The sequence below is a fragment of the Ruegeria sp. BE1 genome (assembly GCF_056538885.1).
Genome location: NZ_JBQFTY010000002.1, coordinates 668,033 through 767,003, shown reverse-complemented (window position 1 = coordinate 767,003; position 98,971 = coordinate 668,033). Strand labels below are relative to the sequence as shown.

The following is a 98,971-nucleotide window of genomic DNA, read 5'->3' as shown; positions in this document are numbered from 1 at the left end:
TCGAGTAAGGCGCGAGGGTGCGGAGATTATTCGTCGAATAATCTCGGACCCAACCGTTGACTCAAAGAAGGCCGTCCCAAACAGGGGCGGCCTTTTTCGTGCAGGTGTTCGTGGCATCAAAGCATTGCGGCGAGGAATGTAGCGACTAGTCGTACGCAGCATCCACGATAAACTCTACTTTCAGCTCGGGGCGGGCCAATTTGGCTTCACCACACGCGCGTGCCGGCGTGTGTCCAGCAGGAACCCACGCATTCCATACTTCGTTCAATCCGGCAAAATCGCTCATATCAGCCAGCCAGATCGTTACGCGCAGCATTTTTTCGCGTGAAGAACCGGCTTTTTCCAGCAGGGTATCGATTTTCTCCAGGCAAATCCGAACCTGTTCTTGGATCGTTTCGCCTTCGGCGACCTGTCCTGTAAGATAGGCAACGCCGTTGTGCTTGACGATCTTGGACGACCGCTCGCCTGTTTCGATGCGTTCAATCATTGGATATACTCTTCGTTGGTAGGTTAGGCGCTTGTTCATGGTCACAAGAGGCCGAACTTGGCAAATGTATTCTATTTGACTGGATTTCAGCAAAACTGAATTGACGATTCTCTATCATGACCGCAAACCACGTTGCATGCGGTTGGAGACATCAGCCAAACCGCACGACCTATTCGCAGTGTTGCCCTTTGGTATGACGCGTCTGGCCATGTTCTCTGCTGATCGAACAGAGACCGCCATGCCCAATTCGTATGCGTATGGCTCTAACAAAAATGGCGGGGAGTCCCCGCCATCCAAGTTTACTCAAGTCCATTGTTTCAGGACAACGCGCCCTCTGCCGCTGCACGAACAGCCCGGATGTTGTTGCCGTAGACGTCCGGGTTCTCGACGGACCCACCTTTGAACACAGCCGACCCTGCGACCAGAACGTCGGCACCTGCCGCTGCAACCAAGGGCGCTGTTTGCGGATCAACGCCGCCGTCAATCTCGATATGCACCGGGCGATCGCCGATCATCTGGCGCAGCTTGCGGACCTTGTCGGTCAGGTCGATGAATTTCTGCCCTCCAAAGCCGGGGTTCACGGTCATCACGCAGACCAGATCGGCCAGGTCCAGCAGATGTTCAACCGCCTCGGCCGGGGTGCCGGGGTTCAGGGCAACACCCGCCTTCATCCCGGCGGCGCGAATGGCTTGCAGGGTGCGGTGGGTGTGGGGTCCGGCCTCGATATGGGCGGTCAGGATGTCGGCCCCTGCATCAGCGTAGGCCTGAATGTAGGGATCGACCGGAGTGATCATCAGGTGCACATCCATCACCGTATTGACATGCGGGCGGAACGCTTTGACGGCGGGGGGGCCAAAGGTCAGGTTCGGGACGAAATGGCCGTCCATTACGTCCACATGGACCCAATCGGCGCCCTGGGCTTCGATGGCCTGAATCTCGGCTCCGAAATTGGCGAAATCGGCGGACAGGATCGACGGGGCGATCTTGATGGTGCGGTCAAAGCTCATGGCGGCCTCATGTCAGCAGAAGAGTCGCCGTCGCGTATACCGCCGCCGCCCCGCAAAGGGTAGCCCCCCGGCGTCGGGCGCCGTTACAAAACTTTCACGGCACTTACACAAAGCTGTTGAACGCTGTCTGTAGCTGACCGCCAACATGAATTGGGGGTGGCACGTGCTGCGTATCGAAAAACTGACCAAGCGCTTTGGCGACAATATTGCCGTGGACCGGGCCACGCTGGATGTGGACAAGCCCTGCATGATCGGGATCATTGGCCGCTCGGGCGCGGGCAAGTCGACCCTGCTGCGGATGATCAACCGTCTGACCGATGCCAGCGAAGGCGAGATTCTGTTCCACGGCAAGGATGTCACCAGGCTGAAAGGCCGGGACAAACGCGCCTGGCAGGCCGATTGCGCCATGATCTTTCAGCAGTTCAATCTGGTACCGCGCATGGATGTGGTATCGAACGTGCTGCACGGCACGCTGAACCGCCATTCGACACTGGCCACCATGTTCAACCTGTTCCCGATGGACGAAATTCACCGTGCCATCGACATTCTGGACCGTCTGGGCATTGCCGAACATGCCCCCAAACGGGCCGAGGCCCTGTCGGGCGGACAGCAGCAGCGGGTCGCCATCGCGCGGGCGCTGATGCAGGATCCCAGCATCATTCTGGCGGATGAACCCATCGCCTCGCTTGACCCGATGAACGCTCAGGTCGTGATGCAGGCCCTGCGCCGTATCCACGAAGAGGATGGCCGAACGGTCATTGCAAACCTGCACACGCTGGACACCGCGCGTCGCTATTGCGACCGCGTGGTCGGTATGCGCGATGGCCGCATCATGTTCGACGGCCTGCCCGAGCAACTGACCACCGGTGTCGCGCGTGAGATCTATGGCGCCGATGACAGCTTCTCGGAAGAGGCGACCTCGACCGAGATCGAGACGCTGGATGCCACCCAGAAAGCCCTGATGGAAGCCGAAGCGACCATCTAGGCCCACCCCCCCTTTCATCGACCGGCCGATGAAAGGCCGGTGCATCAAACTGGAGAGAGACAGATGAAAAAACTTATGGCTGCCCTTGTTGCGACCACTGCCATGGCCGCACCTGCAATGGCTCAGGACATCACCGAGCTGCGCATCGGCATTCTGGGCGGTGAGAACGCTCAGGACCGTCTGAACAACAATGAATGCCTGCGCGTTTACACCGAAGAGGCACTGGGCGTTCCGGCCAAGCTGTTTGCCCCCGCCGACTATAACGGTGTGATCCAGGGCCTGCTGGGCGGCACCATCGACGTGGCCTGGCTGGGCGCGTCGGGCTACGCGAAAACCTACCTGTCCGACCCCGAAGCGGTTGAGCCGGTTCTGGTCAAGGTCAACACCGATGGCGGCTACGGCTATCACTCGATCGGATTTGCCCGTAAGGACAGCGGTATCACCTCGCTGGAAGACATGAAGGGCAAAGCCTTTGGCTTTGGCGATCCGAACTCGACCTCGGGCTACCTGATCCCGTCGATCGAAATCCCTGCGGCCACCGGCGCTACCATGGAATCGGGCGACTATTTCGGTGAAGTGAAATTCACCGGCGGTCACGAACAGACCATCGTTGCCGTGAACAATGGCGACGTTGACGGCGGTGTGACCTGGGCCGACGGTCTGGGCGAATGGGAAGACGGCTATCAGTCGGGTGCTCTGCGCCGCGCCGTTGACGCGGGTCTGGTGGACATGAACGATCTGGTCCAGATCTGGAAATCCGAGCCGATCCCGGAAGGCCCCGTTGTTGTCCGCAAGGCACTGCCTGCCGACGTCAAAGCCAAAGTGACCGAGCTGTGGGACACGCTGTCGGAAAAAGACCGCGATTGTTTCTACGGTGTGGCAGCGGGCGAAGCCAAGAGCTTTGATCCGATCACCCATGACGCCTACAAAATCATCATCGAAGCACGCAAGCTGAAGTCCAACTAAGCCTGCATATCCAATACGCGGGGTCCGGCGCACAGCTGGGCCCCGTTTTTCCACTCAGGAGCATTCCATGACAGACCTGACTGCTGGGTCCCCGACCGTCGATCAGATCCGCGACGACTATACCGCGATGGCGCGACGCAAGAGGGTCTATGGTGGTATCCTTCTGATCCTGTTCGTGGCCATGATGGCCGCAGGGTTCCGAACAGCCGACAGCCGCAACGCCGGCAGTTTCATCGACGGCTGGCACCGGATTCTGGACTACCCGGCCGAGGTTCTGTCCGAGGCTTGGGAAAAAATCGCCGAGATGCCCGCCAATCTGGTCGAGTTCTTTCCGGCGCTGGTGGAAACCCTGAACATCGCCGCCGCCTCGACCCTTTTGGGCACGATCCTGGGTACGTTTCTGGCGCTGATGTCGACCCGGGGCATGGCCTATTGGCCGTCGATGATCCCGCTGTTCCGGCGGATTTCGGACGTGTTCCGGGCAATTCCTGAGATCGTCATCGCGCTGGTTTTGATCTTTGTTCTGGGCGGTGGCCCGGTGCCTGCGATGATCGCCATCGCCATCCATACGGCTGGCGCGCTGGGCAAACTGTTTTCCGAGGTGAACGAAAACGCCTCGCTCAAACCGGTTGAGGGGTTGGCCTCGGTCGGGGCAAACTGGTCTCAGCGCATGTATCTGGGGGTGATCCCGCAGGTCGGGCCGAACTATGTCAGCTATGCCCTGCTGCGGTTCGAGATCAACATCCGCGCCTCGGCCATTCTGGGCTTCGTCGGCGCAGGCGGTCTGGGGTACGAATTGCGCAACGCCATGTCCTGGGGGCAGGGGCGTTATGATGAGGCCGCGGCCATTTTCATCCTTCTTTTCGTTACTATCGTCGTCGTGGACCAGATCTCTGGCTACCTGCGCGACCGTCTGGCCCACGGGTCGGAAAAAGGAGCCTCGGCATGAGCACCTTCGCAACCAATCTGACCGTCGATCAGCTCAAGTCCGAGGCAGATCACCTGTTCAGCCGCAAACGCCTTGTGAATTTCAGCCTGCCCGCGCTGGTGCTGGTCTATCTGGCCTATGTGTTCGTTGCCTTCGACGTGTCGGGTCTGGCCGCGCGAGCGAATTGGGAAAACGGCAAGACGCTTGTCTCGGACAGCTACAGCTACAAAACGCATGTCGAACGTGACAACCGGTCCGGCGAAATCACAGCGGCAATTGAGGGCGAGCGCAAGGGTGCTTATCCCGAAGGCACGGCCCCTGATTGGGTCACACTGGGCGAAACCACCGTGATCGATCTTGAGGACGGCCATGTCGTGCGCTTTGGTCCCGAGACGGTGGAATATGACATCCCCGGCTATGGCACTGTCCGCGCGACTCCGAGCCGTTCAGCTGGTGTGCAGGCGGAACTGCCTGCGGGCGACGTGCCGGATTGGATCAACCTGTCGAAAAACCGTCTGGCGATCAAAACCGATGCGGGCCGTCTGACCGTGACCCGCAACCGTTCCGAAGTGTTCCGGTATTTCACCGGGTGGGAGCTGTTCTTCTTCACCCTCGACAGCCCGTATTACGGCAAATCCTTCCCGCAGCTTGTCGGTCTGGCCGCAAATGGTGAGACAGGCGCGATCCTGAACGATTTTTGGACCAACAAGATGTGGCGGCATCAGGATGTGGCCTGGGCCATTTTCGAGACCATCCTGATGGCCTTCCTGGGCACTCTGGGTGCGGCGATGGTGGCCTTGCCGATGGCCTTTCTGGCGACGCGCAATTTCAACCCGCTGCGTTCGGTGCGCTTTGCCACCCGCCGTGTATTTGACTTTGTGCGCGGTGTGGATGCGCTGATCTGGACCGTGGTTCTGGCTCGCGCCTTTGGCCCCGGCCCGCTGACCGGTGCGCTGGCCATTCTGGTGACGGATACCGGCACGTTCGGCAAAATCTTCTCTGAAGCGCTGGAGAATGTGGACAACAAGCAGATCGAAGGCGTCCAGTCCACCGGGGCCAACGCGCCGCAACGCTATCGCTTTGGTGTGATCCCGCAGGTGACGCCGGTTCTATTGAGCCAACTTTTGTACTTCCTCGAATCCAACACCCGTAGCGCCACGGTGATTGGCGCGATCACGGGCGGCGGGATCGGTCTGTTGCTGACGCAGGCGATCATCACGCAGAAAGACTGGGAAGAGGTGGCTTACTACATCGTCCTGATCATCCTGATGGTGATGCTGATGGATTGGTTCTCGGGCTGGCTGCGCAAGCGCCTGATTCAGGGCGAGGCCGGGGCCAAGCGCAAACCGCGCCGGGCCAAAGCCAAGCTGCAGTCGCAGGGTTGAGTTGGGATCACAGACGATGGCACGCCTGCGCCCGGATCACCCGTTCATTCACCCTGATTGCAAGGTCACGAACAGCAGTTTCGGGGAATATGTCGAGATCGGCGCAGGCAGCCGCATCGCCAATTCCGAGTGGGGGGATTACTCCTATTGCGACCGGACCTGCGATATTGCCAATGCCCGGATCGGAAAATTCGCCAATATCGCCAGCTTCACGCGGATAGGTGCGACGGATCATCCGATGGAGAAAGCGTCGCAGCACCATTTCCTGTACCGGTCGGCGGATTACTGGGATGACGCTGAGGACGATCCAGAATGGTTCGCCCACCGCGCCAGCCGCGTTGCTGTAATTGGCCATGATACCTGGATCGGACATGCGGCGATCATCAAGCCCGAGGTCACGATTGGCCACGGTGCGGTGGTGGCATCGGGCGCGGTTGTGACCAAGGATGTCGATCCCTACACGATTGTTGGTGGGGTAACTGCCAAACCGATCCGTCGCCGGTTTCCCTTGCACACTTCGGATCGAATGCTGGCCATGGCGTGGTGGGATTGGGATAATGCACGCCTGCGCGCGGCACTGCCAGATTTCCGCACCCTCAGCGCCGAAGCTTTTCTGGAAAAATACGAATAGCCCCTCTGTGCCCTGTCCCGAGGGGCTCCCGCACCCGCAGGACCATCGGCTTCGCCGATCCCCCTTGGCGGCTTTGGGCCCGGCGCCGCGCAAAGCGCAGCGCTCCGCCCAACGGGATGAGCCCTCCGCAAGGAGGGTGAAGACGGGCGGGAGGGCAACGGGCTTAGTCGTCGTGCAACGTCAGGGTGACGCGTTCCCCGGCAAAAGCCGTTCGCCCGTATTCAACAGGGACGCCGGACAGATCGGCGTTTACACCGGCTGAGAACAGAATCGGTGCGCCCTCGGGAAGGCGCAGGTGCAGGGCCTGCGTCGCCGTTGCGGCGCGTGCGGTCAGGCGGGTCGATACCCGCGTATAGTCTCCGACGCCGCATCGCTGCAGCGCTTTGGTCACCGATTGGGTGTCTTGCACAGCTTCCAGGATATTGGGCAGCCGGTCTGCCGGGAAAATGCTCTGGAACAGGGCGATGGGCTGGCCGTCAGCCAAAGACAGCCCGTCATAGATGTGCACTTCGTCGCCGGGTGCGAGGTCCAAAGCCTCAGCCTCAGTCTCATCCGCGACGCGGGTCGTCAGGGACAGGATCTGTTTGCCCGGTATCTTGCCGCTGGCCGAGATGCTCTTGTGGTACCTGACCCGTTTGCCAATCGGGTAGTCGGTGGGCCGCGCGGCGACAAACACGCCCGCGCCGCGCCGGGCATGTACCAGCCCCTGTTCGGCCATATCCGCCAGCGCCCGCCGTACCGTATGCCGGTTCACCCCATGCTGCGCGGCCAGTTGCGCCTCGGTCGGCAGGCGGTCTCCGGTGTTATAGCGCCCTTCGGCAATGTCCGATGTCAGGTTCAGCGCGATGCTTTTCCAAATGGGTGTTTTGCTCATGTCATCAAAATTTCACACGATCCCGGATTGCGGGACTCAGTGGAGGGTCGTATTATTTGTCTAGTTGTATAGTTCACGTAGACAACCCGGCCAAGAGGTTTCGATGGCGGATCAGCAAAATAATACTCATGCCGCGCGCAAGGCATGGATGGGCCTGTTGGCCCGTGCCCCGGAAGAGGCGTTGATGGACCTGTGGGGCGATGTCAAAGCTCAGCCCGGCTTTGACTGGCTGCGCGCCCCGGAAACTGGTGGCGTGATGGTACGCGGCCGCGCAGGTGCCACCGGCGCGCCGTTCAATCTGGGTGAGATGACCGTCACGCGCTGTTCGGTGGTTCTGAAGGACGGGACGGTTGGGCACGGCTATGTGCAGGGCCGGTCCAAGCGCAAGGCTGAGGCGGCGGCGCTGATTGATGCGATGATGCAGACCGAGGCCGCCAATGAATTGCGCGCGCAGGTCATCACTCCGCTGCATCAACAGATGAACGCGGCACAGTCAGAACGTGCCGCAAAGGCCGCAGCCACCAAGGTTGAGTTCTTTACGCTGGTACGGGGAGAGGACTAGTGAACACGCAAACACAATTCTCGGGCGGGTTCAGCGACGCACCGATCGATGCCGCCCATGCGTTTCGTGCTGCGATGACCGTTATGGCACGTCCGGGCGACATCCGGCCGATCAGCGGCAGCCAGCCTCCGGCACCTTTGTCGGTGGCGGCTGGCACGTTGCTGCTGACGCTGTGTGACCCGGATACGAAACTGCATCTGGCGGGTGAGCTGGATACTGACGCGGTGCGTCAATGGCTGACCTTCCACACGGGTGCGCCCCTTACAGATGCGGCGCAGGCGGATTTTGCCGTCGGTACATGGCAGGCGCTTGGCCCGCTGGCGCAGTACCTGGTCGGGACGCCGGAATACCCCGACCGGTCCGCCACATTGATCGTCGAATGTGACACGTTGCAGCCCTCCGGTGCCGAACTGTCCGGGCCGGGTATCAAAGAGGTCGCGCATCTGTCGCTGCCGGACATACCGGCGCTACAGGCCAATGCGGCGCTGTACCCTCTGGGCTGTGATTTCTTTTTCACCTGCGGCGACAGGGTTGCGGCCCTGCCGCGCAGCACGCAGATCAAGGCAGAGGGCTAAGCGATGTATGTAGCTGTCAAAGGTGGTGAAAAGGCCATCGACAACGCCCATGCCTGGCTGGCCGAGGAACGCCGGGGCCCGACCGACATTGCCGAGCTGAGCATCGCGCAAATCCGGGAACAGCTGTCTCTGGCCGTGAACCGGGTCATGGCCGAAGGGTCGCTCTATGATCCCGATCTGGCCGCGCTGGCGATCAAACAGGCGCGCGGCGATCTGATCGAGGCGATTTTTCTGATCCGTGCCTATCGCACGACCTTGCCCCGGTTTGGTTATTCCAATCCGGTTGAAACCGGCGACATGACCTGCGACCGCCGCGTCTCGGCCACGTTCAAGGATGCGCCGGGTGGGCAGGTGTTGGGGCCGACCTTCGACTACACCCACCGTCTGCTGGACTTCAAACTGGCCGCCGAAGGCGAGGTTGCGTCCGCGCCCGAGGCCACTCCACGCCGCGAGCCGACCCCGCATATTGCGGAGTTCCTTAAGGGCGAGGGGATCATTCAGGACGAAGCCCCCAGCGATGACACGCCGGGCGACCTGACGCGCGAACCAATGGAGTTCCCCTCGAACCGGCCCCTGCGCCTGCAATCGCTGACCCGCGGGGATGAGGGGTTTGTGCTGGGCATGGCCTATTCCACCCAGCGCGGCTATGCCCGCAACCACGCTTTCGTGGGCGAGCTGCGGATCGGCAAGGTCGCGGTCGAAATGGACATCCCCGAACTGGGTTTTGCCATCGATATTGGCGAGGTCGAGCTGACCGAATGTGAGACAGTCAACCAATTCAAAGGGTCAAAGACCGAGCCGCCCCAATTCACGCGCGGCTATGGTCTGGTTTTTGGCCAGAACGAACGCAAAGCAATCTCGGTTGCCCTGGTAGACCGCGCGCTGCGCTGGGCGGAGCTGGGCGAAGACAATGTGGGTGCGCCGGCTCAGGACGAGGAATTCGTTCTCAGCCATGCCGACAACATTCAGGCGACCGGGTTTCTGGAACACATCAAACTGCCCCACTACGTGGATTTCCAGTCCGAACTGGAGCTGGTTCGAAAACTGCGCCGTGAGGCCGAAGAGCGGATCACTCCGCAGGAGGCTGCGGAATGATGTCAGTGGGTCGAATGTTCCATTCGGGTGGCCCGGCCAGCGCTGCACCGTTCCTGATGGCCGGGCGCTTTGTTGCGCTCAGAGCACATCTGCGCCTCTCCAACCGATTCCCACATGCCGTACCGATCCCTGCGCTGGGCGCGACGGCGATGCTCGGCGTGGCGGATATGTCTGAAGAGATAGACCAAAAAGGCCAAAAAGAACGCGGGTATAAACAATACGTCCATAAAAACACCAAAAAACGAAAAGATACATCAAATGAATGACTATAATTTCGCATATTTGGACGAACAAACCAAGAGGATGATCCGCCGGGCCATCCTGAAAGGGCTGGCGGTGCCCGGTTATCAGGTGCCCTTTGCCAGCCGTGAGATGCCGATGCCCTATGGCTGGGGCACGGGGGGCGTGCAGGTCTCGGCCGCGACGCTGACGCCGGATGACACGTTCAAAGTGATCGATCAGGGCGCGGATGATACGACCAATGCGGTCTCAATCCGCAAATTCTTTGAGAACACGGCCGGGGTCGCGACCACCGAGGAAACCGAAAAGGCCACGGTGATCCAGACCCGCCACCGCATCCCCGAGGCGAAGCTGACCGAGGATCAGATTCTGGTGTATCAAGTGCCGATCCCTGAACCTCTGCGCTTTCTTGAACCGCGCGAGACCGAGACCCGCAAGATGCACAGCCTTGAGGAATATGGGCTGATGCATGTGAAACTGTACGAAGACATCAGCCAGCACGGCGCGATTGCGACCTCGTATTCCTATCCGGTGAAAGTGTCGGACCGCTATGTGATGGACCCGTCCCCGATTCCGAAATTCGACAACCCCAAGCTTGAGATGGACGCGATCCAACTGTTCGGGGCCGGGCGGGAACAGCGCATCTATGCGGTGCCGCCGCATACCCGTGTGGTCAGCCTCGATTTCGAGGATTACCCGTTTGAAGCGATGAAAGCGGATCACCCCTGTGACCTGTGTGGTGCCGAAGACAGCTATCTGGATGAGGTGATTATGGATGATGCAGGCAACCGGATGTTTGTCTGCTCGGACACCGATTACTGCCGGTCGCGCCGTGCTGCAGGGCATGAGGGGCGTTTGGCCAAGGAGGACGCAGCATGACCCCGTTGTTGCAAGTAGAGGGCATCGAAAAACGCTATGGTGCGCGGATCGGGTGTTCGGAGGTCAGCTTTGATCTGTATCCCGGTGAGGTGATGGGTATCGTCGGCGAAAGCGGCTCGGGCAAGTCGACGCTGCTGAACTGTCTGGCGGGGCATCTGGAACCCGATCAGGGCCGCGTGGTTTTTGACACCCGCATGGATGGGCCGGTGGATACCGTGACCATGTCCGAGCCTGAGCGCCGCATGCTCGGGCGCACCGACTGGGCCTTTGTCCATCAGCATGCGCGTGACGGGTTGCGCATGTCGGTCAGTGCAGGCGGCAATATCGGCGAGCGTCTGATGGCCGTGGGCGACCGCCACTATGGTGACATCCGCGACAAGGCCATCGACTGGTTGGGCCGCGTCGAGATCGAAGCGAACCGCGTCGATGACCGTCCAACCGCCTTTTCGGGCGGGATGCAGCAACGCCTTCAGATCGCGCGCAATCTGGTGACGGGTCCCCGTCTGGTGTTCATGGATGAGCCGACCGGCGGGCTGGATGTCTCGGTTCAGGCGCGTCTGCTGGACCTTCTGCGTGGATTGGTGCGCGAAATGGGGCTGAGCGCCATCATCGTCACCCATGATCTGGCCGTGGTGCGGCTGTTGGCGGATCGGCTGATGGTGATGAAGGACGGCCATGTGGTTGAGACGGGCCTGACCGATCAGGTGCTGGACGATCCGCAACACGCCTATACGCAGCTGCTGGTGTCCAGTGTTCTGCAGGTTTGATTCCGTATTTGGGACGAGAAGAAGCGATGATTGAACTCAAGGATGTCAGCAAGAGCTTTACCCTGCACAATCAGGGCGGGGCGGTGATTCCGGTGATGCAGGGGGCCTCGTTACAGGTGGCGCCTGGCGAATGTGTGGCTCTGACCGGCGCGTCGGGGGCGGGCAAGTCGACCCTGATGCGGGTGATCTACGGCAACTACCTTGCGGCCTCGGGGCAGGTGTTGGTGGGCGGTCTGGATGTGGCAAAGGCCGAACCGCGCGAGATTCTGGCCCTGCGCCGCGAGGTGCTGGGCTATGTCAGCCAGTTCCTGCGGGTGGTGCCCCGTGTGCCGACGCTGGAGGTGGTGGCCGAGCCCTTGCTGGCCATAGGCCACGACCGGCAGGCGGCGCTGGACAAGGCGGCGGGGCTGTTGGCGCGGCTGAACATTCCCGAACGGCTCTGGTCGCTCAGCCCGACGACGTTTTCAGGGGGCGAGCAGCAGCGGGTCAACATCGCGCGCGGGTTTGCCCATGATTACCCGGCGATGCTGCTGGATGAACCCACGGCCTCGCTGGACTTGCAGAACCGCGAAACGGTCCTGTCGCTGATCGAAGAGGCCAAGGCGCGCGGAGCGGCGATTGTGGGTATTTTCCACGATGTCGGCGCGCGCGACCGGGTATGCGACCGCGAGATCAACGTCTCTGACTTTACCCCCGGACTGGCCGCATGACCCTTGCGCCGGTCATAGCGGTGGTTGGTCCCTCGGGTGTTGGCAAGGACAGCGTGATGGAGGCGCTGGAGGCACGCGCGCCGGGTATCAAACGGATGCGCCGGGTGATCACGCGGCCTGAGGGCGAAGAGGGTGAGGATTTCGATCGTGTCTCCGTCGCGGCGTTTCAGCAGATGGTGGACGAAGACGCCTTTGCCCTGCATTGGCCCGCGCATGGGTTGTTCTATGGCATACCCAAGGACATCAACGACCTGCGGCATCAGTCGGATGGGGTTCTGGTGAACTTGTCCCGTTCTGTCCTGTTGCGCGCGCAAGAGGTGTTTGGTGATCTGATCGTGATCTCGCTGACCGCCGATGCCGAGGTTTTGGCACAGCGCCTGTCATCGCGCGCCCGCGAATGCGCGCAGGAACAGGCGCGGCGGCTGGCACGGGCCAGCGCGCCTTTGCCCGACGGTTTGACGCGCGTGGTCGAGATCGACAATTCCGGCCCGCTGGAGGCGACCATCGCCGCCATCCTGCCCCAGCTTCAGCCAGAGAGGGCGTAGCGATGGATCAGGTGAAACCGACCATCCTCGGCCTCGCCCATCAGGGCCAGATCGGTGATGTGAAATGGCGCGGGCAGCAAGGGGGCAAGCTGCGATTGCAGGGCGTCCTGAACCGTGGCCAGCGTCGATTTGTCAAGCTTACCGCTGAGCGTGATGTGAAAGCGGAAGGCGTCCATCACGTAGGGATAGCCCCATCGCACCAGATTGGCCTCATGCGCGGGCGACAGACCAGCGGCGCGGCGGCGGTCCAATTCAGCCTGCGGGGCAGGGGCGCGAAAGCTGTCCAGATCGCGCACGCAGGCGGCGGCAAGCGCATTCAGCGCGGCCTCATCGCCAATGGGACGCAAAGCCAGAAACCGACCAAGGCGGGCAATCTCCAAACCGTCCAGCGTGACCGGGGGCTGGGATTGCGCAAGCCGCGCGCAGGCCTCGGTCAGTGCCTCAAACGACTGCCCGGCCTTCAGGCGAAAGGGCGGTTTCATCGTCGCATGCAGCCCGTATTTGCGCGGCACCTGCGTGACGGCGGCCACATCCACGCCGGGGGTCACAGGATGCGCAACCGTTTCGCCGGTTTCCATGTCCCAACCCAGCCAGCTGGTTGCGAATTTGGTCCATTCGGCCTTGGCCTGTGGCGCAAAATAGATCGCGTATCGCGTGAATGTCACATTGGCCTCCTATGCGTGGCCTACCCAATAGCTCAGAGTGTGTGAAGTTCAGATGACAGAAGAAATGATCCTTGCCAATGCCACACTTGTTCTGCCGGATCAGACCGTTACCGGCAGCCTGCGGATCACCGGCGAAACCATTGCCGAGGTTGCCACGGGGACAGCGGTTCCGGCGGGGGCCATTGATTGCGGCGGAGATTATGTGTGCCCCGGTCTGGTTGAATTGCATACAGACAATCTGGAACGTCACATCCAGCCTCGCCCCAAGGTCGACTGGCCGCATGCGGCGGCGATCCTGGCCCATGATGCGGAACTGGCCAGCACCGGGATTACCACGGTTTTCGACGCGATGCGTATCGGCTCGATCCCGTCTGGCAACCGCTACAAGAAATACGCCCGCGAACTGTCGCGCGAGCTATGGGAGCTGCGCGAACAGGATGCGCTGAAGATCAGCCATTTCCTGCATTTGCGGGCCGAGGTGTGCTCGGAAACGCTGGTGGATGAGTTGGACGAGTTCGGGCCTGAGGATCGCGTCGGGCTGGTCTCGCTGATGGACCACACGCCGGGGCAACGGCAATTTCGCGATATGACCCAGCTTGAGGCCTATATGAAGGGCAAGCACGGCATGAATGACGATGACTTCCTGCAGCATGTCGCCCAGCTTAAGGCGTTGCGGGATAGGTTTGGCGACCACCACGAGGTTGAGACGGTCAAGGCCGCCAAACGTTTTGGCGCAATGCTGGCCAGCCATGATGACACGACGCAGGATCAGGTGGCGGTCTCGGCCGGTCACGGCATCACGCTGGCGGAATTTCCCACCACGGTTGAGGCTGCCCGTGCCTGCCACGATCATGGCATCAAGGTGATGATGGGCGCGCCGAACGTGATCCGGGGTGGGTCGCATTCCGGCAACGTGGCCGCGCAAGAGCTGGCCGATCTGGGCCATCTCGACATTCTGTCTTCGGACTATGTGCCCGCCGCGCTGCTGTTGTCTGCTACGCGGTTGGGCGAGACATGGGGTGACATGGCGCGTGGGTTGCGCACCGTGACGCAGACCCCGGCGCGGGTTGTCGGGCTGGAAGACCGCGGAGAGCTGCGCGAGGGTGCGCGCGCCGACGTCATCCGTTTTCGCATGCGCGAAGGCGCACCTGCACTCAACGGTGTCTGGTCGCGCGGTCGTCGCGTCGCCTGACAGGGCGCGTTAGGTTAGTCTGATCAGGCGCGGTAAAACAGGTATCGGTCCGGCGCGATGGTGTCCGGGCCGCTGATCTGTTCAAACCCCACCAGAGGCTGACCTGAGATCAGCAACCCACCGGGCTGCATCACCTGCGCGATCAGGGGGCTGAGGCGTGCGGCCTCGGCCACATCGTCTTCCTTTATACCACGCCCGAAATCGTAATGCGCAAGGGCGATCTTTGACCCGCCTGAGGCAAGTTTTTCCAGCATCGGTTCCGCCTCACCCTGCAGAAAATCCTCGGCCGGGGGGGTGCTGGACGGGTGGCATTGCAGGACCCGGTCCATCACCCAGATGCGCCGGTCAGGCAAGATCTCTCGCAGGTGGTCATAGGTACGGCCATTGCCCAGGCCCATGTCCAGAACGTCTCCGGCTGCGCCCGAGATCTGACCGGCGGCCCAATTCAGCCCGTCGCGTTGGGCGGTCAGGCGGCGAAGCATGGAATCCAGTCGGCTCATTCAGGGTCTCCGTTTCTTTGGGGCGCGGGCAGGGTCCAGACACTGCCCGGACCGTCAAGCAGTTTGCGTAGTAGTTCTTCGGTAAAGGTCCAGATTGCGGGATCATGGACCAGATGATGAGTCAGAACACCGAAGGGTTCATCATTGTCGGCCCGCCCTTCGCGGCGATCACGCAGCAGGTTTGCGGTCTGCGCAATCAACCTGTCCGCGCTGACCAGCCCACGTGTTCCACGCCAGTCAATCGGGTCCAGATGGGTGTTGATCTGCTCCAGCCCCGGCGCGGGCCTTCGTGTTTTGCGCGGCGTTGCGGTTGAGATCACGCGGTAACCCAACCCGGGTAGCTCCATTGCGACTTCGGGGGCGATCCGGTTCCAGGGCGGAACGAAGATCGGTTGCAAGCGGTCTCCGAACAACTCGCGCAACTGATCGACCCCCGCCTGTGCATCGGTGAGTACGTCCTGCATCGGCCGGTGCAGCCGAAACTCGGATTTCTTTTCGTCGGCCGGGGCGTGATTTTGGTGCGCCCAGCCATGTACAACGGGGATCAGGCCCGTGTGATCACCTAGATAGTCAACCAACCCTGCATCGGCATCGCGGGGAATGATCGCAAGATGAACTGGCAGGTCCAGCGCCTCGGACATTTGCGCCAATGCCTCCAGCTGAGGGGTTTGGGAAACCGCATCATCGTCCCGCCACCACAACGGTAGGGTCAGACCCGCAGCCTGCCAAGCGTCCAACTCCAACTGTAAGAGTGTCCAATCGGAGGTCATGCCCGCTCCCTCAACCCACATGCTATCTCAACCGATCTGGCGGCCCCGTCAAACCCCTTTTCAGCCATCGGGCGCGCGCCATTTTCGATGACGGCAGCAACCGCTTGCGCCAATGCCTCACCGTCCAACCGGGCGCTGGGCAGCACCCCGATACCGGGCAGTTCCGACAGGCTTTTGGCGCGCAGGGTCTGCTCAACCTCATTGCCATCGTCGAATGGCACAAAAACGGCAGGGGCTCCGGTTTGCAGAACGTCCAGCGCTGTGTTGTACCCGCACATACTGACCGAGGCTGCCGCATGGGGCAGCATCTGGCGGAAATCCGGGCGTACTGGTTCCAGCGTTACGGGCGCGGCGCCAATCTCTTGTTGCAACTGCTCAATGCGCGCGGTGGCATCCTGGCCGCCCACCAACAGGCGCCAGCGCCTGTTGGGCATCTTTCGGGCGGCCTCGATGGCTGCGCGAAAGATCGGCTGCCCCACCGAACCACCGCCTGCGCTGACCAGCACTTCGCCATTGCCTGTGCCCTCCGGGTGCGGAGTCGACGCCTCGGGGGCGACAAACCCCGTATAGAACAGCCGCTCTCGCAAGCGGTCGGACACGGGCCAGCTGACCTCCAGCGGAACCATCGACGGGTCGGAATGGACAAGAATGCCGTCATAGAATTGCGATACAATCTGGTCCGCGCGCTCGGCCTTGGATGGCTTGGACGGCGGGGCCAAAATATCTCTGACCGAGCCCAGAATAGCAGGGCGTTGCGCAAGCGTGCCCGCAGCTTCAAGCAGGGCAAGGAATTCCGAGGACAGCACGCGGCGACCAAAAGGGAACAGCTCTGTGACCAGAATATCCGGCGCAAAACCCTGCACGGCCTTGACCAGCGCGGTTTCGCGGGCGGCCAGATAGGCTTCGTCAGCCACGTCTCCGCTTTGCGTCAGCAGCCGGGTGAAATTGGTCCCGTCCGACCGCAGCGGGGGCAGGCCCAGCAGGGTCATCCCCGAACTGTCCAGTTGCGGTGCGGGCATCCCGCCCGAAACGGCAAAAACCTCATGCCCTGCCCGCAGAAAGGCCCGGCCCAAGGTCAATGCCCGGCTCAGATGCCCGGTTCCCAGCAAATGGGTCACAACGATCATCACCTTCATGAGGCGATCTCGGGTCTGATCAGACGGATGGGGTCCGGCAGCGGGGTCATGGTCGACATATCAACGATATAAAGACGGTTGCGCTTGATTTTAAAGGGGGCGGGGCCGTTGAAATCCCAACCCCAGGCCCGCGCCAGTATGACCCGCATGATGCCGATATGGCAGACGGCCACCGTGTCGCCTGACAGGGCGGTCAGCCAGGGTTCCAGTCGCGCCCAGACCTCGGCCGGAGATTCACCGTTGGGGGGGCGGAACTCCCATCCCCAATCCTCGATATGGCGATAGCCGCTTTTGGGATCTGCGATCAGGTCCACGCCGCGCAGACCCTCCCAATCGCCCCAGTTCATCTCGGTCAATGCCTCAGATGTGAGCGGCGCGCGCCCTGCCACCAGTTGCGCCGTTTCACTGGCCCGCAGCAGGGGGCTGGACCAAAGCACGGCCTCGTCCCAAGGCGCGGGCAGGGAGGACGCGGCGAGCTCGGCGCGGGCGTCGGCATCCAAAGGGATGTCGCTGCGCCCCTGAATGCGACCTGCGCGGTTCCAGTCTGTGTGCCCATGCCTCAGCAATGCCAATCGGGTCATCCTGCAACCTCCACCAAAGGGCGCACCGCTTGCCAGAACCGATCCGTCGCGGCGGGCATGAGGTGACGTTGTGCAACATGGGCACGGGCTTTGGCCCCCAGTGCGCGGCGCAGCGCTGGCGCGTCCAACAGTTCGCGCAGGCGCGCGGCCAATCCTTCGGGGCCCGTGGCAACCGAGGGGTAATCGGCGGGGGCCAGCACGTCCCGTACTCCGGGCCTGTCCTGCGCAACGACGGGCACACCGCTGGCCTGCGCCTCAAGGTAAATCATGCCATACGCTTCGTTTACGCCGGGCCAGACCAGGACGGATGCGGTTTCGTATTCCCTTTGCAGCCGGTCGCGGTCGCATTGTTCCAGAAAGCAGACTTTTGTGCCGAAGGGGGCCATCAGTGCTTCGACCTCGCGGCGCGCGGGACCGTCGCCTGCAATGCTCAGCGACCAGTCGCCGGGTAGCAGTGCGAGTGTCTGCGCCAGCAACGTATACGAGGCCAGTTTGTCGCCATGCCGCATCATGCCGACAGTCAGCATCGGCCCCTCGCAGGTCGATGTAGCGGGCAATTCCGACAGGGGCAGAAAGGGTGGCAGCTCAACGAGGGTTTGATCCCCGAACCGCTCCCGCTCCAACGTGATCAGATCGTTGGCGGTGTGGTAAAAGATCACCTGAGCCGCATCGCAGGCGTCATGCGCGGCTTGGGCGAACCCGGCCCACGGGCCGTTCAGGCGGCTGGTCGCGCGGGTGCTTTCCAGTTGAACATAAGGGATGTTCCGGGCGGCGCAGACACGTGGGCCAATCAGGTCCGGCGCTTTGTAATAGTTGTGGTAAGTCACCCAGAGGTCTGTGCCCGCAGGCAACGCGTCGATCACCCGTTGCACCTCGGCATCTGCCGCCAGACGCAATGCGCCCTGCGTTTGGGCATCCCCGTGCTTGTCATAGACCCGCAGGCGCGAGGCGAGGTCCACGGTATCCCCGTGCGCGCCAATCGCCGCGATCAGGTTGCGCGCCATCTCACGGTCGCCCGAGGGCACCGGGCTGTCAGGTGCTTTCATCGGCGTGTAAAAAGCGACCCGCGCCATCACTCGGTGTCTGCGCCAAGGGCGCGCAGTCTTTCAGACAAGCGGGCGATTCCGGGGTCCATGCGGAACTCGGCTATCAGGCGATCATAGGCGGCGCGGGCCATGGCGGCGGTTTGGTCCGGCCTTGCGGCCATGCGGGTAATGGCCATCGCCAATGCGGCCGGGTCATCGTCGGACAGCAGCCCATGCGTTCCGGTTTCAATGAATTCAGGAATGGCCGAAACCGGCGTGGACAGGATTGGCAGCAGCTGCGACGCGGCCTCCATCAAAACATTGGGCAGGCCGTCACGGTCGCCATCCTCGGCGATCCGGCTGGGCAGGACGAACAGATCCGCCCTGCGCATCTCGGCGATTACCTCGGGTTGGTCGCAGGCGCCTTTCCACGTGATCCGATGTGACAGGCCCGCGGCCTCGGCCCGGGCGCGAAGGGCATTCCCCAGTGAGCCGCCGCCGATATGCGTCCAGTGCCAGTTCAGCGTGTCGGGCAGCATGGCAAAGGCATCGATCAGGCGGTCAAAGCCCTTTTTCTCAACCAAACGTCCCACGGACAGCATGTGAAACGGCGCGTCCGGCGCGCACAAGACCCGGTCGGGTGGGGCGGGAAAACGACCAAGGTCCAGCCCGTGATAGATCAGATCGACCCGCGCGGGATCATCGGCCAGACTGCGCAGGTGTTCGGCCCCGATGGCGGTACAGGTCGCCCCAAAAGCAGCGCCATGGGTGTGCGCCTGCAGTTTTTCGGCCTTCTCCCACTCGGGCGAGGTCCAGATGTCCTTGGCATGGGCCGAAAAGCTCCACGGAAGACCGCGCATGATGGCGGCGTAACGGGCAACGGACGACGGTGTGTGCATGAAATGCGCATACATCACGCGTGTCTCGGCAGGCAGTTCAGCGGCCAAAACGCAGGCCTGACCAAAGCGGCGAATGCGGTTATGGGTTGGATCACGCCGCAGGTCAGCACGCCAGACCCGGTAGGCTTCGGCATAGCCGGGCAAGACCTGCGCGGCCCGGCGCGCGGCCCAAACGCGCCCGGGCTCCTGGTACAGGTATTCGGGCAGGTAGTGCACCTGCCCCCGGAACCGGTCATGCAAGGGATGGCGTTTGACATCGGTCGGATGGCGCAAGGACCAGATGTCAAAGCTGTGCCCGGCCTCCTGCAAGGCGACCAGTTCCTGTGCGATGAACGTCTCGGACAGGCGCGGCCACCCTTTGACCAGCACCGCCAGTTTCGGTTGGCGAGTCGTCATCCGGTCGCCCGTTCCTGTTCCCGGCTCAACAGGGTGTCGACGCGGCCGGTCACATAATCCAGCCCGTCCAGCAGACCGCTCTGGATCGCCTGAGACGGGGCCGGTTGCTGCGGCAGGTTCCGGATCGCCTGTATCATGGCCTGCGGTGTCAGCCCGTCGCGCTTTTCGTCCAGCATGCGCACCAGGCCCAGATCCTCGGCGCGCGAGGCGCGGATCCATTGCTCCAGACGCGGTGTGGTGCGCGGCACGATCACGGCGCGTTTGTCAAAGGACAGAACCTCGCAAAAGGTGTTGTAACCGCCCATGCAGACAACGCCGGCGGCCCCGGCAAACAGCGTTTCGATCTGCGATTCAAAGCCAACGGCAGTCACCCGACCGTTCAGAGCGGCCACGCGGGCCTCAAACTCATCACGCAGCTCGCCAGACAGGAAAGGACCATAGACCAGCACCGCACGCGGCGACAGGGTCGGGTCCTGCTCATAGGCTGACAGGACAAGGTTCACCATCGCTTTGCCATCCCCACCACCACCGGGGGTGATCAGGATATAGGGCTGTTCGGGGGGCTCTCCGACCGGACCAAGATCGCGGCGCAGGTAGCCTGTCCAGTGAATGCGGGATTGTGTGGCCGGTTTCAGAGGCAGGCCCAGCGTCGGGTCATAGATAGACCGCAGACCATAGACCCAGATTTCGTCATAAAAGGTCTCAGCCGCAGTCAGCGCGTCTTTACGGTCCCATTCCGCGGCCAGAACCTCGGGCTCGTCCAGCACGTCGCGCAGGCCAAGCACCAGTTTGGTGCGCTGTGAATGGCGAAGGATTTCCAGGGTGGGCAGCAACTCACCCCGGAACCCGGTGGGTTCTTTGTCCACGATCAGCATATCGGGGTCGAATTGCTGCACAGCGGTCTGGATCAGCCCCGAGCGCAGCTCGGTCACTTCGTCGATCCCCATGCCGATCGTCCGGGCCGCATATGAGCCGTCGGCGCGTTTGGTCACGCCCGGCAGTCGCACGTGATCCACCCGACGCGGAAAGGTGAACCGACCCGCAACCGGAGACCCGGTCAGGATCAGGGCCGATGCGTCCGCATTGGCTTGCGTGATGGCTGCGGCCAGCGCGCGCGAGCGGCGAAGATGACCCAATCCGAATGTGTCATGACTGTAGAACAGGATGCGCGGCGCCCGGCCGTTGGTCGTATTGTTTATTCCTAGGCTCATGCCTTCGCCTGCCGTCTTTCTCGGTGCAAATCCGCGCGTTTACATCCGTTACCGTATATTCTTTGCCGCCGCTTGCCAAAGGAGGTGACGGGAATGTGCAATTTCGGCAAGCATTGCGAAATGGCAACATCTCGGTCAGCGGGCGTGAAAACACCCCAAAACCCAAACCTAAGGTCGCCAATTCGCCCGGCGCACGGGCTTGGTCATATTCAGTTTTTCCCGGCTTGCAAACACCGTTGTCGCCCCCGGTGCAGCAGGAACACGAATTGATACCAATTTAAGGACGCGAAAGGCGGAATATTTGAATAAGCACAGGCGCTTTTGTAACCTGTGGCGCAACATGTGATTTGGATAGACCACCCGATGCAACTTAGACGACTGGCCGCAATTGCCCTGATGATCTGGGCATTCACTGCGGCGTTCATCCCTGCGGCGATAGCTCAGACGCCCCTGATCCCTGGTTATAACGCGGGCTCATCCACCGAAGCCGACACCAGCGATCCCAGCGATCTGGCGGCGGCGATCCGGGCGGCGACAGAAGCAGGCGCAAGCGTCATTGTCATCGACAGCGCCGGTCAGATCGTGTCCTCGGGGGATGAAACCACTGCCGCCGCTGCTGAGGCGGCCGATCCGATGGCCGAGGGGTCGCAACTGATGAAGGCGCAGGAAAGGTTTTCAACCTTTCGGGCCTCTTTGGAATCGCGCCTTCAGGCTCTGCCGTATTCCGTGTTCGAAGTGCAGTACATCCTGCGTCAGACCAGCCCCGATGGCCGTATTCAAACCTATGTCGAGGTGTTGTTCTGGAACGTTCTGTTCCTGCTGCTGGGGCGCTGGCTGTCGACCGAGATTTACGGCAAGCGCATAGCCAAACGATTTGTGGTCGCGCGGTCCAAGGAAGACCCGCAAGGCTACAGGGAAAAGATGCCGTTTCTGGTGTTCCGCTTCTTTATGGGGATCGGCGGCACCATCTTTGCGATGCTGATGGCGCTGATCGTCGGGTTTTTGTTCTTTGGCGAAGCCGGAAACCTGTCGGTCCAATTCACGGTGACGGCGATTTTTACCGCCTTTTTCCTGTCGCGCACCGTGTCTGATTTGTGGCGCATGGTCCTGTCGCCGTATCTGAGCCAGTACCGGTTGCCGCCCTTCTCGGACCGGGATGCAAAGCGGCTGTATATCTGGGCCTCAGCGCTGGCGACCTATGATATCTCGGTCGTGCTGTTCGCGACCTGGGTGGCGGATTTCGGGCTGAACTATAATGTCTATGCGCTGGTCTACGGCGGGCTGACCATGTTCGGTGCGCTGGGCAACGTGCTGATGATCCTGTTCAATGCGCGCGCGATTTCCAACGCTATTCGCGGCGGACGGGCGCCCGATCAGGTGTCGTGGATTTTGCGGTTTATCTCTTTTGCCTGGGCGCCGGTCCTGATCGTCTACATGGTCTTCAGCTGGTTCAAACTGGCAGTTGATCTGGTGCTTGAGAACGAAAACTCCCTGCCGATTGTGGCCAGCAGCTATGCGATCTTCATGTCGGTTGTCGTGGCCTATGGGGCGATGAATTATCTGCTGGAGCGGTATTTTGACCGCAACCGGCAGATCGAGGAGATGAATGCCGACGAGGACGCAGACGAGCCGAGTGACGAGACCCCCGAAACCGTTGAGGCCGAAAGGCGCAGGCATAGCATTGTCACCTATGAGGACCTTGCCCGACGTGTGGCCGGTATCCTGGCGTTTGTCGTTGGTATTTACGCTCTGGTGGTGATCTGGAACCCCGATGCCAGCTGGAGCGAGGATTTGCCGATCGAGCGGTTCCTCGATGTGATGGTCATCATGTTCATTGGCTATATCCTGTTTCATTTCTTTCGCATCTGGATCGACTCGAAAATCGCCGAAGAAGTCGATGACGGTACCGACGCAGAGCTGGGCGATGAGGGCGGTGAAGGCGGGCAAAGCCGTTTGGCCACCTTGTTGCCCTTGTTCCGTGGGGCAATTCTGGCGGTTGTTGTCGTGACCATTGTGCTGATCGCGCTGATGGAGCTGGGCATCAATGTCAGCCCGCTGTTTGCGGGCGCGGGTGTGGTGGGTCTGGCCGTTGGGTTCGGTTCGCAAACACTGGTGCGGGATATCTTTTCGGGCGCCTTCTTCCTGTTGGACGATGCGTTCCGCAAGGGGGAATATATCGACATTGGCGATGTGAAGGGGACGGTTGAGAAAATCTCGGTCCGGTCTTTCCAACTACGCCACCATCTGGGGGCGCTGAACACCATCCCGTTTGGAGAGATCAAGGTTCTGACCAATTATTCCCGCGATTGGGTGATCATGAAACTGCCCCTGCGCGTGACCTATGACACCGATGTCGAGAAGGTGCGCAAGCTGATCAAGAAGCTGGGTCAGCAATTGCTGAGCGATCCGGTGATTGGCGACAACTTTATCCAGCCGCTGAAGTCGCAGGGTGTGATCGAGATGCAGGATTCCGCGATGATCATCCGGGTCAAGTTCATGACCAAGCCGGGGGATCAGTGGCTGGTGCGCAAGAAAGTGTATCAGGAAATCCGTGAGTTGTTCGCGCGCGAGGGCATAAAGTTTGCTCACCGTGAGGTCACCGTGCGGCTGGCCGAGGGCAAAGACCCCGAAGACCTGACTCCGAAAGAGCGTGAGGCCGTGACCGGCGCGGTTCAGGCGGCGATTGACGAGGATTACCTTGATGACATTGGCCCCGGCGGCGGGGATGACCGGTAGGGGCGGCTCCCGCCCTTTTGGGCTGCGTTTCTGACGAAACGCCACCCAAAGCGTTGGGCCGGGCCGCGCGTTCCGCGCGGCGGGTGCATCACGCGGACAGGGAGGGCCAGATTGGTTGGGACGTGCCCAGTTTCGCAGCCGGTATGGGCCAGGACATCTGCGCATCCCCCACGGTCAGGGCCGGTTTCAGGCGATGGCCCGGACCCCAGCCGGAAGCCTCGGACTGTTGGTTGTAGTCAGCGGGTGCTGCACCGGTGATCTCATCGCTATCACCCGACTTGGCCAGTGCTGCCAACAGCTCGGCCGTGCGGGCCAGTGAAAGCTGCGCGAGCATGATGGCATTGCCCGAGGCGGCCTCGGCCATGGCAGACAGGACAGCAGCGGCCATCAGGTAACCCGTGGCGTGATCCAGCGCCTGAACGGGCAGAGGTGTCGGCCTTTCCGCCTTGGCCCAGTTTCGGCCCGCATCCGCGATCCCCGCGCTCATCTGGACAAGGCTGTCAAAGCCGCGGCGTGTTGACCAAGGGCCTTGCCAGCCATAGGCGTTCAGGGTGACCTCGACCCGGTTGGGGGCCAGCTCATCCCGTTTGGCTTTGGTCAGCCCAAGCGCATCCAGCGCGCCGGGGCGGTAGCCATGAACGAACACATCCGCCTGCGCCAGCAGCTCTTGCAGCTTTGTCAGGCCAGTGGGCGATTTCAGGTCCAGATAGGCGCAATGTTTGCCCAGAGAGATATCAGGGATTACACCGGGTTCGTCCCAGCCGGGGGGATCGATGCGCAGGACCTCGGCCCCGAACCCCGCCAGCGTGCGGGTTGAAACCGGCCCCGCCAGAACCCGCGTCAGGTCCAGAATGCGCAGCCCGGCCAAGGGGCGGCGGGCCGTGGCCCCAGGGCGGTCGCGCAAGGTGATCTGCCTTGGACTGTGCCACCCGATCAGCGGATCGCGTGAGACTGAGCGCCCTTGCGGATGGTCCAGCCATTCCGCCCGGCTGCGCATGGCGGCGGCAACGCCGCCTTCGGCCACAATCGCGGTTTCAAGCTGGGCAATTGACCAGTCCTTGAGCGCCTGAGAGACGGCGTCGCGATCACCCGTGGTACCCAGAACCTTGAGGGCGGCGGCTTTGTGGCGGGGCAGGTTCGTGTGCAGCCTGATCCACCCGTCCGAGGCCCGGTAATCGCCTGCAACGGCATCCCACAGGCTGGGCATATCCCACCCGTCAGGCTTGAACGAAAACCCGTACCAAAGCGACGCCAATCTGTGATCAACTGTTGGTTCGGGCGTGTTCGGTACAAGGTTCAGGACCACCATCAGCCGGGCCATTTCCTGACCGACCGCTGCGAAACTGACGGTTGCCAGCTCGGACACGGCAAAGGCGCTGGGCAGGGCGCCCTTTCCGGTCGACACATAACTGTCCGAGGCGGGAAGGGCAGAGATCAGGCTCATTGCTGATAGGGGTCCAGGCTGTCGCGCAGACCGTCACCGAGGAAGTTGAACGCCAGAACCACGACGATGATCGGCAGCATCGGGATGGCCGTCCAGGGGTAGATCTCGATCGAAGCCAGGTTCTGCGCGTCATTCAGCATCACGCCCCAGCTGACCGCCGGCGCCCGCAGGCCAAGGCCCAGGAAGGACAGTGCCGTTTCCCCAAGGATCATGGCCGGGATCGACAATGTGGCAGAGGCGATCAGGTGTGACATGAAGTTCGGCAACAGGTGCTTGCGGATCACCCGGCCCGAGCTTGCACCCATCATTTCCGCCGCGCGCACGTATTCCTCTTCGCGCAGCGACAGGAATTTGGCGCGCACGGATCGGGCAAGACCCGGCCAATCAAGTATCCCGAGGATGATTGATATGATGAAGAACACCGCCACCGGACTCCAATTCGACGGCACCGCGGCGGACAAGGCCAGCCATAGGGGCAGTTCGGGCAGGGATCGCAGAACCTCGATCACGCGGTTGATGACCCAGTCGATCTTGCCGCCGAAATAGCCCGCCATGGATCCGAACAGGATACCCAGAACGAAAGACACGGTGATGCCGATCAGACCAACGGTCAACGACAGCTGCGCGCCATAGAGGATACGGCTGAAGATATCGCGGCCCAGACGGTCCGAGCCCCACAGGAACAGTGTCGCGCCTTCGGGCGCACAGAACAGATGGGTGTCCGAGCGGATCAACCCCGCCAGCTTATATTCGGCCCCTTCACAGAAAAACTCGATCGGGCGCGGATCGCTTGTGTCGGTCACGGCTTTCCACTGGAATGTCTCAAGATCGGCTTCGATTGTCGTCGGGTAAACAAAAGGACCAAAGAACTGTCCTTCGTGGAACCAGTTGATGCCTTGGGGCGGGGCGTAGAGATGCGCGTCGTTGCGCTCATTCGCGCCATAGGGGGCGATGAACCCGGCAAAGGGCAGCATCAGGTAACACAGCAGCAGAAAGATGCCCGAGATCAGGCCCAGCTTGTGTGTCTTGAACTTGCGCCAGACCAGCACCCAATTGGGCGCGTCCAGATCAGCGCGCTCAAGCTGTTGCAAGGTGGCGTCGGCGTCAAAGGGGGCGTCGTCCACATAGCGACCGTCGGGATGCTTGCTCATGCCTCACGCCCCTCGTACCGGATACGCGGGTCCAGCATGACCAGCAGGATGTCGGAAATCATGGTGCCGATCAGGGTCAACAATGCCACGAACATCAGGATGAAGGCCGAGAGGAACTGATCCTGCGTCTTCAGCGCCGTCAGCAGGGTAGGACCAATAGTCTGGAGGCCCAGCACGACCGAGACCAGAACCGACCCGGAAACCATCGAGGGCAGCAGGTTGCCGATATCGGCCACGAACGGGTTGAAGGCCACGCGCAGCGGGTATTTCGTCAGCATCCGCGAAGGGGCCATGCCCTTGGCAACGGCGGTTTCCACATAGGGTTTGCCCAGCTCATCCAGCATATTGGCCCGCAAGCGCTGCATCATCGCCGACGCCCCTGATGTGCCGATCACAAAGGTTGGAACAATCAGGTGGACCAGTATGGATTTTACTTTTTCCCAGCTCATCGGCTGGCCCTCGAAAGAGGGGTCCATCAACCCGCCGATGGGCAGGTTGAAATATTGGTGGCCATAGTAGAACAGGATCAGCGCCAGCAAAAAGTTCGGTGTCGCCAGCCCCAGATAGCCCACAAAAGCCGAGGTATAGTCGATCCATGTCCGCGACCGTGCGGCGGCAATCACCCCAAGCGGCAGGGCGACCGCATAGACAAACAGGATGGCCGCCAGATTGACCACCACGGTCAACCAGAGCGTATCCCCCACTATGTCCGCGACGGGGCGGTCAAACTCAAAAGACCAGCCGTAATTGCCCTGAATCAACCCCTCGAACCCATGGGGACCGGGCCAAAATCCCATCCAGATCAGATATTGCTCCCACATGGGACGATCCAGGGCGTATTCGGTGCGCAGAAACTCGGCCTTGGCCACACCTGCGGATTGGCCCGAGGCCTGAAGCTCGGCGATTTGGTTGCTGAGATAGTCGCCCGGCGGCAGGTTGATGATCACGAAGATCAGAACCGACACCACCAGCAGCGTCAGCAGCATCGTGAAAAAGCGATAGACTGCATAGCGCAGCATGACCATTTAGCTGCTCCTGATCAGTCGGCGAAAAAGAATTCGTCCGGCCGGTGGATGCCGAAATGGGCGCCGGGCTCCCACGCCCACATGGCTTGTTCTGGCACGTTGCGCAGGCGGTTCGATACCACAACCGGCTGCGGCGCGCCGTTCAGTATCCCAATCGCATAAAGCTGATCTGCGTGGATGTTCAGCATTTCGGCCCAGACAGCCTCACGCTCTTCATCCGTGGTGGCGATCTCCCAATCGTGGGCCAGTTGCATCAGACGTTCGGCTTCGGGCATGTCGGGTGCTTCGCCTACATCTCCGCCGGTCTGGTAATACTGGCCCCATTTTGGCCAGGCCAGAAACACCTGATCGGTCGGTGCCAGATAGGCCGGAGAGGTGTGGGCCTGCGGAATGCCGTCATCCCAGCCAAACCAGACTGAAGCCATGGTGTTGCCCGCAAAAACCCGGTTGCGCAGAATATCGCGGTCCAGCGGACGCATAACCAGATCAACGCCAATCTCACGCCATGTGTCAGTGACGATTTGCAGCGCGTTTTCAACCTCTTGCCGCTCACCAGCCGTTTCAATGATCAGTTCCATCGGGCGCCCGTCAGGCAGCAGGCGGATGCCGTATTTGTCGCGGTTGGTCAGGCCGGCCTCGTCCAGCAAAGCATTCGCGGCATCGATATCGAACTGCGCCCAAGCCTTTGCGTTTTTCTCGTCGTAGAAGGGCGAGGCAGGCAGCACCGACATGGCTCCGGGTTGGGCCAGTTTGAAATACAGCGCCTGATTGATGGTGTTTCGGTCAATTGCCATCGACAGGGCACGACGCACGCGGACATCGCGCAGAACTTCGCGCCAGCCATCATCCGCAAAGTTCAGGTTCGGATAAATCGCAATCTGCGAAGCAACGCCGGTTTTCCACAGCAGGGTCTTGTAATTCCCGCCCGCTTCGCCCTTTTTCAGGATCGAGGCATCGCGGAACGCCAAGCCACGCCCTTGCAGATCGGTTTCGCCCGCATTTGTCTTGGCGGCAACCAGACCGGGGGCTACGATCTCCATCTCGACCACGTCGATATAGGGCAATTGCACGCCCTTGCTGTCGATGCGGTGGAAATAGGGATTGCGTACAAAATTGTGCCGGATTTTCTTGCCCGAGCTGGCGTTCAGCCATGGCTGCAGCGTGGGCAATTCGTGGTTGTCGAACTTGTACAGATTGTCCAGCTTGTTGTGCAGCGCCGCCCAGCTTTTGACGCGGGTGTCTTCGACCAGAAAGGCCAGTTCTTCCGCTTCGGCATAATCCTCGTGGTACTGTTTCAGAAACTCAGCCGGGCGATAGATGAAAGGGGGGCGCGCCTGTGCCAGCGATTGCAGAAAATCGGGGTTGGGGTCCGCCCATTCAAAAACAACGGTTGTTTCGTCCGGAAAGCTGACGGTGGGCGTCTTGCCCTCGACAATCAGAAAGTCCGGCGGGCCCGAGGGGCTGAGAAGTTCGTTATTGGCAACATCCTCCCACCAATAGCGGAAATCCTCGGATGTGAAGGGCGAACCGTCCGACCATTTATGACCTTCGCGCAGATTCAGGGTGAATTTGCGGTTATCCTCATTCTCAAAGGATTCCAGCAGATCAGGGACGATTTCGTAGTTTTCGTTGAACCCGACCAGGCGCGCATAGCCGTAGACCACCATCTGACGGATGTCCTTATTGCGCGTGATCATCGTGCGTAGCGTGCCGCCCTGTTTTCCGAACTCACGCCCTTTGGCAGCCATGTCAACCACCAGCGGTTCATCCGGCAGGCGGTCCTCAACGGCGGGCAGATTGCCTGCGGCCACTTCGCTGGCCCAGAACGCGCTTTCTTGCGGTGTCGGTGTATCGGCCGTGGCGGGCCCCATCCATGCGATGGCCATCGTGGCGGCCAGTAACAGGGGGCGAGTGGTCTTAAACATGGCATCTTACCTTGTGTCCGGGCTCCATCTCTACCAGTGAAGGTATCACGGAGTCGGTAAATCGGAAGGCGTCTTCCCAACTGTCTGGCGAACCAGCGCCCAACGCAACCAATTTCAGGTCGATGGGCCGGTTTATGTCCGGTTCAGGCTGAGCAGCAATAAGCGCCTTGGTGTAGGGGTGACTGGGATTGTAGAAAAGCGTCTCGGGCGGGGCCTGTTCAACGATCAGACCCCGACGCATCACGGCAACCTCATCGGCGATGCGTGCCACAACCGCCAGATCGTGCGAGATGAAAAAGTAGGACAGGTTCAGACTGTCCTGCAGGTTTTCCAGCAATGTCAGTATTTGTTCCTGCACTGACACATCCAGCGCCGAGGTTGGCTCGTCGCAGACGATCAGCTGCGGGTCCAGCATCATGGCGCGGGCAATGGACAGGCGCTGACGCTGGCCGCCGGAAAACGCGTGCGGATAGCGTTTCAGCATATCTGCGTTCAACCCGACCCGTTGCAGCATCTCGGCGGCTTTGTCCCGTTGTTCGGAGGTGGTGCCGATCCTGTGAATTTCCAGCGGTTCGGTCATCGCATCCTGAATGCGCATGCGCGGGCTGAGTGAGCTGTAGGGGTCCTGAAACACCATTTGCGCCTTGCGCTGAAACGCGGTGCGCTGGGCGCGGGTCATCTTGTGGACCGTGATCGGGTCTTGGGTGTCTGAGCTGCGGAACAGTACCTCTCCGCCGGGGTCGGGCGGCTCGGCGCCAAGTGCGATCCGGGCGGCGGTGGTTTTGCCCGATCCGCTTTCCCCCACAATCGCGAGTGTCTTGCCGCGCGCAAGGTTCAGATCGACACCGCGGCAGGCGTGGATCAGGCGTTCCCCCTGCCACCCCTTGCTGGAGCGCATGGTATAGGTCTTGGACACGCTCTTCATCTGCAGGATCAGGTCTTCGTCCGGCATGGGCAGCCCAACGGCGTCCTTGTCGGGGATCGCGGGGGCGGCGTCGAACAATTGCTGCGTATAGGGATGCGCGGGGGCGGTCAGGATGGGGGCGGCGGCCCCGGCCTCCATCACGCGGCCCTTGTGCATGACGACAACCTGTTCGGCCATATTGGCCACAACGCCCAGATCATGGGTCACAAGGATCAGTGCCATGCCGGTTTCGCGCTGCAATTCTTTGATCAGCCCCAGAACCTGCGCCTGCGTTGTCACATCCAGCGCTGTGGTCGGCTCATCCGCGATCAAAAGCTCGGGCTTGGCGACCATCGCCATCGCGATCATGGCCCGCTGGCGCATGCCGCCGGACAGTTCGAACGGATAGGAATCATAGGCGCGCTGAGGGTCGGGAAACCCAACGCGCTCAAACTGCGTCAGCACCTCTTTGCGGGCCTGCGCTTCGGACGCGCCGCGATGCAGCCACAGAACTTCGGACACCTGATTGCCGATCTTATGCAGGGGCGACAGGGACCGCATCGGTTCCTGAAAGATCATCGAAATGCGATTGCCCCGAATCCCGCGCATCTGCTTTTCGCTGATCTGCGTCAGGTCGTCCTTGCCCTTGGAATCATTCAGAATAATTGTACCGCTGCGAATCTGCGCTGTCCGAGGCAAAATCCGAAGAGCCGCCCGGCACGAGATCGTTTTGCCCGATCCGGACTCACCCACCAGCGCCAGCGTCTGACCAGCCTCGACGTCAAAGCTGACACCTTTGACAACGGGCTCACCCGTCCCGAATCCGATACTCAGATCGCGGACAGACAACAACGCAGTCATGCGGGTATTCCACCCGTTAGGCCGTAGCTCGGCATCGGCTTGATCAACTCCCCGTGTTTTTTTGCGCAGTTTCGCGCGGTTGGCCCCGACTAGTCAAACACGTTCTTGGGCAGAAATGTCGCGGTTTTGTGAAACCGACGCCAATTTGCCTACACAAAGTCTTGAGGATTTGCCATCAAAAGCCGTGTCGGCCCCATCTGAATACCGACAACTATCAAGGAGAGATTTCCCAGTGTCCGACGAACAAAGCCGACTGGATCTATTCATCGACCGTATGGTGTCGCAGCGTGCCTGTCTGGATTTTGCCATCGCTGAAACCCGCGGCATGACCGGGCCGGTGTTCGAATTGGGCCTGGGCAACGGGCGTACATATCACCACATGGTCCAATATGTTAAAAACCGCCCTGTTTACGTGTTTGAGCGCGCGGTTGCATCGCATCCGGATTCGACCCCGCCCGAGGATCGGGTCATTTTGGGCGATGTGCGCGAAACGCTGCCTGCGTCTCTGGATCGGTTCGGGGCAACCGCCAGTTTGATTCATGCCGATCTTGGCGGGCATAACCGGGAAAAGAACGATGCCTTTGCCCGTTTTGTGTCGCCCTTGATCGAACCGCTGCTGGCCGAAGGCGGGCTGATGGTGTCCAGCGACCGGATGTATTTCGACGGGCTGACTGAACTGCCTCTGCCGCCCGGCGCGGTCGACGGGCGGTGTTTCATCTATCGCAGGTAAGAGGACGCCATGCTGTTCTACGATTGCTCAACCGCCCCCAACCCGCGCCGCGCCCGCATGTTCATCGCGGAAAAAGGGCTGACGATCGAAACGCGCGAGATCTCAATCGCCAAGGGCGAACAAATGAGCGAGGCGTTCAGAGCCGTCAATCCAAATGCAACCCTGCCGGTTTTGGTCACCGAAGATGGTACAATTCTGACCGAGAACCTCGGGGTCGCCGCCTATCTTGAGGCGCAATTTCCCGAACCGCCGCTGATGGGGCGCAGCCCGGACGAGAAAGGTCTGGTTCTGATGTGGAACAGCATCATCGAACAACAGGGCGGCGTGCCAATTGCCGAGACGTTGCGCAACACCCATCCCGCCTTTGCCAACCGCGCGATTCCCGGGGCCGGGAATCACGCTCAGATCCCCGAACTGGCGCAAAGGGGGGCGGCGCGTGTGGGTCAATTCTTTGACCTGCTCGAAGCGCGGCTATCGGAAAGCGCCTTTATCGCGGGGCCCGAGTTTACTTTGGCCGACATCACGGGGTTTGTCTTTGTCGATTTTGCCCGCGTGATCAAACGGCGGATTCCGCAGGAAAATCCAACCACTTTGGCGTGGTTTGAAAAGATCGCCACCCGGCCCAGCGCTCAGCTTTAAAGACAGGCAAAAGCGGTGACCAAGCCGTGTGATCGGAACTGTACAGAAATGTCTAGACAGATGTGAACAGTGCATCTAGCGTTCTGTCCGAGTCATGTGGCGGAGGGCAGGATGAAATCTCAGTATCGCGTTGTGGTCATCGGGGGCGGCGTCGTGGGCGCCTCGGTCCTGTATCATCTGGCCAAGTTCGGCTGGTCGGATGTGGTCATGCTGGAGCGGCGGCGGCTGGCCTCGGGCTCTTCGTGGCATGCGGCGGGCGGGGTGCACGCGCTGAACGCCGATCCGAACATGGCGTCGTTGCAGTCCTACACCATCGACCTGCTGAGCGAGATCGAAAAAGAGTCCGGCCAGAATATCGGCCTGCACATGACCGGCGGTCTGACACTGGCCGGTACGCCGGAACGCTGGGAATGGCTGCAGGCCAATTATCGCATCTTCCAGTCCATCGGGATTGATGACTGTGAGCTGCTGTCCCCCGAAGAAGCGCAGAAGCGTTGCCCGATCATGTCCACCGATGGGGTGCTGGGCGCAATGTGGGCGGATCGCGAGGGCTATATCGACACGACCGGCACGGTGCAGGCTTATGCGACAGCGGCCAAGAAGCGTGGGGCTGAATACTATGAAGAAACCAAGGTCGAGGAACTGATCCAGACCGCCGATGGCTGGCAGGTCGTTACCGACCGGGGCACCATCACCTGCGAGCATGTGGTCAACGCGGCGGGCCTGTGGGCCAAGCAGGTGGGACGCATGGCAGGGGTTGAGCTGCCGGTATCCCCGTTGAAACACCACTATCTGATCACTGATACAGTGCCTGAAGTAGCCGAGGCTGAATTTGAGATGCCGATGACCGTGGACCTCGAAGGGTTCACCTATATGCGGCAGGATCAAAAGGGTGTTCTGGTTGGTATCTATGAGATCGATCACGAACACTGGGCCATGGACGGCGCGCCGTGGAACTATGGCGAAGAACTGTTTCAGGAACAGCTTGACCGGATCGAGAACGAGCTGACGCTGGGTTTCGAACGCTACCCCTCAATCCAGAATGTGGGTATCAAGACATGGGTGAACGGCGCATTCACCTTCTCGCCGGATGGCAACCCTCTGGTCGGGCCAGTGCCGGGCAAGCGGGGCTATTGGTCGGCCTGCGCGGTGATGGCCGGGTTCCTGCAGGGCGGTGGCGTCGGCAAAACGCTGGCCGAGTGGATGATCCATGGTGAGCCCGAGGCCGACGCATGGCCTATGGACGTGGCGCGCTATGGCGATTTTGCGCAGAACAAACGCTATATTCGTGAGACCACGGGTCAGTTCTATTCGCGCCGGTTCGTGATGACCTATCCCAATGAGCAACTGCCCGCGGGCCGTCCACTGAAAATGGCCCCCGCGCATGACGCGATGACCGAGGCCGGGTGCAAATGGGGCGTCAGCTGGGATCTTGAGGTGCCGCTCTATTTCGCGCCGAAAGGGTTTGAAGAAACACCGACCCTGAAACGCTCGAACGCGCATGATATTGTGGCTGAGGAGTGCAAAGCCCTGCGCGAAGGGGTTGGCCTGCTGGACATCTCGGGCTTTTCGCGATTCGAGGTGACCGGCCCGAACGCCGAGGCGTGGCTGGATCAGGTCATGGCCTCGAAACTGCCTGCGCCGGGTCGCGCCAAGCTGGCCCCGATGTTGGGTGAGAACGGTCGCCTCAAGGGCGATCTGACCGTGCTCAACTGGGGAGATGGCACCTGGTGGATCATGGGCAGCTATTACCTGCGCGCCTGGCATATGCGCTGGTTCGATGACCATATGATGGATGGCGTAGATATTCGCGATCTGGGCGAAGAATACTGTGGGTTCGCCGTGGTCGGTCCGAAATCGCAGGCGGTGGTCGAGAAGCTGGCAGAGCAGGACATCTCGGGCCTGAAATTCATGGGGTGCGGTAGCTTCGACATTGGCCTCGTCCGTGCCCGCGTCGCACGCATGTCGGTGACGGGTGAGAAAGGGTACGAGATCAACTGCCGCTATGGTGATCACATCAAACTGCGCCGGATGCTGCTTGAGGCGGGCGCAGATGAGGGCATCCGCGAGTGCGGTTTCAACGCAATGCTGTCCACGCGGTTGGAGAAGAGCTTTGGCATTTGGTCGGCGGAATTCACGCAACTCTATACGCCCGGGATGACGGGCATGGATCGCTGGATCGACTGGGATAAGGATTTTGTCGGCAAAGAGGCCGCTCTGGCCGAACGCGATGGCAACGGCCCGGCGCAGGTTCAGGTGACATTGGAGGTGGACGCGCTGGATGCCGACGCCAGTGGGTATGAACCGATCTGGTCGGGGGGTGATCGCGTGGGTTTTGTGACCTCGGGCGGCTATGGGCACTATACCGGCAAATCGCTGGCGATGGCTTTGGTTGACCGGGACAAGGCCGCACCGGGCACCGAGCTGACAGTGCATGTGGTTGGCGTTGAACGGCCCGCACGGGTCATCGCGCCGTCGCCCTATGACCCGCAAGGCAAGGCGATGAGGGGCTGATGGTGATCTCGCAAACGTCAGAACGCGGCCGCAGACGGCGGGGGCGCGGGGCCGAAGCCGCGCCGCCCCCCAGCCGCGATGTGAACTATCGCCAGTTGCAGAACCCCTTTCCGCAGATGGAGGTGTTCCCCGCAGACCAGATCGCGGATATGCACGAGACCGCGCTGCGCCTCCTGCAAGAGCTTGGGGTCAAGGTCCTGCTGCCCGAGGCGCGACGTATCTTTGCCACCGCAGGCGCGCGTGTGGATGAAGATAGCGAGATGGTCTTTATCGGGCGCGATATGGTTGAGGCCGCTGTTGCCTCGGCCCCTAAATCCATCAAGTGTCGCGCCGGTGCACGCCGTCGCGATTTCACGTTGGAGCTGGGGTCGCTGGTGTTTCAGCCGGGGGCAGGGGCACCCAATGCCACCGATCTGGAACGCGGGCGGCGACCCGCGACAGGGCAGGATTATCTGGAATTTCTGAAACTGACCCATCATTTCGATGTGTTCCAGATGATCTCACCCCAGGTCGAGCCGCAGGATGTGCCGACCCATCTGCGGCACTACTTCACCACGCAGGCGCAGATGGAGCTGACGGACAAGTTCCCCTTCTTCTTCTCGCGCGGGACGCCGCAGGTGATGGATTGCTTCGAAATGCTGTCCACCGCGCGCGGGCTCAGTGATGAGGAGTTCCGCGCAAACCCGCATTGTTATACGATCATCAACACCAACAGCCCGCGCACGCTGGACATTCCCATGGCGCAGGGGCTTATCGATTTCGCGCGGCATGGCCAGATGTCCATTATCACGCCCTTTACTTTGATGGGCGCGATGGCCCCGATTACGGTGGCGGGCGCGATCACGCTATCCCATGCCGAGGCTCTGGCGGCCCTGACCCTGACCCAACTGACCAACCCCGGCGCGCCCGTGTGTTATGGGACGTTCACCAGCAATGTGGACATGAAATCGGGCGCGCCAGCCTTTGGAACGCCCTCGCATTTTCAGGCGTCTCTGGCCGCCGGACAACTTGCGCGGCATCTGGGCCTTCCGTGGCGGTCGGCTGCTGGGTCGGCCTCGAACATCAACGACGTTCAGGCGGCGAATGAGAACCAGTTTGGCCTGTGGGGGTGCCTGATGGCCGGGGCGACCGTGATCATCCACTCGGCCGGATGGCTGGAGGGGGGATTGTCCGTCTCATTCGAAAAGCTGATCTGTGACGCCGAGGTCCTGAACATGGTGGCCGAGCTTTGCGCAGGGGCGCAGGCAGGCCCCGCCGAGATCGGTTTTGACACTGCGCTGGCCGAGGTCGACCCCAGCGGGCACTTCTTTGCCTCAACCCAGACGATGGAGCGGTACAATACGGAGTTTTATCAGCCCCATGTCCATGACTACGCCAATTTCGGCACCTGGACCGAGCGCGGCGCGATCGATGCCAATCACCGCGCGACGGGTGTATGGAAGGACATCCTGGCCAATTTCGAGCCGCCGCAACAAAGTGACGGGCTGGGCGCCCTACAGGATTTCATCGCGCGCCGGACCGCCGAGGGCGGCGCACCACCGGAGAGTTGAATGAACACCAAACCCATCCTGCACCGCGATGACCCTGATGCCGAGCCTCTGATCGGCAATATCAAGGTCACGCGGGACGACTGGCTGAATGTCGCGATGGACGTGCTGATCTCGGACGGGGTCGAGCAGGTCAAGGTGATGAACCTGGCCGAGCGTATGGCGGTATCGCGGTCATCTTTCTATTGGTACTTCAAATCCCGACAGGAGCTGTTGGACGCCTTGCTGACCAAATGGCAGGCGACCAATACGGCGGCCTTGATCGCCCAATCCGAACTGCCTGCGGCAACGATCACGGCTGCTGTCTGCAATGTGCAGCGCTGCGTGGTGAACCCCGAACTCTTTGATACGGCCCTGGATTTTGCCGTGCGCGACTGGGCGCGGCGGTCGGGCAAGGTACGGCGGATGCTGGACCAGTCGGATGCACGACGGCTGGCGGCCTTGCGGGCCATGTTCATCCGCTATGACTATGAGGAGACCGAGGCCGAGACGCGCGCGCGTGTTCTTTACTATATGCAGATCGGATACGATCTGGCGCAGTTGAATGAGCCGATGTCGCTGCGGCTGTCGCTGGTCTCTCACTACCTGTTTGTTTTCACCGGTGTTGAGCCGCTCGCCGAAGAGATCGAGGGGTTCAGCGCCTATTCGCGGTTTTACTGGGAGAAGAACACGCCATGAGCCAACCTGACGCAATCATCATCGGCACCGGTGTGATCGGCGCCGCCATCGCATTCGAGATGGCCAAGGCGGGGTGGAAAACCCTGTCACTGGACCGCAACGCTCAGGTCGGGCATGGATCCACCGCCGGGTCTTGCGCCATCATTCGGATGCATTATTCGACCTTCGATGGCACCGCGTTCGCGTGGGAGGGGTACCACTACTGGCGCGACTGGGCCGACTATCTGGGCCTGCCTGCGGACGCCAATCTGGCGCAGTTCCGCGAGACGGGGTGTCTGGTGATGAAGACCGACGCCAACGGGATGCTGGACAAGCACATGAAAAACAGCGCCGATCTGGAGTGCCCGTTCGAGGAGTGGTCGCCTGAAAAGATTACCGAGCGGCTGCCGGTTTATTCCTTGGACAGTTTCACACCACCGAAACGCATGGATGATCCTGAGTTCGGCCAACCCAACGGGCGCAAGATGCAGGGCGGGGTGTTCTGGCCGCAGGCGGGCTATGTCACCGATCCGGCCTTGTCGGCGCAGAACCTGATGGATGCCGCCAAACAGCACGGGGCCGAGGTGCGCACCGGGGCCGAGGTGGTCGAGATTCTGACCGAAGACGGGCGCGTGGCCGGGGTCAAGCTGGCCTCGGGCGAGGACATCCGGGCCAAGGTGGTGGTGAACGTGGCCGGGCCGGGCTCGGCCATCATCAATGGTATGGCGGGTGTGCTGGAGGATATGACCATCGAAACCCGTCCCTTGCGGCAAGAGGTGGTGCATGTCCCCGCACCTGAAGGATTCGATTTCGAAAACGACGGCACCATCGTGTCGGACAGCGATATTGCGCTTTATTGTCGGCCCGAACATGGCAACCATATCCTTGTCGGCTCGGAAGACCCGGAATGCGACCCGCATCAGTGGTGCGAGGATGACGTGCATTACAACCGCGACTTCACCGATCAATGGACGACGCAGGCGATGCGCTATGCGCAAAGGGTGCCCAGCCTTGGCATACCGTCGAAAACGCGGGGGGTGGTTGATTTGTATGATGCCTCGACCGACTGGATTCCGATCTATGACAAATCCAGCCTGCCGGGGTTCTACATGGCCTGCGGCACCAGCGGCAATCAGTACAAGAACGCACCGATTGCGGGCAAGATGATGGCCGCGCTGATCGACTATTGCGAGGGCGGCGCGGATCATGACGCGCAACCGCTGCAATTCGAACTGCCCTATATCAAGCGGACCATCGATGTGGGGTTCTATTCCCGCAAGCGCCCGATCAACGAAGAAAGCAGTTTTTCGGTTCTGGGCTAGCCGACCGCTCAAAAAGCTCTAACATTCATGGGGCCGAATAAGACGGAGCCCGGAATGACCGAGCCGACGAACCGAGTTCTGATACTGGGCAGCGCACCAAGCGCAGTGGCCGCCCGCGCGTGGCCACGCGCAGCCTTTACCCATATCGTCGCCATCAACAATGCCTGGCGCGTCCGACCCGATTGGGACGTTTTGATCCACCCCGAAGACTTTCCACCCGAAAACCGACCGGCGCAGATTGACCGCGATCAGCGGATTGTAACCGCGCGTGATTATGTTCCCGCGCAGAACCAGTATGGTGGGTTTGTCTATGCGGGCGGAACGATGGCGTTTACGGCAGGGTACTGGGCCTTGTCCGCCTTGCGCCCCAAAGTCCTGGCATTTTTCGGCTGCGACATGATCTATCCGGGGTCGGGCCAGACCCATTTCTATGGCACGGGAACAGCTGACCCCTTGCGGGCCGATGTCACCCTCAGGTCGCTAGAGGCGAAATCGGCGCGGTTGGCCCTGTTTGGCGCGGCACAGGGATGCCGGATCGTCAGGCTGTCCCGGCATGAGAGCCGATTGGTGTTTCCATCCGTCACGCTCGATACGCTCGACGACACCGATCTGACTGCGACCGACGCGATGGCGCCCATTCAGGCGGCAGAGGAGCAATTGGGCTACTACGTTCCGTCGGGCCGGTATTGGGAGGTTGCTGATCGGTTTGATCCTGCAAAGCTGGATGCATTGGACCGTCGCTGGTTGAACGCCTATCGTTCCACGCCGCTGGAGGATGTGGCCTAGCCCATTTAGGTCGTGAAAGTCACCCAGGCCCAGACCATGGCGACATAGGTGAGATTGTGCATTAACTGATCCAACCCTGCTGCACGCCAAAACGCGGCCTGAGTGGGCGAGAGGTTTTTCTTTTCCGAATAGCTGGCTTTGGCAAAGTCGATGTTGAAATGCACGATCCATTCCAACCCGACGATGATCACGATGAACGGCCACGGGGCCCCGAACAGCACAAAAACAATGACTGATCCAAGCACATGCACGCCGGCATGCTGCGCCCGGCCCCAGTGAAAATATGTTCCACGGCCGGACAGCATTTTGGGAGTCTGGAGGTAATAATCCGCAAACATATGTTTGATCTGCAACAAGCAGAGCATCAATAACACTGCGCCTATACTGGCAGTCAAATTGTTCCTCCCGATATCGTCCCGTGGCAAACTTTAGGGGGTGATCCCTTTTTGCGCAAATAAACTTGCTCACATCCGGCGAATATATGATCAAACCGGAAACCGTTTGCGTCAACGGTCGAGTTTGCTGTAAATTCAGAGTGTTGGATTTGCGGCACTTTCGTCACGATAGGATCGATGATCCATAGCAGGGGCAGGTTCCATAGAACGTTCGATTTTCCAGTTCATTTGGAAGTACTCAAAACGCGATCAGTTGATCCTGCTGGCCGTCACGTCAACGCTTTTTCCGCTGTTGTACCTGACGCTGGAACTGCCAAAGCGGATCATCAACGACGCCATCGGTGCCTCCAGCCCTGTTGTCAGTGTCATGGGCTATGACCTGCCGCAGACAACCTTTCTGATTCTGCTCTGCGGTGCGTTTCTGCTGGCCGTACTAGCGCACGGTTTGATGAAAATGCGCATCAACACCATGAAAGGTGTCCTGAGCGAGCGGATGCTGCGCCGGTTTCGCTATCAGTTGATCAACCGTGCTCTGCGTTTCCCGCAACCCTATTTCGAGCGGGTCAGCCAGGGTGAAATGGTCTCGATGGTCACCGCCGAAAGCGAGCCGATGGGCGGTTTGATGGGCGATGCAATCAGCCAGCCGGTGCTGCAGGCCGGGCAGATGATCACGATCCTGTCCTTTCTGTTTTTGCAAAGCGTGTGGTTCGGTCTTGCCGCCGTGGCGCTGATCCCGCTGCAGGCGTGGCTGATCCCCAAGCTGCAGCGCCAGATCAACCTGCTGAACAAGAAGCGTATTCAGGAAGTGCGGATTTTGGCCGCGCAGATTGGTGAAAACGCGGCCGGGGCCTCGACCCTGCGCGCCAATGGCGGTTGGCGGTATCGCCGGGCGATGATTTCGGAACAGTTGGGGCGTTTGTTCGGCATCCGGTTCGAGATCTACCAGAAAAAGTTCTTTATGAAGTTCATCAACAACTTCATCTCGCAGCTGACGCCTTTCATGTTCTATCTGGTGGGCGGTCTTCTGGTGTTGCAGGGCTCGGTCTCGCTGGGGGCGCTGGTGGCGGCCCTGGCGGCTTACAAAGACCTGAGCTCGCCTTGGAAAGAACTGCTGACCTATTACAACCAGACACAGGACATGTCGCTGCGCTGGGATGTGGTGATCGAACGGTTCGCGCCGCCGGGCATGCCGGATGAGACATTGTTCGAAGGTGAACCCAAGGCGCGCCCGCATCTGAACGGGGACATCGTACTGGATCAGGTCTCGGTTCGGGATATGGATGGCAATCAGGTGCTGGACGATCTGAACCTGACCTTCGCGGGTGGCCATACCATTGGTATCTCTGCCCCCAGCGAAGAGGATCGCCGCGCCGTGGCCGAGTTGTTGACACGCGAAATCCTGCCCAGTTCGGGCCGGGTTGAAGTCGGGGGCGAGAACCTTGCGACCCTGCATCAAAGCGTGGTGGCCGCGCGCATCGGATATGCCTCGTCACGACCGATCATGTTTCAGGGGACATTGGGCGATAACGTGATGATGCCGATGCGCCTGAAACCGCTGGCCTCCCAGGCCGAGGACCCCGACTTTGCCGAAACGCAGCGCGCAGGTAACAGCGCCGATCCATTTCGCACCGAATGGCTCGACCCGTCTCTGGCCGGTTTGAATACCCCGGATGAGTTGCGCGACTGGTGGCTGCATCTGATTGATGGGATGGGGTCCGGGGCGGCGTTGTTCCAGCGGGGGGCTGAACAGGTCTTTGACGCGGATGCGCATCTGCATCTGGCCCGCAAACTGGTTGAGCTGCGCCCTCTGGTTCAGAACGCGGTGCGCGAGGCCGGGCTGGATCAACAGGCGCTGGTCTTTGACTGGTGCACATACAACCCCGCTTTGCCGGTTGCGGAAAATCTGCTGTTCGCCACGCCGCGGGTTCCGGTCACGCAAGAACTGCTGGCCCAGCAGACCGTTTTCCTGGGTCAGCTGCGCGAGCTGGGCTTGGATGAAACTCTGATCAACCTTACGCGGGATGTGACCGAAATGCTGCGCCAGATCTTCGGACTGGACGGCACGGATCACCCGCTGTTCCGCAAGCTGGGGCTTGAGGCCAAGACCTATGAGACCGCGCTGGAACTGGTCGAGAAAACCCGGAACGAGGGCGTTTCTGGGCTGAATGACGAACAGCTGGCCAACCTGCTTGCGGTGCCCTTTGTGATCTCGGCGGAACAAATCGGGCCTGCCTTTACCGATGAGTTGAAGAACCGCATCCTGGAGCTGCGCCACAGCCATTCGGCAAAACTGCTGGACAGGTTGCTGGACGTGTTTGTGCCACTGGACAAAGACGCCTTTGCGCCGGGTCTTACGGTGTTGGAGAACGCCTTGTTCGGCAAGGTCAGCCAGATCGGCGGCGGTCGGTCGGATGAGGCACGCAAGGTGATCGTCGATGTGCTGGATCAAAACGGCGCGCGGCCCTTGGTGGTTGAACTGATCTATGACGTCCCGGTTGCAATTGGTGGCCAGAACCTGCCTGCGGTCTTTGCCGAACCGCTGGCCTTTACCCGCGCAACGATCAAAAAGCCGGATATCCTGATACTGGAAAACGCGCTGGCCAGCTATGACATGGCCACGCAGGTTGCTGTTTATAAAAACCTGCGTGAACTGTTGCCGGACACAACGGTCATCTACCTGAACGACCAGTTCGAAAACCCGGACGTGTTCGACATGTATGTCGAAATCCGCCAAGGTCGTGTGGTGACAGATGAACGGGATACCAAGGTCGCAGAAGACGGTGCCGCTTCGGCCGATCTGGCGCGCAAGCTGCGCGCGCTGGAGCAGACCCCGCTGTTTTCCGGCCTTGATCGTAGACAGCTGCGCCTGCTGGCCTTTGGTGCACGATGGTTCGATGCGAAACCGGGCGAGGTTGTGTTCCTGAAAGACGATCAGCCCACCGACGGTGCCTATGTGGTGCTGGAGGGCGAGGCAGGGCTTTACCTTCCGCAACCCGAAGATCCTGATCAGTTGATCGTCAAGGTCGGCCCCGGCGCCCTTGTGGGTGAGCTGGGCCTGATCCGCAAAGAGCCCCGCGCACTGAGCATGATCGCTGAAACACAATTGTCCTGCCTGCGCATTGGCGAAGAGGAATTCCTGGCCGTGGTTGAAAACGATGCCGCGACGGCGTTCAAACTGATGCAGGTGATCGCGGGCTACGTGTCGAACTAGAGCGTTTCGGGTTTTACCTGAATCACTCTGCGAAGCGAATGTCCCGAGAACGCCGCAGGCGTGGCAGGGTATTCATGTCTCAAGTTAAACCCGAAACGCTTTAGGCATCCGGCTTGCAGAACAGATCGTAAAGCAGCCCGATGACCTGCGCCGTGTTGCCATCCCGCAGCGAGTAGTAAATCGCCTTGCCCTCCCGGCGGGTTGAAACCAACCCATCATGGCGCAACCGGGCCAGCATCTGGCTGACGGCGGCCTGACGGATTTGCAGCAGCTCCTCAAGTTCGCCCACTGACTTTTCGCCTTCGCCCAGATGGCACAGGATCATCAGGCGCCCCTCATGCGCCAGCGTTTTCAGGAAGGCTGCGGCCTCGGCGGCGCTGGCTGTCATGTCCGCAGGCTTTTCGGGGCGGTCAGTCCGGATGTCTTGGGTCTGAGTGGTCACGCAGGGCCTATCTTGCAACTGAAAGTCGTTGAAATATGCCCCAGACCGTAGTTGTTTGTCACCCCTCGGTCGCCGGGGCACCGCCTTGGAACGCATTCCCGTTCGCATAGTCGCAGGGGTCTTCCTGCATTTGCAGATGTAAACCGTCGCCTGAATAAGGGTGCGCGCGGGCCAGATCTTCGTCCACTTCGATGCCCAGACCGGGCGCGGTCGGGGCGGTGACGAACCCGTTTTCGACGCGCAGCGTGCTTTTGATCAGGGCGTCGTGGAAGGGTGTCTCAATCGTCTCCAGCAGCAGCAGGTTCGGGATTGAGGCCGCCAGATGAATATTGGCCGCCCATTCCACCGGCCCGGCATAAAGATGCGGGGCCATCTGGGCGTTGAACACCTCGGCCATGGCGGCGACTTTCTTCATTTCCCAGATGCCTCCGGCGCGGCCCAGAGCGGGTTGCAGAATCTCAGCCGCATCTGCGCGCAGGACGGCACCGAATTCCGCCTTGGTGGTCAGCCGCTCGCCGGTTGCCACGGGGATGCGGACATTGCGGGCGACGCGGGCCATATCTTCGATCATATCCGGCGGTGTGGGCTCTTCGAACCAAAGCGGAGAGTAGGGCTCCAGCGCCTGACCCAGACGGATGGCCCCTGCGGTGTTGAACTGGCCATGGGTGCCGAACAGCAGATCGGCCTTGTCACCCACGGCTTCGCGGATCGCTTTGCAGAACGCCACGGACATTGAGATATCGGACATCGCAGGCATATGCCCGCCTCGGATCGTGTAAGGCCCGGCCGGATCGAATTTCACGGCGGTGAAGCCCCGCCGCACCATCTCGGCGGCGCATTCGCCCGCTTGTTCGGGCGAGGTCCAGAAATCGGTCAGGTTATGCTGGGGCAGGGGGTAAAGGTACGTATAGGCGCGGATGCGTTCATTCATCAGCCCGCCCAGCAGGGCATAAACCGGGCGGTCGCGATCCTTGCCCAGAATGTCCCAGCATGCGATCTCAAGCCCCGAGAACGCGCCCATGACGGTCAGGTCGGGGCGCTGTGTAAAGCCGCTGGAATAGGCGCGGCGGAACATCAGCTCGATATTCTCAGGGTTTTCGTCCTGCATATGCCGCTCGAACACATCGCGGATCACATGGCGCATCGCATCCGGCCCAACGGAGGAGGCATAGCATTCGCCCCAGCCTGTGATCCCCGTATCAGTGGTGAGCTTCACCAAAATCCAATAGCGCCCACCCCAGCCGGGCGCGGGCGGGGCGGTGACGATAATGTCGAGGTCCTGCAGTTTCATCCGCCATCACCCCCTGTCGAACAGGATCACGTTGCGCTTGGCCGATCCGGTCTTGGTGTCCTCGATCGCCTCGTTGATCTGGTCCAGCGACCACCGGCCAGAAATCAGCTCATCCAGTTTCAATCGTCCCTGAGCATAGAGATCGATCATCCACGGGATATCGCGCTGAATGACCACATCGCCCATTTTCGACCCGACCACGCCTTGACCCAGCGCCGCCAGCACCACCGGTTCATAGGTGGACATATCGCCCGAATGCGGCATGCCGATCATGATGGCCTTGCCACCCCGGCCCAGATAGCGGGGGGCCTGATCATAGGCTGGAATGGCCCCGACAGTGATCAGAACCGCATCTGCACCGCGTCCGCCCAGCGCTTTGAACGCCGCCTTCCACGGTTCCTTGAGGCTGGCCAGAACGCCATGGGTCGCGCCGAATTCCTTGGCGATTTCCAGCTTTTCTTCGGTCATGTCCACGGCCACGATGCGCCGGGCCCCGGCAAGGCGGGCCCCCTGAATGGCGTTCAGCCCAACACCACCCGCGCCGATGACCACCACGTCCTGCCCGGGCCGCAGTTGGGCCGCGTTCACTGCCGCACCAACCCCGGTGATCACTCCGCAGGACAGCAGGCTGGCCACGTCCTTGGGCATGGTTTCAGGTATCTTCACGATCTGACGGTGGCTGACCACGACCTTTTCAGCAAAGGCCCCGCAGGCCATCGCCTGATCCAGTGACCCGCCATCCGCTGTGCGCAGCGGGCCGTTGATCGAATCATAAGGCGTTTCGCAAATCGTCGGCTGACCACCCGCGCAAGAAGGGCAGGACCCGCAGGCGCGGATCAGGGTCACAACGACCGGGTCACCGGTCTTGAAATCACCAACCGCATCGCCGGTCGCGGTGATCACTCCCGCAGCCTCATGCCCGTAGACGGCCGGCAGATGGCCGCCCCAGGCCCCGCTGGCAAAGGTGATGTCCGAATGGCAGATCGCCACGGCATCCAGCGTCACCTCAACCTCACCCGTGGCCGGAGGGGCGATTTGTATGTCTTCGATGACCAGAGGTTCGTTAAACGCCCGGCACACGGCGGCTTTGATGGTTTGCATTCCTGTCCCTCTCTCCCTTTCGTCCACGGTGGCGCGGGAAGATGCGGGCCGCAAGGCGGAAACCGTCAGAAAAGCGTCGTTCTTACGCTACGACAGGGCGGGCCCGCAAAAACAGGGCGCACCCGACGCACATCAGCAGCAACGCCAGCAGGAACGGTGCCCCGGGCAGGTAGACCGGCGCGTCCGGCTTGACGAACTGGGCGAACACCGTGGTCATCACAAGTGGGGAAATCACCATCGACAGCGCATGCAGGGATGTGAGCACGCCCTGCAGCTCGCCTTGTTGCGAATCCGGCGTGGCGCGCGAGGTCAGGGCCTGCAGCGCAGGGGTCACCACGGCCCCGATTGCAGTGATTGGGATCAGCATCAGGGCGATAAAGCCATTGGTCAGAAAGCCCAGCAGCAGGAAGCTGACGATCTCGAACCCCATGCCGACGATGATCGTCATCCTTTCGCCAAGATAGCGGGTCGCGGGTCGGATCAGGCCGCCCTGAACAGCGGCCATGCCAATACCGTAGACGCCCAGCGACAGGCCGATCATCTGCGGGGACCAGCCGAAGCGTTCGGTCGTGAAATAGGCCCAGATGGCCGGGTAGACATAGATCGACACGGAATACAGGAAGTAAACCCACAGCAGCGGGCGGATACCCGGCAAAGCGGCGATGGCCTTGAGCGAGTTCACCGGGTTGGCCCGGCGCAGACTGAAGGCGCGGCGCGTTTTGTCGGTGACTGTCTCGGGCATCACCAGCAGGCCCGCCAGAAAGGTCAGGCCGGACAGGGCCGCCGCAGCCCAAAAGGGCGCGCGGGTGCCGTATTCGCTCAGCACCCCTCCGATCACCGGGCCCAGCACAAAGCCGATCCCGAAGGCCGCGCCCAGAAGGCCAAAGTTCGCGGCCTTTTCGTGCGGTTTGGACACATCCGCCATGAACGCCGCCGCCGTGGCATGGGTGGCGGCGGTGATGCCGCCCACAATCCGCCCGATCAACAGCAGCCAAAGGCTGCCCGCAACCGCCATCACCACATAATCCAGCGCCATCACGCAGAGAGATACCAGCAGCACTGCGCGCCGCCCATAAGCGTCGGACAGATTGCCCAGAATCGGGCCAAAGACAAACTGCATCGCGGCAAAGGCGGTGCTGAGCACGCCACCCCAGATCGCCGCATCCGCCAGGGTGCCGCCCTGAACCTCGACAATGAGGTCGGGCATGATGGGCAGGACAAGGCCAATGCCCATGGCATCGACCATAACCGTGGCCAGAACAAACAAGAAAGGCAGGCGCATCAGGACCGCTCGTTGGGTTGCACCCGGACCCTAGCACGTCTGCTTAGCCTGTGAAGCACCCGTGACGCAGGGTTACGCGGTGGGCAGTTTCCGTTCCAGATCATCCAGAATTTCAGCCAGGTGACGCGGGTGCGAGAAAAACGGGGAATGAGAGCTGTTGATCGTCGCGCGCAAAGCGTCCGGCGCGATGTGACTCATCTGTTCTTGGTACTCCGGCGGGATGGTGTGATCGTCCGTGGCGCGGATATAGGCCTTTGGAACGCGCGCGAAATTCGCAGACAGCGACAGCGGCGTGTCCTGTGGCGCGATGGCCTGCGGGCACAGACGAGCAAGCGCACAGGGCACCGTCTCGGGCGGGCAGTCGTGATAGAACAGCGCCTGCACCCGGTCCGGCTTGACCGTATAGGACAGCCCATCGGTGGATTTCTCAACCGCATCGGTGATCAGCTGGCGCGGCGCGCGTTTGCGCATCTCGATCATCGACAGGCCGTTTTCGGGGACATAGGCGCACAGATAAATCAGCGCGCGCATGGCTTTGGGTTTGGCCTCGGCCGCGGCGCTGATCGGATAACCGCCCCAGGAATGGCCAATTATGATCGTGCGCGGGGTCGAGGCCGCCAGGACCGCATCGCGGCACCCGTCCAGCGTGACATCGGCAACCGGGGTCGGGTCTGCGCCGTGGCTGGGCATGTCGATGGCACGTGCGGTGTGGCCCAAAGCCTCAAGCGCCGGGATCAGATCGCGCCAGCACCAGGCACCATGGCAAGACCCGTGAACCAACAGAAAATCTGCCAATACGTTCTCCCTCAAATATGTCCGATATCCGTCAGAAAGCGGCGCAGCAGGGCGGCGTATTCTTCAGGTTGTTCAACGCAGGGCAGGTGACCGGCCCGGCGCATCAGTTCAAATCTGGAACCGGGGATCAACTCGACCGTTTCGCTGACCAGATCGGGCGGGGTTGAGCCGTCCTCGCTGCCCGCAATCCCCAGCGTGGGCAGGCGCAGCCCGCTGGTGGGGGTGTAGAAATCCGTGCCCGAAATGGCCGCGCAGCACCCCAGATAGCCGTCCACGGGTTGCCGCACCATCATGTTGCGCCACAGCAAATGGTCCGGCGACGCGCGGAACGCTTTGGAAAACCAACGCTCCATCGTCGCATCGGCCAGCGCCTCGATCCCGCCTTGCCGCACCGCATCCATCCGGTCCTGCCAGATCGAGGGGATGCCGATCTTGGCCGCCGTGTTTGACAGAACCAGCGCGCGGATCTGATCCATGCGTTTGACGGCCAGCCCCTGCGCGATCAGCCCGCCGATGGACAGGCCGACAAAAACGCAATCGCGCACGTTCAGATGATCCAGCAGGGCCTCGGCATCGCGTACCAATGCGCCCATGGAATAGGGCGCGGGGGGCTGCGACGACAGACCGTGTCCGCGCTTGTCATAGCGGATGATGCGCAGGCCCTTGGGCAGATGCGGCAGCATCGTATCCCACAGGCGCAGATCCGTGCCCAGTGAGTTGGCAAAAACAACCGGCGCGCCGTCCGGGTCGCCGTCCAGACGATAGTGCAGTTGCACCTCGCCCATATCCAAGATGTGCATGACTCAATCCCCGGTGTCACACGTTCAAGTCTCAAAATGACCTAAAACGGGTCATTTGTCAGGTCAGGAATGCCAGAGCTTTGGCAAAGATGTCGGGATCGGCATTCCCGCCCGAGGCCACGACGATCACCGCGTCGCCCTCAATTTCGTCCCGGCGAAACAGGGCCGAGGCCAACGCGACCGCACCGCCCGGTTCAAGCACGATTTTCAGACGCAGGAAGGCATGTGCCATAGCCTGCAACGCCTCGTCCTCGGAAACTGACAATCCCGGCCCGCAGAGGCGGTTCAGGATCGGAAAGGTGATCTCTCCGGGCTGGGGCGTCAGGATGGCGTCGCAGATATTCCCGGCCGTGGCCGCGTTGCTTTGAACCTGCCCCGTGGCCAGCGAGCGTTTGACGTCATCGAACCCCTCAGGCTCGGCCGGTCGGGCGCGCAGGCCGGGGGCGTGCCCCTCAAGCGCCAGCGCGATGCCTGCGGACAGCCCACCGCCGCCGCAGCAGACCAGAACATCGGCCTGTTCCACACCCATCGCAGCAGCCTGACGCGCGATCTCAAGCCCGGTTGTGCCCTGTCCGGCGATCACCTGAGGTTCATCATAGGGACGGATCAGTGTCAGGCCGCGTTCTCGGGCCAGTGCCTCGCCAATCTCTTCCCGGCTTTCATTGGCGCGGTCATACAGGACGACCTCGCCGCCCAAGGCGCGGGTGTTGTCGATCTTTAGCTGCGGGGCATCCGCAGGCATGATGATCACCGAAGACGTCCCGTGCAAGGCCGCCGCATGGGCCACGCCCTGCGCATGGTTGCCCGAGGAAAAGGCGATCACGCCGCGCTGCCGATCCGCTTCGGGCAGGGCCGAGATCGCCGACCACGCGCCGCGAAACTTGAAACTGCCGGTATGTTGCAGGCATTCGGGTTTCACCAACACCCGGCGTCCGGCCAGTTCGTCCAGAAAGGGCGAAGTCAAAAGGGGCGTTTCGCGAACATGGCCTTGCAACCGTTGGGCTGCGGCCTCGATCATCTCCAGCGTGCTCATGCGGCGTCCAGTATTTTGTGAATCAGGTCCAGTGCGGGTGGTTCATCCAGAAACGGAACATGTCCGCGATCGGGAACCTCAGCCGAGATAAGGCCGGGGTGACGTTTGTGCATCTCGGTCAGCGTTTCTTTGCCCAAAACGTCCGAGTTCGCGCCCCGAATGACGCCGGTGGGAATGTCGCGCAGGGCCTCAAAAAACATCCAAAGGTCCGGTATCGCACCGGCGGCGGCCTGTTCCAGCAGCGCTTTGCGCAGGTTCGCGTCATAGCGCAGGGCCAGGCCGTCACCGGATTGTTCATATTGCACCTCAGCCTGCGCCCGCCATCGGCTGAGCGGTACGTCGGGGAATTGCGGGGCCATCACATGTTGTAGGGCCTGCGCGGCCTCATCATAGGTTTTGGCCACCGGCGCACGGCCAACGTAATCCATGATCTTGGCCATGCCCGAGGTTTCGATCACCGGCCCTACATCGTTCAGCACAACCGCCGACAACCGCTCGGGGTGGCTGGCGGCCAGCGCCATGGCAATAAGCCCGCCGCGCGACGTGCCCAGAACGGCCACGCGGTCCAGACCCAGATGATCCAACAGCTCAATCGCGTCATGCGATTCGCGCAGCACGTTGTAGTTCATGAAATCCGGATCATACTCCGACCGCCCACGCCCCCGGTAATCCATCCTGATCAGGCGGCGGTCGGACAGATGCGGTGCCACGAAGGAGAAATCCAGACTGTTGCGCGTCAGCCCCGCCAGACACAGCACCGGCGCTCCGGTCCCGGTGTCTTCGAAAAACAGGCGTTTGCCGTCAGAGGTGGTGAAAAAAGCCATTAAACTCCAGCCAGTTGAGGGATCGTCGTCAGGTCGGACAGTACATGTGCTGGCGTCCATGGCAAGCGGTCCATCGGCTCGCCCGCGCGATTGACCCATGCAGTCACGAACCCATAGCCGCTGGCCCCGGCGGCATCCCATCCGTTCGAACTGACGAACAGCACCTCATCGCGGGTGCCGCCAAAGCGTTTCTGCACCAGATCATAGACGCTGGAATGTGGTTTGAAGATGCCGACGCTTTCGACCGAAAGCACATCGTCCAGCACATCGCCGATACCAGCGGACTGCACAGCGCCATCCAGCATGGGCAGCGAGCCGTTGGACAGAATCGCGGTATTCAGCCCACCGGCCTTCAACGTGGTCAGCATCTGGGGCACCTCTGGATAAGCCTGCAACTCCCAATACAGGTCCAGCAGGCGCTGGCGCAGGGTGGCGTCTCCGTCCAGACTGGTGGCCTCAAGCGCCCAGTCCAGCCCGTCCTGCGTCACATCCCAGAAATCCGCGTGGGCGTCGGTGATTGCGCGCAGCCAGGTGTATTGCAGCTGTTTCAGCCGCCAGTGATTGGCCAGCTCGGGCCATTTCTGCTGCAACTTCTCGAACCCCGGCTCGGCAGCAGCCTGCCGTGCTGCGGCGGCGACGTCGAACAATGTGCCATAGGCATCGAAAACGCATGTGGTGATTGGCATCAATTCCCCTCCCTCGGTTGCGGGCAGGTTGGCACAAGAGTTCATGGGGCAAAAGAGGGAAGGGTTTACATTACCGTGTCACCCCCTAGGGTTGGCCGCTTAACCCTTTGACGGCCGGAGGCCATTTATGACCGAGATCAAGCAAGGCGACACCGTTCGCATCCACTACACAGGCACGCTGTTGGACGGCAACGTGTTCGACAGCTCTGAGGGGCGCGACCCGCTGGAGTTCGTGGTCGGGTCAGGCCAGATCATTCCGGGGCTGGATACGGCCATGCCCGGCCTGACAGTGGGTGAGAAAAAGCGGGTCGAGATTGCCTGTGTCGATGCCTATGGCCCGATCAACCCCGCCGCCCGTCAGCAAATCCCGCGCGAAGGCATTCCGGCCGACATTCCGCTGGACCCCGGCACCCAGTTGCAGATGCAGACACCCGACGGGCAGGCCGTGCCGGTGACCGTGGTCGAGGCGGATGAGGCAACCGTGACGCTGGACGCCAACCACCCACTGGCAGGGCAGGATCTGATTTTCGATATTGAGGTTGTGTCGATCAACTGACCGGAATTGTGTCAGTCTTTTGGATCAGCCTGTGATCAGGCTGGTCCAGGATGTGAGGGCGGTGCGCACATCTGCCTGTGTGAAAAACACGAACAGCATCAGCAGCATGGTCAAGCCAAGCAGGGCAAGCCGCCCGCGCTGTCCAAGGAAACCCTGTTTGCGCCGGGACGCCCGCGAGGCGTTTGCGAGGATATTGTCAGCTTTACTCATACCGCTATCCCTGCCCGCGAAAAGTGGTCAAAACTTGGCGCGGGCGGGGAAAGATCGGGTCACATGTGATCGGGTTGTGGCATGCCCAGAACGTGGAAGCCGCCATCAACCTTGATAATCTCGCCCGAGGTGCAGGCACCTGCGTCCGAGGTCAGGTAAACGGCGGTGCCGCCAACCGCCTCAAGCGTGGCGTTCGACCGCATCGGCGCGTTCTGGTCGCAGAACTTGTAGGTCTTGCGCGCGCCGCCAATGGCCGCCCCGGCCAGTGTCTTCATCGGACCCGGCGAAATGGCGTTGACGCGGATGCCTTCGGGGCCAAGATCATTGGCCAGATAGCGCGTCGCCGATTCCAGCGCTGCCTTGGCCACACCCATGACGTTGTAGTTCGGAACAACCCGATTCGAGCCCTGATAGGTCAGCGTCAACAGCGTGCCGCCATTGTCCTTCATCAGCGGATAGGCGCGGCGGGCCACTTCGATAAAGGAATAAGCCGATACATCCATCGAATGTTTGAAATTCGCGCGGGTCGTGTTCAGAAAGCGCCCGGTCAGTTCCGATTTGTCCGAGTAGGCAATCGCGTGCACCACGAAATCGATCGTCGGCCAGCGTTCGCCCAGCTCATCAAAGGCACGGTCCAGCGAGGCATCGTCGGTGACGTCTGCGTCCACCATGAAATCGCTGCCCAGGCTCTGCGCCAGCGGCTCTAGCCGTTTTCCGAATGCTTCACCCTGATAGGTGAAGGCCAGTTCGGCGCCCGCCTCGTGCATGGCCTTGGCGATACCCCACGCGATCGAGCGGTCATTCGCCACGCCCATGATCAGGCCGCGTTTGCCCTTAAGAAGATCCGACATCACATTCACCCGTTATACTTTGACAGAACCATGGACCCGTTCGTGCCACCAAAGCCAAAGCTGTTGGTCATCACGCTGTCCAAACCTGCGTTTTCAACTACTTGCGTAGCAATTTCACCGGGCTCGATGCCTTCGGCCAGTGTGTCGACATTGATCGACGGAGTAATAAAGTCATTGTCCAGCATCAGCAGGCAGAAGATCGCCTCCAATGCGCCAGCAGCACCCTGTGCGTGGCCGGTCATCGACTTGGTCGACGAAATCGGCGGCACGTTGCCCGCGCCAAAGATGCGGCGGACGGCCTCAACCTCACCCACATCGCCGACCGGGGTCGAGGTGCCGTGAGCGTTGATGTAGCCGACCTTGCGGCCTTCGGGGACTGTGGACAGCGCCAGGCGCATGGCACGCTCGCCACCTTCGCCGGACGGGGCCACCATGTCGTGGCCGTCCGAAGTGGCAGCATAGCCTGTGACCTCGGCGTAAATTTTGGCGCCGCGCGCAAGGGCGTGGTCCAGATCCTCAAGCACGACAATTCCTCCGCCGCCCGAGATCACGAACCCGTCGCGATCCTGGTCGAACGCGCGCGAGGCTTTTTCAGGCGTGTCGTTATATTTCGAAGACATCGCGCCCATCGCATCGAACAGGCAGGACAGGGTCCAGTCCAGTTCCTCACCGCCCCCGGCGAACATCACGTCCTGTTTGCCCAGCATGATCTGTTCCGCCGCATTGCCGATACAATGCAGCGAGGTCGAGCAGGCCGAGGTGATCGAATAGTTGATGCCCTTGATCTTGAACGCGGTCGCAAGGTTCGCGGAAATCGTCGAACACATGCATTTCGGCACCGCGAAAGGCCCGATCCGCTTGGTCGCACCAGTTTTCAGCACGGTCTGATGCGCGGTCAGCATGGCGCTGGTGGACGGGCCACCGGACCCGGCCACCAGACCCGTGCGCGGGTTTTGGACCTGATCTTCGCTCAGGCCGGCATCTGCAATGGCCTGAGACATGGCGATATGGGCATAGGCCGCACCGGGGCCCATAAAGCGCAGGGTGCGCTTGTCCACATGCTCGGCCACATCAATCTTGAGCGTTCCGGCGATCTGGCTGCGAAAGCCGTGCTCGACCATCTGTTCATTGGCTTCGATGCCGGACGTGCCAGCCTTCAGCGAGGCAAGAACCTCTTGGGCATTGTTCCCGATAGAGGAGACAACCCCCAAACCGGTGACAACTACTCGACGCATGTGCGTGCTCCTTATTTCAGGCCGGTCCGGCTCAGGCTTCGGACAGAACGACTTTCATGTCTTTGACGTCGTAAATCATTTCGCCGTCCGCTTCGACGATACCATCTGCCACGCCCATGGTCAGGCGGCGGGTCTGGATCGCCTTTTTGAAATCGATTTTGTAGGTCAGCATCTTGCGGTCCGGGCGAACCATGCCGGTCAGTTTGACCTCACCTACGCCCACGGCCATGCCGCGCCCCTGCCAGCCGCGCCAGCCCAGGTTGAAACCGGTCAGCTGCCACAAACCGTCCAGCCCAAGGCATCCGGGCATGATCGGGTTGCCGGGAAAATGGCAATCAAAGAACCACAGATCGGGCGTAATATCGAACTCGGCCAGAACATGACCTTTGCCATGTGCTCCACCATCGCCTGAGATATCCGTAATTCGGTCCATCATCAGCATCGGCGGGGCGGGCAATTGCGCATTGCCGGGGCCGAATAATTCGCCACGGGCGCATTTCAGCAGATCATCCTTGTCAAAGCTGCTCGGGAATTGGGCCATTCTGCCGCCTCTCCTGCCAGGGGTCCGTTTCTTACATTTGGCCTCACCTAGCACCCGCATGCAAGGTCCTGCAAGAGCGGTTGCCTACATCCTGTTGTGTTCAGGGCATTCCTTGCGAATGAATTTCATTTGAAATTACCTGCCCTCAGCACCTATATATAGGTCAGCAACGAACGGGTATCGGATACATGACACCTCAAAGCCAGAGCAGAGCCACAACTTGGTTAGTAGACGCCGGATTGCGTCCGACGCGTCAGCGAGTGGCCTTGGCCGAACTGTTGGTCGGCGACGGCCTGCATCGACATGTCACCGCAGAAAGCCTGTTTGAGTCGGCGAAAAATAACGGCGATGCGGTGTCGCTTGCGACGGTTTACAACACGCTGCGCGCCTTCTGCGATGCAGGGGTGTTGCAGGAAATCACCGTGGACGGGTCGAAAAGCTATTTTGACACCAATACCCACGATCACCCGCATTTCTTCTGGGAGGAAGAAGGCCGGCTCAGCGATGCCCCATCCGAGCAATTGGTGATTCAGCGCCTGCCGGAGGCCCCCGAAGGGGTTGAGATCGCGTCCGTGGATGTCGTGATCCGGTTGCGCAAGAAATAACATCACGTCACAAGCTGGACCAAAGCGCGCTCGGCCGTGGCAATCTGTGTACCCGCCGGGCCGGTGCCGTGCCTCGCCAGCACCACGGGCTCGGCAGCGAACGGGTCCGAAATCGGCAGGCTCCGCAGAGGCATCCCATCATAACTGAACCCGGCGGGCGGGTTGGCATAGCTGACCGCGACGCCTTCGTTATTTGCGGCCAAACTGCGCTGAATTTCCAGCGACGCGGCGCGGTGGGCTACTGTCGGGTTTTCCCCGATCTGCCGAAAAAGCCCCAACATATGTTGGGCCGACAGCCCTTCATCGGACAGGATCAGTGGGTATTCGGCCAGGTCCTTGAGGCTAAGCTGGTCGCGCGCCGCCAGAGGATGATCCGATGCAAGCAGCGCATGAGGTGCGCTTTTGAACAGGGTTTGCCGGGTGAACGTCGCGTCCATGCTGAGCCCGTAGGTGACGGCCAGATCGATTCGCCCGTCGATCAGGCCCGTGATCAGCCCTTCGAAATCATCGACCTTGTAGGATATGGCCACGTCCGGCATTCGGGCGCGCAGATGGCGCAGTGAGCGAGCCAGCAGAAAGGGGGCCAGATCAACGAAACAGCCAAGGCGCAGCCGTGCTTTGCGAGCGTTGGCCTCTTTTGCGTTCTCCAGCCTTGCTGCGTTTGCCAACAGGCTCTCGGCCTCTTCAATGAAGCTGCGCCCTTGCGGCGTCAGCGCCATCGCCGCTCCGCGCCTGCGGGCAAACAGGGGATAGCCCAGTTGATCCTCGACCCGGGTCAGCGCGTTCGACAACGCTGGCTGCGAGACATTCAGGTGCTGCGCCGCCGCAGACAGGCTGCCATGCCGTCCGATGGCACAGACATATTCGTATTGGCGTAGGGAGATATATAACATGAGCTTAAGTCTACCTTTGAAAGATATGACTTGAACAGAGGGCTTGCCCATGTGCACATCGCAAGCCTTACAGGTACGGAGACAGACATGACGCACCCTCTGGTCACGCAAGAGATGATCGACACCTACCAGCGGGACGGCGTTGTCCTGATCAAAGGGCTGTTTGCCGATCATGTCGAAGCGCTACGCGAAGGCGTCGCGGTCAACATGGCCGAGCCGGGGCCTTATGCGTCAAACAATGAAAAAAGGGGCGAAACCGGCCTGTTCTTTGATGATTACTGCAACTGGTCGCGGATTGATCAGTTCCGGGACGTGATCGAGACCTCTCCGGTGGCTGAGGTCGCAGCAGATTTGATGCAATCCAAGACCGTGCAGATGTTCCACGATCATGTTCTGATCAAGGAACCCGGTACCTCGATGGCGACCCCATGGCATCAGGACGGGCCGTATTATTTCGTCGAAGGGCAGCAAACGATCAGCTTCTGGTCGCCGCTCGACCCGGTGACACAGGCGACTTTGCGCTGCGTGGCCGGGTCGCACCGCTGGGAGAAAGAGGTGCTGCCCACCCGTTGGGTCAGCGAAGAGGGGTTCTTTCCCGACGAGGGTCAATACATCCCTGTGCCCGACCCAGATGCTGAGGGTATGAAGGTTGTCGAATTCGCGATGGAGCCGGGCGACGCCGTGGCCTTCAACTATCGCACGCTGCATGGTGCGCGCGGCAACCAATCGGACTGCCGCCGCCGGGCCTTTTCGCTGCGTTTGGTGGGGGATGATGCGCGTTATGTGGAACGTCCGGGCCGCACGTCCCCTCCGTTTCCGGGCCATGACATGACACCCGGCCAGCGCCTGCGCGAAGACTGGTTTCCGGTCCTGCTACGGCGTTAGGGCCTTAGAACCATTGGCCTGATTCGATCAGGCCAAGGTCCAGCAATTGGCCTGACGTCCACTGGAACGGCACCGAGTTGCGCCAGCAAAAAGTCGGTATGTCAAACGTGGAGCCGGCGTTGGTCTTCAACGCCTTGGCCGCCCTGAACGAACAGATCGCGGCGGTCATGTTGTGATGCCACGGGCAGGAATAGGTGTTGTATTCTGGTTCGTTGAACGTGTGGTCAGGGCGCCATTCCAGCCCTTTGCGCGATTTGAACAGGGCGATCCTGTCAATGCGGCGGCGTTCATAGGGGATGTGATCCTCGAACCGCCAGCGCAGGCCGCCGGACATGTCCAGCTGACGTTCAACCGGGTGGCCTTCGGCGTCGTGGCGGCTGTGGGCATAGTATCCGGTGCAGTCCAGCATCGCGCGGTCCGGGGAAACGCCGTTGGGAAAGGCGTTCAGATCGTCGGCATACAGATCGACGACATGGCTCAGCATCGCGTCGCGGCGTTCTTCGGTGTGGAAGGCCAGCAATTCTCCGACCGTGCGGGTCTCGCAAAACGGAAAGAACAGGTATTCAGCGTTGAAACAGTAATACATCCACAGGCCGGGCGCGGCCTGAATGATCCTGTTGATCGTCTCGAACACGACCTTGCCGGGCACGCAGGCCAAGGTAACGCGATGGATGCGCTCGGCCAGTTCGGGGTCCAGCGGGAATTCCTGAGGCATAAAGGCGATGACGGAGTTGAACCCCAGATGCAGGTGATGGCGCAGCGTGCTGTCGAGCTCGACCATATCCTCGGCAAAGATCAGCGCGACGGGGCCCTTGGCCAACGCCGATTTGCCTGAACTCAGGAAGGTATCGAGTGAGTCGTATTGCATCGCCTGTCCGGTTCCACTTTGCTGGAATCTGCGGCCAAAATCGGGTAATCCCCGCGGCATTGCAAGCGGCGTTCGTAAGGTATAGACGACGCCGATCCCGCGAACGCAAAGGCCATACCCATGTCAGAACCCAAAAAGCTGTACATCAAAACCTATGGTTGCCAGATGAACGTCTATGACAGCGAACGCATGTCCGAGACGCTGGGTGGGCAGGGCTATGTCGAAACCCAAAACCCCGATGATGCGGATATGATTCTGCTCAATACCTGCCATATCCGGGAAAAGGCCGCCGAAAAGGTCTATTCCGAACTGGGCCGGTTCAAGGGATTGAAAGCAGAAAAGCCCGATCTGAAGATCGGTGTCGCGGGATGTGTTGCTCAGGCCGAGGGCGAAGAAATCATGCGTCGTCAGCCTCTGGTCGATCTGGTCGTGGGGCCGCAGAGCTATCACCGTCTGCCCGAGATGGAAGCCAAGACCCGCACCGGAGCCAAGGCGCTGGACACGGATTTCCCTGAGGAAGACAAGTTCGAGAAACTGAAAAACCGCCCCAAGGCCAAGCGTGGCCCGACGGCGTTCCTGACTGTGCAGGAAGGCTGTGACAAGTTCTGTGCCTTCTGCGTGGTGCCCTATACCCGCGGGGCCGAGGTCAGCCGCCCGGCAGATCGCATCATCCGCGAGGCGCAGGATCTGGTCGAACGCGGCGTGCGCGAGATCACGCTGCTGGGTCAGAACGTCAATGCCTATCACGGTGCGGGTGCGAATAGCGACATGACGCTGGCCGGTCTGATCTGGGAACTGAACAAGGTCGACGGGCTGGAGCGCATCCGCTTTACCACGTCGCACCCCAATGACATGGCGGATGACCTGATCGAGGCGCACGGGACGTGCGACAAACTGATGCCCTATCTGCACCTGCCGGTTCAGTCGGGATCGGACCGCATCCTGAAACGGATGAACCGCAGCCATACCGCCGAAAGCTATCTGCGCCTGATCGAGCGCATCCGCGCGGCGCGCCCGGATATTGTGATGTCTGGCGACTTTATCGTCGGCTTTCCCGAAGAGACCGAAGAGGATTTTCAGGCCACCATGGATTTGGTGGAACAGGTCAAATACGGCTATGCCTATTCCTTCAAATACTCGACCCGCCCCGGAACACCGGCGGCTGAGCGGCCTCAGGTAGATCCGGTTGCCGCTGATGAACGGTTGCAGCGCCTGCAAGCCCTGATCACGCAGCACCAGCGTGAAATTCAGGACGCAATGGTGGGTCGCAAAGTGCGCGTTCTGTTCGAAAAAACAGGTCGTCTGCCCGGGCAAATGGTGGGCAAGTCCGAGTATTTGCACTCGGTCCACGTCTCAGGCGCCGATGTCGAAATCGGCGATTTGCGAGAGGTCATGATCACTGCCTCCGGGGCCAATTCACTGGCGGGTGAGCTGGTCTGATTTTCGCCTGAAAGTGCTGTCAGAAAGCCATAGTTGGCCCGTGTTTCGAATTTTAACTCTTGATTCACGACCAAAAACTATGTTCCGAGAAAGGCCAGATTTTTTCGGGTCGGGTGCGTCACGCCGGAAAGATCCAAAAACGTTCTGGCCCATTGGAAAGGTTGGAGCGATGGAGGTTACGAGTGAAAATTCTAACGCGTTTCTTTGCACCAAAGGGCTGGATTGTTTTTCCGGTTTCTTTGCTGATTTCGGTGATGTCCAGCGCCACAACCGCAGGCAATATTGAACCGGGGTTAAGCGATCCTCCGGTCATCAGCCCGATACGCTATGGCAGCGATGTGAAAGCGTTTTACCTGGGTCTGAGTGGCGGATATGCGACCGACGGAACCGACAGATTCGGTCTGAGAACACCGACCGATCTTTTCGAAGTCGGAGAGCTGGACCTGAGCGGCAACTATGGTGGTATCCGCGCGGGCTGGCGCGGGGTGCTTCCTTCCTTTGGTGGCCGCGACTATGTCTATGGCTTTGAACTGGGATATGATTTCGGAACGCTTGACGATGAAGTCATGACTCAGATCGGCAGCACCACTGTTTCCGGCGGGTCCGAGGTTTCAGACATTTTGTCCCTGCGGTTCCGCAACGGTCTGACCAACAAAAGTGGCCGGATTCTGTACTTTGTGACGGCCGGTTTTGTACAGGGCGATGTCACGACCTCAAGCAGCCTGACCTCTGGCGCGACGACACAATCATTTGGGGAAAGCGACAGCCGCAACGGGTTTTCCGTCAGTGTCGGAGCGGAGCACAAGCTGAGCAAGGATTGGTCCATCACCGGTGAATTCGAATATGTTCAATTCGAGTCGCAGGATGTTGTGTTTGGCAATGGGCTCTCGACGAAATCCACCCCACGTTACCGTGGGCTCAGATTCGGTCTGAATTACACGTTCTGACCGTTTGGCGTCTACGTGTCAGCGCCGCTCGGCGATTTTGTCATCCGTTTCGGAAAATTTGATTCTGTGGCTTGCGCCCACCAAGAGTTGTTGTCTACGCTCAGGGTGAAACGCCAAGACAGGAGAACGGATTGGCCATCGGTGCCCTGACCCCACCGCAAGATGACATGCCCCAGCGTGAGGCATTTGTTGAATTCCCTGACAACCGGTTGCTGATTGATTTGTGCGGCGAATATGACCGCAACCTCACCGAGATCGAACAAAAACTGTCTGTGCAGATCGTGCGCCGTGGCAACCAGCTGGTTGTCATGGGCGATGAAGATTCGCAGAAACAGGCGATTGAGGTGCTGCAGGCCCTCTATACCCGGCTGGAAGGCGGGCGCGACGTCGAGGCGGCCGATGTGGATCGCGAACTACGTATGGGTGGATCGGAAACCGGGACCGGCAGCCGTGATGGCGACCAGCTTGAGATGTTCAAGGGCGGCACCGTTGAGATCAAGACCCGCAAAAAACTGGTTGAGCCTCGCACAGATGCGCAAAAAGCCTATGTGCAATCGCTGTTCAACAACGAGCTGGCCTTTGGAATCGGTCCCGCAGGGACGGGCAAGACCTATCTGGCCGTTGCGGTTGGTGTGTCGATGTTCATCGGCGGCCATGTGGATCGCATCATCCTAAGCCGACCGGCGGTCGAAGCGGGCGAAAAGCTGGGCTATCTGCCCGGTGACATGAAGGACAAGGTCGATCCTTACATGCAGCCGCTCTATGACGCGCTGAATGACTTCCTGCCCGGCAAGCAGCTTGCCAAGCTGATCGAGGAGAAACGAATCGAAATCGCGCCTCTGGCCTTCATGCGCGGTCGGACGCTGGCCAATGCGTTTGTCGTGCTGGATGAGGCGCAGAATGCCACCACCATGCAGATGAAGATGTTCCTGACCCGTCTGGGCGAAGGCAGCCGCATGGTGATCACCGGCGACCGGTCGCAGGTTGACCTGCCGCGCGGGGTTCAGTCGGGGCTGCAAGACGCGGAGCGGCTGTTGAAAACGATCCCGAATATCAGCTTCAACTATTTCACATCGAAAGACGTGGTGCGCCACCCGCTTGTCGCCGCCATTATCGAAGCGTATGAGGCCGATTCAGGCCGTGAGACGGGGTAATCGTTCCGGGCTGCAGGCTTGGGACGGGATCGCATGAATCTTGAAGTAACAATCGAAGATGCGCGCTGGCAGGGGCTGGAACCCCTTGCCACGCGGGCGGTTGCGGCAGTGCTAGCCCATTGCGATCTGGATGCGGATCTGTGCGAGATCAGCCTGCTGGCCTGTGACGACGCCCGCATTGCGGAATTGAATGCCGAGTTTCGGGAAAAGCCGACGCCCACCAATGTGCTGAGCTGGCCCGCCGAAAATTTGGCCGCGGATCGGCCGGGCGAGGCCCCACTACTGCCCGAGCCGGATTTCACCGGAGAGATTCCGCTGGGCGATATCGCAATCGCCTATGACACCTGCGCGCGTGAATCGACCGAGGCAGGCAAGGCGATGGATGATCACGTCACGCATTTGATCGTTCACGGAACATTACATCTGTTGGGATACGATCACATTCGTGATGCTGATGCCAATTTGATGGAAGCGGTTGAGGTCGATATACTTGGCAAACTGGGTATTGATGACCCATATAATGTGTAGACAGGCCATTCAGGCCGATTATTTGGAACGGGAATATGGGCGATACAGACGGCAGTTCTATGGCGGCGCAGAGCGCGCAACCGGAGAACAGCGGTGAAGAGGTCAGAGAGAAAAGCGGATTTTTTTCTCGAATAGTGGATGCGTTTTCTCCTCAGGGTGAAGATGAGGAGCAAGTGGTCAATGGCCATGACGCCGATAAGGCGCAGCCGCGCGGCATGATCAACTTGCGCCGTATGCGGGTGGAAGATGTCGCCATCCCGACGGCCGAGATCATATCGGTCCCGTCAACCATCACCAAAGATGAACTGGCCCAGGTTTTTCGCGACAGCGGTCTGTCCCGCATTCCGGTCTATGATGGAACGCTGGATACGCCTTTGGGGTTTGTGCACCTCAAGGACTTTGCTCTGACTCACGGGTTTAATGGGGGCGGGGCCAAGTTTGATCTGGTGTCGATGCTGCGCACGTTGCTGTTCGTTCCGCCTTCGATGCCGATCGGCGTGCTGCTGACCAAGATGCAGACCGAGCGTCGCCATATGGCGCTGGTGATCGACGAATACGGTGGCGTTGATGGTCTGCTGACCATCGAGGACCTGATTGAGCAGGTTGTCGGTGAAATCGCGGATGAGCATGACGCCGATGAAGACCAGCTGTGGCTAGAGGAAAAGCCGGGCTGCTACATCGTTCAGGCCCGCGTGCCCCTTGAGGATTTTGAGGCCGAGATCGGACGCTCGCTGACCAGTCACGAGGATGTGGATGAAGAGGAGATCGACACGCTCGGCGGCCTCGTTTTCATGCTGTCGGGCCGTGTGCCTGCGCGGGGCGAGGTTGTTCTACATCCCGAAGGCCCTGAATTCGAAGTGATCGACGCCGATCCCCGCCGGATCAAGCGTTTGCGCGTCATGCTACCGGATCTGGCTGTATGAACCCTGTGAAGGGCTGGTCGTTTTGGGTAAGGCTCCTTCTGTCGGCCCTTTTGGGTGGGATAGCCGCATTTGGCCTTGCGCCCTTTGGCATTTGGGCGGCAACGCTGATCGGGCTGGTGCTGCTGGCGCCGTTGTTTCTGTCCACCGAGACACGTGGCCGCGCCGCATGGATCGGGTGGGCCTTTGCCACCGGGTATTTTACCCATGGCCTCAGCTGGATTGTTGAGCCGTTCTTTGTCGATGCGCAACGGCACGCATGGATGGCACCGTTTGCCCTGATTTTCATGGCAGGCGGGCTGGCCTTGTTCTGGGCGCTGGCCTTTTGGCTTGCGCGCCGGCCGGGACGGTCTGCCGTCGCGCAAGCTGTTTTCCTGTCCGTCAGCATATCCCTGTTGGAATGTGCCCGCGGTTACGTGCTGACGGGCTTTCCGTGGGCGGGTCTGGCACAGGTTTGGGTCGACACTTCGGCAATGCAGCTTTTGTCGCTGTTTGGGCCTTATGGCCTGGGGACGCTGACCTTGCTGATGACACTGCCGCTAGGTGCAGCATTGAGCCAGCGCCGTGGATTCGCGTTGCCCTTGGTCCTGACCCTTGGGTGCGTTGGGTTGGCGCTGGGCCACGCGTCAACGCGCCCGGTCGTCACCGAAACCGATCACATCGTGCGCCTGATCCAGCCCAACGCGCCCCAGCATCAGAAATGGGACCCGGACTATGCCCCGCTTTTCTTTGCGCGACAGATCGAGTTTACCGCCGCGGACCCAAGACCTGATCTGATCGTATGGCCCGAAACCTCGATCCCGGCCTGGCTGGGAAGTGCAGGACTTTATTTGGATGCGGTTGTCGATGCAGCCCAGGGTACGCCGGTGTTTCTGGGTATCCAGAGGGGAGACGGGCCGCGCATCTACAACTCGCTGATCTACCTGGATGAACAGGGGCAGCAAGCTGGCCTGTATGACAAACACCATCTGGCCCCGTTCGGGGAATATGTGCCCTTTGGCAACCTGATGGCGCGGTTTGGCATTCACGGGATGGCGGCCACGGCCGGGCATGGTTTCAGCTCGGGCCCGGGCGCCGCGCTGATGGAGGCGGGCAAGCTGGGCCGGGCCTTGCCTCTGATCTGTTATGAAGCGGTGTTCACTCAGGATGTGCTGTCTGCGCCGGGACGTGCCGATTTTCTGCTTCAGGTGACCAATGATGCATGGTTTGGGACGCGATCCGGACCGTTTCAGCATCTGGCACAGGCCCGGATGCGTGCAATCGAACAAGGTTTGCCGATGATGCGCTCTGCCAATACCGGCGTCTCGGCCATGATTGATCCCTTGGGGCAGGTGACGGAGGCGCTGGCGCTCGGGCAGGCCGGGTACGTGGATGCCCCGCTGCCTGTGCCATTCGAACCCACGATCTACGCCCGGATTGGGGATTGGCCAATTTTCGCCCTGCTCATTGCCGTTGTGGCGCTGCTTTGGCGCAACGCCCGGCGGGCGGCGGCATAAATACCGATTGACCCTTTTGAGCTTGGGGCGTATCCCCTCGCATGCCCGTCACAACGGCTTCCTGGCGTGATGGGGAAATCTAATGGAGCACATTCATGTCCCGACAGAACTACACTTTTACTTCGGAGTCCGTTTCCGAAGGGCACCCGGATAAGGTTTGCGACCGCATTTCCGACGCCGTACTTGACGCATTTCTGAATGAAGAACCCGAAGCGCGCGTGGCGTGCGAAACCTTTGCAACGACGAACCGCGTTGTCATCGGTGGAGAAGTAGGTCTGTCTGATCAGGAAAAACTGCACGATTACATGGGCCGCATCGAAGAGATCGCGCGCGCCTGTGTGAAAGACATCGGTTACGAGCAGGACAAGTTCCACCACGAAACCGTCGAGGTGACGAACCTGCTGCACGAGCAATCCGCGCATATCGCACAAGGCGTGGATGCGGCCGGTGACAAGGACGAAGGCGCAGGCGACCAGGGCATCATGTTCGGTTACGCCACGACAGAGACGCCCGCGCTGATGCCCGCACCGATCCAGTATTCGCATGCGATTTTGCGCCGTCTGGCCGAAGTCCGCAAAAACGGTACCGAGCCTGCGCTGGGCCCGGATGCCAAATCGCAGCTGTCCGTTGTCTATCGCGATGGCAAGCCCGTTGGCGTCAGCTCGATCGTGCTGTCGACGCAGCATTTGGATGAGGCACTCAGTTCGGATGACATCCGCGCTATTGTTGAGCCCTATATCCGCGAAACCCTGCCCGAAGGCTGGCTGTCGGCCGAGACCGAATGGCACGTGAACCCCACCGGCAAGTTCGTGATCGGTGGCCCGGATGGCGATGCGGGCCTTACCGGCCGCAAGATCATCGTGGACACCTATGGTGGCGCTGCGCCGCATGGAGGCGGTGCGTTCTCGGGTAAAGATCCGACCAAGGTGGACCGCTCGGCCGCATATGCCGCGCGCTACCTGGCCAAGAACGTAGTTGCCGCCGGTATGGCAGAACGCTGCACCATCCAGCTGAGCTATGCGATTGGTGTGTCCAAACCTCTGTCGATCTACGCGGATACGCATGGAACTGGTCAGATTGCCGATGCGGTGATCGAAAAAGCCGTCGGCCAGGTGATGGACCTGACCCCGCGCGGCATCCGCGAGCATCTGCAGCTGAACAAGCCGATCTACCAGCGCACGGCTGCCTATGGCCATTTCGGCCGCGACCCCGAAGCCGATGGCGGTTTCAGCTGGGAACGCACCGATCTGGCGGACGCACTCAAGGCCGCAGTCTGATCGTAATCAAAAGGTGCGCCCTCACGGGCGCGCTCTTCTTCTTGTTGAAAGTACGGCGGGGGCATGGGGGCTGGCCCCCACTTCCACCCCTTGCCACAAGGTCAAGCCCGCAGTAGAGGGCACCGACATGAGCACCCAGACACCCCAACGCCCCCGCAGAAACTTTTATGGCCGCTTCAAGGGCAAGACCCTGAAGCCCAGCCAAAAGACGTATCTGAGCGAAGACCTCGATGCGCTGTCCCCCGGCGCGGTCGATTGGGACAGCAATCCCGAACGCAAGCCGCTGGATCTGCAGAAGCTGTTTGGTGGGCGGGACGTCTGGCTTGAGGTCGGCTTTGGCGGTGGTGAGCATCTGGTGCATCAGGCCGCAAGCAATCCCGACATCGGCATCATCGGGGCCGAGCCTTACATCAACGGCGTCGCCATGCTGTTGGGCAAGATCCGGCAGGCGGGTGTCGAAAATCTGGCGGTTCATCCCGGTGACGCGCGCGATCTGTTTGATGTCTTGCCCGAGGCCAGTATTTCGCGCGCCTTTCTGCTCTACCCCGACCCATGGCCCAAAACGCGGCACCATCGCCGCCGCTTCGTAACGCCCGAGCATCTGGAACCGCTGGCGCGGGCGCTGAAGCCGGGCGCGATCTTTCGCGTTGCGACGGACATTCCCGATTATGTCCGCCAGACGTTGGAAGAAGTGCCGCGCGCCGGGTTCGAATGGCTTGCCGAACGTCCCGCCGACTGGCGTGAACCGTGGGAGGACTGGATTTCCACCCGTTACGAACAAAAGGCCCTGCGCGAAGGGCGCACGCCGCATTACCTGACCTTCCGCCGCAAGGACTGATTGCCGCTGGACCATCTGGCCCCAATTCGCTAATCGGCTAAGGCACTGATAGCGAAAACAGGAGCCCCCATGTCCGGACACGGCACGCCCATCCCGATGACCTCGCATCCCTGCGGTCCGCTGACCGGAACGGCAGAGGTGCCCGGCGACAAGTCGATCTCGCACCGGTCGCTGATCCTGGGCGCAATGGCGGTGGGTGAGACGAAGATTTCCGGCCTGCTTGAGGGCGAGGATGTTCTGGACACCGCCAAAGCCATGCGTGCCTTCGGGGCCGAGGTCACGGACCACGGTGGCGGCGAATGGACGGTGCATGGCGTTGGCGTCGGCGGCTTTGCCGAGCCGGATCAGGTGATCGATTGCGGCAATTCGGGCACAGGTGTGCGGCTGATCATGGGCGCGATGGCGACCTGTCCGATCTCGGCCACGTTTACCGGCGATGCGAGCCTGAACAAGCGCCCCATGGCGCGGGTGACGGATCCGCTGGCCCTGTTTGGCGCGCAGGCCGTTGGGCGCTCGGGCGGGCGTCTGCCGATGACTATCGTTGGGGCGGCTGAGCCTGTGCCGGTGCGCTATGAGGTTCCCGTTCCCTCGGCGCAGGTGAAATCTGCCGTCCTGCTGGCGGGTCTGAACGCGCCGGGCAAAACGGTCGTGGTTGAAAAAGAGGCCACCCGCGACCACTCGGAACGGATGCTGGCCGGGTTCGGCGCAGAGATCACCGTTGAGGATACCGATGAGGGGCGGGTGATCACTCTAACCGGGCGCCCTGAGCTGAAACCGCAGGTCATTGCCGTGCCGCGTGACCCTTCAAGTGCGGCGTTCCCGGTTTGCGCGGCGCTGATCACGCCCGACTCGGACGTGCTGGTGCCGGGGATCGGCCTGAACCCGACCCGCGCGGGCCTGTTTACCACGCTGCGCGAGATGGGCGCGGACCTGACTTATGAGAATGAGCGTGAAGAGGGCGGCGAACCCGTTGCTGACCTGCGCGCGAAATACTCGCCCAACATGAAGGGCATCAACGTGCCGCCCGAGCGCGCGGCCTCGATGATCGACGAATACCCGGTTCTGTCCGTGGTTGCGGCCAACGCGACCGGCACCACGATGATGGGCGGCGTGAAAGAGCTGCGCGTCAAGGAAAGCGACCGGATCGACGCCATGGCACGTGGTCTGCGCGCCAATGGCGTGACCGTGGATGAGGGCGAAGAATGGTGGTCGGTCGAGGGGCTGGGCATCGGCAATGTCCCCGGCGGGGGCACTTGTGAGAGCTTTCTGGATCATCGCATCGCCATGTCCTTCATGGTGATGGGCATGGGTGCGAAAACGCCGGTCTCGGTGGATGATGGCGGCCCGATTGCGACCTCGTTCCCAATCTTTGAGCCGCTGATGGCATCACTGGGTGCCAAGGTGGAACGCACGTGAGCTTTACGGTTGCCATAGACGGGCCAGCAGCGGCGGGGAAAGGGACGATCTCGAAAGGTGTCGCGGCGCATTTTGGCTTTGCGCATCTGGATACCGGGCTGCTTTACCGTGCCGTCGGGCGGCGCACGCTGGAGGGGCTGGATCCCATCGCAGCGGCGCAGGCTTTGACGGCTGAGGAACTGGAGCAGGGCGATTTGCGTACCGCAGAGATTGCGCAGGCGGCCTCAAAAGTGGCGGTTATCCCTGAGGTGCGTGCCGCCTTGGTTGATTTCCAGCGCGCCTTTGCGCGGCGGGTTGGGGGTGCGGTTCTGGACGGGCGCGATATTGGCACCGTGATCTGCCCCGAGGCCGAGGTGAAGCTGTTCGTCACCGCCAGCGCCGAGGTTCGGGCCGAACGCAGGTTTCTTGAACTCAGCGCCAAGGGTTCGGACGTGACGCGTGATCAGGTTCTGGCCGATGTGCGCGAACGCGATGCGCGGGATGCGGAACGCAGCACGGCCCCGATGAAACCGGCCGAAGATGCGGTGCAACTGGACACCTCGGACCTGAGCATTGCGGACGCTTTGGCGCAGGCTATCGCGTTGATCGAACAAAAAAAGCCCGCGACGCCGTAACGCCGCGAGCCTTCGCTTGGGGACGAATTACAGCTCGCCGACGGCGACGCTTTTGATCTTCGACCATTGGCCATCAGCGGTTTTTGCCGTGCCGGGTACGTCTTTCAAAAACGCGGCGCGGGTTTCGGCGTTCAGGAACAGATACAGTTTGCCGTCTGCAACCAGATACTGATCCGGGTCGCCGTCGAATTTCTTGCCGACCGACACGCCGAACGAACAGAAACCCCCATGCTGGGGCAGGTACGCGGCCGGGTTGGCCTCGAATGCCGCCAGATTTTCGGCGGAAGTGAAATAGTAGGACGCGCCGTCATAGGTCGCGGAGTGCGTTGCAAAGCCATCGACCGGGTTGCCGTCGTTCACCAGCGCAACAAGATCGACACCATGCGCGGCCAGCGGTGCGCCGGCAGCCGAGATGCCGTTCGATACGTTGATTTCATCTGCGGCAAAGGCCGGGGCGGCGATCAGGGGCAGGGTGGCGATGAGGGTTGTCAGAACCAGAGACTTCATGAGGATTTCCTTTCCTGTTCAGCGTTGGATCAGCCGGGCGGCCAATCGCTGAAACATAGTTAGGGGACGTGTTTTGAACGGGCTATCGCAGCAAGACCAGCAAGCCTTGCAGATCGTTCAAAACACCGGAGCTTCAGGAAATACTCCTCACCAAGCTTTGTTTGGCCAGTTATCCGCCGCGCTCCTATGCTGAACCCATTGCCTGCAGGAGAGAAGTGATGATCCGACTAGCCCTAATGCTGATTTTCATGGCCGGAAGCCTGGCGGCTCAGGACGCCCCCGAGGTCGAGCCGCCGATGGACTATGAGCGTCTGGGAAAGATACTGTTCGCGCTGGACCCCGAGGCTGAACCCAGCGGGCCGGGGTTCCAGCTGACGGTCTCGGATGTGCCGGTTCTGGTCGTCACGGACACCAATGCGGACCGGATGCGCGTGATGGTGCCGATCCGCAGCGCCGATGGGCTGACCGCCGAGGATATGCAGCGCATGATGCAGGCCAATTTCGACAGCACGCTGGATGCGCGCTATGCGATTGCCAACGGGACATTGTGGGCAGCCTATATTCACCCCCTGTCACCTTTGCGAAAGGACCAGCTGATCTCGGGTCTGGCACAAACGGTGAATACGGCCAAGACGTATGGATCGCTCTATTCCGGTGGCGCGCATCAGTTTGGCGGCGGTGACAGCAACAACCTGCAACAGGAACTGATCGAGGACTTGCTGAAAAAAGGCGAGGAAATCTGATCTCGGTTTTTGGACCGCGACCGCTGTCCCGCGAATTCGGGGCATGTCCGGTTTGACTTGCAGCCCAAGTGCGAACCCGCTATAGAGCGCGCGTCGACAAGGCGATTTGAGCCATAAAACAATGAGACGAGCAGGGTCGGAAGCAACCGGCCCTCTTTGTTTTGTGGCATATGTCAGTTCGCCTGACCAATCCATTAAGACCGGCGGAGACAACCGCTCGGCCAGCAAAAACGTACTGTAAAGGAAAATGACGCCACATGGCTAACGCATCCATGGAGGAATTCGAAGCCCTCCTGAATGAAAGCTTCGAAATGGACACGCCCGAAGAGGGTTCTGTTGTCAAAGGTAAGGTTCTGGCGATCGAAGCCGGCCAGGCCATCATCGACGTCGGCTACAAAATGGAAGGCCGCGTTGATCTGAAAGAATTCGCAAATCCCGGCGAAGCCCCTGAAATCGCTGTTGGCGACGAGGTCGAAGTATACCTGCGCGCCGCAGAAAACGCCCGTGGCGAAGCTGTCATCTCGCGCGAGATGGCCCGCCGTGAAGAGGCATGGGACCGTCTGGAAAAAGCATATGCCGACGACCAGCGCGTCGAAGGTGCTATCTTTGGTCGCGTCAAAGGTGGCTTCACCGTCGATCTGGGTGGCGCAGTTGCGTTCCTGCCCGGCTCGCAGGTTGACGTTCGCCCCGTGCGCGACGCTGGTCCGCTTATGGGTCTGAAGCAGCCGTTCCAGATTCTGAAAATGGACCGCCGCCGTGGCAACATCGTTGTATCGCGCCGCGCCATCCTGGAAGAATCGCGTGCCGAACAGCGTGCCGAAGTTATCGGCAACCTGTCCGAAGGTCAGACCGTCGAGGGTGTTGTCAAAAACATCACCGAATACGGTGCATTCGTTGACCTGGGCGGCGTTGACGGCCTGCTGCACGTCACCGACATGGCATGGCGCCGTGTGAACCACCCGTCCGAGATCCTGACGATCGGCGAAACCATCAAGGTTCAGGTCATCAAGATCAACAAAGAGACCCACCGCATCAGCCTGGGCATGAAGCAGCTGCAGGAAGATCCGTGGGATCTGGTTGCTGCGAAATACCCGCTGGGCTCGGTTCATCAGGGTCGCGTCACCAACATCACCGACTACGGCGCGTTCGTCGAGCTGGAGGCCGGTGTCGAAGGTCTGGTGCACGTGTCCGAGATGTCCTGGACCAAGAAAAACGTTCACCCCGGCAAGATCGTTTCGACCAGCCAGGAAGTCGACGTCATGGTTCTGGAAATCGACGGCGCCAAGCGTCGCGTGTCTCTGGGCCTGAAGCAGACTCAGCGCAACCCGTGGGAAGTGTTTGCAGAAACACACCCCGAGGGCACCGAGGTCGAAGGCGAAGTCAAGAACATCACCGAATTCGGTCTGTTCATTGGCCTCGAAGGCGACATCGACGGCATGGTTCACCTGTCGGACCTGTCCTGGGACGAGCGTGGCGAGGATGCGATCCAGAACTACCGCAAAGGCGACATGGTTTCGGCCGTTGTCTCGGAAGTGGACGTGGAAAAAGAGCGCATCTCGCTGTCGATCAAAGCCCTGGGCGGTGACAAGTTCGCCGAAGCCGTGGGCGGCGTGAAGCGTGGCTCGGTCATCACCGTTGAGGTCACCGCGATCGAAGATGGCGGCATCGAGGTCGAGTATGAAGGCATGAAATCCTTCATCCGTCGTTCGGACCTGTCGCGTGACCGTGCCGAGCAGCGTCCTGAGCGTTTCAACACTGGCGACAAGGTCGACGTCCGCGTCACCAACGTCGACAGCAAGACCCGCCGTCTGGGCCTGTCGATCAAGGCACGCGAGATCGCCGAAGAGAAAGAGGCCGTGGAACAGTACGGTTCGTCGGACTCGGGCGCATCGCTGGGCGACATTCTGGGTGCTGCGCTGAAGTCGGGCGACTAAGCCCGGGCGCATCCCGAACACCAATTTCGGCCTCGCACCCCGGTGCGGGGCCGTTTTTGTTGCGAATCAATATGTTCCGATTTCTGGGCTTTATTCGCCTGTCGCACGTGCATGAGGCGATGAATTCGCGCGAAGAGGCAAGAAATCGCGTGAGTTTGAGGCAAATTCAAGGCCGAAGGGACAGAGTCAACGTTCCCCCGAACCAAGTTTTTTTCTATACTGTTCAAAATAGTAGAGATGATTAATCGGTCGCCTGGGAGGGTAGCGCATATGATCCGTTCAGAATTGATTCAGAAAATCGCCGACGAGAACCCGCATTTGTACCAACGTGATGTCGAACGGATCGTGAATACCGTCTTCGAAGAGGTGACGGATGCCATGGCGCGCGGCGACCGGGTTGAACTGCGCGGTTTCGGAGCATTTTCTGTCAAACAACGCGATGCGCGCGTCGGTCGAAACCCCCGTACTGGCGAGACCGTGCAGGTCGAAGAAAAATGTGTTCCGTTTTTCAAAACTGGCAAGTTGCTTAGGGACCGATTGAACGGTAAAGCCTAAGGCATGATGCGCTATATCCGATATGCTTTTCTGGCGATTCTGGGGATCGTTCTGATCTCGGTTTCGCTGGCCAACCGCGAGACGGTTGAACTGACACTCATGCCGGACCCCTTTGCCGAGCTTGTGGGTTTCAACCTTGGAACCTCGCTGCCGCTTTTCGTGGTGGTGCTGGGCGGGGTTGTGGCGGGCCTGATCATCGGCTTCCTGTGGGAATGGCTGCGCGAACACAAGCACCGTCGGGATGCCACCTCGAAAACCAGCGAAGTGCGCAAGCTTGAGCGTGAGGTCAAAAAGCTCAAGAAAAAGCAGAACGAGGGCAAAGACGACGTTCTGGCCCTGCTGGACGAAGCCAGCTAAGGCGCGTTCATGACCGATACTGCTGTCAAAATCTGCGGTCTGACCGCCCCTGATCACGTGCGCGCCGCGGCTGAGGCGGGCGCGCGTTATGTCGGGTTTGTCTTTTTCCCCAAATCACCCCGGCATCTTGATGTCGATGCCGCCGCCGCGCTGGCCCATTTGGTGCCTGCCGGGGTTGCCAAGGTGGCGCTGACGGTGAATGCCTCGGATGAGGAACTGGACCGGCTTGTCGCAGATGTGCCGCTGGACATGTTGCAGTTGCATGGCAAGGAAAGTCCCGAACGTGTGGCCGAGGTCCGCGCGCGGTTCGGTCTGCCGGTGATGAAAGCGATCGGTGTGGCGGATGCCGATGATCTTGCGGCGATTGACCTTTATTCCGAGGTTGCAGATCAACTACTGATCGACGCGAAACCGCCATGCAATGCGGAATTGCCGGGTGGTAACGGGCTGGCCTTTGACTGGCGGTTGCTGGCCGGGCGCAAATACTGGCGGCGTCCATGGATGCTGGCCGGGGGCCTGACTCCGGACAATGTGGCCGAGGCGATGCGCATGACAGGGGCACGGCAGGTGGATGTGTCCTCGGGGGTAGAGAGCGCGCCGGGCGTCAAGGATGCCGGTCTGGTTCGGGTCTTTGTCGACGCCACGCGCTAGGCCTGGCAGTTACGTTTTGCCATGGCAAATCCCGATGCTACCTCCTATGAACAACGGGTAAGATGACGGAGACACCCATGGCCAACGATCTTTTCAATTCCTTCATGTCCGGCCCCGATGAGCAGGGCCGTTTCGGCATCTTCGGCGGGCGGTTTGTCAGCGAAACGCTGATGCCCCTGATCCTGTCGCTGGAGGAGGAATATGAGAAGGCCAAGGACGACCCCACCTTCTGGGCCGAGATGGACGACCTGTGGGCGAACTATGTGGGTCGCCCCTCGCCGCTGTATTACGCGGAACGTCTGACCCAGCATCTGGGCGGGGCCAAGATTTACCTCAAACGCGATGAGTTGAACCATACCGGCGCGCATAAGATCAATAACGTGCTGGGTCAGATCATCCTGGCGCGGCGTATGGGCAAGACCCGGATCATCGCCGAAACCGGGGCAGGGCAGCACGGTGTGGCCACCGCCACCGTCTGCGCCAAGTTCGGGCTGAAATGCATCGTCTATATGGGCGCCCATGACGTGCAGCGTCAGGCCCCGAACGTGTTCCGCATGCGCCTGCTGGGGGCCGAGGTGATCCCGGTGACGTCTGGCCGCGGCACACTGAAAGACGCGATGAACGACGCGTTGCGCGACTGGGTGACCAATGTGCGCGACACGTTCTACTGCATCGGCACCGTGGCTGGTCCGCACCCCTATCCGGCGATGGTGCGGGATTTCCAGTCGATCATCGGCAAGGAAGCCAAAGAGCAGATGATGAAGGCCGAAGGCCGTCTGCCCGATACGATCATCGCCGCCATCGGCGGTGGATCGAACGCGATGGGCCTGTTCTACCCGTTCCTTGACGACAAGGACGTCAATATCATCGGCGTTGAAGCTGGCGGTAAGGGCGTGAACGAGAAGATGGAGCATTGCGCCTCGCTGACCGGTGGTCGGCCCGGTGTGCTGCATGGCAACCGCACCTATCTGCTGCAGGATGATGACGGACAGATCCTCGAAGGCTATTCGATCTCGGCCGGTCTGGATTACCCCGGCATTGGCCCCGAACATTCGTGGCTGCACGATATTGGCCGCGCGAAATATGTCTCGATCACTGATAAAGAGGCGCTAGAGGCGTTCCAGCTGTGCTGCGCGACCGAAGGCATCATTCCTGCGTTGGAACCCAGCCACGCGCTGGCCCATGTCATGAAGATCGCGCCCGATCTGCCCGCCGATCACCTGATCTGCATGAACATGTGCGGACGCGGGGACAAGGACGTACAGACCGTGGCCAAGTATCTGAACTTTGACATGTCCGACACCGAAGGCCGCTCGGCAGACTGACCACCGCAGGAGGGAAACCCATGAGCTATATCGCCATGAACCGCTTTAAGGTCCGCCCTGAGGCTGCCGCCGAGTTTGAGGCCATGTGGAAAGAGCGCGAAAGCCGTCTGAAAGAGCTGGACGGGTTTCAGGAATTCCGCCTGCTGAAAGGCCCCGAGGGCGAAGGCTATCGCCTGTATTCCAGCCACGTCATCTGGAATAGCGAGGATGATTTCCGCGCCTGGACGAAATCGCAGCAATTCCGCGATGCCCACAAGAATGCGGGCAACAAGGGAACGCAGTCTGCATTGATGGGCCCCCCTCAGTTCGAAGGGTTCGAAACGGTCCTGCACGAAAGCCGGTAAACACACACAGCCCCGACCCGCGTCGGGGCTTCTTCATACGACGGCGATCATTGTGCAGCGTGTTGTTGCAGTATCTCGAACGGCACGATTTGCAGGGCGCTTTGGTGTGTCGCCTCAAGATTGACCTGCGGCGCGCAGCCTTCGTCATGGGCCTGCAGGAAACGCCCGGCACACAGGCACCAACTGTCGCCGGGCTTTAACCCGGGAAAGTCGAACTCGGGGCGTGGTGTGCTCAGGTCGTTTCCGACATATTTGGAATAGGCCAGAAACTCGGCCGTCATGACCGCGCAGACCGTGTGGCTGCCCTGATCTTCGGCGCAGGTATTGCAGGCCCCATCGCGAAAGAACCCAGTCAAAGGGTCGGTCGAACAGGCGGCAAGCACGCCGCCCAAAACGTTTACGCTGTCCAGTTTTTGCATGTGATGACCTTACAGGCTTTGGGCGATGCTGCGAAACATTTCTATGTTGGCCTCGTTGACACCGGGGTCGCGAAACTTGCGGTCTGCTCCGGTTGAGACGATCAGAACACCGCGCGGCTGATCGAAGTAGATATATTGCCCATAGACGCCACGCGCCAGAAACTCGCCCTCATGCGCGCCCACGGGGATCCACCATTGATAGCCATACCCGATCTCTCCTGGCTCGGTCGGTGCGCTGGGTTGCACGGATTCGGCGATCCAGTCGGCGGGGACCAGTTGTTGGCCATTGTGTTCGCCGTTTTGCAGGATCATCTGCCCAAAGCGGGCAAAGTCGCGGGTGGTGAAGTTCAGGCCGCCCAGAACAAAGGCTACTCCGGCCCCATCGGCGACGTAATACCCATCCCGCTCCAATCCCAAGGGCTGGATGATCTTTTCGGTCAGCAACTCGCTGACACTGCGCCCGGTGGCGCCCCGGATCACCATACCGACAACATGTGTGTCGATGGATACGTATTGCCATTGCGCGCCCGGTTCCACGAACGTGTCCTGCAATGAGGCGGCGAAGTCGTCCAATTCCCCACCCAATGCCACAACGCGGCCCATGCGGTTGATGTCGGATTTGGGGTCCAGATAATCCTCGTCAAACGTGACGCCGCTGGCCATGTTCAACACGTTGCGGATCGAGGCCCCATCATAGGCCGTGCCCGCCAGCATCGGTGCATATTGCACCACCGGATCGTCCAGCGACCCGATTGCCCCTTCGGCCATCAGGATGCCGAACAGGGCCGAGAGATAGCTTTTGGCAACCGACCACGAGATCCGGCGATCCTCGGGCGTGGTGCCCAGATAATACTCTTCAAACCGGATCTGGCCGTCCTGCATCACCAACAGAGAGGTCACGGCCCGGTCTTCAATCCATTCGTCGGTCCCTTCGGGCAGATCGAACCCCGCGCCATAAGGCAATTCCCAGGTCGGGCCGTTCCCGCGCGGCAGGTCGACCGTCAGAAACGCGTCATCCATATGAGAGAAGTTGTAGACGATCTTGTCCTCAGAGAACAAAGAGTTCACAGCCATAAGGCGCTGAATTTCTTCGCGTTTCCAGACGCCGACAACGATCGCGGCCAGAACCAGCATCAAGGTGATGCGCAGCACCCATTTCAACAGCGTTCTCATATGTACCCTCCCATATGCGTAACGCATTGGACCGCGCCCGGCGTCATTCCGCAATCAGGACGTTACGGCAATGGCAAAGGCCCTATTTGAACCTATCCAGAAGCTTTTGCATGGCCGACCTGTCGTCAACTTCGGGTTCCGGCTCTGATTTAGGGGCTGTTTTTTTGGCCTCGGCCTGTGTTTTGGAAGACCGGGGTGGGGCGGTGCGCAGGGCGACCGCGTTCATGAACTTGCCGCCGTCGCCGTCGGCCAGATGGCCAGCGCCATCCGAGACACCGCGCAGCACATCGTCCAGCCAATCAGCATCGGCCTTGGCAAAATCGCCCAAGACATAGGGCGAAACCATCTCTTTTCGCCCCGGATGACCGATCCCCAAACGTACCCGGTCATAGGCGGGGCTGATATGCTCATGGATCGACCGCAGCCCGTTATGCCCTGCATGCCCGCCACCCGCCTTGACGCGCACCTTGCCGGGGGCAAGGTCGAGCTCGTCATGAAAAACGGTCACATCGGTCGAGTCCAGCTTGTAGAACCGCATCGCCTCGCCCACGGCCTGGCCCGAGCGGTTCATGAAGGTTTGCGGCTTGATCAGCAGGACCTTTTCGCCGCCCAGACGCCCCTCGGCGATTTCGGCCTGAAACTTTGATTTCCAGGGGCTGAACCCGTGATCCTCGGCAATGCGGTCCACAGCCATAAAGCCAATATTGTGCCGGTTGCGGGCGTATTTTGATCCCGGGTTCCCCAATCCGACAAACAGTTTCATGGTCTCGTCCTTGTATGCTGCAGCAGGTTGATGCCACGGAACGCGCCCGGTTTCCAGCGTAGGCGGCAAAAGAAAACGGGGCCCGAAAAGGCCCCGTTTCAAACACCAGACGCTGTGTCCGGGTTTATTCTTCGGCTTCTTCCTGGCCGACGACTTCAACCTCGTCTGCGGCCACTTCTTCGCCTTCTTCATCGTCGCTGGTCGACAGGCCAGTCGGCGCCGACACGTTCGCGATTACGAAGTCACGGTCGATGGTCGGCTTGGTGCCTTCGGGCAGATCAACCGACGAAATGGTGGCAACGTCGTTGATCTCCATGCCGGTCAGATCGATGGTGATCTTCTCAGGAATGTCACCGGCGGTGCAGACCAGTTCAACCTCGGGACGGACAACAGTCAGAACGCCGCCCTTCTTGATGCCGGGCGCTTCTTCTTCGTTGATGAACTCAACAGGGATGAACAGCGCGATCTTGGTGGTCCGGCGCAGGCGCATCAGATCCAGGTGGGTCGGCAGGTCTTTGACAACGTCACGCTGAACGTCGCGGCAGATGACGCGAACGTCTTCGTGGCCTTCAACCTTCAGGTTCCACAGGGTCGACTTGAACCGGCCCGCTTTCAGGCGCTTGAACAGGACGTTGAACGGAATATTGATCGGCAGCGGATCTTTGTCGCCACCAAAAACAATGCCCGGAACCATGCCGTCGCGGCGTGCTTGACGAGCGGCGCCCTTGCCTGTCCCCGTCCGTTCCAGAGCTACGAGATCAGGAATCTCACCAGCCATGATAAATCTCCAAATGTTAGGGCGGGCATCCTCCAAGGCTGTATGCCCGCGTGAAGCCGCGTCCTTAGCTTGATTCACCGGATTTGGAAAGGGCTTTTTAGAGCCAAGCTTTTTTGCGAGGCTCTGCCTCGCGCTCCGGGATATTTGGGGCCAGATGAATGAAGGATCCCATGCTTCATCTGGCCGAAAATATCCCGGGGGAGTCGCCCGGAACGGGCGGCGGGGGCAGAGCCCCCATTTTGCGGCGCTACTTCTGCCAGCGGCCTCCGAAATCTTCGGGGACCAGCAGGTTGTGCCGGCCAAGGCCGTTCACGTCGCGCTCACCACACAGGGCCATTGTCGTGTCCAGTTCTTTCTGGATGACGTCAAGCGCGGTGGTGACGCCCTTTTGCCCCATGGCGCCCAGACCATAGACAAAGGCGCGGCCGATATAGGTACCTTTTGCGCCCAGCGCCAAAGCTTTCAGAACGTCCTGACCGGACCGGATGCCGCTGTCGAGATGGACCTCGATATCGCCCCCCACCGCGTCCATGATTTCCGGCAACATCCGGATTGAGCTGAGCGCGCCGTCCAGTTGCCGCCCTCCGTGGTTCGAAACGACGATTGCGTCGGCCCCAAGCTTGGCGGCCATTTTCGCATCTTCGGCATCCAGAATACCTTTGAGGATGACCTTGCCGCCCCATTGCTCCATCAGCTTTTCAACCTTGGCCCAATCCAGACTGGGGTCGAACTGTTCCGCTGTCCAGGCCCCCAGTGACGAGGCGTCCGAGATGCCATCCACATGGCCGACGATATTGCCGAATTCGCGCCGATGCGCGCCCAGCATCTCGATCCCCCAGGCCCATTTGGTCATCAGGTTTGCGATGGTTTTTGGGGTCAGTTTTGGTGGTGCAGACAGGCCGTTTTTCAGGTCTTTGTGCCGTTGCCCAAGGATTTGCAGGTCCAGTGTAATGACCAAAGCCGAACATTTTGCATCCTTGGCGCGCTGGATCAGGCGGCTGACGTAATCGGTGTCCTTCATGGTATAAAGCTGGAACCAGAAGGGCTTGGACGTGTGCTCGGCCACATCCTCGATCGAGTTGATGGACATGGTGGACAGCGTAAAGGGCACGCCGAACTCTTCAGCGGCTTTGGCGGCCTTCATCTCACCATCCGCGTGCTGCATGCCGGTCAGACCCACTGGGGCCAGCGCCACAGGCATCGAGACATCCTGACCGATCATTTGCGATGCTGTTGAACGCCCGGCCATGTCCACCGCAACCCGTTGGCGTAGGCGGATGTCTGAAAAATCCGAGCTGTTATCGCGGAAGGTCTGCTCGGTCCAGCTGCCACTTTCGGCATAATCGTAAAACATCCGGGGCACGCGGCGTTCGTAAATGCGGCGGAGGTCTTCGATTGTCGTGATAACAGCCATGTTTTGACGCCTTTGTATTTTTGGTCAGTTTTTCACGCCAATTTCTAACATGACAGGGGCCCACGTCCAGTGACCAAAAAAAACCGCAGCAGGCCTATGCCGTGCTGCGGTTCGAAAAACACTCGGATACCGAGGGATTAGGCGGAATGCGCACCGTCTGAAAGAGATTTTACAAAGTCCAGAACCTCGGGCACTGGTTTGCCCGCCGCGATCTGGCTGACAATCGCAGATCCGACAACAGCTCCGTCCGCGACGCTTGCTATTGCCCTGGATTTTTCGGGCGTGTTGATGCCGAACCCGACGATCACGGGCAGGTCTGTGGCGGATTTGATCCGGGCCACTTCGGGGCCGACATTTGTGGCCTGCGCTTCGGCGGCACCTGTGATACCGGTGATCGAGACATAATAGACAAAGCCCGACGTGTTCTGCAGCACGCGGGGCAGGCGTTTGTCATCCGTTGTAGGTGTCGCAAGGCGGATAAAGTTCAGACCGGCGGCCTGAGCAGGCAAGCACAGTTCGTCATCTTCTTCCGGCGGCAGATCGACAACAATCAACCCGTCGATCCCGGCAGCTTTGGCGTCGGCCAGAAAGGTATCGACGCCACGGCTGTAGATCGGGTTGTAATAGCCCATCAGTACAATCGGGGTGGTGTCGTCGGTCTCACGAAACGCGCGGGCCAGATCGAGTGTGCGCTGCAAGGTCATGCCGCCGTCCAGTGCGCGTTGCCCTGCGGCCTGAATGGTTGGGCCATCCGCCATCGGATCTGTAAAGGGCAGGCCCAGTTCGATCACGTCAACACCGGCAGCAGGCAGACCCTTTACAATCTCAAGCGAAGTGTCGAAATCTGGGTCGCCCGCCATGATATAGGCGACAAAGGCTTTTTTCCCGTCGGCCTTCAGGGCGGCGAACTTGGCGTCGATACGTGTCATCAGCTATCCTTGCAATCGGCTTTGGACCTGATGTGCAGTACCTTTGGCCGGAAATCAATCCCGACCGGTCAGATTGGCCTAGAACCCCAGATGATAGCGCAGGAACAGGGCATTGGCACCGGGATTGAAGCTTTCGGTGCTGGCGTTCGACAGGTGGGTGACCGCCAGCGAGACCTTGTTGCCGCTGTCCAGAGTGTACCCTACGCCCAAAAGGCTGCGAATCTGAAAATTGCCGCCCAGATCGTTGTCATCATTCGAGGCGTTGTAATAGCCGGGCATCACGCTGAGTTCGGCAAACCAACGATCCGAGAACGCATAGACCCCGATAAGACCCGCCCCAATATGGGTGTCTCCATCCGTATCCACAGTCAGGGCTGTGCCCCAGCCGGCGCTAAAGCGGCTGGCCTGATGAAAGGGGCTGTGCTGGTATTCCAGTGAAAAGATCGCCTGATCCTCACCATTGCTATTCGAGAAATCTGCATAACCCGCGCCAAAAACGACGGATTGCGCTTGTGCAACTGAGGCGCCAAGCAAAAGGGCGGTGGTCAGGAAAAGGGATTTCATTTCTGGGTCTTCTCGTTGTCGCGATCTTTCTGATACTTGGGTACGATGGGTGGGGTGGCACAACTCACGCAAGTGCAAATTCGGTCACAGAATGGTTATGTTGCAAAACCGACTCAGGCGGTTTGTGACGCTCGGGTTGCGCATTTCACCCAACCTGCCTAGAAGACGCCGTCATATCGTTTCAGGAGGCCATGATGGGCTTTAAAATGGGAATCGTGGGTCTGCCGAATGTGGGGAAATCGACCCTGTTCAATGCGCTGACCAAAACCGCTGCCGCGCAGGCGGCGAATTTCCCGTTCTGCACCATTGAACCCAATGTGGGCGACGTGGCCGTACCTGACGACCGGCTGGACAAACTGGCCGCGATTGCGTCATCCAAGCAGATCATTCCCACGCGTATGACCTTTGTGGATATTGCCGGTCTGGTGAAGGGGGCCTCGAAAGGCGAAGGTCTGGGGAACCAGTTCCTTGCCAATATCCGTGAGACGGACGCGATTGCCCATGTGTTGCGCTGTTTCGAAGACGGTGACGTGACCCATGTGGATGGCCGCGTGGACCCGGTGGCCGATGCCGACACGATCGAGACCGAGCTGATGCTGGCCGATCTGGAAAGCATCGAAAAGCGCCGCGCCAATCTGGTGCGCAAGCTCAAGGGCAATGACAAAGAGGCGCAGCAGCAGGACCGTCTGCTGGCCACCGCGCAAGAGATGCTGGAAAACGGCAAACCCGCGCGCTTGGTTGAGGTCTCGGACGAGGACGCCAAGGCGTGGAAGATGCTGCAGTTGCTGACCACCAAGCCGGTGCTTTACGTCTGCAACGTGTCCGAAGAAGAAGCCGCCGAGGGCAATGAATACTCGGCCAAGGTCGCCGAAATGGCCGCGGCGCAGGGCAATTCCCACGTCATTATCAGCGCCAAGATCGAAGAAGAGATCAGTCTGTTGGAAGACGACGAGGCCGAGATGTTCCTGACCGAAATGGGTCTGGAAGAACCCGGCCTCGACCGTCTGATCCGCGCCGGTTACGACCTGCTCAAGCTGGAAACCTATTTCACCGTCGGCCCGAAAGAGGCCCGTGCCTGGACCATCCGCACCGGCACCGCCGCGCCGCAGGCCGCTGGCGTGATCCACGGTGATTTCGAAAAGGGCTTCATCCGCGCCGAGACCATCGCCTATGACGACTATATCGCCGCCAATGGCGAGCAGGGCGCGAAAGAGGCGGGCAAGATGCGGGCCGAGGGCAAAGGCTACATCGTCAAGGACGGCGATGTGATGCACTTCTTGTTCAATACCTGACACCAACCGTGCTCTGACGGTTCGCAATACTGGTTCTACATAGTCTGGACAGATGCGGTTTGGCATATATGTCTTATGCCGGGCCGCTGTTCTTTGCGGTTGCTGCAGAACCTGTTGGAGACTTTAAGTATGTCAGACGCCCCCGGGCTCACACCTCCTATTTCGTGGTCCACGCGGCTTGGGTTTCTTTTGCTGGTCATGGGCGGCGGCATTCTGATCGGCACAGTAACAGCGCCGGGCGCTTGGTATGCGGGTCTTGCCAAGCCTGTTTTCAATCCTCCGAACTGGGTTTTCGGACCGGTCTGGACCGTTCTGTACCTCCTGATCGCCATGGTTGGATGGCGGTTATTCACGTGGGATCGGGGAAGCTTGCTGATGAAGCTTTGGTGGGCGCAGATGGGGTTGAATTTCCTTTGGTCTCCGGCGTTTTTTGTCCTGCATCTGCCGTGGCTTGCTTTCGCTATTATCGTGTCGCTTTTCGCCGTGATAACGGGATTGATACTCGGACTTTGGCACAGGGATCGGGGGGCGGCGCTTGCGTTCATACCTTATTTGGCTTGGGTCGCTTTTGCCACAGCGCTCAATTTTGCGATTGCGGTCCTCAACTGATTGTCGTGCGGAGCCACAGCACCTCTTTTTACGCAAAGGTTATGCGGCTAGGGTTTGGGCCGGACATGCACCGGGAACTGTAAGACGTGATCGAAATCCGCGACCTTCAACTGCTCAGCGCGCTTGCGCGGCACAGACATTTTGCCAAGGCGGCCGAGGAATGCGGGATTTCGCAGCCGGCCTTTTCGATGCGCATCCGGAACCTTGAGGATCGGCTGGGCGTTTCAATCGTGCGCCGGGCCAACCGCTTTCAAGGTCTGACCGAAGAAGGCGAGATGATCGTCCAGCGGGCGCGGCGTATCCTGGATGACACCAAAGCGCTGGAACAGCAGGTTCTGGCGGCCAAGGGCGAGATCACAGGCACGCTGATGCTGGGTGTGATTCCCACAGCCATTGCCTTTACCGGACGCCTGATCAAACGGCTGCGGGACGCGCATCCGCGCATTGTGACCCGGATCGAAACCATGTCCGCCAGCGCGATCCAGCATCGTCTGGATGAGGGCAGTCTGGATGCGGGCATCACCTATGGTGACAGTATCGGCCGGGATTTGCGTCAGGTTCAGCCCCTGTACGAAGAGACTTATGTTCTGCTGGCCCCGGCGCATATGATCGACAGCCCGGACCCTATCCCATGGGCCCGCGTCGCGGATTTCCCGCTCAGCCTGCTTGAGCCTCAGATGCAGAATCGCCGTATTCTGGACCGGATATTCGCGGAACAAGGGCTGCATCCCGATGTTGTGGCGGAAACCAGCGGCTTTACCGCCTCGATGGTGATGGCGCGCGAAGGGTTGGCGGCCACGGTGGTCCCGCGCGTCTTGGTGCGGGCGCTGGGCGATCTGAAGGGGACCAAAGCGCTGTCTTTGGTCGATCCGGTGGTCAGCAAACCCATTTGTCTGGCCACTTTGACCCGCGACCCGGAGCTGCCCACAATCGAGGCGCTGCGCGCTGTTGTCGCCTCATTGCGCTGATAAGTTTTCTTTATCGTGCGATTGAGATATGCGATTTGACGATATGCTACTCTGATGAGAAAGAGTCGACTCTCATACGGAGGAAAGCATGGCACCCTTGGACACCAAGCCATCCGACGCAAAACAAGGCGTTTGGAAGTCAGGTAAAGGCAAAGGACGGCACACACCAAAAGGCCGTCAATTCACAGATCAGGCACAGGCCGACATTCTTGGTCTGCTGGGCGACCGCCCGCGTCGCCGTGATCTGCTGATCGAATTTCTGCATTTGATTCAGGATGAATACGGCCATATCAGCGCCGATCACATCGCAGCACTTGCGGTCGAGATGCGGATTGGCCAGGCCGAGATTTATGAGACGGCGACCTTCTATGCCCATTTCGATGTGGTGAAAGAAGATGAGGTGCCTCCGCCCGCGCTGACCATCCGTGTGTGTGATTCGCTGTCGTGTGAAATGGCCGGTGCCCAGCAACTGCAAAAGGCGCTGGAAGACGGGCTTGATCGGTCGCAGGTGCGTGTCCTCCGCGCGCCCTGCATGGGCCGCTGCGATACCGCTCCGGTTTTGGAGATCGGGCACAACCATATCGACCACGCGACCCCTGAAAAGGTGCAGGCCGCAATTGCTGCCGATGACACCCATGCCCATGTGCCGGACTACGAAGCCTTTGCCGCCTATGAGGCCAACGGCGGTTACGCCAAGCTGAAAGAGCTGCGCGAAGGCGGCGATTGGGAGAAGGTGCAGGAAGACGTTCTGTCCTCGGGCCTGCGCGGTCTGGGCGGCGCTGGCTTCCCGTCGGGCAAGAAATGGGGCTTTGTTCGCATGAACGAAGGCACCCGTTATCTGGCCGTGAATGGTGATGAGGGCGAGCCCGGCACGTTCAAAGATCGCTATTATCTGGAACGCACGCCGCATGTATTTCTTGAGGGCATGTTGATCGCCGCCTGGGCGGTCGAGGCACAAACCTGCTTCATCTATATGCGCGACGAATATCCGGCGGTTCTGGAAATCCTGCGCCGCGAGATTGCCGCGCTGGAAGAGGCCGGAATTGTTGAGCCCGGCTATATCGATCTGCGCCGGGGGGCTGGTGCCTATATCTGCGGCGAAGAATCCGCGATGATTGAATCGATCGAAGGCAAAAAGGGCCTGCCGCGTCACCGTCCTCCGTTCGTGGCGCAGGTTGGGGTCTTTAACCGCCCGACCTTGGTGCACAATGTCGAGACGCTGTACTGGGTGTCGAAGATTTGCCGCGAAGGGCCGGAATGCCTCAACAGCACTGAAAAGAACGGCCGCAAGGGTCTGCGCAGCTATTCGGTCTCCGGACGCGTGGCGCAGCCCGGTGTTTACCTGCTGCCTGCTGGGTCGACCATTCTGGACGTGATTGATGCCGCTGGCGGTATGGCCGAAGGGCAGACCTTCAAGGCGTATCAGCCGGGTGGGCCGTCCTCGGGTCTGTTGCCTGCGTCGATGGACGATATTCCGCTGGATTTCGACACGCTGCAACCGCATGGCACCTTCATCGGCTCGGCCGCTGTGGTGGTTCTGTCCGATCAGGACACCGCCCGCGATGCGGCGCTGAACATGCTGCGGTTTTTCGAAGATGAAAGCTGCGGCCAGTGTACGCCCTGCCGTGCTGGCTGCGAAAAGGCGGTGAAACTGATGCAGGCAGACAAGTGGGACACCGATCTGCTGGAAGACCTGTGTCAGGTCATGGGCGATGCCTCGATCTGTGGCCTGGGGCAAGCGGCCCCGAATCCGATCCGCCTAGTCATTAAACACTTCGCTGACGAAATCTGAGGGGAGACAGAGCCATGCTAGACGCAAGCCCAAACAAGACCGTCACCTTCAACCTGAACGGCGAAGATGTCACCGTGCCCGAGGGCTGGACCATCTGGGAAGCCGCGAAAGGCCAAGGGTTCACCATCCCGCACCTGTGCCACAAACCGCAGCCGGGTTATCGCCCCGATGGCAACTGCCGCGCCTGTATGGTTGAGGTGGAAGGCGAGCGTACTCTGGTCGCGTCGTGCATCCGTCCGGCCGCAGACGGTATGGTTGTGAAAACCGACAGTGACCGCGCTGAGAAATCGCGTGCCATGGTCATGGAACTGCTGGTCGCGGATCAGCCCGAAGAGGCGCACGACACTTCCAGCCATTTCTGGGATATGGCGAAGCTGAACGATGTCAGCGAAAGCCGGTTCCCGGCGAAAGAGGCCGAGAAAATCCCGCTGCTGGATGACAGCCACGTAGCGATGCGCGTCAATCTGGACGCCTGCATCAACTGTAACCTCTGCGTCCGCGCCTGCCGCGAGGTGCAGGTGAATGACGTGATCGGCATGGCCGGTCGTGGTCACACGGCGCAGGTGGTTTTCGACCAGAACGACCCGATGGGCGATTCAACCTGTGTCGCTTGTGGCGAATGTGTTCAGGCCTGCCCCACCGGCGCCCTGATGCCCGCCACCGTTTTGGACGACCAGCAAAAGGGCGACAGCAAGGATTACGACTCTGAGACCGAAAGTGTCTGCCCGTTCTGCGGTGTGGGCTGTAAGGTCTCGCTGAAGGTCAAGGACGGCAAGGTCAAATATGTCGAAGGCATCAACGGCCCCGCCAACGAAGGCCGACTGTGCGTCAAAGGCCGGTTCGGCTTTGACTATATCCACCACCCGCACCGCCTGACCAAGCCGCTGATCCGGCGCGAGGACGCCCCCGAAAAGGGTCTGAACGTCGATCCCGCGAACCTGTCGACCCATTTCCGCGAAGCGACATGGGAAGAGGCGATGGACCTTGCGGCTTCCAAATTGGTGGCCCTGCGCGACGAAGATCCGCGCAGTGTTGCGGGCTTTGGCTCGGCCAAATGCACCAACGAAGAAGCCTATCTGTTCCAGAAGTTCATCCGCCAGGGCTTCCGCCACAACAATGTCGACCACTGCACCCGTCTGTGCCACGCGTCGTCCGTGGCCGCGCTGATTGAAAACGTCGGCTCGGGCGCGGTGACGGCTGCGTTCAATGACATCAAGGACGCCGACGTGGCGATCATCATCGGGTCGAACCCGATTGAAAACCACCCCGTTGCGGCCACCTATTTCAAGCAGTTCGCCAAGCGCGGCGGCAAGCTGATCGTGATGGACCCGCGCGGTGTTGGCATGCGCAAGTTCGCTGACGAAATGCTGCAGTTCCGTCCGGGCGCGGATGTGTCGATGCTCAACGCGATCATGAACGTGATTGTCGAGGAAGAGCTCTATGACAGCCAGTACATCCACCGCTGGACCGAGAACTGGGAGGCCGAGAAAGAGCATCTGCGCCAGTTCACACCCGAGGCGATGGCCCCGATCTGTGGCATCGAACCCGAACAGCTGCGCCGCGTCGCGCGCATCTTTGCGCAGGCCAAGGCCGGTCTGATCTTCTGGGGCATGGGCGTCAGCCAGCACATCCACGGCACCGACAATTCGCGTTGCCTGATCAGCCTTGCTCTGATGACCGGCAACGTTGGTAAACCCGGCGCGGGTCTGCACCCGCTGCGCGGTCAGAACAACGTGCAGGGGGCCTCGGACGCGGGTCTGATCCCGATGTTCCTGCCGGATTACCAGACCGTGACGGACGATGGCATTCGCGCCAAGTTCAACGAGGTCTGGAACTCGGACGACTTCTCGAACGAGAAGGGCCTGACGGTGACCGAGATCATCGATCAAGCCTATCAGGGCAACATCAAGGGCATGTACATCATGGGTGAAAATCCGGCCATGTCTGACCCGGATGTGAACCATGCTCGTGACGCGCTGGCCAAGCTGGACCTGATGATCGTGCAGGACATCTTCCTGACCGAGACGGCGAACTATGCCGACATCATCCTGCCCGCTTCGGCGCTGTATGAGAAGAACGGCACCGTGTCGAACACCAACCGTCAGGTCCAGCGGGTACGTCCGGCCGTGACACCTCCGGGTGAGGCGCGCGAGGATTGGGCGATTACCGTTGAACTGGCGCAGCGCATCGGTCTGAACTGGGATTACACAGATGTATCTCAGGTGTTCGATGAGATGAAACTGACGATGAACTCGCTCAACAACATCACATGGGACCGCCTGAAGACCGAGACGATCACCTATCCGTCTCTGTCGGAAACTGATCCCGGTCAGTCCATCGTGTTTGGTGACGGTTTCCCGCGCGCGGACGGCAAGGCCAAGTTCACCCCGGCCAGCGTCATCCCGCCCGATGAGGCCCCGGATGACGAATACCCGATGATCGCCACCACCGGCCGTCAGCTGGAACATTGGCACACCGGGTCGATGACCCGCCGGTCCAACGTTCTGGACGCGGTTGAGCCCGAGGCGAACTGCTCGATGAACCCGCGGACCCTGAAATTGATGGGGATCGAGCCGGGTGAGATGATCCGTTTGACCACCCGTCGCGGCTCGATCGAGATCATGGTGCGCGCCGACCGGGCGATTGCCGAGGATATGGTGTTCATCCCGTTTGCCTATGTCGAGGCGGCGGCGAATATCCTGACCAACTCGGCCATCGACCCCTATGGCAAAATCCCCGAGTTCAAATTCTCGGCGATCCGGGTCGAAAAGATCGAAGACGCCATCGCGGCAGAATAACTCTGAAAAGGCGGCCCAAGTGGCCGCCTTTTTCTTTGACAGCAAGATATTGTGACTTTTTGCGTTGCTACGAGATCTGGGGGATAAGAAAATGACCACACCTCCCGCCGGGCATGACGGCCCCTATGACGCGCCGGTCGAAGTTCGGGGGTTTCGCGTCTTGCCGGAATGGATCGATTATAACGGCCATATGAATGTCGGCTTTTATGGCGTGGCGTTTGATATGGGGCTGGAACGGTTGATGATCGACCATCTTGGGCTGGGGGAACCACAGGTCACAGCATTGGGGCAGGGGCCGTATATCCTGCAATCGCATATGAATTTCCTGCGTGAAGTGCAGCAGGACGAGCCGTTCTACTACCGGTTTCGCATGCTGGACGCCGATCACAAGCGAGGCCATTATTTTGCGCAGATGATCTCGGAAACGGACGATGCGCTCTGCGCCACACAAGAGGCGTTGTTCATGAATGTCAGCCATGACACGGGACGCTCTGCGCCATATCCGGACTGGGCTGCAGCGCGACTGGCCCGCATGGTGCAAGATCATGCCGAATTGGACACCGCGCCGCAGGTCGGACAAGCCATTGGTATTCGGCGCTGAAAGGCGTCAGTAGTCGCGCTCAAAGAACACGCCCAAACCGGTTTCACCGCGCCCGTCCACCGTGCCCCGAACGGTGAAATTGTCGTTCACATCCAGGTTCAGGTTCACTTCGGTATCGCCCTCGGTGTTGACGGTGAAATCGGTGTAGAGGTTGTCGCTCAGATAGGCACCGGCACCCAGACGCCCTGCGCCGCCTTCGCTGGCGCCGATATCCACCGTGTCCACCCCGGTCGAGTCGCGCAGACCCTTGGTCGCGTCCCCGCCAGCGCCGCTCAGCTGTGCCAGCGAGGCGGCCATCTGGGCGATCACAAAGGGTGAGATTTCAGAGAAACGGTTCCCGAACAGCAACAGGGCCAACGCCTCTTCGGGGGGGCGTTCGGGGTCAGAAAAAACATCGACCTCAGGGGCGTTCAGCGGTCCTGCGATTTCAATCGTGGCGGTCCCATCTGACGTGCTGGCCGAGGATTCGAACTCGATATAAGGGGTCAGGTCGCCTTGCAGGGTCACAATCCCTTTGGTCAGGGCAAGCCTGCGGCCCAGAATGTCAAAGTTACCCCGGATCAGTTCGATCTGCCCGGACGGGATGACCGAGGCCGTGGTGCCCCGAATGAAAATGCTTCCGCCCAGCTCGGCGTTGACACCGCGTCCGCGTACAAAGACGGCACGCGGGGCCAGCAGGCCGATATCCAGCGATATGCGCGAGTCGCTTGGGGCTGCGTCCTCTTCCACCACCAGACGGGCGCGTTCGCGGGTGATAAAGCCGGCTTGGCTTTCGTTGATATGTTCGATCTCGGGGATAGGGGCCGCACCGACTGCACCAGAGGCGGCGGCCAGATTGATGTTCGTTTCCTCAAAGGTGATCTGACCCGACAGGGCGCTGTTGCCTGCCAAAGCTCCGGACAGGGTGATCTCACCATTCAGTTGGGTTTCGTAAAGCAGCTTGTCGGTCAGCACCAACTGATTCAGCCGCGTGACGATGTTGGCGTTCAGCGGCGGGGTCAGGTCGATGGGCCCCGAGACAGTGAAATTGCCGCCTGCGCGCATACCTCCGCTCAGCGAAATGGTCGCGCGGCTTTGCGCCAGATCGACCGAGCCGCTGATGCCGGTTATCGTTTGCCCGATCTCAGGCAGCGCCAGTGACGTGCCCGATGTGGTGATCGTCCCGCTGAGAGAGCTGAGCGCAGGTTTACCCTTGAGGCGTAGATTGTGCCGGGCCGTGCCTTCGATCTGGTTGGGCGTGATAAAGAGATTGGCAATCCCCAGATTAACACCGCCCTGTGCCTGCAGGTCGGCCTCGCCCGAGTTTTCGTCGAACGTGCCTTTGACGGTGCTGTTGATGTCTGCGGGGCCATTGGCCGCGCCATCGATGGTCCAGACGCCGTTGCTGCGCTTGGCATTGCCGTTTGCTGTCACCGAACCGGGGAATTCGGGCGCAAATCGCTCAATCCTGTTCAGCTTGGCCTCGAAATCCACATCTGCCGAGCCATCCGCGTCAACCGTGCCGGTCGCGGCCGCGTAAGAACTTTCTGGCCCACTCAGCCGCAGCGTACCTTCAAGCCCAGCGCTGGTTGGGGCGGCATTGCCCTCCAGTGTCAGCGGGCCCGAGGCCAGGGTTGTCACCCGCGCCAGATCATCCAGCCGGGCCGAGAAATCCACCCCCCCGGCCTGACGATCAAGCTGGCCGGATGCGTTGGCGGACAGGGCGGTGCCCTGCAGGCTGAAGGTGCGGATATCCACCGCGCCATCGCCCCGCTCGGCGTCGACGGTCAGCGTTGTGCGGCCCTGCACCAGCTTGTCGACCAGTTCGATACCGGTCTGTATGTCATCTGCCTGAACGCCGCCCTGCACATCAAAGGTCTTGCTGGCCAGCGTCGCGTTGCCCTTGGCATTGGCCAAGATCGAGCCGCCCAAATCCAGTTGGGCCAGCCCGGAAAACAGCGACAGGTCGGGGGCGTTCACACGGGCGCTGCCGTCTATGGACAGATCGCCGGTCGGGTCATCGATGGTAGCTGCGACCTGCGCGGTCAGGGCGGTGCCATTCACCGTCGCCTGCCGGATATCGATCTGATCTGCGGTGCGCGCGCCATCCCATTTGAGTGTGGTGGTGCCGGTCAGCAGGGGGTCAATCTCGGACATGCCGGTTGTGACATCCTGCGCAGTGACGCTGGCGGTTCCGTCGAATTCCAGCGTCTGTACGGTGCCTTTCCCATCCAGTTGCGCCTGCAGCGCACCGCTGAGGTCACGCTGGGCCAGCCCGGAAAAGACCGACAGATCGGGTGCATTCAGACTGGCCTGGCCATCGATGGTCAGGTTGCCATCGGGTGTTGTCACATCGCCGCTGGCGCTGGCCTGTGCCGCCTCGCTGTTCAGGTCAAATTCGCGAATGGTGATGCCGTCGCTGCCACGGCTGGCGTCCAGTGTGATGGTCGTCTCACCTTTGATCACCGGATCGATATCGTCGCGCCCTGTGACCAGATCGCGCCCTTCGATGGTGACCTTGCCATCAAAGCTGTGCTCCAGCGGCGAGCCGGTTCCTTCCACGCGGGCTGATGCCGTTCCGCCCAGATCAAACTGCGCCAGCTCTGAGAAGCGTGACAGATCGGACGCCTCAAGCGTGGCCGATCCATCCACCGTCAGGCCCGTTGTCAACCCGTTGATCAGCGCATCCAGCGCCAGCGTATAGTCGGTTCCCACCAGCTCAAACCCCGACAGGTTCACCGACTGATCGCTGCCGTAGTCGAACTGCCCGTCCAGAGTGACCCGGTCCCCCAGCGCAATGTTCAGGGCCTGATCGCTCAGGTCGATTCCGTCGACGATGGCCTGCAGATCACCGGTCACGGTAAAGGCGTCGCCCTGTTCCAGCGTGCCTTGCGCCGTGATCCGGGCATTGTCCAGTTTCACTTGCGGTGCTGCAAAGGCCGAGGCGGTCAGGCTCAGGTCCCACAGATTGCCGTTCTTTTGGTCGAACAGCGCCGAAACCTGAGCCGCCTCGATCGAGGTTTCACCCCCTCCGCCCGGCAGAAGCACCGTGTCGCCCTCGGGCGGGGTGATCCGACCTTGCAACGCGGCCAGTTGCAGGGTGCCGCCCTCTGCCAGTTGCAATTCACCCTTCAAATCCAACGCCTGTGTGGTCAGTTCCAGATCGGAAATGTCCAATGCGCCGTTCGGTTTGGTCTGACCGTCGACAAAAAGCCGGGTCTTGGTGCCAAAAAACGGGTCAATATCCTCGGTCAGGAATGGCGTGAGGTCGCCGCCCAGATCGGCGGTAAAGGCGATCCCGTCCGCTGCGCCGCTTTCCGCGGCCTGAAGTTCGACCTGACCCGTCAGTCGCGGCTGCTTATCGCTGCTCAGGGCGATGTCGGCGATAAAATCGGTCAGTGGCCCCTCGCCCTTGATGGTCAAACCAATCGGGGGGCTGTCGGGAATTTTCAGCGCGGTCGAGATCAACCCGCCCTCGGCCTCGTTCACATCCAGATCCAGCGTGATCTGACGCGATGAATTCTCGAACCCGGCCGTCAGCCGCACCCGGTCGCCTGCGCGGTCCAGACGGGTGACGTCGATGTTTGTGTCCAACGCCCCATCCGCCAGCGACAGGTTCCCGGTTACCGACAGCGCAGCGGACACACCGATCAGGGGTTCACCCAACAACAGCTCATCAATGCGGATTTCGCCGATTTCGACCGAAACGGGCAATTCGGGCAATTGAAAGGGCTGGGTTTCAGCCGACGGCGGCGGGGCCTCTTTCGTGGTGGTGCCGGGCGCGCGGGCAATGTCGATCTCTTGCGCGGTCAGAGTGTTGACCGAGAACCGCCCCCGGATCAGGGCCAGCCGGTTCCAGTCCAACTCGGCGTCCTTGATGGTCAGCCATACGCCTTCATCGTCGGACACGGTGATCTCTTGGATGGTCGCACGTGCGCTCAGCGCGCCTTGCAGGCCCTTGACGGTGACGTTCTGATCGTCACCCGACAGCGTGTCCTGCAGGAAACGTTCCAGCATGCTGCCGCCACCATCCTCGTCTTGTGCGAAGGCGGGCGGCGCGGTCAGGATCAGCACCGTGGTGACAACCGGATATGCGTATTGCCGTATCAAAATGCCTGTCCGATCCCGATATAGAACTGCAATCCGCTGCCCGTGTCGCCCTGCACCGGCAGGGCCAGGTCCAGACGCAGCGGGCCAAACCCACCCAGATCATAGCGCACACCCAGCCCGGCGCCCGAATGAAATTCCGCATCATTGCCGATGAAAGATGACGTATCCACGGTTCCGAAATCGTAAAACCCAACCAGAGAGATCGCGTCAGTGATTTTTCCCCGAACTTCACCCGACAACCCCAGGAAGGATTTGCCCCCGGCCACGCCCCCATTGACGGGAATGCCGAGGCTTTCAAAAGGTTGCCCGCGCACTGTCCCAGCCCCGCCCGAGAAGAACAGGAAATCTGGTGTCACACCATCCAGTTCCGGGCCAATCACAGATCCCAGCTGTACCCGGCCCGCCAGAACAATGCGCCCACCGGTGCCAAGGCTGGTATAGGCGCGACCATCGGCAAACAGCCGGATGCCGTTTTCAGTCCCGCTGAGCCCCGCAAAGGGCATGGCCTGCGCGTCCAGATAATAGCCCCGCGTGGCGCTGACCTTGCTGTCGCGCTGGTCCCACTCGGTCCGGAAAGGCAGGATGAAATAGCGAAACTTGCGCCCATTGCCAAAGGCGTCATCGGCGTCGGAAAACTGGAACCCGGCTGAGGCTTCGGCATATAGCCGATCCGAAAACGTACGGCGGGCACCATAGGCAACCGAGGCCACGCTGACATTGTAGTTCTCGGTATTCCGCCGCTCCAGCAGGGCGCTGTAGAACGTGTTGTCATCCGGGCCCAGCCGGTCGGGCTGATCCAGACGCAGGCCGATGCGACCATCCAGATCCTCCGACCCACCGATATTGCGCAGCGCGGCCTCGAACCGCAGGCGTTCGGCGCGGCGAAAGACGTTGCGATGCGTCCAGGTCGCGGTCACATCCAGCCCGGCATTTGACGCCAGTTCAACGCCAAAGGTCAGGCGACGCTTGGGCAGGTCTTCGAAGGTTGCATCGAAATCCAATGTGCCGTCGGGATTGGGGGTCTCACGTTCCTGAATCGAGACGACGCTGAACGTACCGGTGCGGCGCAGCCGGGTGCCCACCTTTTGAATTGCGGCAGGGGAGTAGACTTCACCCTCCGGAAAACCCGCGATCTTGTTGATCGAATGATGGCGCACATCGGTGTCACCCTTGATGAACATCCGGCCAAAGGTCAGGCGCGGTCCGGGGGCCAGATCAATCTCGGCATCCAGCCGGTTTTGCGCATGGCGGGCGATGACGGTCTGACCCTCGACCCCGGCCTTGGCGTGACCAGCATCGCGCCAGCCCTGAACCCCGGCAGAGGCGGCCTGTTGAATGGCGCCGGTTGTCGCCAGTTTCCCGGGTGCGAAGTCTTCGGGCAGGATCGTGTCGGCGGCAAGCGGGGCAACACGTGCGGTGCCGAATCTGAAGGTCGGGCCGGTCTCAATAGAGATCACAGCGCGGTTGAACGCATTGGGCACAGTGAGCGAGCTGATATCCGCGGCCTCTGTTCCATCCAGCTTGATGCTGACGACCGGGCTGAAGTACCCCTCATCATACAAAATCTGCACGATGGTGCGATAATCGGACAGGGCGGCTGACAGGATTTCCAGCGGCGTTTCAAGCCCGCGGTCTTCGGCGGTTACGACCGAAGATGTCTCCTCGATCCGTTCAACCAGAGCCTTTGGTGCGCCGGGCGCAGACAGGGTTGTTTCCAGTGCTGCCAGGGACGAGGGCAAAACGGTGGCGACCATGCCGGCAAGGCAAAGTTTCAAGAAGCCCCGTGGCTTGCTGTCCCGCATCTATTGGCTCCAACTGCCCCAAGTCGAAATCTGTTTTGCCGCGCGGTGCCGTGCGACGGCTGATTGACTATCAGTTAGACCATCAGTTGTGATGCAGGGAAAGAGCTTATCGAAGGCGGGATGGAATTAACCGGGCCTGTTGTCGTCAGGACCCGGCATTGCGAAACCAACGGATGATCGCTTGACGATCCTCGGGTTCCATATAGGTGATATTGGCGGGCGGCATGGCATGAGTCACACCTGCTTGCAGGTATATCTGCTTGGCGTTGCGGGCAATGTCCCCCTCGGTTTCCAGCAATACGCCTTTCGGGGCCCAGAGAATCCCCTCCCACACCGGTTCGCGCGCATGGCACATGGAGCAACGCCCAAGGACGATATCATGCGCTTCGTCGAACCCGTCGGCAGCGGCGAATTTCTGTTCGAACGGTGTCAGGGGCTGTGCCTCGGCCTCTTCCAGAGGTTTGTACATCGGCGCGGTGGACAGCCACATGATGGCGATGAACAGAATGGCGGTGACAGCCCAGGTCCAGGTCGGATTCCCAGCACGGGCATGGCGGGTGTTGAAGTAATGCCGGATGGTCACGCCCATCAGAAACACCAGCGCGGCGATGATCCAGTTATACTCGGTCGCAAAGGCCAGCGGATAATGGTTCGACAGCATCAGGAACACCACCGGCAGCGTCAGATAGTTGTTGTGGGTTGACCGCAGCTTGGCGATCTTGCCGTATTTCGGATCGGGTGTGCGTCCGTTTTTCAGGTCATCTACCACGATGCGCTGGTTCGGCATGATGATGAAAAACACATTGGCCGTCATGATCGTGGCGGTGAACGCCCCCAGATGCAGCATCATCGCGCGCCCGGTGAAAATCTGGTTGTACCCCCAGCCCATCGCCACCAGCAGCACAAACAGCAGCACCATCAGCAGGGTCGGGTGCTGCCCCAGCTGCGACTTGCAGAGAAAGTCATAGACCAGCCAGCCCACCGTCAGCGATGCCGCCGAGATCAGGATGCCTTGCCACAGCGCCAGATCGGCCTTTTCCGCGTCGATCAGATAAAGCTCACCCCCCACCCAATAGACGATCATCAACAACGCAGCACCGCTGAGCCAGGTGGCATAGCTTTCCCATTTGAACCAGGTCAGGTGGTCGGGCATGCGTTCGGGCGCGACCAGGTATTTCTGGATGTGATAAAATCCGCCGCCATGCACCTGCCATTCCTCGCCATCCGCCGGGCCGGGTATGTTGCGGTTCAGGCCAAGGTCCAGTGCGATAAAGTAAAAGGACGATCCGATCCATGCGATGGCGGTGATCACGTGCAGCCAGCGCACGGCAAACGCCATCCAATCCCAGAACACGGCGAATTCGAACATAAGGGGCCTCTCCGACAGGGTCCTGTCACACTAGGCAAACGGGCTTTTCTTCGGTATTCCCGTATATTGTCAAACTGTATCAAAAAAAACGATAAGATGTCCTATCTCGACAATATCCGTACCTTTGTCCGTGTTTATGATCTGGGCAGCATGTCCGCTGCGGGGCGCGACTTGCGGATTTCGCCCGCCGTGACCTCGGCGCGGATTTCTCAGCTTGAGGATCATCTGGGCGTCCGGCTGTTTCAGCGCACCACGCGCAACCTCAGCCCGACCGAGCAGGGCCGGGCGTTCTATCCCGGCGCGGCGGCTGTTCTTGAGGCAGTGGAGGATGCCGAGGCGCAGGTTACTCACCTGACCGAAGCGCCGCGCGGATCTTTGTTTGTTGCGGCGCCTCTTGGGGTGGGGCGGCGGTTGCTGGCCCCTCACGTGCCGGATTTCCTTGCAGACTACCCCGAGATCGACGTGCGTCTGCGCCTGACGGATCGCTCTGTGGACCTGACGACTGAGGGGTTGGATCTGGCGTTTTTCATCGGTCAGCCCGAGGACAGTACCCTGCGCATCCGTAAGATTGCCGATTGTCAGAGAGTGCTTTGCGCCGCGCCGGAATACTTGCAACGCCGGGGTATGCCACACACAGGGGCAGATTTGATTTCAGGCAAACACGAATGCCTGAACCTGCGGTTTCCGGGGGCGACGGAGTTTCAGTGGCAGTTGGACACCCCCGAGGGCCCAAAGCGCTTTGCCGTGTCGGGGCGGTTTGAGTGTGATGATGGCGACGTGCTGACGGATTGGGCGTTGTCGGGGCAGGGGATCGCCATGAAGCCGGTATTCGAGGTTGCCGAACATCTGAGCACTGGACGTTTGGTACCCGTCGCGACCGAGACGCCCCCGGTACCGGTTCAGATGGCCTGTCTTTACACCCATCGCCGCCATCAGGACCCCAAGGCGCGCCTGTTCATGGATTTCATGATCGCGCGTATCGGGAAGGTGGTGCGCAGTTCGGAAGCTTCGGGTTAACAAAAGCTCCCGCTCCTGTTTGCGCCCTCCGGGCGCGGCACAGCGTTGGGCTTGGCGCTGCGGCTGTGCCGCAGCGCGGTCGCGAAGGGACATCTATGGTTCGTTTGAATTTTAGTGCAGCCGCGCCACGCCTGAAAGGCGTGGCGCCCGGCCCAACGGGAAGCGCCCCGCAAGGGGCGACTGACGGGCGGGAGCCTCGGACGTTGCGGCTCAGCTGCCCCGGTAGGTTGAATAGCCGTAAGGTGAGAGCAATAGGGGGACGTGATAATGCGCTTCCGGGTCGGACATGCCGAACCGGATTGGCACCTCGTCCAGAAACAGGGGGTCTTCGGCGGCCTGACCTGATGCGCGCAAATAGTCCCCGGCATAGAATACCAGCTCGTAACGGCCTGTTTTGAAATCCTCTTGCGGCAGGATCGGGCTGTTGGTGCGGCCGTCTGAATTGGTCTCTACCTCAGCCAGTTTGCGGCGGGTGTCCCCGCTGACCTCAAAAAGCGCGATTTTCAGCCCTTGGGCCGGGCAGCCGCGTGCTGTGTCCAGAACATGGGTCGTCAGATAACCTGCCACCGGGCTCTCCTGTGTTTTGTCTTTTGCTTTGGTCCAGTCTGACGCAAAGTTCATAACAGTGGAACTGCCGAAAGAACCGGAAACAGCGTTCGGATTAGTTTGATAATCCCCGCGCCCGTTCCGGGGTAAGGCTGTTGAAACGCTTAGGAATGGAAGAGAGCATGCAGCCGCCCCGATACCCTCGTGACATGATTGGATATCGTGCGAACCCGCCCGATGCAAAATGGCCGGGTGGCGCGAAGATCGCCGTCCAGTTCGTTCTGAACTATGAAGAGGGGGGCGAGAATAACGTTCTGCACGGAGATGCCGCATCCGAGGCGTTTCTGTCCGAGATCGTCGGCGCCGCGCCTTGGCCGGGGCAGCGGCATTGGAACATGGAATCGATCTATGAGTATGGCGCGCGCGCGGGGTTTTGGCGGTTGCATCGGTTGATGCAGGATGTGCCGATCACGGTCTACGGGGTGGCGACGGCTTTGGCCCGGTCGCCGGATCAGGTGGCCGCGATGAAGGCCGCGGGGTGGGAGATCGCCAGCCATGGCCTGAAATGGGTCGAACACAAGGACATGCCCGAGGCGCAGGAACGCGCCGAGATCGCCGAGGCCATTCGCCTGCATACCGAAGTTGTGGGCGAGCGCCCCCGAGGCTGGTACACCGGGCGCTGTTCGGAAAACACCGTGCGGCTGGTGGCCGAAGAGGGCGGCTTTGCCTATGTGGCCGACACCTATGCCGACGATCTGCCCTATTGGATGCAGACCAGCGGGCGGGATCAGTTGATCGTGCCCTATACGCTGGATTGCAACGACATGCGCTTTGCCACGCCGCAGGGGTTCAATGCGGGGGATCAGTTCTATTCCTACCTCAAGGACAGTTTCGACGTGCTTTACGCCGAAGGTGAGGCAGGGGCACCCAAGATGTTGTCGATTGGTCTGCATTGCCGCCTGATTGGACGACCGGGGCGGGTGATGGCGCTGAAACGGTTTCTGGACTACGTGCGCGGGTTCAATGACGTGTGGTTCGCCACGCGGCTGCAGATTGCCGAGCATTGGGAGGCACATCACCCACCAGCGCGGCAGCCGAAGCCCTCGCAGATGGAGCGTGAGGAATTTGTTGCCGCCTATGGTGGTATCTTTGAGCATTCGCCGTGGATTGCGGAACGTGCGTTCGATTTGGAACTTGGGCCTGCGCATGACACCGTTGGCGGGTTGCACAATGCGTTGGCGCGTAT

Annotated in this window: 95 protein-coding genes and 1 riboswitch (1 of these 96 only partly in view); of the genes, 51 read left to right on the top strand and 44 right to left on the bottom strand. The window is 60.5% G+C overall.

Going from position 1 to position 98,971, the window contains the following annotated elements; translation table 11 throughout:
* Positions 1-145 precede the first annotated feature (145 nt).
* Both ACR0J5_RS10075 and rpe read right to left on the bottom strand, forming a co-directional pair.
* The gene (locus ACR0J5_RS10075) at positions 146-487 is read right to left on the bottom strand and encodes a RidA family protein (protein ID WP_480652865.1); all 342 of its coding nucleotides are present in this window, start codon (positions 485-487) and stop codon (positions 146-148) included.
* 317 nt (positions 488-804) lie between these two features.
* Entirely contained in the window at positions 805-1,494 is a 690-nt protein-coding gene (gene rpe / locus ACR0J5_RS10070; RefSeq protein WP_480652863.1) for a ribulose-phosphate 3-epimerase, read from the bottom strand.
* Positions 1,495-1,657: 163 nt separating this feature from the next.
* On the opposite strand from rpe, the gene phnC reads away from it, so the two are divergent.
* From phnC to ACR0J5_RS10045, 5 genes are all read left to right on the top strand, one after another.
* Positions 1,658-2,479, top strand: a complete 822-nt coding sequence (phnC, locus tag ACR0J5_RS10065) for a phosphonate ABC transporter ATP-binding protein (protein WP_480652860.1) — start codon at positions 1,658-1,660, stop codon at positions 2,477-2,479.
* Between the two features lie 63 nt (positions 2,480-2,542).
* A complete protein-coding gene (gene phnD / locus ACR0J5_RS10060; protein WP_480652858.1) occupies positions 2,543-3,445 on the top strand; it encodes a phosphonate ABC transporter substrate-binding protein in 903 nt (300 codons plus the stop codon).
* A gap of 67 nt (positions 3,446-3,512) precedes the next feature.
* Positions 3,513-4,394, top strand: a complete 882-nt coding sequence (gene phnE / locus ACR0J5_RS10055) for a phosphonate ABC transporter, permease protein PhnE (RefSeq protein ID WP_480652856.1) — start codon at positions 3,513-3,515, stop codon at positions 4,392-4,394.
* The gene (gene phnE / locus ACR0J5_RS10050; RefSeq protein WP_480652854.1) at positions 4,391-5,758 is read left to right on the top strand and encodes a phosphonate ABC transporter, permease protein PhnE; all 1,368 of its coding nucleotides are present in this window, start codon (positions 4,391-4,393) and stop codon (positions 5,756-5,758) included. Before phnE (ACR0J5_RS10055) ends, phnE (ACR0J5_RS10050) begins: the two co-directional genes overlap by 4 nt.
* A 16-nt stretch (positions 5,759-5,774) precedes the next feature.
* Entirely contained in the window at positions 5,775-6,389 is a 615-nt protein-coding gene (locus tag ACR0J5_RS10045) for an LbetaH domain-containing protein (protein ID WP_480652852.1), read from the top strand.
* Positions 6,390-6,552: 163 nt separating this feature from the next.
* On the opposite strand, the gene phnF is transcribed toward ACR0J5_RS10045, so the two are convergent.
* Entirely contained in the window at positions 6,553-7,263 is a 711-nt protein-coding gene (gene phnF / locus ACR0J5_RS10040) for a phosphonate metabolism transcriptional regulator PhnF (RefSeq protein WP_480652850.1), read from the bottom strand.
* Positions 7,264-7,366: 103 nt separating this feature from the next.
* Here phnF and phnG point away from each other — a divergent pair, with 103 nt between their 5' ends.
* The 8 genes from phnG to phnN are packed head-to-tail and all read left to right on the top strand — an operon-like array spanning position 7,367 to position 12,636.
* Positions 7,367-7,825 (top strand): phosphonate C-P lyase system protein PhnG, encoded by a 459-nt coding sequence (gene phnG / locus ACR0J5_RS10035; RefSeq protein WP_480652848.1) that lies wholly within the window; start codon positions 7,367-7,369, stop codon positions 7,823-7,825.
* Positions 7,825-8,400, top strand: coding sequence for a phosphonate C-P lyase system protein PhnH (gene phnH / locus ACR0J5_RS10030; protein WP_480652845.1), 576 nt, complete (start codon positions 7,825-7,827; stop codon positions 8,398-8,400). Before phnG ends, phnH begins: the two co-directional genes overlap by 1 nt.
* Before the next feature lie 3 nt (positions 8,401-8,403).
* A complete protein-coding gene (locus ACR0J5_RS10025) occupies positions 8,404-9,495 on the top strand; it encodes a carbon-phosphorus lyase complex subunit (RefSeq protein ID WP_480652843.1) in 1,092 nt (363 codons plus the stop codon).
* Complete coding sequence (locus tag ACR0J5_RS10020; RefSeq protein WP_480652841.1) at positions 9,492-9,761, top strand: hypothetical protein; 270 nt, start codon at positions 9,492-9,494, stop codon at positions 9,759-9,761. Before ACR0J5_RS10025 ends, ACR0J5_RS10020 begins: the two co-directional genes overlap by 4 nt.
* The gene (locus ACR0J5_RS10015; protein ID WP_480652839.1) at positions 9,754-10,614 is read left to right on the top strand and encodes an alpha-D-ribose 1-methylphosphonate 5-phosphate C-P-lyase PhnJ; all 861 of its coding nucleotides are present in this window, start codon (positions 9,754-9,756) and stop codon (positions 10,612-10,614) included. The genes ACR0J5_RS10020 and ACR0J5_RS10015 overlap by 8 nt, the downstream gene beginning before the upstream one ends.
* A complete protein-coding gene (gene phnK, locus ACR0J5_RS10010; RefSeq protein ID WP_480652837.1) occupies positions 10,611-11,381 on the top strand; it encodes a phosphonate C-P lyase system protein PhnK in 771 nt (256 codons plus the stop codon). The genes ACR0J5_RS10015 and phnK overlap by 4 nt, the downstream gene beginning before the upstream one ends.
* Positions 11,382-11,407: 26 nt before the next feature.
* Positions 11,408-12,091 (top strand): phosphonate C-P lyase system protein PhnL, encoded by a 684-nt coding sequence (gene phnL, locus ACR0J5_RS10005; protein ID WP_480652835.1) that lies wholly within the window; start codon positions 11,408-11,410, stop codon positions 12,089-12,091.
* Positions 12,088-12,636 carry a phosphonate metabolism protein/1,5-bisphosphokinase (PRPP-forming) PhnN gene (gene phnN / locus ACR0J5_RS10000; protein ID WP_480652833.1) on the top strand — a complete coding sequence of 183 codons (549 nt, stop codon included), beginning with the start codon at positions 12,088-12,090 and terminating at the stop codon, positions 12,634-12,636. The genes phnL and phnN overlap by 4 nt, the downstream gene beginning before the upstream one ends.
* On the opposite strand, the gene ACR0J5_RS09995 is transcribed toward phnN, so the two are convergent.
* Complete coding sequence (locus ACR0J5_RS09995; RefSeq protein WP_480652831.1) at positions 12,618-13,301, bottom strand: DUF1045 domain-containing protein; 684 nt, start codon at positions 13,299-13,301, stop codon at positions 12,618-12,620. The two genes, phnN and ACR0J5_RS09995, sit on opposite strands and share 19 nt — an antisense overlap.
* 52 nt (positions 13,302-13,353) lie before the next feature.
* On the opposite strand from ACR0J5_RS09995, the gene ACR0J5_RS09990 reads away from it, so the two are divergent.
* Positions 13,354-14,493: an alpha-D-ribose 1-methylphosphonate 5-triphosphate diphosphatase gene (locus ACR0J5_RS09990; protein WP_480652830.1), complete on the top strand. Its 1,140-nt coding sequence runs from the start codon at positions 13,354-13,356 to the stop codon at positions 14,491-14,493.
* A gap of 23 nt (positions 14,494-14,516) precedes the next feature.
* Here ACR0J5_RS09990 and ACR0J5_RS09985 read toward each other — a convergent pair whose 3' ends face one another.
* The 7 genes from ACR0J5_RS09985 to ACR0J5_RS09955 are packed head-to-tail and all read right to left on the bottom strand — an operon-like array spanning position 14,517 to position 21,011.
* Entirely contained in the window at positions 14,517-14,993 is a 477-nt protein-coding gene (locus ACR0J5_RS09985) for a class I SAM-dependent methyltransferase (RefSeq protein ID WP_480652828.1), read from the bottom strand.
* The gene (locus tag ACR0J5_RS09980; RefSeq protein WP_480652826.1) at positions 14,990-15,763 is read right to left on the bottom strand and encodes a polysaccharide deacetylase family protein; all 774 of its coding nucleotides are present in this window, start codon (positions 15,761-15,763) and stop codon (positions 14,990-14,992) included. The genes ACR0J5_RS09985 and ACR0J5_RS09980 overlap by 4 nt, the downstream gene beginning before the upstream one ends.
* The gene (locus tag ACR0J5_RS09975; protein WP_480652824.1) at positions 15,760-16,899 is read right to left on the bottom strand and encodes a glycosyltransferase family protein; all 1,140 of its coding nucleotides are present in this window, start codon (positions 16,897-16,899) and stop codon (positions 15,760-15,762) included. Before ACR0J5_RS09975 ends, ACR0J5_RS09980 begins: the two co-directional genes overlap by 4 nt.
* Positions 16,896-17,480 carry a histidine phosphatase family protein gene (locus ACR0J5_RS09970; protein WP_480652823.1) on the bottom strand — a complete coding sequence of 195 codons (585 nt, stop codon included), beginning with the start codon at positions 17,478-17,480 and terminating at the stop codon, positions 16,896-16,898. The genes ACR0J5_RS09975 and ACR0J5_RS09970 overlap by 4 nt, the downstream gene beginning before the upstream one ends.
* Positions 17,477-18,553, bottom strand: a complete 1,077-nt coding sequence (locus tag ACR0J5_RS09965; protein ID WP_480652821.1) for a glycosyltransferase family 4 protein — start codon at positions 18,551-18,553, stop codon at positions 17,477-17,479. Before ACR0J5_RS09965 ends, ACR0J5_RS09970 begins: the two co-directional genes overlap by 4 nt.
* Positions 18,553-19,800: a glycosyltransferase family 4 protein gene (locus ACR0J5_RS09960; protein ID WP_480652819.1), complete on the bottom strand. Its 1,248-nt coding sequence runs from the start codon at positions 19,798-19,800 to the stop codon at positions 18,553-18,555. Before ACR0J5_RS09960 ends, ACR0J5_RS09965 begins: the two co-directional genes overlap by 1 nt.
* Entirely contained in the window at positions 19,797-21,011 is a 1,215-nt protein-coding gene (locus ACR0J5_RS09955) for a glycosyltransferase family protein (RefSeq protein ID WP_480652818.1), read from the bottom strand. Before ACR0J5_RS09955 ends, ACR0J5_RS09960 begins: the two co-directional genes overlap by 4 nt.
* Positions 21,012-21,374: 363 nt before the next feature.
* Between ACR0J5_RS09955 and ACR0J5_RS09950 the strand changes: the two genes are divergently transcribed.
* A complete protein-coding gene (locus ACR0J5_RS09950; protein ID WP_480652816.1) occupies positions 21,375-23,747 on the top strand; it encodes a mechanosensitive ion channel domain-containing protein in 2,373 nt (790 codons plus the stop codon).
* A gap of 88 nt (positions 23,748-23,835) precedes the next feature.
* Here ACR0J5_RS09950 and ACR0J5_RS09945 read toward each other — a convergent pair whose 3' ends face one another.
* Genes ACR0J5_RS09945 through ACR0J5_RS09925 form a run of 5 tightly spaced genes read right to left on the bottom strand, consistent with a single transcriptional unit; the run spans position 23,836 to position 31,057 of the window.
* On the bottom strand, positions 23,836-25,191 hold the full coding sequence (locus tag ACR0J5_RS09945; protein ID WP_480652813.1) for a CoA transferase: 1,356 nt from the start codon (positions 25,189-25,191) through the stop codon (positions 23,836-23,838).
* Entirely contained in the window at positions 25,188-26,342 is a 1,155-nt protein-coding gene (locus tag ACR0J5_RS09940; protein WP_480652811.1) for an ABC transporter permease, read from the bottom strand. The genes ACR0J5_RS09945 and ACR0J5_RS09940 overlap by 4 nt, the downstream gene beginning before the upstream one ends.
* Entirely contained in the window at positions 26,339-27,367 is a 1,029-nt protein-coding gene (locus ACR0J5_RS09935; RefSeq protein ID WP_480652809.1) for an ABC transporter permease, read from the bottom strand. The genes ACR0J5_RS09940 and ACR0J5_RS09935 overlap by 4 nt, the downstream gene beginning before the upstream one ends.
* Before the next feature lie 14 nt (positions 27,368-27,381).
* A complete protein-coding gene (locus ACR0J5_RS09930) occupies positions 27,382-29,292 on the bottom strand; it encodes an ABC transporter substrate-binding protein (protein ID WP_480652807.1) in 1,911 nt (636 codons plus the stop codon).
* A complete protein-coding gene (locus ACR0J5_RS09925; RefSeq protein WP_480652805.1) occupies positions 29,285-31,057 on the bottom strand; it encodes an ABC transporter ATP-binding protein in 1,773 nt (590 codons plus the stop codon). Before ACR0J5_RS09925 ends, ACR0J5_RS09930 begins: the two co-directional genes overlap by 8 nt.
* Before the next feature lie 232 nt (positions 31,058-31,289).
* Here ACR0J5_RS09925 and ACR0J5_RS09920 point away from each other — a divergent pair, with 232 nt between their 5' ends.
* The 7 genes from ACR0J5_RS09920 (at position 31,290) to ACR0J5_RS09890 (ending at position 39,252) form a co-directional block, all read left to right on the top strand.
* Positions 31,290-31,787 carry a class I SAM-dependent methyltransferase gene (locus ACR0J5_RS09920; protein WP_480652803.1) on the top strand — a complete coding sequence of 166 codons (498 nt, stop codon included), beginning with the start codon at positions 31,290-31,292 and terminating at the stop codon, positions 31,785-31,787.
* A gap of 9 nt (positions 31,788-31,796) precedes the next feature.
* Positions 31,797-32,426: a glutathione S-transferase family protein gene (locus tag ACR0J5_RS09915; RefSeq protein ID WP_480652801.1), complete on the top strand. Its 630-nt coding sequence runs from the start codon at positions 31,797-31,799 to the stop codon at positions 32,424-32,426.
* 111 nt (positions 32,427-32,537) lie between these two features.
* Positions 32,538-34,940 (top strand): GcvT family protein, encoded by a 2,403-nt coding sequence (locus ACR0J5_RS09910; RefSeq protein ID WP_480652799.1) that lies wholly within the window; start codon positions 32,538-32,540, stop codon positions 34,938-34,940.
* Positions 34,940-36,490, top strand: coding sequence for a trimethylamine methyltransferase family protein (locus ACR0J5_RS09905; protein ID WP_480652798.1), 1,551 nt, complete (start codon positions 34,940-34,942; stop codon positions 36,488-36,490). The genes ACR0J5_RS09910 and ACR0J5_RS09905 overlap by 1 nt, the downstream gene beginning before the upstream one ends.
* Positions 36,491-37,165, top strand: a complete 675-nt coding sequence (locus tag ACR0J5_RS09900; RefSeq protein ID WP_480652796.1) for a TetR/AcrR family transcriptional regulator — start codon at positions 36,491-36,493, stop codon at positions 37,163-37,165. It abuts the gene before it with no gap.
* A complete protein-coding gene (locus ACR0J5_RS09895; RefSeq protein ID WP_480652794.1) occupies positions 37,162-38,466 on the top strand; it encodes an NAD(P)/FAD-dependent oxidoreductase in 1,305 nt (434 codons plus the stop codon). Before ACR0J5_RS09900 ends, ACR0J5_RS09895 begins: the two co-directional genes overlap by 4 nt.
* A 54-nt stretch (positions 38,467-38,520) precedes the next feature.
* Positions 38,521-39,252: a hypothetical protein gene (locus tag ACR0J5_RS09890; protein WP_480652792.1), complete on the top strand. Its 732-nt coding sequence runs from the start codon at positions 38,521-38,523 to the stop codon at positions 39,250-39,252.
* 5 nt (positions 39,253-39,257) lie between these two features.
* Here the strand turns inward: ACR0J5_RS09890 and ACR0J5_RS09885 are convergent, their stop codons facing one another.
* Positions 39,258-39,617: a DUF3307 domain-containing protein gene (locus ACR0J5_RS09885; protein WP_480652790.1), complete on the bottom strand. Its 360-nt coding sequence runs from the start codon at positions 39,615-39,617 to the stop codon at positions 39,258-39,260.
* Positions 39,618-39,861: 244 nt separating this feature from the next.
* Here ACR0J5_RS09885 and ACR0J5_RS09880 point away from each other — a divergent pair, with 244 nt between their 5' ends.
* Positions 39,862-42,858: an ABC transporter transmembrane domain-containing protein gene (locus tag ACR0J5_RS09880; RefSeq protein WP_480652910.1), complete on the top strand. Its 2,997-nt coding sequence runs from the start codon at positions 39,862-39,864 to the stop codon at positions 42,856-42,858.
* 100 nt (positions 42,859-42,958) lie between these two features.
* Here the strand turns inward: ACR0J5_RS09880 and ACR0J5_RS09875 are convergent, their stop codons facing one another.
* The 9 genes from ACR0J5_RS09875 to ACR0J5_RS09835 all read right to left on the bottom strand — a co-directional run bounded on the left by ACR0J5_RS09875 (position 42,959) and on the right by ACR0J5_RS09835 (position 51,112).
* Entirely contained in the window at positions 42,959-43,246 is a 288-nt protein-coding gene (locus ACR0J5_RS09875) for an ArsR/SmtB family transcription factor (RefSeq protein WP_480652908.1), read from the bottom strand.
* Positions 43,247-43,358: 112 nt separating this feature from the next.
* A complete protein-coding gene (locus ACR0J5_RS09870) occupies positions 43,359-44,591 on the bottom strand; it encodes a mandelate racemase/muconate lactonizing enzyme family protein (protein ID WP_480652788.1) in 1,233 nt (410 codons plus the stop codon).
* Between the two features lie 6 nt (positions 44,592-44,597).
* Complete coding sequence (locus tag ACR0J5_RS09865; RefSeq protein WP_480652787.1) at positions 44,598-45,692, bottom strand: Zn-dependent alcohol dehydrogenase; 1,095 nt, start codon at positions 45,690-45,692, stop codon at positions 44,598-44,600.
* Positions 45,693-45,774: 82 nt separating this feature from the next.
* Positions 45,775-46,974, bottom strand: a complete 1,200-nt coding sequence (locus ACR0J5_RS09860; protein ID WP_480652785.1) for a TCR/Tet family MFS transporter — start codon at positions 46,972-46,974, stop codon at positions 45,775-45,777.
* Positions 46,975-47,046: 72 nt separating this feature from the next.
* Entirely contained in the window at positions 47,047-47,769 is a 723-nt protein-coding gene (locus ACR0J5_RS09855) for an alpha/beta fold hydrolase (protein WP_480652784.1), read from the bottom strand.
* An 11-nt stretch (positions 47,770-47,780) separates the two neighbouring features.
* On the bottom strand, positions 47,781-48,569 hold the full coding sequence (gene pcaD, locus ACR0J5_RS09850; protein ID WP_480652782.1) for a 3-oxoadipate enol-lactonase: 789 nt from the start codon (positions 48,567-48,569) through the stop codon (positions 47,781-47,783).
* Between the two features lie 58 nt (positions 48,570-48,627).
* The gene (locus ACR0J5_RS09845) at positions 48,628-49,602 is read right to left on the bottom strand and encodes a threonine ammonia-lyase (RefSeq protein ID WP_480652780.1); all 975 of its coding nucleotides are present in this window, start codon (positions 49,600-49,602) and stop codon (positions 48,628-48,630) included.
* Positions 49,599-50,426 carry an alpha/beta fold hydrolase gene (locus tag ACR0J5_RS09840; RefSeq protein WP_480652777.1) on the bottom strand — a complete coding sequence of 276 codons (828 nt, stop codon included), beginning with the start codon at positions 50,424-50,426 and terminating at the stop codon, positions 49,599-49,601. Before ACR0J5_RS09840 ends, ACR0J5_RS09845 begins: the two co-directional genes overlap by 4 nt.
* The gene (locus tag ACR0J5_RS09835) at positions 50,426-51,112 is read right to left on the bottom strand and encodes a haloacid dehalogenase type II (protein ID WP_480652776.1); all 687 of its coding nucleotides are present in this window, start codon (positions 51,110-51,112) and stop codon (positions 50,426-50,428) included. The genes ACR0J5_RS09840 and ACR0J5_RS09835 overlap by 1 nt, the downstream gene beginning before the upstream one ends.
* A 127-nt stretch (positions 51,113-51,239) precedes the next feature.
* On the opposite strand from ACR0J5_RS09835, the gene ACR0J5_RS09830 reads away from it, so the two are divergent.
* On the top strand, positions 51,240-51,668 hold the full coding sequence (locus ACR0J5_RS09830; RefSeq protein WP_480652774.1) for an FKBP-type peptidyl-prolyl cis-trans isomerase: 429 nt from the start codon (positions 51,240-51,242) through the stop codon (positions 51,666-51,668).
* 24 nt (positions 51,669-51,692) lie between these two features.
* Here ACR0J5_RS09830 and ACR0J5_RS09825 read toward each other — a convergent pair whose 3' ends face one another.
* Genes ACR0J5_RS09825 through fabA form a run of 4 tightly spaced genes read right to left on the bottom strand, consistent with a single transcriptional unit; the run spans position 51,693 to position 54,505 of the window.
* Positions 51,693-51,878 carry a hypothetical protein gene (locus ACR0J5_RS09825; RefSeq protein ID WP_480652772.1) on the bottom strand — a complete coding sequence of 62 codons (186 nt, stop codon included), beginning with the start codon at positions 51,876-51,878 and terminating at the stop codon, positions 51,693-51,695.
* 59 nt (positions 51,879-51,937) lie between these two features.
* On the bottom strand, positions 51,938-52,729 hold the full coding sequence (locus ACR0J5_RS09820; RefSeq protein WP_480652770.1) for an enoyl-ACP reductase FabI: 792 nt from the start codon (positions 52,727-52,729) through the stop codon (positions 51,938-51,940).
* Between the two features lie 5 nt (positions 52,730-52,734).
* Positions 52,735-53,964, bottom strand: a complete 1,230-nt coding sequence (gene fabB, locus ACR0J5_RS09815; RefSeq protein ID WP_480652768.1) for a beta-ketoacyl-ACP synthase I — start codon at positions 53,962-53,964, stop codon at positions 52,735-52,737.
* Between the two features lie 31 nt (positions 53,965-53,995).
* Complete coding sequence (gene fabA / locus ACR0J5_RS09810; RefSeq protein WP_037310912.1) at positions 53,996-54,505, bottom strand: bifunctional 3-hydroxydecanoyl-ACP dehydratase/trans-2-decenoyl-ACP isomerase; 510 nt, start codon at positions 54,503-54,505, stop codon at positions 53,996-53,998.
* A 188-nt stretch (positions 54,506-54,693) separates the two neighbouring features.
* Between fabA and irrA the strand changes: the two genes are divergently transcribed.
* Entirely contained in the window at positions 54,694-55,110 is a 417-nt protein-coding gene (gene irrA, locus ACR0J5_RS09805; protein WP_480652766.1) for an iron response transcriptional regulator IrrA, read from the top strand.
* Positions 55,111-55,112: 2 nt separating this feature from the next.
* On the opposite strand, the gene ACR0J5_RS09800 is transcribed toward irrA, so the two are convergent.
* The gene (locus tag ACR0J5_RS09800; RefSeq protein ID WP_480652764.1) at positions 55,113-56,003 is read right to left on the bottom strand and encodes a LysR family transcriptional regulator; all 891 of its coding nucleotides are present in this window, start codon (positions 56,001-56,003) and stop codon (positions 55,113-55,115) included.
* 87 nt (positions 56,004-56,090) lie between these two features.
* Between ACR0J5_RS09800 and ACR0J5_RS09795 the strand changes: the two genes are divergently transcribed.
* On the top strand, positions 56,091-56,888 hold the full coding sequence (locus ACR0J5_RS09795; RefSeq protein ID WP_480652762.1) for a phytanoyl-CoA dioxygenase family protein: 798 nt from the start codon (positions 56,091-56,093) through the stop codon (positions 56,886-56,888).
* 4 nt (positions 56,889-56,892) lie between these two features.
* Here ACR0J5_RS09795 and ACR0J5_RS09790 read toward each other — a convergent pair whose 3' ends face one another.
* On the bottom strand, positions 56,893-57,756 hold the full coding sequence (locus tag ACR0J5_RS09790) for a hypothetical protein (protein ID WP_480652761.1): 864 nt from the start codon (positions 57,754-57,756) through the stop codon (positions 56,893-56,895).
* A gap of 120 nt (positions 57,757-57,876) precedes the next feature.
* On the opposite strand from ACR0J5_RS09790, the gene miaB reads away from it, so the two are divergent.
* The 10 genes from miaB (at position 57,877) to cmk (ending at position 68,386) form a co-directional block, all read left to right on the top strand.
* Positions 57,877-59,196 carry a tRNA (N6-isopentenyl adenosine(37)-C2)-methylthiotransferase MiaB gene (gene miaB, locus ACR0J5_RS09785; protein WP_480652758.1) on the top strand — a complete coding sequence of 440 codons (1,320 nt, stop codon included), beginning with the start codon at positions 57,877-57,879 and terminating at the stop codon, positions 59,194-59,196.
* A gap of 182 nt (positions 59,197-59,378) precedes the next feature.
* Positions 59,379-60,143, top strand: coding sequence for an outer membrane protein (locus ACR0J5_RS09780; protein WP_480652756.1), 765 nt, complete (start codon positions 59,379-59,381; stop codon positions 60,141-60,143).
* 131 nt (positions 60,144-60,274) lie between these two features.
* Positions 60,275-61,297, top strand: coding sequence for a PhoH family protein (locus ACR0J5_RS09775; RefSeq protein ID WP_170545099.1), 1,023 nt, complete (start codon positions 60,275-60,277; stop codon positions 61,295-61,297).
* A gap of 33 nt (positions 61,298-61,330) precedes the next feature.
* Positions 61,331-61,825 carry an rRNA maturation RNase YbeY gene (gene ybeY / locus ACR0J5_RS09770; protein ID WP_480652754.1) on the top strand — a complete coding sequence of 165 codons (495 nt, stop codon included), beginning with the start codon at positions 61,331-61,333 and terminating at the stop codon, positions 61,823-61,825.
* Positions 61,826-61,860: 35 nt separating this feature from the next.
* Positions 61,861-62,748, top strand: a complete 888-nt coding sequence (locus ACR0J5_RS09765) for a transporter associated domain-containing protein (protein WP_480652752.1) — start codon at positions 61,861-61,863, stop codon at positions 62,746-62,748.
* Positions 62,745-64,241 (top strand): apolipoprotein N-acyltransferase, encoded by a 1,497-nt coding sequence (gene lnt, locus ACR0J5_RS09760; protein ID WP_480652750.1) that lies wholly within the window; start codon positions 62,745-62,747, stop codon positions 64,239-64,241. Before ACR0J5_RS09765 ends, lnt begins: the two co-directional genes overlap by 4 nt.
* Positions 64,242-64,283: 42 nt before the next feature.
* A riboswitch (SAM-SAH riboswitch) is annotated at positions 64,284-64,331 on the top strand.
* Between the two features lie 5 nt (positions 64,332-64,336).
* Positions 64,337-65,518, top strand: a complete 1,182-nt coding sequence (gene metK / locus ACR0J5_RS09755; protein ID WP_480652748.1) for a methionine adenosyltransferase — start codon at positions 64,337-64,339, stop codon at positions 65,516-65,518.
* 127 nt (positions 65,519-65,645) lie between these two features.
* Positions 65,646-66,356: a tRNA (guanine(46)-N(7))-methyltransferase TrmB gene (gene trmB, locus ACR0J5_RS09750; RefSeq protein ID WP_480652745.1), complete on the top strand. Its 711-nt coding sequence runs from the start codon at positions 65,646-65,648 to the stop codon at positions 66,354-66,356.
* Positions 66,357-66,425: 69 nt separating this feature from the next.
* Positions 66,426-67,772 carry a 3-phosphoshikimate 1-carboxyvinyltransferase gene (gene aroA / locus ACR0J5_RS09745; RefSeq protein ID WP_480652744.1) on the top strand — a complete coding sequence of 449 codons (1,347 nt, stop codon included), beginning with the start codon at positions 66,426-66,428 and terminating at the stop codon, positions 67,770-67,772.
* Positions 67,769-68,386, top strand: a complete 618-nt coding sequence (cmk, locus tag ACR0J5_RS09740; RefSeq protein WP_480652742.1) for a (d)CMP kinase — start codon at positions 67,769-67,771, stop codon at positions 68,384-68,386. The genes aroA and cmk overlap by 4 nt, the downstream gene beginning before the upstream one ends.
* Positions 68,387-68,413: 27 nt before the next feature.
* Here cmk and ACR0J5_RS09735 read toward each other — a convergent pair whose 3' ends face one another.
* Positions 68,414-68,893 carry a YHS domain-containing (seleno)protein gene (locus tag ACR0J5_RS09735; RefSeq protein WP_480652740.1) on the bottom strand — a complete coding sequence of 160 codons (480 nt, stop codon included), beginning with the start codon at positions 68,891-68,893 and terminating at the stop codon, positions 68,414-68,416.
* A 218-nt stretch (positions 68,894-69,111) separates the two neighbouring features.
* On the opposite strand from ACR0J5_RS09735, the gene ACR0J5_RS09730 reads away from it, so the two are divergent.
* The 7 genes from ACR0J5_RS09730 to hmuQ all read left to right on the top strand — a co-directional run bounded on the left by ACR0J5_RS09730 (position 69,112) and on the right by hmuQ (position 74,802).
* Positions 69,112-69,636, top strand: a complete 525-nt coding sequence (locus tag ACR0J5_RS09730; RefSeq protein WP_480652738.1) for a hypothetical protein — start codon at positions 69,112-69,114, stop codon at positions 69,634-69,636.
* 257 nt (positions 69,637-69,893) lie between these two features.
* Positions 69,894-71,570 (top strand): 30S ribosomal protein S1, encoded by a 1,677-nt coding sequence (gene rpsA / locus ACR0J5_RS09725; RefSeq protein ID WP_170377709.1) that lies wholly within the window; start codon positions 69,894-69,896, stop codon positions 71,568-71,570.
* Between the two features lie 270 nt (positions 71,571-71,840).
* Positions 71,841-72,125, top strand: coding sequence for an integration host factor subunit beta (gene ihfB, locus ACR0J5_RS09720; protein WP_037310872.1), 285 nt, complete (start codon positions 71,841-71,843; stop codon positions 72,123-72,125).
* A 6-nt stretch (positions 72,126-72,131) separates the two neighbouring features.
* A complete protein-coding gene (locus tag ACR0J5_RS09715; RefSeq protein ID WP_480652906.1) occupies positions 72,132-72,482 on the top strand; it encodes a lipopolysaccharide assembly protein LapA domain-containing protein in 351 nt (116 codons plus the stop codon).
* 9 nt (positions 72,483-72,491) lie between these two features.
* Positions 72,492-73,133 (top strand): phosphoribosylanthranilate isomerase, encoded by a 642-nt coding sequence (locus ACR0J5_RS09710; RefSeq protein ID WP_480652736.1) that lies wholly within the window; start codon positions 72,492-72,494, stop codon positions 73,131-73,133.
* 77 nt (positions 73,134-73,210) lie between these two features.
* Positions 73,211-74,458, top strand: a complete 1,248-nt coding sequence (gene trpB, locus ACR0J5_RS09705) for a tryptophan synthase subunit beta (RefSeq protein WP_480652734.1) — start codon at positions 73,211-73,213, stop codon at positions 74,456-74,458.
* Positions 74,459-74,478: 20 nt separating this feature from the next.
* Positions 74,479-74,802, top strand: a complete 324-nt coding sequence (hmuQ, locus tag ACR0J5_RS09700; RefSeq protein WP_480652732.1) for a heme-degrading protein HmuQ — start codon at positions 74,479-74,481, stop codon at positions 74,800-74,802.
* Between the two features lie 47 nt (positions 74,803-74,849).
* Here the strand turns inward: hmuQ and ACR0J5_RS09695 are convergent, their stop codons facing one another.
* The 7 genes from ACR0J5_RS09695 to ACR0J5_RS09665 all read right to left on the bottom strand — a co-directional run bounded on the left by ACR0J5_RS09695 (position 74,850) and on the right by ACR0J5_RS09665 (position 80,842).
* Entirely contained in the window at positions 74,850-75,221 is a 372-nt protein-coding gene (locus tag ACR0J5_RS09695) for a DUF2237 family protein (RefSeq protein WP_480652731.1), read from the bottom strand.
* 9 nt (positions 75,222-75,230) lie between these two features.
* Positions 75,231-76,394 (bottom strand): serine hydrolase domain-containing protein, encoded by a 1,164-nt coding sequence (locus ACR0J5_RS09690; RefSeq protein WP_480652729.1) that lies wholly within the window; start codon positions 76,392-76,394, stop codon positions 75,231-75,233.
* An 82-nt stretch (positions 76,395-76,476) separates the two neighbouring features.
* Positions 76,477-77,157: an aminoacyl-tRNA hydrolase gene (gene pth / locus ACR0J5_RS09685; RefSeq protein WP_480652727.1), complete on the bottom strand. Its 681-nt coding sequence runs from the start codon at positions 77,155-77,157 to the stop codon at positions 76,477-76,479.
* A gap of 124 nt (positions 77,158-77,281) precedes the next feature.
* Entirely contained in the window at positions 77,282-77,935 is a 654-nt protein-coding gene (locus ACR0J5_RS09680; RefSeq protein WP_480652725.1) for a 50S ribosomal protein L25/general stress protein Ctc, read from the bottom strand.
* 247 nt (positions 77,936-78,182) lie between these two features.
* Positions 78,183-79,349 carry an alpha-hydroxy acid oxidase gene (locus tag ACR0J5_RS09675; RefSeq protein WP_480652723.1) on the bottom strand — a complete coding sequence of 389 codons (1,167 nt, stop codon included), beginning with the start codon at positions 79,347-79,349 and terminating at the stop codon, positions 78,183-78,185.
* A gap of 137 nt (positions 79,350-79,486) precedes the next feature.
* Complete coding sequence (trpA, locus tag ACR0J5_RS09670) at positions 79,487-80,278, bottom strand: tryptophan synthase subunit alpha (RefSeq protein ID WP_480652721.1); 792 nt, start codon at positions 80,276-80,278, stop codon at positions 79,487-79,489.
* Between the two features lie 78 nt (positions 80,279-80,356).
* The gene (locus tag ACR0J5_RS09665) at positions 80,357-80,842 is read right to left on the bottom strand and encodes an acyloxyacyl hydrolase (protein ID WP_480652720.1); all 486 of its coding nucleotides are present in this window, start codon (positions 80,840-80,842) and stop codon (positions 80,357-80,359) included.
* 194 nt (positions 80,843-81,036) lie between these two features.
* Between ACR0J5_RS09665 and ychF the strand changes: the two genes are divergently transcribed.
* The 6 genes from ychF (at position 81,037) to ACR0J5_RS09635 (ending at position 88,902) form a co-directional block, all read left to right on the top strand.
* The gene (ychF, locus tag ACR0J5_RS09660; RefSeq protein WP_480652718.1) at positions 81,037-82,134 is read left to right on the top strand and encodes a redox-regulated ATPase YchF; all 1,098 of its coding nucleotides are present in this window, start codon (positions 81,037-81,039) and stop codon (positions 82,132-82,134) included.
* Positions 82,135-82,263: 129 nt separating this feature from the next.
* Entirely contained in the window at positions 82,264-82,743 is a 480-nt protein-coding gene (locus ACR0J5_RS09655; protein ID WP_480652716.1) for a TspO/MBR family protein, read from the top strand.
* 86 nt (positions 82,744-82,829) lie between these two features.
* Complete coding sequence (locus tag ACR0J5_RS09650; protein WP_480652714.1) at positions 82,830-83,711, top strand: LysR family transcriptional regulator; 882 nt, start codon at positions 82,830-82,832, stop codon at positions 83,709-83,711.
* Between the two features lie 88 nt (positions 83,712-83,799).
* The gene (locus tag ACR0J5_RS09645) at positions 83,800-85,503 is read left to right on the top strand and encodes an NAD(P)H-dependent oxidoreductase subunit E (RefSeq protein WP_480652712.1); all 1,704 of its coding nucleotides are present in this window, start codon (positions 83,800-83,802) and stop codon (positions 85,501-85,503) included.
* A 14-nt stretch (positions 85,504-85,517) separates the two neighbouring features.
* Positions 85,518-88,301, top strand: coding sequence for a formate dehydrogenase subunit alpha (gene fdhF, locus ACR0J5_RS09640; protein WP_480652710.1), 2,784 nt, complete (start codon positions 85,518-85,520; stop codon positions 88,299-88,301).
* 91 nt (positions 88,302-88,392) lie between these two features.
* Complete coding sequence (locus tag ACR0J5_RS09635) at positions 88,393-88,902, top strand: thioesterase family protein (RefSeq protein ID WP_480652708.1); 510 nt, start codon at positions 88,393-88,395, stop codon at positions 88,900-88,902.
* A 6-nt stretch (positions 88,903-88,908) separates the two neighbouring features.
* Here the strand turns inward: ACR0J5_RS09635 and ACR0J5_RS09630 are convergent, their stop codons facing one another.
* The 3 genes from ACR0J5_RS09630 to ACR0J5_RS09620 all read right to left on the bottom strand — a co-directional run bounded on the left by ACR0J5_RS09630 (position 88,909) and on the right by ACR0J5_RS09620 (position 96,162).
* Entirely contained in the window at positions 88,909-92,991 is a 4,083-nt protein-coding gene (locus tag ACR0J5_RS09630) for a translocation/assembly module TamB domain-containing protein (RefSeq protein ID WP_480652706.1), read from the bottom strand.
* Positions 92,988-94,745 carry an autotransporter assembly complex protein TamA gene (locus ACR0J5_RS09625; RefSeq protein ID WP_480652704.1) on the bottom strand — a complete coding sequence of 586 codons (1,758 nt, stop codon included), beginning with the start codon at positions 94,743-94,745 and terminating at the stop codon, positions 92,988-92,990. The genes ACR0J5_RS09630 and ACR0J5_RS09625 overlap by 4 nt, the downstream gene beginning before the upstream one ends.
* A 193-nt stretch (positions 94,746-94,938) precedes the next feature.
* On the bottom strand, positions 94,939-96,162 hold the full coding sequence (locus tag ACR0J5_RS09620) for a urate hydroxylase PuuD (protein WP_480652702.1): 1,224 nt from the start codon (positions 96,160-96,162) through the stop codon (positions 94,939-94,941).
* A gap of 96 nt (positions 96,163-96,258) precedes the next feature.
* Between ACR0J5_RS09620 and ACR0J5_RS09615 the strand changes: the two genes are divergently transcribed.
* Complete coding sequence (locus ACR0J5_RS09615; protein ID WP_480652700.1) at positions 96,259-97,179, top strand: LysR family transcriptional regulator; 921 nt, start codon at positions 96,259-96,261, stop codon at positions 97,177-97,179.
* A 210-nt stretch (positions 97,180-97,389) separates the two neighbouring features.
* Here ACR0J5_RS09615 and uraH read toward each other — a convergent pair whose 3' ends face one another.
* Positions 97,390-97,746 (bottom strand): hydroxyisourate hydrolase, encoded by a 357-nt coding sequence (uraH, locus tag ACR0J5_RS09610; protein WP_480652698.1) that lies wholly within the window; start codon positions 97,744-97,746, stop codon positions 97,390-97,392.
* Between the two features lie 161 nt (positions 97,747-97,907).
* On the opposite strand from uraH, the gene puuE reads away from it, so the two are divergent.
* A protein-coding gene (gene puuE / locus ACR0J5_RS09605; RefSeq protein ID WP_480652696.1) for an allantoinase PuuE crosses the window boundary here: on the top strand, positions 97,908-98,971 show its 5' portion. 355 nt of this gene lie beyond the right edge of the window; 1,064 of the gene's 1,419 nt are visible here — the first part of the coding sequence; its start codon is at positions 97,908-97,910; the stop codon falls past the right edge of the window.

Coding starts and splice junctions, on each gene's coding strand:
- phnL (WP_480652835.1), top strand. CDS start 11,408: ATGATTGAACTCAAGGATGTCAGCAAGAGCTTTACCCTGCACAATCAG.
- ACR0J5_RS09800 (WP_480652764.1), bottom strand. CDS start 56,003: ATGTTATATATCTCCCTACGCCAATACGAATATGTCTGTGCCATCGGA.
- ACR0J5_RS09875 (WP_480652908.1), bottom strand. CDS start 43,246: ATGACAGCCAGCGCCGCCGAGGCCGCAGCCTTCCTGAAAACGCTGGCG.
- ACR0J5_RS09870 (WP_480652788.1), bottom strand. CDS start 44,591: ATGAAACTGCAGGACCTCGACATTATCGTCACCGCCCCGCCCGCGCCC.
- trpA (WP_480652721.1), bottom strand. CDS start 80,278: ATGACACGTATCGACGCCAAGTTCGCCGCCCTGAAGGCCGACGGGAAA.
- ACR0J5_RS09975 (WP_480652824.1), bottom strand. CDS start 16,899: ATGAAGGTGATGATCGTTGTGACCCATTTGCTGGGAACCGGGCATCTG.
- ACR0J5_RS09885 (WP_480652790.1), bottom strand. CDS start 39,617: ATGCTCTGCTTGTTGCAGATCAAACATATGTTTGCGGATTATTACCTC.
- ACR0J5_RS09890 (WP_480652792.1), top strand. CDS start 38,521: ATGACCGAGCCGACGAACCGAGTTCTGATACTGGGCAGCGCACCAAGC.
- ACR0J5_RS09895 (WP_480652794.1), top strand. CDS start 37,162: ATGAGCCAACCTGACGCAATCATCATCGGCACCGGTGTGATCGGCGCC.
- ACR0J5_RS09730 (WP_480652738.1), top strand. CDS start 69,112: ATGATCCGACTAGCCCTAATGCTGATTTTCATGGCCGGAAGCCTGGCG.
- rpe (WP_480652863.1), bottom strand. CDS start 1,494: ATGAGCTTTGACCGCACCATCAAGATCGCCCCGTCGATCCTGTCCGCC.
- ACR0J5_RS09695 (WP_480652731.1), bottom strand. CDS start 75,221: ATGCAAAAACTGGACAGCGTAAACGTTTTGGGCGGCGTGCTTGCCGCC.
- ACR0J5_RS09735 (WP_480652740.1), bottom strand. CDS start 68,893: ATGAAGTCTCTGGTTCTGACAACCCTCATCGCCACCCTGCCCCTGATC.
- ACR0J5_RS10075 (WP_480652865.1), bottom strand. CDS start 487: ATGATTGAACGCATCGAAACAGGCGAGCGGTCGTCCAAGATCGTCAAG.
- ACR0J5_RS09790 (WP_480652761.1), bottom strand. CDS start 57,756: ATGCAATACGACTCACTCGATACCTTCCTGAGTTCAGGCAAATCGGCG.
- ACR0J5_RS09765 (WP_480652752.1), top strand. CDS start 61,861: ATGGGCGATACAGACGGCAGTTCTATGGCGGCGCAGAGCGCGCAACCG.
- ACR0J5_RS09835 (WP_480652776.1), bottom strand. CDS start 51,112: ATGCCAATCACCACATGCGTTTTCGATGCCTATGGCACATTGTTCGAC.
- ACR0J5_RS09950 (WP_480652816.1), top strand. CDS start 21,375: ATGCAACTTAGACGACTGGCCGCAATTGCCCTGATGATCTGGGCATTC.
- ihfB (WP_037310872.1), top strand. CDS start 71,841: ATGATCCGTTCAGAATTGATTCAGAAAATCGCCGACGAGAACCCGCAT.
- phnE (WP_480652854.1), top strand. CDS start 4,391: ATGAGCACCTTCGCAACCAATCTGACCGTCGATCAGCTCAAGTCCGAG.
- fdhF (WP_480652710.1), top strand. CDS start 85,518: ATGCTAGACGCAAGCCCAAACAAGACCGTCACCTTCAACCTGAACGGC.
- ychF (WP_480652718.1), top strand. CDS start 81,037: ATGGGCTTTAAAATGGGAATCGTGGGTCTGCCGAATGTGGGGAAATCG.
- trpB (WP_480652734.1), top strand. CDS start 73,211: ATGGCCAACGATCTTTTCAATTCCTTCATGTCCGGCCCCGATGAGCAG.
- ACR0J5_RS09635 (WP_480652708.1), top strand. CDS start 88,393: ATGACCACACCTCCCGCCGGGCATGACGGCCCCTATGACGCGCCGGTC.
- ACR0J5_RS09990 (WP_480652830.1), top strand. CDS start 13,354: ATGACAGAAGAAATGATCCTTGCCAATGCCACACTTGTTCTGCCGGAT.
- lnt (WP_480652750.1), top strand. CDS start 62,745: ATGAACCCTGTGAAGGGCTGGTCGTTTTGGGTAAGGCTCCTTCTGTCG.
- hmuQ (WP_480652732.1), top strand. CDS start 74,479: ATGAGCTATATCGCCATGAACCGCTTTAAGGTCCGCCCTGAGGCTGCC.
- ACR0J5_RS09715 (WP_480652906.1), top strand. CDS start 72,132: ATGCGCTATATCCGATATGCTTTTCTGGCGATTCTGGGGATCGTTCTG.
- ACR0J5_RS09910 (WP_480652799.1), top strand. CDS start 32,538: ATGAAATCTCAGTATCGCGTTGTGGTCATCGGGGGCGGCGTCGTGGGC.
- ACR0J5_RS09860 (WP_480652785.1), bottom strand. CDS start 46,974: ATGCGCCTGCCTTTCTTGTTTGTTCTGGCCACGGTTATGGTCGATGCC.
- metK (WP_480652748.1), top strand. CDS start 64,337: ATGTCCCGACAGAACTACACTTTTACTTCGGAGTCCGTTTCCGAAGGG.
- phnE (WP_480652856.1), top strand. CDS start 3,513: ATGACAGACCTGACTGCTGGGTCCCCGACCGTCGATCAGATCCGCGAC.
- pth (WP_480652727.1), bottom strand. CDS start 77,157: ATGAAACTGTTTGTCGGATTGGGGAACCCGGGATCAAAATACGCCCGC.
- ACR0J5_RS09935 (WP_480652809.1), bottom strand. CDS start 27,367: ATGGTCATGCTGCGCTATGCAGTCTATCGCTTTTTCACGATGCTGCTG.
- ACR0J5_RS09955 (WP_480652818.1), bottom strand. CDS start 21,011: ATGAGCCTAGGAATAAACAATACGACCAACGGCCGGGCGCCGCGCATC.
- ACR0J5_RS09905 (WP_480652798.1), top strand. CDS start 34,940: ATGGTGATCTCGCAAACGTCAGAACGCGGCCGCAGACGGCGGGGGCGC.
- pcaD (WP_480652782.1), bottom strand. CDS start 48,569: ATGCACATCTTGGATATGGGCGAGGTGCAACTGCACTATCGTCTGGAC.
- fabA (WP_037310912.1), bottom strand. CDS start 54,505: ATGGCCCAATTCCCGAGCAGCTTTGACAAGGATGATCTGCTGAAATGC.
- phnF (WP_480652850.1), bottom strand. CDS start 7,263: ATGAGCAAAACACCCATTTGGAAAAGCATCGCGCTGAACCTGACATCG.
- phnG (WP_480652848.1), top strand. CDS start 7,367: ATGGCGGATCAGCAAAATAATACTCATGCCGCGCGCAAGGCATGGATG.
- ACR0J5_RS09925 (WP_480652805.1), bottom strand. CDS start 31,057: ATGACTGCGTTGTTGTCTGTCCGCGATCTGAGTATCGGATTCGGGACG.
- ACR0J5_RS09980 (WP_480652826.1), bottom strand. CDS start 15,763: ATGACCTCCGATTGGACACTCTTACAGTTGGAGTTGGACGCTTGGCAG.
- ACR0J5_RS09820 (WP_480652770.1), bottom strand. CDS start 52,729: ATGTCGGATCTTCTTAAGGGCAAACGCGGCCTGATCATGGGCGTGGCG.
- irrA (WP_480652766.1), top strand. CDS start 54,694: ATGACACCTCAAAGCCAGAGCAGAGCCACAACTTGGTTAGTAGACGCC.
- ACR0J5_RS09680 (WP_480652725.1), bottom strand. CDS start 77,935: ATGGCTGGTGAGATTCCTGATCTCGTAGCTCTGGAACGGACGGGGACA.
- ACR0J5_RS10025 (WP_480652843.1), top strand. CDS start 8,404: ATGTATGTAGCTGTCAAAGGTGGTGAAAAGGCCATCGACAACGCCCAT.
- ACR0J5_RS09675 (WP_480652723.1), bottom strand. CDS start 79,349: ATGGCTGTTATCACGACAATCGAAGACCTCCGCCGCATTTACGAACGC.
- rpsA (WP_170377709.1), top strand. CDS start 69,894: ATGGCTAACGCATCCATGGAGGAATTCGAAGCCCTCCTGAATGAAAGC.
- ACR0J5_RS09915 (WP_480652801.1), top strand. CDS start 31,797: ATGCTGTTCTACGATTGCTCAACCGCCCCCAACCCGCGCCGCGCCCGC.
- ACR0J5_RS09830 (WP_480652774.1), top strand. CDS start 51,240: ATGACCGAGATCAAGCAAGGCGACACCGTTCGCATCCACTACACAGGC.
- ACR0J5_RS10020 (WP_480652841.1), top strand. CDS start 9,492: ATGATGTCAGTGGGTCGAATGTTCCATTCGGGTGGCCCGGCCAGCGCT.
- ACR0J5_RS09795 (WP_480652762.1), top strand. CDS start 56,091: ATGACGCACCCTCTGGTCACGCAAGAGATGATCGACACCTACCAGCGG.
- trmB (WP_480652745.1), top strand. CDS start 65,646: ATGAGCACCCAGACACCCCAACGCCCCCGCAGAAACTTTTATGGCCGC.
- ACR0J5_RS09615 (WP_480652700.1), top strand. CDS start 96,259: ATGTCCTATCTCGACAATATCCGTACCTTTGTCCGTGTTTATGATCTG.
- miaB (WP_480652758.1), top strand. CDS start 57,877: ATGTCAGAACCCAAAAAGCTGTACATCAAAACCTATGGTTGCCAGATG.
- ACR0J5_RS09825 (WP_480652772.1), bottom strand. CDS start 51,878: ATGAGTAAAGCTGACAATATCCTCGCAAACGCCTCGCGGGCGTCCCGG.
- ACR0J5_RS09945 (WP_480652813.1), bottom strand. CDS start 25,191: ATGAGCCTGATCTCTGCCCTTCCCGCCTCGGACAGTTATGTGTCGACC.
- ACR0J5_RS09865 (WP_480652787.1), bottom strand. CDS start 45,692: ATGCAAACCATCAAAGCCGCCGTGTGCCGGGCGTTTAACGAACCTCTG.
- ACR0J5_RS09985 (WP_480652828.1), bottom strand. CDS start 14,993: ATGAGCCGACTGGATTCCATGCTTCGCCGCCTGACCGCCCAACGCGAC.
- ACR0J5_RS09965 (WP_480652821.1), bottom strand. CDS start 18,553: ATGGCGCGGGTCGCTTTTTACACGCCGATGAAAGCACCTGACAGCCCG.
- ACR0J5_RS09960 (WP_480652819.1), bottom strand. CDS start 19,800: ATGACGACTCGCCAACCGAAACTGGCGGTGCTGGTCAAAGGGTGGCCG.
- ACR0J5_RS09625 (WP_480652704.1), bottom strand. CDS start 94,745: ATGGTCGCCACCGTTTTGCCCTCGTCCCTGGCAGCACTGGAAACAACC.
- ACR0J5_RS09970 (WP_480652823.1), bottom strand. CDS start 17,480: ATGACCCGATTGGCATTGCTGAGGCATGGGCACACAGACTGGAACCGC.
- ybeY (WP_480652754.1), top strand. CDS start 61,331: ATGAATCTTGAAGTAACAATCGAAGATGCGCGCTGGCAGGGGCTGGAA.
- phnD (WP_480652858.1), top strand. CDS start 2,543: ATGAAAAAACTTATGGCTGCCCTTGTTGCGACCACTGCCATGGCCGCA.
- ACR0J5_RS09840 (WP_480652777.1), bottom strand. CDS start 50,426: ATGGCTTTTTTCACCACCTCTGACGGCAAACGCCTGTTTTTCGAAGAC.
- ACR0J5_RS09655 (WP_480652716.1), top strand. CDS start 82,264: ATGTCAGACGCCCCCGGGCTCACACCTCCTATTTCGTGGTCCACGCGG.
- fabB (WP_480652768.1), bottom strand. CDS start 53,964: ATGCGTCGAGTAGTTGTCACCGGTTTGGGGGTTGTCTCCTCTATCGGG.
- ACR0J5_RS09690 (WP_480652729.1), bottom strand. CDS start 76,394: ATGAGAACGCTGTTGAAATGGGTGCTGCGCATCACCTTGATGCTGGTT.
- ACR0J5_RS09845 (WP_480652780.1), bottom strand. CDS start 49,602: ATGAGCACGCTGGAGATGATCGAGGCCGCAGCCCAACGGTTGCAAGGC.
- ACR0J5_RS09940 (WP_480652811.1), bottom strand. CDS start 26,342: ATGAGCAAGCATCCCGACGGTCGCTATGTGGACGACGCCCCCTTTGAC.
- ACR0J5_RS09620 (WP_480652702.1), bottom strand. CDS start 96,162: ATGTTCGAATTCGCCGTGTTCTGGGATTGGATGGCGTTTGCCGTGCGC.
- ACR0J5_RS09665 (WP_480652720.1), bottom strand. CDS start 80,842: ATGAAATCCCTTTTCCTGACCACCGCCCTTTTGCTTGGCGCCTCAGTT.
- ACR0J5_RS09930 (WP_480652807.1), bottom strand. CDS start 29,292: ATGTTTAAGACCACTCGCCCCCTGTTACTGGCCGCCACGATGGCCATC.
- ACR0J5_RS09645 (WP_480652712.1), top strand. CDS start 83,800: ATGGCACCCTTGGACACCAAGCCATCCGACGCAAAACAAGGCGTTTGG.
- aroA (WP_480652744.1), top strand. CDS start 66,426: ATGTCCGGACACGGCACGCCCATCCCGATGACCTCGCATCCCTGCGGT.
- phnN (WP_480652833.1), top strand. CDS start 12,088: ATGACCCTTGCGCCGGTCATAGCGGTGGTTGGTCCCTCGGGTGTTGGC.
- ACR0J5_RS10045 (WP_480652852.1), top strand. CDS start 5,775: ATGGCACGCCTGCGCCCGGATCACCCGTTCATTCACCCTGATTGCAAG.
- ACR0J5_RS10015 (WP_480652839.1), top strand. CDS start 9,754: ATGAATGACTATAATTTCGCATATTTGGACGAACAAACCAAGAGGATG.
- ACR0J5_RS09710 (WP_480652736.1), top strand. CDS start 72,492: ATGACCGATACTGCTGTCAAAATCTGCGGTCTGACCGCCCCTGATCAC.
- ACR0J5_RS09900 (WP_480652796.1), top strand. CDS start 36,491: ATGAACACCAAACCCATCCTGCACCGCGATGACCCTGATGCCGAGCCT.
- phnK (WP_480652837.1), top strand. CDS start 10,611: ATGACCCCGTTGTTGCAAGTAGAGGGCATCGAAAAACGCTATGGTGCG.